89 protein-coding genes and 2 riboswitches are annotated in these 115343 nt (G+C 72.0%); of the genes, 32 read left to right on the top strand and 57 right to left on the bottom strand.

What is annotated here, in order from left to right:
- Window positions 1-29: 29 nt before the first annotated feature.
- Both pruA and ACWGH0_RS02900 read right to left on the bottom strand, forming a co-directional pair.
- On the bottom strand, window positions 30-1661 hold the full coding sequence (gene pruA / locus ACWGH0_RS02905) for an L-glutamate gamma-semialdehyde dehydrogenase (RefSeq protein WP_453402334.1): 1632 nt from the start codon (window positions 1659-1661) through the stop codon (window positions 30-32).
- Window positions 1662-1735: 74 nt separating this feature from the next.
- The gene (locus tag ACWGH0_RS02900) at window positions 1736-2662 is read right to left on the bottom strand and encodes a proline dehydrogenase family protein (protein ID WP_453402333.1); all 927 of its coding nucleotides are present in this window, start codon (window positions 2660-2662) and stop codon (window positions 1736-1738) included.
- Window positions 2663-2835: 173 nt separating this feature from the next.
- Between ACWGH0_RS02900 and ACWGH0_RS02895 the strand changes: the two genes are divergently transcribed.
- A complete protein-coding gene (locus ACWGH0_RS02895; protein ID WP_453402398.1) occupies window positions 2836-3981 on the top strand; it encodes a PucR family transcriptional regulator in 1146 nt (381 codons plus the stop codon).
- 279 nt (window positions 3982-4260) lie between these two features.
- Window positions 4261-4854: a peptidase inhibitor family I36 protein gene (locus ACWGH0_RS02890; protein WP_453402332.1), complete on the top strand. Its 594-nt coding sequence runs from the start codon at window positions 4261-4263 to the stop codon at window positions 4852-4854.
- A 183-nt stretch (window positions 4855-5037) separates the two neighbouring features.
- Here ACWGH0_RS02890 and serA read toward each other — a convergent pair whose 3' ends face one another.
- The 6 genes from serA to ACWGH0_RS02860 all read right to left on the bottom strand — a co-directional run bounded on the left by serA (window position 5038) and on the right by ACWGH0_RS02860 (window position 14842).
- Complete coding sequence (gene serA / locus ACWGH0_RS02885) at window positions 5038-6630, bottom strand: phosphoglycerate dehydrogenase (protein WP_453402331.1); 1593 nt, start codon at window positions 6628-6630, stop codon at window positions 5038-5040.
- 238 nt (window positions 6631-6868) lie between these two features.
- The gene (gene ilvC / locus ACWGH0_RS02880) at window positions 6869-7870 is read right to left on the bottom strand and encodes a ketol-acid reductoisomerase (protein ID WP_453402330.1); all 1002 of its coding nucleotides are present in this window, start codon (window positions 7868-7870) and stop codon (window positions 6869-6871) included.
- Between the two features lie 99 nt (window positions 7871-7969).
- On the bottom strand, window positions 7970-8497 hold the full coding sequence (ilvN, locus tag ACWGH0_RS02875) for an acetolactate synthase small subunit (RefSeq protein WP_138896396.1): 528 nt from the start codon (window positions 8495-8497) through the stop codon (window positions 7970-7972).
- A gap of 26 nt (window positions 8498-8523) precedes the next feature.
- Window positions 8524-10383: an acetolactate synthase large subunit gene (locus ACWGH0_RS02870; protein ID WP_453402329.1), complete on the bottom strand. Its 1860-nt coding sequence runs from the start codon at window positions 10381-10383 to the stop codon at window positions 8524-8526.
- 221 nt (window positions 10384-10604) lie between these two features.
- Window positions 10605-13538 carry a putative bifunctional diguanylate cyclase/phosphodiesterase gene (locus ACWGH0_RS02865; protein WP_453402328.1) on the bottom strand — a complete coding sequence of 978 codons (2934 nt, stop codon included), beginning with the start codon at window positions 13536-13538 and terminating at the stop codon, window positions 10605-10607.
- 365 nt (window positions 13539-13903) lie between these two features.
- Entirely contained in the window at window positions 13904-14842 is a 939-nt protein-coding gene (locus tag ACWGH0_RS02860; protein ID WP_453402327.1) for a 2-hydroxyacid dehydrogenase, read from the bottom strand.
- A 75-nt stretch (window positions 14843-14917) separates the two neighbouring features.
- Between ACWGH0_RS02860 and ACWGH0_RS02855 the strand changes: the two genes are divergently transcribed.
- Both ACWGH0_RS02855 and ACWGH0_RS02850 read left to right on the top strand, forming a co-directional pair.
- Window positions 14918-15910, top strand: a complete 993-nt coding sequence (locus tag ACWGH0_RS02855) for an aldo/keto reductase (protein WP_453402326.1) — start codon at window positions 14918-14920, stop codon at window positions 15908-15910.
- A gap of 341 nt (window positions 15911-16251) precedes the next feature.
- Window positions 16252-17430, top strand: a complete 1179-nt coding sequence (locus ACWGH0_RS02850; protein WP_453402325.1) for a PQQ-dependent sugar dehydrogenase — start codon at window positions 16252-16254, stop codon at window positions 17428-17430.
- Window positions 17431-17594: 164 nt separating this feature from the next.
- On the opposite strand, the gene ACWGH0_RS02845 is transcribed toward ACWGH0_RS02850, so the two are convergent.
- The 15 genes from ACWGH0_RS02845 to ACWGH0_RS02775 all read right to left on the bottom strand — a co-directional run bounded on the left by ACWGH0_RS02845 (window position 17595) and on the right by ACWGH0_RS02775 (window position 37774).
- Window positions 17595-20693: a helix-turn-helix transcriptional regulator gene (locus tag ACWGH0_RS02845; protein WP_453402397.1), complete on the bottom strand. Its 3099-nt coding sequence runs from the start codon at window positions 20691-20693 to the stop codon at window positions 17595-17597.
- Between the two features lie 91 nt (window positions 20694-20784).
- The gene (locus tag ACWGH0_RS02840; RefSeq protein ID WP_453402324.1) at window positions 20785-20970 is read right to left on the bottom strand and encodes a hypothetical protein; all 186 of its coding nucleotides are present in this window, start codon (window positions 20968-20970) and stop codon (window positions 20785-20787) included.
- A 172-nt stretch (window positions 20971-21142) separates the two neighbouring features.
- Window positions 21143-21829: a hypothetical protein gene (locus ACWGH0_RS02835; RefSeq protein ID WP_453402323.1), complete on the bottom strand. Its 687-nt coding sequence runs from the start codon at window positions 21827-21829 to the stop codon at window positions 21143-21145.
- Between the two features lie 35 nt (window positions 21830-21864).
- Window positions 21865-22422, bottom strand: a complete 558-nt coding sequence (locus ACWGH0_RS02830; protein ID WP_453402322.1) for a GNAT family N-acetyltransferase — start codon at window positions 22420-22422, stop codon at window positions 21865-21867.
- Window positions 22423-22437: 15 nt separating this feature from the next.
- A complete protein-coding gene (locus ACWGH0_RS02825) occupies window positions 22438-24657 on the bottom strand; it encodes an MMPL family transporter (protein ID WP_453402321.1) in 2220 nt (739 codons plus the stop codon).
- A 181-nt stretch (window positions 24658-24838) separates the two neighbouring features.
- Window positions 24839-26911, bottom strand: a complete 2073-nt coding sequence (locus ACWGH0_RS02820; RefSeq protein WP_453402396.1) for a phosphocholine-specific phospholipase C — start codon at window positions 26909-26911, stop codon at window positions 24839-24841.
- 295 nt (window positions 26912-27206) lie between these two features.
- A complete protein-coding gene (gene gatB, locus ACWGH0_RS02815) occupies window positions 27207-28718 on the bottom strand; it encodes an Asp-tRNA(Asn)/Glu-tRNA(Gln) amidotransferase subunit GatB (RefSeq protein WP_453402320.1) in 1512 nt (503 codons plus the stop codon).
- 16 nt (window positions 28719-28734) lie between these two features.
- The gene (locus ACWGH0_RS02810; RefSeq protein ID WP_453402395.1) at window positions 28735-28968 is read right to left on the bottom strand and encodes a hypothetical protein; all 234 of its coding nucleotides are present in this window, start codon (window positions 28966-28968) and stop codon (window positions 28735-28737) included.
- A gap of 5 nt (window positions 28969-28973) precedes the next feature.
- Window positions 28974-30473 (bottom strand): Asp-tRNA(Asn)/Glu-tRNA(Gln) amidotransferase subunit GatA, encoded by a 1500-nt coding sequence (gene gatA / locus ACWGH0_RS02805; protein ID WP_453402319.1) that lies wholly within the window; start codon window positions 30471-30473, stop codon window positions 28974-28976.
- 2 nt (window positions 30474-30475) lie between these two features.
- The gene (gatC, locus tag ACWGH0_RS02800; RefSeq protein ID WP_015036350.1) at window positions 30476-30772 is read right to left on the bottom strand and encodes an Asp-tRNA(Asn)/Glu-tRNA(Gln) amidotransferase subunit GatC; all 297 of its coding nucleotides are present in this window, start codon (window positions 30770-30772) and stop codon (window positions 30476-30478) included.
- A gap of 109 nt (window positions 30773-30881) precedes the next feature.
- The gene (locus ACWGH0_RS02795; protein WP_453402318.1) at window positions 30882-33071 is read right to left on the bottom strand and encodes a putative bifunctional diguanylate cyclase/phosphodiesterase; all 2190 of its coding nucleotides are present in this window, start codon (window positions 33069-33071) and stop codon (window positions 30882-30884) included.
- A 241-nt stretch (window positions 33072-33312) separates the two neighbouring features.
- Window positions 33313-35496, bottom strand: coding sequence for an NAD-dependent DNA ligase LigA (gene ligA / locus ACWGH0_RS02790; protein WP_453402317.1), 2184 nt, complete (start codon window positions 35494-35496; stop codon window positions 33313-33315).
- Window positions 35497-35524: 28 nt separating this feature from the next.
- The gene (locus ACWGH0_RS02785) at window positions 35525-36532 is read right to left on the bottom strand and encodes a methionine synthase (protein ID WP_453402316.1); all 1008 of its coding nucleotides are present in this window, start codon (window positions 36530-36532) and stop codon (window positions 35525-35527) included.
- On the bottom strand, window positions 36529-37227 hold the full coding sequence (locus tag ACWGH0_RS02780) for an SDR family oxidoreductase (protein WP_453402315.1): 699 nt from the start codon (window positions 37225-37227) through the stop codon (window positions 36529-36531). The genes ACWGH0_RS02785 and ACWGH0_RS02780 overlap by 4 nt, the downstream gene beginning before the upstream one ends.
- A gap of 7 nt (window positions 37228-37234) precedes the next feature.
- Window positions 37235-37774 carry an LOG family protein gene (locus ACWGH0_RS02775; RefSeq protein ID WP_453402394.1) on the bottom strand — a complete coding sequence of 180 codons (540 nt, stop codon included), beginning with the start codon at window positions 37772-37774 and terminating at the stop codon, window positions 37235-37237.
- Between the two features lie 80 nt (window positions 37775-37854).
- Between ACWGH0_RS02775 and ACWGH0_RS02770 the strand changes: the two genes are divergently transcribed.
- The 5 genes from ACWGH0_RS02770 to ACWGH0_RS02750 all read left to right on the top strand — a co-directional run bounded on the left by ACWGH0_RS02770 (window position 37855) and on the right by ACWGH0_RS02750 (window position 42754).
- The gene (locus ACWGH0_RS02770) at window positions 37855-38187 is read left to right on the top strand and encodes a DUF427 domain-containing protein (RefSeq protein WP_453402314.1); all 333 of its coding nucleotides are present in this window, start codon (window positions 37855-37857) and stop codon (window positions 38185-38187) included.
- Between the two features lie 52 nt (window positions 38188-38239).
- Window positions 38240-39019: an alpha/beta fold hydrolase gene (locus ACWGH0_RS02765; protein WP_453402313.1), complete on the top strand. Its 780-nt coding sequence runs from the start codon at window positions 38240-38242 to the stop codon at window positions 39017-39019.
- A gap of 225 nt (window positions 39020-39244) precedes the next feature.
- The gene (locus tag ACWGH0_RS02760) at window positions 39245-40399 is read left to right on the top strand and encodes a hypothetical protein (RefSeq protein ID WP_453402312.1); all 1155 of its coding nucleotides are present in this window, start codon (window positions 39245-39247) and stop codon (window positions 40397-40399) included.
- Window positions 40399-41991 carry a substrate-binding domain-containing protein gene (locus ACWGH0_RS02755; protein WP_453402311.1) on the top strand — a complete coding sequence of 531 codons (1593 nt, stop codon included), beginning with the start codon at window positions 40399-40401 and terminating at the stop codon, window positions 41989-41991. Before ACWGH0_RS02760 ends, ACWGH0_RS02755 begins: the two co-directional genes overlap by 1 nt.
- Window positions 41975-42754 carry a hypothetical protein gene (locus ACWGH0_RS02750; RefSeq protein WP_453402310.1) on the top strand — a complete coding sequence of 260 codons (780 nt, stop codon included), beginning with the start codon at window positions 41975-41977 and terminating at the stop codon, window positions 42752-42754. The genes ACWGH0_RS02755 and ACWGH0_RS02750 overlap by 17 nt, the downstream gene beginning before the upstream one ends.
- 103 nt (window positions 42755-42857) lie before the next feature.
- On the opposite strand, the gene mnmA is transcribed toward ACWGH0_RS02750, so the two are convergent.
- The gene (gene mnmA, locus ACWGH0_RS02745; RefSeq protein ID WP_453402309.1) at window positions 42858-43982 is read right to left on the bottom strand and encodes a tRNA 2-thiouridine(34) synthase MnmA; all 1125 of its coding nucleotides are present in this window, start codon (window positions 43980-43982) and stop codon (window positions 42858-42860) included.
- A 54-nt stretch (window positions 43983-44036) separates the two neighbouring features.
- Here mnmA and ACWGH0_RS02740 point away from each other — a divergent pair, with 54 nt between their 5' ends.
- Entirely contained in the window at window positions 44037-44705 is a 669-nt protein-coding gene (locus ACWGH0_RS02740; RefSeq protein WP_453402308.1) for an N-acetylmuramoyl-L-alanine amidase, read from the top strand.
- A gap of 38 nt (window positions 44706-44743) precedes the next feature.
- Here ACWGH0_RS02740 and ACWGH0_RS02735 read toward each other — a convergent pair whose 3' ends face one another.
- The 3 genes from ACWGH0_RS02735 to ACWGH0_RS02725 form a co-directional block, all read right to left on the bottom strand.
- The gene (locus ACWGH0_RS02735; RefSeq protein WP_453402307.1) at window positions 44744-45913 is read right to left on the bottom strand and encodes a cysteine desulfurase family protein; all 1170 of its coding nucleotides are present in this window, start codon (window positions 45911-45913) and stop codon (window positions 44744-44746) included.
- A gap of 78 nt (window positions 45914-45991) precedes the next feature.
- Window positions 45992-46264 (bottom strand): DUF4190 domain-containing protein, encoded by a 273-nt coding sequence (locus tag ACWGH0_RS02730; RefSeq protein WP_453402306.1) that lies wholly within the window; start codon window positions 46262-46264, stop codon window positions 45992-45994.
- A 7-nt stretch (window positions 46265-46271) separates the two neighbouring features.
- Complete coding sequence (locus ACWGH0_RS02725; protein ID WP_453402305.1) at window positions 46272-46436, bottom strand: hypothetical protein; 165 nt, start codon at window positions 46434-46436, stop codon at window positions 46272-46274.
- Between the two features lie 98 nt (window positions 46437-46534).
- Here ACWGH0_RS02725 and ACWGH0_RS02720 point away from each other — a divergent pair, with 98 nt between their 5' ends.
- Complete coding sequence (locus ACWGH0_RS02720) at window positions 46535-47161, top strand: TetR family transcriptional regulator (protein WP_453402304.1); 627 nt, start codon at window positions 46535-46537, stop codon at window positions 47159-47161.
- A gap of 67 nt (window positions 47162-47228) precedes the next feature.
- Here the strand turns inward: ACWGH0_RS02720 and ACWGH0_RS02715 are convergent, their stop codons facing one another.
- The 10 genes from ACWGH0_RS02715 to ACWGH0_RS02670 all read right to left on the bottom strand — a co-directional run bounded on the left by ACWGH0_RS02715 (window position 47229) and on the right by ACWGH0_RS02670 (window position 57983).
- Window positions 47229-48065 carry a thioesterase family protein gene (locus ACWGH0_RS02715; RefSeq protein ID WP_453402303.1) on the bottom strand — a complete coding sequence of 279 codons (837 nt, stop codon included), beginning with the start codon at window positions 48063-48065 and terminating at the stop codon, window positions 47229-47231.
- 37 nt (window positions 48066-48102) lie between these two features.
- Entirely contained in the window at window positions 48103-48777 is a 675-nt protein-coding gene (locus ACWGH0_RS02710) for a trimeric intracellular cation channel family protein (RefSeq protein ID WP_453402302.1), read from the bottom strand.
- A gap of 18 nt (window positions 48778-48795) precedes the next feature.
- On the bottom strand, window positions 48796-49863 hold the full coding sequence (locus tag ACWGH0_RS02705; RefSeq protein ID WP_453402301.1) for an ABC transporter ATP-binding protein: 1068 nt from the start codon (window positions 49861-49863) through the stop codon (window positions 48796-48798).
- Window positions 49864-49883: 20 nt separating this feature from the next.
- Window positions 49884-50984: an ABC transporter ATP-binding protein gene (locus ACWGH0_RS02700; RefSeq protein WP_453402300.1), complete on the bottom strand. Its 1101-nt coding sequence runs from the start codon at window positions 50982-50984 to the stop codon at window positions 49884-49886.
- A 38-nt stretch (window positions 50985-51022) separates the two neighbouring features.
- A complete protein-coding gene (locus tag ACWGH0_RS02695) occupies window positions 51023-52021 on the bottom strand; it encodes an ABC transporter permease (protein ID WP_453402299.1) in 999 nt (332 codons plus the stop codon).
- 116 nt (window positions 52022-52137) lie between these two features.
- Window positions 52138-53913: an ABC transporter substrate-binding protein gene (locus tag ACWGH0_RS02690; RefSeq protein WP_453402393.1), complete on the bottom strand. Its 1776-nt coding sequence runs from the start codon at window positions 53911-53913 to the stop codon at window positions 52138-52140.
- A 112-nt stretch (window positions 53914-54025) separates the two neighbouring features.
- Window positions 54026-55024 (bottom strand): ABC transporter permease, encoded by a 999-nt coding sequence (locus ACWGH0_RS02685; protein ID WP_093798900.1) that lies wholly within the window; start codon window positions 55022-55024, stop codon window positions 54026-54028.
- Window positions 55025-55444: 420 nt separating this feature from the next.
- Window positions 55445-56245, bottom strand: a complete 801-nt coding sequence (locus ACWGH0_RS02680) for an enhanced serine sensitivity protein SseB C-terminal domain-containing protein (protein WP_453402298.1) — start codon at window positions 56243-56245, stop codon at window positions 55445-55447.
- Window positions 56246-56430: 185 nt separating this feature from the next.
- Window positions 56431-57204 carry an enhanced serine sensitivity protein SseB gene (locus tag ACWGH0_RS02675; RefSeq protein ID WP_453402297.1) on the bottom strand — a complete coding sequence of 258 codons (774 nt, stop codon included), beginning with the start codon at window positions 57202-57204 and terminating at the stop codon, window positions 56431-56433.
- Between the two features lie 68 nt (window positions 57205-57272).
- Window positions 57273-57983, bottom strand: coding sequence for an AAA family ATPase (locus tag ACWGH0_RS02670; protein ID WP_453402296.1), 711 nt, complete (start codon window positions 57981-57983; stop codon window positions 57273-57275).
- Window positions 57984-58142: 159 nt separating this feature from the next.
- A riboswitch (glycine riboswitch) is annotated at window positions 58143-58240 on the top strand.
- A riboswitch (glycine riboswitch) is annotated at window positions 58241-58340 on the top strand.
- 35 nt (window positions 58341-58375) lie between these two features.
- Between ACWGH0_RS02670 and gcvT the strand changes: the two genes are divergently transcribed.
- The 4 genes from gcvT (at window position 58376) to ACWGH0_RS02650 (ending at window position 62719) form a co-directional block, all read left to right on the top strand.
- Window positions 58376-59491, top strand: coding sequence for a glycine cleavage system aminomethyltransferase GcvT (gene gcvT / locus ACWGH0_RS02665; RefSeq protein ID WP_453402295.1), 1116 nt, complete (start codon window positions 58376-58378; stop codon window positions 59489-59491).
- A gap of 58 nt (window positions 59492-59549) precedes the next feature.
- Window positions 59550-59930 (top strand): glycine cleavage system protein GcvH, encoded by a 381-nt coding sequence (gcvH, locus tag ACWGH0_RS02660; RefSeq protein ID WP_453402294.1) that lies wholly within the window; start codon window positions 59550-59552, stop codon window positions 59928-59930.
- 19 nt (window positions 59931-59949) lie between these two features.
- Window positions 59950-61212, top strand: a complete 1263-nt coding sequence (gene glyA, locus ACWGH0_RS02655) for a serine hydroxymethyltransferase (protein ID WP_453402293.1) — start codon at window positions 59950-59952, stop codon at window positions 61210-61212.
- 139 nt (window positions 61213-61351) lie between these two features.
- Window positions 61352-62719 (top strand): L-serine ammonia-lyase, encoded by a 1368-nt coding sequence (locus ACWGH0_RS02650; protein ID WP_453402292.1) that lies wholly within the window; start codon window positions 61352-61354, stop codon window positions 62717-62719.
- 111 nt (window positions 62720-62830) lie between these two features.
- Here the strand turns inward: ACWGH0_RS02650 and ACWGH0_RS02645 are convergent, their stop codons facing one another.
- Window positions 62831-63655 carry a lysophospholipid acyltransferase family protein gene (locus ACWGH0_RS02645; protein WP_453402291.1) on the bottom strand — a complete coding sequence of 275 codons (825 nt, stop codon included), beginning with the start codon at window positions 63653-63655 and terminating at the stop codon, window positions 62831-62833.
- Window positions 63652-64488 carry a GNAT family N-acetyltransferase gene (locus ACWGH0_RS02640; protein WP_453402290.1) on the bottom strand — a complete coding sequence of 279 codons (837 nt, stop codon included), beginning with the start codon at window positions 64486-64488 and terminating at the stop codon, window positions 63652-63654. The genes ACWGH0_RS02645 and ACWGH0_RS02640 overlap by 4 nt, the downstream gene beginning before the upstream one ends.
- Window positions 64489-64655: 167 nt before the next feature.
- Here ACWGH0_RS02640 and ACWGH0_RS02635 point away from each other — a divergent pair, with 167 nt between their 5' ends.
- From ACWGH0_RS02635 to ACWGH0_RS02625, 3 genes are all read left to right on the top strand, one after another.
- Window positions 64656-65126, top strand: a complete 471-nt coding sequence (locus ACWGH0_RS02635) for a GNAT family N-acetyltransferase (protein WP_453402289.1) — start codon at window positions 64656-64658, stop codon at window positions 65124-65126.
- Between the two features lie 100 nt (window positions 65127-65226).
- Entirely contained in the window at window positions 65227-65802 is a 576-nt protein-coding gene (locus tag ACWGH0_RS02630) for a TerD family protein (RefSeq protein WP_453402288.1), read from the top strand.
- 217 nt (window positions 65803-66019) lie between these two features.
- On the top strand, window positions 66020-67198 hold the full coding sequence (locus ACWGH0_RS02625; RefSeq protein ID WP_453402287.1) for a serine hydrolase domain-containing protein: 1179 nt from the start codon (window positions 66020-66022) through the stop codon (window positions 67196-67198).
- Window positions 67199-67418: 220 nt separating this feature from the next.
- Here the strand turns inward: ACWGH0_RS02625 and ACWGH0_RS02620 are convergent, their stop codons facing one another.
- Window positions 67419-68885: a SulP family inorganic anion transporter gene (locus ACWGH0_RS02620; protein WP_453402286.1), complete on the bottom strand. Its 1467-nt coding sequence runs from the start codon at window positions 68883-68885 to the stop codon at window positions 67419-67421.
- A 162-nt stretch (window positions 68886-69047) separates the two neighbouring features.
- Between ACWGH0_RS02620 and ACWGH0_RS02615 the strand changes: the two genes are divergently transcribed.
- Both ACWGH0_RS02615 and ACWGH0_RS02610 read left to right on the top strand, forming a co-directional pair.
- Window positions 69048-71090 (top strand): oxidoreductase, encoded by a 2043-nt coding sequence (locus ACWGH0_RS02615; RefSeq protein ID WP_453402285.1) that lies wholly within the window; start codon window positions 69048-69050, stop codon window positions 71088-71090.
- A gap of 25 nt (window positions 71091-71115) precedes the next feature.
- Window positions 71116-71688, top strand: coding sequence for a PadR family transcriptional regulator (locus tag ACWGH0_RS02610; protein WP_453402284.1), 573 nt, complete (start codon window positions 71116-71118; stop codon window positions 71686-71688).
- Between the two features lie 31 nt (window positions 71689-71719).
- On the opposite strand, the gene ACWGH0_RS02605 is transcribed toward ACWGH0_RS02610, so the two are convergent.
- The gene (locus ACWGH0_RS02605; RefSeq protein ID WP_453402283.1) at window positions 71720-71935 is read right to left on the bottom strand and encodes an EF-hand domain-containing protein; all 216 of its coding nucleotides are present in this window, start codon (window positions 71933-71935) and stop codon (window positions 71720-71722) included.
- A 512-nt stretch (window positions 71936-72447) separates the two neighbouring features.
- Between ACWGH0_RS02605 and ACWGH0_RS02600 the strand changes: the two genes are divergently transcribed.
- A complete protein-coding gene (locus ACWGH0_RS02600) occupies window positions 72448-73614 on the top strand; it encodes a cytochrome P450 (protein ID WP_453402282.1) in 1167 nt (388 codons plus the stop codon).
- Between the two features lie 63 nt (window positions 73615-73677).
- On the opposite strand, the gene ACWGH0_RS02595 is transcribed toward ACWGH0_RS02600, so the two are convergent.
- The 6 genes from ACWGH0_RS02595 to ACWGH0_RS02570 form a co-directional block, all read right to left on the bottom strand.
- Window positions 73678-74853, bottom strand: coding sequence for a YVTN family beta-propeller repeat protein (locus ACWGH0_RS02595; protein WP_453402281.1), 1176 nt, complete (start codon window positions 74851-74853; stop codon window positions 73678-73680).
- Window positions 74850-75638 carry a polysaccharide deacetylase family protein gene (locus ACWGH0_RS02590; protein WP_453402280.1) on the bottom strand — a complete coding sequence of 263 codons (789 nt, stop codon included), beginning with the start codon at window positions 75636-75638 and terminating at the stop codon, window positions 74850-74852. Before ACWGH0_RS02590 ends, ACWGH0_RS02595 begins: the two co-directional genes overlap by 4 nt.
- Before the next feature lie 432 nt (window positions 75639-76070).
- Entirely contained in the window at window positions 76071-76598 is a 528-nt protein-coding gene (locus tag ACWGH0_RS02585; RefSeq protein WP_453402279.1) for an ATP-binding protein, read from the bottom strand.
- A 244-nt stretch (window positions 76599-76842) separates the two neighbouring features.
- Window positions 76843-77610 (bottom strand): enoyl-CoA hydratase/isomerase family protein, encoded by a 768-nt coding sequence (locus ACWGH0_RS02580; protein WP_453402278.1) that lies wholly within the window; start codon window positions 77608-77610, stop codon window positions 76843-76845.
- 84 nt (window positions 77611-77694) lie between these two features.
- Window positions 77695-78954: a L,D-transpeptidase gene (locus tag ACWGH0_RS02575; protein ID WP_453402277.1), complete on the bottom strand. Its 1260-nt coding sequence runs from the start codon at window positions 78952-78954 to the stop codon at window positions 77695-77697.
- 175 nt (window positions 78955-79129) lie between these two features.
- Window positions 79130-80329, bottom strand: coding sequence for an Ig-like domain-containing protein (locus ACWGH0_RS02570; protein ID WP_453402276.1), 1200 nt, complete (start codon window positions 80327-80329; stop codon window positions 79130-79132).
- Between the two features lie 163 nt (window positions 80330-80492).
- On the opposite strand from ACWGH0_RS02570, the gene glgX reads away from it, so the two are divergent.
- The 4 genes from glgX to ACWGH0_RS02550 all read left to right on the top strand — a co-directional run bounded on the left by glgX (window position 80493) and on the right by ACWGH0_RS02550 (window position 88912).
- The gene (glgX, locus tag ACWGH0_RS02565; RefSeq protein WP_453402275.1) at window positions 80493-82805 is read left to right on the top strand and encodes a glycogen debranching protein GlgX; all 2313 of its coding nucleotides are present in this window, start codon (window positions 80493-80495) and stop codon (window positions 82803-82805) included.
- A 34-nt stretch (window positions 82806-82839) separates the two neighbouring features.
- Window positions 82840-84642 (top strand): ABC transporter ATP-binding protein, encoded by a 1803-nt coding sequence (locus ACWGH0_RS02560; RefSeq protein WP_453402274.1) that lies wholly within the window; start codon window positions 82840-82842, stop codon window positions 84640-84642.
- Window positions 84639-86537, top strand: coding sequence for an ABC transporter ATP-binding protein (locus tag ACWGH0_RS02555; protein ID WP_453402273.1), 1899 nt, complete (start codon window positions 84639-84641; stop codon window positions 86535-86537). Before ACWGH0_RS02560 ends, ACWGH0_RS02555 begins: the two co-directional genes overlap by 4 nt.
- Before the next feature lie 347 nt (window positions 86538-86884).
- Window positions 86885-88912 carry a M4 family metallopeptidase gene (locus ACWGH0_RS02550; protein ID WP_453402272.1) on the top strand — a complete coding sequence of 676 codons (2028 nt, stop codon included), beginning with the start codon at window positions 86885-86887 and terminating at the stop codon, window positions 88910-88912.
- A gap of 120 nt (window positions 88913-89032) precedes the next feature.
- Here the strand turns inward: ACWGH0_RS02550 and glgP are convergent, their stop codons facing one another.
- The 6 genes from glgP to ACWGH0_RS02520 all read right to left on the bottom strand — a co-directional run bounded on the left by glgP (window position 89033) and on the right by ACWGH0_RS02520 (window position 98535).
- The gene (gene glgP / locus ACWGH0_RS02545; RefSeq protein ID WP_453402271.1) at window positions 89033-91684 is read right to left on the bottom strand and encodes an alpha-glucan family phosphorylase; all 2652 of its coding nucleotides are present in this window, start codon (window positions 91682-91684) and stop codon (window positions 89033-89035) included.
- Window positions 91685-91809: 125 nt separating this feature from the next.
- The gene (locus tag ACWGH0_RS02540; RefSeq protein ID WP_453402270.1) at window positions 91810-93096 is read right to left on the bottom strand and encodes a flavin-dependent oxidoreductase; all 1287 of its coding nucleotides are present in this window, start codon (window positions 93094-93096) and stop codon (window positions 91810-91812) included.
- Between the two features lie 14 nt (window positions 93097-93110).
- Window positions 93111-94265: a monodechloroaminopyrrolnitrin synthase PrnB family protein gene (locus ACWGH0_RS02535; protein ID WP_453402269.1), complete on the bottom strand. Its 1155-nt coding sequence runs from the start codon at window positions 94263-94265 to the stop codon at window positions 93111-93113.
- 300 nt (window positions 94266-94565) lie between these two features.
- Complete coding sequence (locus ACWGH0_RS02530) at window positions 94566-95990, bottom strand: MFS transporter (RefSeq protein ID WP_453402268.1); 1425 nt, start codon at window positions 95988-95990, stop codon at window positions 94566-94568.
- Window positions 95987-97456 (bottom strand): 4-hydroxyphenylacetate 3-hydroxylase family protein, encoded by a 1470-nt coding sequence (locus ACWGH0_RS02525; RefSeq protein ID WP_453402267.1) that lies wholly within the window; start codon window positions 97454-97456, stop codon window positions 95987-95989. Before ACWGH0_RS02525 ends, ACWGH0_RS02530 begins: the two co-directional genes overlap by 4 nt.
- Window positions 97457-97575: 119 nt before the next feature.
- On the bottom strand, window positions 97576-98535 hold the full coding sequence (locus tag ACWGH0_RS02520) for an AraC family transcriptional regulator (RefSeq protein WP_453402266.1): 960 nt from the start codon (window positions 98533-98535) through the stop codon (window positions 97576-97578).
- 118 nt (window positions 98536-98653) lie between these two features.
- Here ACWGH0_RS02520 and ACWGH0_RS02515 point away from each other — a divergent pair, with 118 nt between their 5' ends.
- The 6 genes from ACWGH0_RS02515 (at window position 98654) to glgB (ending at window position 109682) form a co-directional block, all read left to right on the top strand.
- Window positions 98654-99592, top strand: a complete 939-nt coding sequence (locus tag ACWGH0_RS02515; protein ID WP_453402265.1) for an SDR family oxidoreductase — start codon at window positions 98654-98656, stop codon at window positions 99590-99592.
- Window positions 99593-99802: 210 nt separating this feature from the next.
- Window positions 99803-101011, top strand: a complete 1209-nt coding sequence (locus ACWGH0_RS02510; protein WP_453402264.1) for a S8 family peptidase — start codon at window positions 99803-99805, stop codon at window positions 101009-101011.
- A gap of 314 nt (window positions 101012-101325) precedes the next feature.
- Window positions 101326-103314: an alpha-1,4-glucan--maltose-1-phosphate maltosyltransferase gene (locus ACWGH0_RS02505; protein ID WP_453402263.1), complete on the top strand. Its 1989-nt coding sequence runs from the start codon at window positions 101326-101328 to the stop codon at window positions 103312-103314.
- Entirely contained in the window at window positions 103311-105032 is a 1722-nt protein-coding gene (treS, locus tag ACWGH0_RS02500) for a maltose alpha-D-glucosyltransferase (RefSeq protein WP_453402262.1), read from the top strand. Before ACWGH0_RS02505 ends, treS begins: the two co-directional genes overlap by 4 nt.
- A 203-nt stretch (window positions 105033-105235) precedes the next feature.
- A complete protein-coding gene (locus tag ACWGH0_RS02495) occupies window positions 105236-106882 on the top strand; it encodes a maltokinase N-terminal cap-like domain-containing protein (RefSeq protein ID WP_453402261.1) in 1647 nt (548 codons plus the stop codon).
- 160 nt (window positions 106883-107042) lie between these two features.
- Window positions 107043-109682, top strand: a complete 2640-nt coding sequence (gene glgB, locus ACWGH0_RS02490; RefSeq protein ID WP_453402260.1) for a 1,4-alpha-glucan branching enzyme — start codon at window positions 107043-107045, stop codon at window positions 109680-109682.
- On the opposite strand, the gene ACWGH0_RS02485 is transcribed toward glgB, so the two are convergent.
- The 4 genes from ACWGH0_RS02485 to ACWGH0_RS02470 all read right to left on the bottom strand — a co-directional run bounded on the left by ACWGH0_RS02485 (window position 109669) and on the right by ACWGH0_RS02470 (window position 114628).
- Entirely contained in the window at window positions 109669-111963 is a 2295-nt protein-coding gene (locus ACWGH0_RS02485) for a HelD family protein (protein ID WP_453402259.1), read from the bottom strand. The two genes, glgB and ACWGH0_RS02485, sit on opposite strands and share 14 nt — an antisense overlap.
- A gap of 172 nt (window positions 111964-112135) precedes the next feature.
- Entirely contained in the window at window positions 112136-112465 is a 330-nt protein-coding gene (trxA, locus tag ACWGH0_RS02480; protein WP_453402258.1) for a thioredoxin, read from the bottom strand.
- Entirely contained in the window at window positions 112465-112920 is a 456-nt protein-coding gene (locus ACWGH0_RS02475; RefSeq protein ID WP_453402257.1) for a MerR family transcriptional regulator, read from the bottom strand. Before ACWGH0_RS02475 ends, trxA begins: the two co-directional genes overlap by 1 nt.
- 52 nt (window positions 112921-112972) lie before the next feature.
- Window positions 112973-114628, bottom strand: coding sequence for an MFS transporter (locus ACWGH0_RS02470; RefSeq protein WP_453402256.1), 1656 nt, complete (start codon window positions 114626-114628; stop codon window positions 112973-112975).
- A 94-nt stretch (window positions 114629-114722) separates the two neighbouring features.
- Here ACWGH0_RS02470 and ACWGH0_RS02465 point away from each other — a divergent pair, with 94 nt between their 5' ends.
- Window positions 114723-115322 (top strand): TetR/AcrR family transcriptional regulator, encoded by a 600-nt coding sequence (locus ACWGH0_RS02465; RefSeq protein WP_453402255.1) that lies wholly within the window; start codon window positions 114723-114725, stop codon window positions 115320-115322.
- Window positions 115323-115343: the final 21 nt, after the last annotated feature.

Below are 115343 nucleotides of genomic sequence, written 5' to 3'. Positions count from 1 at the left end.
GGCGCGCGAGGGGGCGCGCGCCGGGCCGGTCAGCCCTGGTGCGGGTAGGTGTAGTCGGTCGGCGGGACCAGCGTCTCCTTGATGGCCCGGGTCAGGGTCCAGCGCTGGAGGTTCTGCGGGGCGCCGGCCTTGTCGTTGGTGCCGGACGCGCGGCCGCCGCCGAAGGGCTGCTGGCCGACGACGGCGCCGGTCGACTTGTCGTTGATGTAGAAGTTGCCCGCGGCGTAGCGCAGTTTGTCCATCGTGTACGCCGCCGCCGCGCGGTCGCGGGAGATGACGGCGCCGGTCAGCGCGTAGTCGGAGGCCGACTCCATCTGCTCCAGCATGGCGTCGTACTTCTCGTCCTCGTAGACGTGCACCGCGAGGATCGGACCGAAGTACTCGGTCGTGAAGACCTCGTTCGCCGGGTCCGTGCACGCGATGACCGTCGGGCGGACGAAGTAGCCGACCGAGTCGTCGTACGTGCCGCCCGCGACGATCGTGCAGGTCGGGTCGGCGGCGGCGCGGTCGATCGCGGCCTTGTTCTTGGCGAAGGAACGCTCGTCGATGACGGCGCCGATGAAGTTCGACAGGTCGGTGACGTCGCCCATGGTGATGGCGTCGACCTCGGCCGCGAACTCCTCCTTGAAGCCGTCGTTCCAGATGGAGGCCGGCACGTACGCCCGCGAGGACGCCGAGCACTTCTGGCCCTGGAACTCGAAGGAGCCCCGGGTCAGCGCGGTCTTGAGGACCGCGCGGTCGGCGCTCGGGTGCGCGACGACGAAGTCCTTGCCGCCCGTCTCGCCCACGAGACGCGGGTACGTGCGGTACTTCTCGATGTTGTTGCCGACCGTCTTCCACAGGTACTGGAAGGTCTTGGTGGAGCCGGTGAAGTGGATGCCGGCCAGGTCGCGGTGGTTGAGGGCGACCTCGGAGACCTCGATGCCGTCACCGGTGACCAGGTTGATGACGCCCTTGGGCAGCCCGGCCTCCTCCAGCAGCTGCATCAGCAGCACGGCTGCGTGCGTCTGCGTCGGGGAGGGCTTCCAGACCACGACGTTGCCCATGAGGGCGGGAGCGGTCGGCAGGTTGCCCGCGATGGCGGTGAAGTTGAAGGGCGTGATCGCGTAGACGAAACCTTCCAGCGGACGGTGGTCCAGCCGGTTCCACACGCCCGGGGAGTTCGCCGGCGGCTGCTCGGCGAGCAGGTCGCGGGCGTACTTGACGTTGAAGCGCCAGAAGTCGACGAGCTCGCACGGGGTGTCGATCTCGGCCTGCTGCACGGTCTTCGACTGGCCGAGCATGGTCGAGGCGGCCATCGTCTCGCGCCACGGGCCCGACAGCAGCTCGGCGGCGCGCAGGATGATCGCCGCGCGGTCGTCGAAGGACATCGCGCGCCACGCGGGAGCGGCGGCCAGGGCGGCGTCGATCGCGTCCCGCGCGTCCTGCTGCGTGGCGTGCGCGGCGGTGCCGAGGACGGCCTTGTGGTTGTGCGGCTGCACGACGTCGAACCGCTCGCCGCCGCCCATCCGCTTCTCGCCGTTGATCGTCATCGGGAGGTCGACGGGGTTCTCGGCAAGCTCCTTGAGCTTGGCTTCGAGACGCGCCCGCTCGGGCGAACCGGGGGCGTAGGTGTGCACCGGCTCGTTGACCGGGGCGGGGACCTGGGTCACAGCGTCCATGAGTTCCTTGACTCCTTGGTGAGGGGTGGAAGGGCTCGGCCCTTGGGTCAGCCTGGGTCAGTTCTTGGTGATCATCAGTTCTTGGTGATCATCGAGCGGACGAAGAAGAGCAGGTTGGCCGGCTTCTCCGCGAGGCGTCGCATGAAGTAGCCGTACCAGTCGGTGCCGTACGCGGTGTACACACGCATCCGGTGGCCCTCTGCCGCGAGCCGCACGTGCTCCTCGCTGCGGATCCCGTACAGCATCTGGAACTCGTACTCATCCAGTTTGCGCCCCGCGCGCCGGGCGAGCTCCTGGCTGACGGCGATCAGTCGCGGGTCGTGGGACCCGATCATCGGGTAGCCGTCGCCCGCCATGAGGATCTTCAGGATTCGCACGTACGCCTTGTCGATCTCGGCCTTGTCCTGGTACGCCACGGAGGCGGGCTCCTTGTAGGCGCCCTTGACGATGCGGACACGGCTGCCGGCCGCGGCCAGGCGGCGCGCGTCGTCCTCGGTGCGGAAGAGGTACGCCTGGATGACGCAGCCGGTCCGCGGGAAGTCCTTCCGCAGCTCCTCGTGGATGGCGAACATCGAGTCGAGGGTGGTGTGGTCCTCCGCGTCGAGCGTGACCGTGGTGCCGATCGCGGCGGCGGCCTCGACCACCGGGCGGACGTTGGCGAGCGCCAGCTCGTGCCCGCCCGCCAGCGCCTGGCCGAACATCGACAGCTTGACGGACATCTCGGCCCGCTCGCCGAGTCCCAGCCCCTTGAGGTGCTCGACGAGCTCCAGGTACGCGTCACGGGCGGCCATCGCCTGCTCGGGCGTGGTGATGTCCTCCCCCACGACGTCGAGCGTCACTTCCAGGCCCTTGTCGGCGGCGTCGCGGACGATCGGGACGACCTGCTCGACGGTCTCACCGGCGATGAACCGGCCGACGACCTGTTTGGTGCCCGGGGCCGCCGACACGAAACGGCGCATCTTGTCGCTGCGCGAGGCGGCGAGGATCACGGGACCCAGCACGGGGCACCTCCACGGATAAGGCTTGAAGGGGGCCGCGACCAGGGGAAAGTGTCACGGCACGGATGACCACCGTGAAATCTAAGGATCGCCCGGGCGTGCGGCCATCGACAGCTGTCACGCATCCGTGTCCCGTATCTCATACAGATGTCTGAAGGAATGCGAGAATGGGAAGCGTGAAAGGCGATTACCAGGACCTGGTCGACGAGATCTCGGCGCTGCTCGGCGCCCCGGCGACGCTGGAGGACCGCGATTTCCGGCTGATCGCGTTCGGCGCCCACGACAGCGGCAGCGGTTTCGACGAAACGACGCTGGACCCGGTCCGTACGCGCTCGATCCTGACCCGCCGCTCGACGGCCGAGGTCCGCGCCTGGTTCGAGAAGTTCGGCATCGCCACGGCCGAGGGCCCGGTGCACATCCCCGCCGACCCGGCGGCGGGCGTGCTGCGCGGCCGGCTCTGCCTTCCCGTACGCCACCGCGGCGTCGTCCACGGTTACGTCTGGCTCCTCGCCGGCGCCGAGGGCTCCCCGGGACCGGTGCCGGAGGCGGCGATGGCGGTCTGCGCCCGGATCGGCGACCTGCTGGCGGACGAGGCCCGCGCCCGCGCCGACCTCGGGCCCCACCTGCTGACCCTGCTCACCGCGGACTCGGCCGACGGCCGCTCCTCGGCGCTGGCCACGCTGGGTGCGGCGCTGGGCGACTCGGGGCCGTACGCCCTGCTGTGCGTCGCCCCGTGGACCGGGGACGTGCCGGGCGTGCGCAAGGTCCCGGGCGCGGCCGCGCTGTGCCTGCTTCCGGTGCCCGGCCCGGCGGGCCCGCGCCTCGCCGCCCTGGTCCGGATCCGTACGAAGGCCGACCTCTCCCCCGCCCACCGGGCGGCCGGGAGCCTGGTCGGCGGGCCCGGTCCGGTCGTCGGCATCGGCACCCCGGTCCCGGCGCTCGACGGCCTGCCGGGCGCGTGGCGCGAGGCGTCGGCCGCCGCCCGGGCCGCGCTGGCCCGGCCCCACCTCGGACCGGTCGCCGAGTGGTCGGGGATCGGCCCGTACCGTCTGCTGGCCGCGCTGCCCGACAGCGGTCCCGGGCACCCGGTGGACCCCGCCGTGCGCCCCCTGCTCGACCCCGCGCACGCCGAACTGGCCCGCACGGCGGAGGCGTTCCTGGACTGCGCCGGCCAGGCGGGCCGCACCGCGAGCGTCCTGAACATCCACCGCCAGACGCTCTACTACCGGCTGTCCCGCGTGGAGCAGCTCACCGGCCTCGACCTCCACGACGGCGAGGACCGGCTGCTGCTGCACATGTCCCTCAAGGCCGCCCGGCTGTAGCCGATCACGGGTTGACTCATTCCGGGCGGTGCGCGGCCCGGCCGGCGGGCCCGTCATAACGGGGCGCCCCCGCCCCCGTCCGGCCGCGCGATCCCGGGGACCGCGTCCCACCTGCGGCCCTCCGGGGGCCGCGGCGCCGCGGGCGCCCGGCCGCCGCACCCGCCGTCGCGCAAGGGGGCGTACGACCAGAAAGCCTCTGGAGGCGCACCGGTCGCGTCACTAGCGTGTGCGTCGCTCCGGAGAGACCGGAGCGACGTGAGCGAAGGGAACGCACCTCCCATGCGCAGAAGCACCAAGCTCGCCGTCACCGCCACCGCGACTGCCGTCGCGGTCGTGGGCCTGGCCGGCCCGACCTCCGCCTCCGCTCCGCTCGAAGCCCGGATCGCGTCCGAGGCGCGGCAGGCCGGCCTCAGCAAGAGCGAGGTCGCGGGACTCCAGAAGCAGATCGACGAACAGCTCGCCCGCACGCCCGGCGGCCGGCAGATCGGCGTCAACCAGGTCTCCTGGCGCGGCGGCAAGGCCGTCATGACGTTCCCGTTACCCGGCGAGAAGCGGGCCCGCGCCGTCAACGAGCCGGCCGGCGCGCTCGGCACACCGAACTGCAGCTACGCCTGGACGTGCCTGTACGAGCACTCCAACTTCGACGGCCGCCGGCTGACCTGGTCGGACTGCAACTTCGAGAACCTCGCCAACTGGGGCTTCAACGACAAGACGACGTCCTGGCACAACAACCAGACGCGTGGCACGCAGACGCACGTCTACAACTGGACGGGCAGCTCCTGGGCCCTGCTGTGGACGTCCACCGCCCCGTCGTCCAGCTCCAACGTCGGCAGCGCCAACAACGACAAGGCGGACGGCCTCTGGGTGTGCTGACCCCCGTCCGCCGATAGCCGGCCCGCGCCGCGCAGCCCCTTCCTTCGCCCCCCTGGCGGGGACGCGCGGACCGCCGGCCCCGCGCATCGGCGGTGACAGCACCGCGCCCGGGACGCGGACCGCTCGTACCTGTCGTACGAGCGGCCCTGCGTCCCGGGCACGGTGCCGAGCCGAGGGAGTGCGTCAGTCGGCCAGGTTCACGAAGCGGGCCGAGGAGGCGCCGATCTCCTCCGCGATCTCGGCCAGCACAGCGGCCGGGACCGTGTCGTCCACGGAGAGGACGGCCAGCGCCTCGCCACCCTGGTCGGCGCGCGACACCTGCATGCCCGCGATGTTCAGGCCGCCCTCGCCGAGGATGCGGCCGACCGTGCCGACGACACCGGGACGGTCCTGGTAGCGCAGGACGACCATGTGGTCGGCCAGCGTCAGGTCGATGTCGTGCTCGCCGATGCCGACGATCTTCTGGAGGTGCTTGGGACCCGACAGCGTGCCGGACACGGAGACCTCGTCGCCGCCGGAGAGCGTGCCGCGCACCGTGACGACGTTCTTGTGGTCCGGGGACTCCGAGCTCGTGGTCAGACGGACCTCGACGCCGCGCTCCTGCGCGAAGAGCGGCGCGTTGACGTAGCTCACCGTCTCGTCGACGACGTCCTCGAACACACCCTTGAGGGCGGACAGTTCGAGCACCTTGACGTCGTACTGCGTGATCTCGCCGCACACCTCGACGTCGAGCCGCACCGCGACCTCGCCAGCGAGCGCGGTGAACATCCGGCCGAGCTTCTCGGCGAGGGGCAGGCCGGGACGGACGTCCTCGGCGATGACGCCGCCCTGGACGTTGACCGCGTCCGGCACGAGCTCACCGGCGAGCGCCAGGCGCACGGACTTGGCGACCGCGATGCCCGCCTTCTCCTGGGCCTCGTCGGTGGAGGCGCCGAGGTGCGGGGTGCAGACGACCTGGTCGAGCTCGAACAGCGGGGAGTCCGTGCAGGGCTCCTTCGCGTACACGTCGAGGCCGGCACCGGCGACCCGGCCCTCCTTGAGGGCGGAGTACAGCGCCGCCTCGTCGACGATCCCGCCGCGCGCGGCGTTGACGATGCGCACGGTCGGCTTGACCTTGTGCAGCGCCTCGTCGCCGATCAGGCCGAGCGTCTCCGGCGTCTTGGGCAGGTGCACGGTGATGAAGTCGGCGACCTCCAGCAGCTCGTCGAGCGAGAGGAGCTTGACGCCCATCTGCGCGGCGCGCGCGGGCTGCACGTAGGGGTCGTACGCGACGATCTTCATGCCGAAGGCCGACATGCGCTGCGCGACCAGGACGCCGATGCGGCCGAGGCCGACGACGCCGAGGGTCTTCTCGCTCAGCTCGACGCCCGTGTACTTCGAGCGCTTCCACTCGCCGTTCTTGAGGGCGGTGTTGGCCTGCGGGATGTTGCGCGCGGTGGCGACGAGCAGGCCGCAGGCGAGCTCGGCGGCGGTGACGATGTTGGAGGTCGGCGCGTTGACGACCATGACGCCGGCCTTGGTGGCGGCGGAGACGTCGACGTTGTCCAGGCCGACGCCGGCACGGGCGACGACGCGCAGCTTCTTGGCGGCGGCGATGGCCTCGGCGTCGACCTTGGTGGCGGAGCGGACGAGGATCGCGTCCACGTCGGCGATGGCCGGCAGCAGCTCCGCCCGGTCGGCGCCGTTGCACTGCCGGATCTCGAAGTCCGGGCCCAGGGCGTCGACTGTGGCCGGCGACAGCTCTTCAGCGATGAGTACGACAGGTTTCGAGCTCACGTGAGTCCTCACTGGTCCTTTGCGGACGGCCGTCCCGACGGCCGCAGGCGGTGGAGGGGCTAGCCGCGTGGAAGACGCACGACGCTGTGGGCCTGACGCGTGTATGTAGGAAGCAGTCTAGTGGCGCGGGACTGTGGGTCTTCCGCCTCGGCGGAAGTATCACCCGTCCGTGGCTGGACGTTCTGTCCAGTTGTGCGCGAAGGGCCGCGGCGATACGCCGCGGCCCCCGCCCCGAGGCTTACGCCTCGTCGTTGTCGACCCAGCTCATGAGCTTGCGCAGCTCCTTGCCGGTGGTCTCCAGCAGGTGCTCGGAGTCCTGCGTCTTGTACTCGTTGTACTTCTTCAGACCGCCGTGGTACTCGTCCATCCAGTTCTTGGCGAACGTGCCGTCCTGGATCTCCGCGAGGACCTTCTTCATCTCGGCCTTGGTCTGGTCCGTGACGACGCGCGGGCCGGTGATGTAGTCGCCCCACTCGGCGGTCTCGGAGACCGACCAGCGCATCTTCTCCAGGCCGCCCTCGTACATGAGGTCCACGATCAGCTTCAGCTCGTGGAGGCACTCGAAGTACGCGATCTCCGGCTGGTAGCCGGCCTCGACCAGGGTCTCGAAGCCCGCCTTGACGAGCGCCGACGCACCGCCGCAGAGCACGGCCTGCTCACCGAACAGGTCGGTCTCGGTCTCCTCGGTGAAGGTCGTCTTGATGACGCCGGCGCGGGTGCCGCCGATGGCCTTGGCGTACGAGAGCGCCAGCGCGAAGGCGTTGCCCGTCGCGTCCTGCTCGACGGCGGCGATCGCCGGGACGCCGCGGCCTTCCTCGTACTGACGGCGGACCAGGTGGCCCGGGCCCTTGGGGGCGACGAGCGCGACGTCGACGCCGGCCGGGGCCTTGATGAAGCCGAAGCGGACGTTGAAGCCGTGCGCGAAGAACAGCGCGTCGCCGTCCTTGAGGTTGTCCTTGATGGACTCCTCGTAGACCTGCGCCTGGATCGGGTCCGGGATCAGGATCATGATGACGTCGGCCTCGGCGGCTGCCTCGGTCGGCGTGACCACGCGCAGGCCCTGCTCCTCGGCCTTCGCCTTGGACTTGGAGCCCTCGTGCAGACCGACACGGACGTCGACACCCGAGTCACGGAGCGACAGCGCGTGGGCGTGGCCCTGGCTGCCGTAACCGATCACCGCGACCTTGCGGCCCTGGATGATGGACAGGTCGGCATCGTCGTCGTAGAACAGCTCGGCCACTGGGATTCTCCTTGTGTGCTGGTTGTGCGTCCCACCGTACGGCGGGGAGCGAAATGTTGGATTGCGGGTCTCGCCATGCGAGCAGCGGGACCGGGGCGGTCAGGCCGAGCGGTCGAGGGCCCGCAGGCTGCGGTCGGTGATCGACCGGGAGCCGCGCCCTATGGCGATCGTGCCGGACTGGACGAGCTCCTTGATGCCGAACTGCTCCAGCATCTTGAGCATCGCTTCGAGCTTGTCGGCGCCGCCGGTCGCCTCGATGGTCACGGCCTCCGGGGAGACGTCGACCGTCTTCGCGCGGAACAGCTGGACGATCTCGACGATCTGCGAGCGGGTCTCGTTGTCGGCCCGCACCTTCACGAGGACGAGCTCGCGCTGGATCGCGGCGGCGGGTTCGAGTTCGACGATCTTCAGGACGTTGACGAGCTTGTTCAGCTGCTTCGTCACCTGTTCGAGCGGCAGGGCCTCGATCACGTTGACCACGATGGTGATGCGCGAGATCTCGGGGTGCTCGGTGGTGCCCACCGCGAGGGAGTCGATGTTGAACCCGCGGCGGGAGAACAGAGCCGTGATCCGCGCCAGGACGCCCGGCTTGTTCTCGACCAGGACGGAGAGGGTGTGCTTGGACATGGGCTTGAAGTCTCTCTCTCGTCTGCTCAGTCGTCTTCGTTGTCGCCGAAGTCGGGGCGCACCCCGCGGGCGGCCATGACCTCGTCGTTGGAGGTGCCGGCGGCCACCATCGGCCAGACCATGGCGTCCTCGTGCACGATGAAGTCGACCACGACCGGGCGGTCGTTGATGGCGTTGGCCTCGGCGATGACCTTGTCGAGTTCGGCCGGGTCCTCGCAGCGGATCGCGTGGCAGCCCATGGCCTCGGACAGCTTCACGAAGTCCGGGATCCGGGTGCCGGCGCTCGGCTGCCTGCCGTCGGCGTCGGGCCCGCTGTGCAGCACGGTGTTGGAGTAGCGCTGGTTGTAGAACAGGGTCTGCCACTGGCGGACCATCCCGAGCGCGCCGTTGTTGATGACGGCGACCTTGATCGGGATGTTGTTGAGCGCGCAGGTCGTCAGTTCCTGGTTGGTCATCTGGAAGCAGCCGTCGCCGTCGATGGCCCAGACCGTACGGTCCGGCATGCCGGCCTTGGCGCCCATGGCGGCCGGGACGGCGTAGCCCATCGTGCCCGCGCCGCCGGAGTTCAGCCAGGTGGCGGGCTGCTCGTACTGGATGAAGTGCGAGGCCCACATCTGGTGCTGGCCGACGCCCGCGGCGTAGATGGTGCCCTCGGGGGCGAGCTGGCCGATGCGCTGGATGACCTGCTGCGGGGACAGCTGGCCGTTCTCGGGCAGGTCGTAGCCGAGCGGGTAGGTGTCGCGCCAGCGGTTGAGGTCGTTCCACCACGCGGCGTAGTCGCCGGTGTTGCCCTCGGTGTGCTCGGCCTGGACGGCCTGGACGAGGTCGGCGATGACCTCGCGGGCGTCACCGACGATCGGCACGTCCGCGGCCCGGTTCTTGCCGATCTCGGCCGGGTCGATGTCGGCGTGGACGATCTTGGCGTACGGCGCGAAGCTGTCCAGCTTGCCGGTCACGCGGTCGTCGAAGCGGGCGCCGAGGGCGACGATCAGGTCGGCCCGCTGGAGCGCGGTGACGGCGGTGACCGCACCGTGCATGCCCGGCATTCCCACGTGCAGCGGGTGGCTGTCGGGGAAGGAGCCCAGCGCCATCAGGGTGGTGGTGACGGGGGCGCCGGTGAGCTCGGCGAGGACCTTGAGCTCGGCGGTCGCGCCGGCCTTCATGACGCCGCCGCCGACGTACAGGACCGGACGCTTGGCCTGGACGATCAGCTTGGCGGCCTCGCGGATCTGCTTGGCGTGCGGCTTGGTGACCGGGCGGTAGCCGGGCAGGTCCTGGCTGGGCGGCCAGCTGAACGTGGTTTTTGCCTGGAGGGCGTCCTTGGCGATGTCGACCAGGACGGGGCCCGGGCGCCCCGTCGAGGCGATGTGGAACGCCTCGGCGATGGTGCGCGGGATGTCCTCGGCCTTGGTGACGAGGAAGTTGTGCTTCGTGATCGGCATCGTGATGCCCACGATGTCCGCCTCCTGGAAGGCGTCCGTGCCGATCGCCTTGGAGGCGACCTGGCCGGTGATCGCGACCATGGGGACGGAGTCCATGTGAGCGTCGGCGATCGGCGTGACCAGGTTCGTGGCGCCGGGCCCCGAAGTGGCCATGCACACGCCGACCTTGCCGGTGGCCTGCGCGTAGCCGGTCGCCGCGTGGCCGGCGCCCTGCTCGTGGCGGACCAGGACGTGGCGGACCTTCTTGGAGTCCATCAGCGGGTCGTACGCCGGCAGGATGGCGCCGCCGGGAATGCCGAATACCGTGTCGGCCCCCACTTCCTCGAGGGAGCGGATGAGCGACTGGGCGCCCGTCACGTGCTCGACAGTGGTGGCGTGGGTTCCGCCGTTGCGGGGCCGCGGCTGCGGATGGTGGGCCCCGGAGGCCTGCTCGGTCATCGGCATTCTCTTCTCGAAGCTGAGGGTGTGAAGCTGAGATGTTTTTGCGGTGGTTTGCGTAGTGCCAGTGCAACAAAAAACCCCCCGTGCCGTGAGGCAAGCGAGGGGAGCGCGCCGGTGCGGGTTGCAGAGCTGCATGTGCGTGCTCTGCTTCAGCCGACGCGCTTTCCAAGTACGAGAATTCGGGTGCGCATGGCACTGACCCTCCCTCCGGCGGCCAGTGCCTGTCAAGTAGGTGGGACAGGCGTCTCACTATTTGAGCGCATTGGAGGGTGTGTGATCGTTTCGCTTCCGTTCGCGCCCACATGACGTACGGGAAGTGATCCACCCGAGCCGCCGGCGAGCACCGGCAGGGCCTCTTCGCCCGGCAGGGGGAACTCTCCGCGCACCAGCGCCCGCCGCAGCCGGTACTCGTCCAGCGGCCCGGAGAAGGCCATTCCCTGCCCGTGGGTGCACCCCATGGCGCGCAGGGCGGTCACCTGCTCCGGCAGGTCGACGCCGTCGGCCACGGACTGCATCCCGAGGTCGCAGGCGATCCGCAGCAGCCCGCTGGTGATCTTGTGCAGCCGGGCCGACTCCACGACGCCCTCGACCAGCTCCCGGTCCAGTTTCAGTACGTCGATGGGGAGCCGGCGCAGCGCGTTGATGGCGGCGTACCCGCTGCCGAACCCGTCCAGCGCGATCCGGACGCCGAGCCGCCGCAGCGCCACCAGGCGCCGTTCCAGCTCGTCGAACGAGATCCGCGGGTCGCTGTCGGCCAGCTCGATGATCAGCGAACCGGAGGGCAGGCCGTGCCGGGTGAGCAATGCCTCGACGGACCCCAGCGGCACGGGCTTGTCCACCAGCCGGCGGGCGTCGAGCCGGACCGTCACGGGCACCTCGTGGCCCGCCCGGTAGCGCTCGGCGGCCTGCTCGACCGCCTCTTCGAGCAGCCACCGGCCGAGCTCGGCCATGCGGGGGCCCTCCTGGGCCTCGCCCCTGTCGGCCACCCGCAGGAACTCGGCGGGCGTGAAGAGGATGCCCTGGGTCGACCGCCAGCGGGCCTGGGCGGCGACCGAGACCACCTGGCCGGTGGTCAGGCTCACCACCGGCTGGTGGAGCAGCGCGAACTCGCCCTCGTGGAGCGCGGTGCGCAGCCGGGTGGCCAGCTCCGTCCTGCGGACGACGTCGGCCTGCATCTGGGGCGCGTACAGCTCGACACGGTCCTTGCCGCCCGCCTTGGCCCGGTACATCGCGAGGTCGGCGTTGCGCATGAGGTCGGTGGGGCTGATGCCGGGCTCGGCGAAGGCGACGCCGATGGACGCGGCGACGCGTACGTCGTTGCCCCCGATCCGGTACGGCTGGGAGAGCGTGAGCCGCAGCCGGTCGGCGATCTCGTGGACCTGGCACTCGCGTGCGGCCTGGTCCTTGGAGCCCTCGCCGACGATCAGGGCGGCGAACTCGTCGCCGCCGAGCCGGGCCGCGGTGTCGCCCGCCCGTACGGAGTCCTGGAGGCGGCGGGCGGCCTGGATGAGCAGCTCGTCGCCGGCCTGGTGGCCGATGGTGTCGTTGACGGCCTTGAAGCCGTCGAGGTCGATGAAGAGCACGGCCGTGCCGGGGTCGCCGACGCGGCGGCCGCTCAGCGCCTGGCGGACGCGCGCGGTGAACAGGGCCCGGTTGGGCAGGTCGGTGAGCGGGTCGTGCTCGGCGTTGTGCTGGAGCTGGGCCTGGAGCCGGACCCGTTCGGTCACGTCCCGGCTGTTGAAGATCAGGCCGCCCTGGTGCCGGTTGACGGTGGACTCGACGTTGAGCCACTCCCCCGTCCCTGACTTGAAGCGGCATTCGATGCGGGTGGTCGGCTCCTCGGCCGGCGGGGCGGCCAGGAAGCGGCGTACTTCGTGGACGACCCGCCCCAGGTCCTCCGCGTGGATCAGCGAGGCGAGCTCCGATCCGATCAGCTCCTCGGCGTCGCGTCCGTAGACGCCGGACGCGGCGGGGCTGACGTACCGCAATATGCCGGTGGGTGCGGCGATCATGATGACGTCGCTCGATCCCTGCACCAGGGAGCGGAAGTGGTTCTCCTTCTGCGCCAGTTCCTGGGTGAGGGAGATGTTGTCGACGAGCATGATGCCCTGGCGTACGACCAGGGCCAGTACGACCGTGCAGCCGGTGAAGACGACGACCCGGTCCACGCGGCGACCGTCGACGACGTTGTAGAGGATGCCGAGCGTGCAGACGGCGGCGGCGAGGTACGGCGTCAGCGCGGCCAGTGAGCCGCCGATGGGGCGCCTGCTCGGAGCGCGGCCGGCCGGACCGCGGCTGACCGGACCGCGGGCGGCCGGATGACGGCCGCCCCGGTGGTACGGAGCGCCCTCCCTCCACTGCTCCGCCCGCCGCGCGCCCCACGGCGCGTAAGCGAGGAGCAGCGAGCCGGCGAACCAGCCCGCGTCGAGGAGCTGGCCCGAGCGGTAGCTCTCGCGCAGCAGGGGCGAGGTGAACAGCGCGTCGCACAGGACGGTGGTGGCGAGGGCCGCGATCGCCGTGTTGATCGCCGTGCGGTTGGCGTTGGAGCGCCGGAAGTGCAGCGCGAGCACCATGCTGACCAGCGCGATGTCGAGCAGCGGGTAGGCGAGGGAGAGCGCCGCGTGGGCCGTGCTCTCGGCCTCGAAGTGCGCGGTGTGGGCGAGGGCCAGGCTCCAGGAGAGCGTGAGCAGCGAACCGCCGATGAGCCAGGAGTCGAGCGCCAGGCAGACCCAGCCGGCACGCGTGACGGGGCGCTTGGCGAGGACCAGCAGGCCGACGATGGCGGGCGGTCCGAAGCAGAGGAAGAAGAGGTCGGCGAAGGAGGGGGAGGGCACCTCGCGGCCGAGCACCACCTCGTACCAGCCCCACACCGCGTTCCCGCAGGCCGCCATCGCGGAGGAGACGGAGAACAGCAGCCAGGCGGGCCGGAAGCGGCTCTCACGCGCGCGTGCGTACAGGAAGCAGGAGACCGCGGCGACCGCCGCGGCGACCGCGAGGCCGAAGTCGCCCATGATCAGCGCCACTTGCGCGGAGCCCCAGCCGAGAGCCGAACCGACGGCGTAGGCCCCGCAGACCAGCGCCAGGCCGAGCTGCGAGATCAGGCCGCCCCCGCCGCCGGGCACCTGCTGCCGGGCGAGAAGCGCTCCCGGCGCACTCACCGGGCCGCCCTGGGGCGGGGCGCTCCGGGCGCCGGGGGGACGGGGACGAGTCGCCGGTCCTGGCCGCACCCCGGGCCCCGGTGACGGCTCCGGTCGCGCCGATCGTGCGGAGGTCGCCGCCGGTGGCCCCGCCGCGTCGGAACCTTGGTCCATTCGCCGTGCATCGCCCGTCGCCCCCCTCACAGTCCGGTCGCTCCCCAGCGCCGTGATAATGCGCGGCGCAGCCCCTTGGTCCGGACGATACACCAATTCCGTCACTCAGGGACATACTCCCTCTACTCTCCGTGACCAGCCGGAACCGTGATCGGCACGCCGCGCATTCGAGTGGCTTCGGAGTGTGTCCGTTCTTGATCCGGGCAAACCTTTCAGGATGTGGTGAGGACGATGTTGCGCAGGGGTTCTCCCGCGGCGAAGCGGGTGAGCTGGTCCGCCATCAGGCGCTTCGCGCGCGGCATGAACGCCGACGTACTGCCGCCCACGTGAGGGCTGATGAGGCAGCCGGGCGCGTGCCACAGCGGGTGGCCTGCGGGCAGCGGCTCCGGGTCGGTGACGTCCAGGGCGGCGCGCAGGCGGCCCGTTTCGAGCTCGGCGAGCAGCGCCTTGGTGTCGACGACGGGCCCGCGCGAGACGTTGACCAGCAGCGCTCCGTCCTTCATGCGGGCCAGGAAGTCGGCGTTCACCAGACCCTGGGTCGCCTCGGTCAGAGGGGTGGAGAGGATCACCACATCGGCGGAGGGCAGCAGTCCGGGCAGGTCGGTCAGTGGATGCACCGGCCCGCGCTCCGTTGTACGGGCAGAGCGCGCGACGCGCGCCACCCGCGCACACTCGAAGGGCGTGAGCCGGTCCTCGATGGCCGCGCCGATCGAGCCGTACCCGACGACGAGGACGGACTTGTCGGCCAGCGCAGGGTAGAAACCGGCCCGCCACTCCTCCTTGTCCTGGCCGTGCACGAAGCCCGGGATGCCCCGCAGCGAGGCCAGGACGAGCGCGAGCGTCAGCTCCGCGGTGCTGGCCTCGTGGACGCCCCGGGCGTTGCACAGGCGCACCCCGGGGTGCAGGTCCGCCAAGCCGGGCTCGACGTGGTCGATGCCGGCGGAGAGCGTCTGGACCGCGCGTACGGACGTCATGGCGGCGAGCGGCCGGACCGCGATCTCGGGGCCCTTCATGTACGGCACGACATAGAAGGCGCAGTCGGCGGGATCGGCGGGAAAGTCCTGGCCACCGTCCCAGAAGCGGTAGGTGAAGGCCTCCGGCAGCCCTGGTATCTCGGCGGCGGGAACGGGGAGCCACACGTCTGAAGTCATGGTCAGGAGGCTATGCGAAGGGCGGCGGAAGGCAGAGGTTAGTTTGGGGAGCGGCAGAGGGAGGGGTACGGGGAGTTGGAGCGCAGGACAATCGGTGCGGCGGCGCTCGAAGTGGGCGCGATCGGACTCGGGTGCATGCCGATGAGCTGGGCCTACACCGGCTCTCAGCAGCGCGGGGACCGGTCGCTGCGTACCGTGCACGCGGCGCTCGACGCGGGGTCCAGTCTGCTCGACACGGCCGACATGTACGGGCCCTTCACCAATGAGCTGCTGCTGGGGCGGGTGCTCAAGGAGCGGCGCGCCGATGCCTTCGTCTCGACCAAGTGCGGGCTGCTCGTCGGCGATCAGCACATCGTCGCCAACGGGCGCCCGGGGTACGTGCGGCGGGCCTGTGACGCCTCGCTGCGGCGGTTGCAGACCGATGTGATCGACCTCTACCAGTTGCACCGGCCCGATCCGGAGGTGCCGGTCGAGGAGACCTGGGGCGCCATGGCCGATCTCGTGCGGGCCGGGAAGGTACGGGCGCTGGGGGTGTGCGCGGTGGGGGCCAGGGCGGCACGCAGGTCCGGGGGGCGCATGCATGACGAAACGATTCGCCAACTGGAACGGGTGCAGCAGGTCTTTCCGGTGAGCGCGGTGGAGGCCGAGCTCTCGGTGTGGTCGCCGGAGGCGCTGACGGGGCTGCTGCCGTGGTGCGAGGCGCGGGGTGTCGGCTTCCTCGCGGCCATGCCGCTGGGCAACGGCTTCCTGACCGGGACGCTCAAGCCGGGGCAGGGCTTCGAGCCGGACGACGTACGGGCCAGGCATCCGCGCTTCACCGCGGAGATGATGGCGGCGAACCAGCCGGTGGTCGCCGGGCTGCGGAGGGTCGCCGAGCGCCACGGCGCGACGCCGGCTCAGGTGGCGCTGGCGTGGGTGCTGGGGCGGGGTCGCCAGGTGGTGCCGGTGCCGGGGACCAAGCGCGAGCGGTGGGCGGTGCAGAACGCCGGGGCGGCGGCGCTGCGGCTGACCTCCGAGGACATGGCGGAGATCGCGGCGCTGCCGCCGGCGCGGGGCTCGTGGGACTGACGGGGGCTGGGGGCGGCGCGGAGGCTGGGGCGGCTTGCGGGCGGGGGGTCTTGGGGCTGATGGGGCTGTCGCGGTTCGTGCGGCTGGGGCGGCTGGTGGGGCTGTGCGTAGTTCCGGGGGAGGTGGGGCGGCTGATGAGGTCGCGCGTGCCTCCGGGGGCTGGGGCGGCTGACGGGGCTGTGCGTGAGTCCCGGAGAGTGGCGCGGCTTGCGTGACCGGCGGGGGGCTGGTGGGCTGCGGGCGACCCGCGACCCGGTTGATCCGGAACGGAACCCGCGGCGGGCGAGCGGTGTATGAAGAGTGGGAGCCGCTGCCGGTGACCACCGCCAGCCGTCGAAGGGATGCGTACCGTGCAACGTCCTGCTGTGACAGCTGTGTTGGCTGCCGCCGTTCTCCTGCTCACCGCGGGGTGCTCCGGCGGGGACGGGACCGCGCCGGCCCCGGCGGCCACCGGGCGCACGAGTGCGCCGCCGTCCGCGGACGCTTCCGCGCCGGGCTCCGGGCCGCGCGCCGAGCCTCCGCCGGCGAAGGGGTCGGCCGAGGTCGTGGGCACGCTCACCAAGGACCTCGAGTCGCCCTGGGGGCTCGCCCCGCTGCCCGGCGGTGACCTGCTGGTCTCCTCGCGCGACGAGGGGACCGTCACCCGGGTGGACGGCGAGAGCGGGAAGAAGACCGAGCTCGGTTCCGTGGCCGGGGTCGCGCCGGCCGGCGAGGGCGGGCTCATGGGCCTGGCCGTTTCGCCGCGCTTCGCCTCGGACCACATGGTCTACGCGTACTTCACCACCGAGTCCGACAACCGCATCGCCCGCATGCTGTACGACGAGAAGAAGCCCGCCGGGCAGCAACTGGGCGCCCCGGACACCATCTTGCGCGGCATCCCCAAGGGCACCGTCCACAACGGCGGGCGGATCGCCTTCGGCCCGGACAAGATGCTCTACGCCGGGACGGGTGAGACGGGTGACACCGGGCTCGCGCAGGACAAGAAGTCGCTGGGCGGCAAGATCCTGCGGATGACCCCCGACGGCGAGCCGGTGCACGGCAATCCGGAGGCGGACTCGGTCGTCTACTCGTACGGGCACCGCAATGTGCAGGGTCTCGCCTGGGACAGCCAGAAGCGGCTGTGGGCGGCCGAGTTCGGCCAGAACACCTGGGACGAGCTGAACCTGATCCGCCCCGGCCGGAACTACGGCTGGCCCGAGGTCGAGGGCAAGGGGGACCAGGAGGGGTACGTCGACCCGGTCGCCGAGTGGAAGACGTCGGAGGCGTCGCCCAGCGGCATCGCGTACGCCGCCGGTTCGATCTGGATGGCGGGCCTGCGCGGCGAGCGGCTGTGGAGGATTCCGCTGGACGGCACGGAGCCGGTGGCCGGGCCCGAGGCGTTCCTGGCGGAGAAGTACGGCCGGCTGCGCACGGTCGTGGCGGCGGGCGGCGACAAGCTGTGGCTGGTCACCAGCGAGACGGACACGCGCGGCACGCCGGAGGCGGGCGACGACCGCATCCTGAACGTGGAGGTGAAGTAACCGGCGCCTCGCGGGCCCGTGCGGCCACGGCCGGGCACGGGCTTGGGGCCCTGCCGGCTGGGGGCCCTGCCGGCTTTCGCCCGTACGGCCTCGGCCCGCAGGGCCGCTAGCGCCCGGTGCGCAACGCCGGGCACGCGTCCCGCGGGGCCGCTCGTCCGGTGGTGTCAGGCCGTGGGTACCGGCTCGTCCTGGAGGTCGGTGAACAGGTGCAGGCGGTGCGCCACGGCGGCGGCTTCGCCCCGGCCGGAGACGCCGAGCTTGCCCAGGATGTTCGAGACGTGGACGCTCGCCGTCTTGGGCGAGATGTAGAGCTCCTGGGCGATCTGCCGGTTGCTGCGGCCGGCCGCGACCAGGCGCAGGACGTCCTGTTCGCGCGGGGTCAGACCCAGGGACGCGGCCGGGCCGGCCGTGAGCACCGGGACCTGGGGCGCCGGGTTCAGCGTCAGGCGGGCGCGCTGGGCCAGCAGGGTGACGCTCTCGCCGAGGGGGCGGGCGCTCAGGTGGTCGGCCGCCGCGCGGGCCAGCCGGAGCAGTTCGGCAGCCCGCTCCCGCTCGTCGGCGTCCGGCTCGCGCGCGGTCGCCGCACCGGCAGGCGGCACGTCGGTGCCACCGGCGGCGGCGGCGAGCAGTGCCTCCGCCCAGCGCAGCCGGGCGCGGGCCAGGTCGTACGGGCGCTCCAGCGTCTCGAACCGTGCGACCACGCCCGCCCAGTCGTCCGGGCACACCAGACCCTCGGCCCGTCGCAGCTCGGCTCTCACCCAGCGTTCGTACGCCTGCCACAGCGGCACCGGGGCGGGCAGTCGCTTCGCGCCGGTCCGGATCAGCTCCAGGGCGGCGGCGCGGCCCTCCTCGGCTGCCGGGAGGCCCCGTGCGTCCGCCTCGGCGACGGCGGCTTCGACGAGCAGCGCCCAGGCGTAGCGGTGCGTGCCGAGGGGGAAGCCGGCTTCGGCGGCCCGGGCGAAGGCGGCCCGGACGTCCAGGATGCGGCCCCGGGCGGCGGCCAGGGCCAGTTCGATGCGGCGCAGCGGCAGGTCGTGCTGGGGCATCGGGTCGTGGCTGCCGAAGTACGCGCGGGCGGCGGCGAGCCGCTCGTCGGCCGCGGTCAGTTCGCCGCGGGCGCGCGCCACGTCGGCCTGTATCCACGCGGCGGCACCGCGCGGCTTGGGGCTGGGGGCCAGGGCCCGTTCGATGTCGGAGGCGTGGTCCACGGCCTCGCTCCAGCGCCCGAGGGAGACGAGTGATTCCGCGAGGTTCCCCCGCACCCATGCCTCGTTGTCGACGAGGCCGTACTTCCTGGAGAAGGCGACGCCCCCCTCGGCGATCTCCACGGCCTCGCGCGAGCGCCCCACGGACTCCAGGGCCGAGGGGAGGTTCACATGGATGCGGCCGGCGACGCTGGCCATCCTCTGCGCCACCGCCTGCTCCTTGACGGCGTACAGCATGGCGAGGCCGCCCTCGACGTCGCCCGAGTCGACGGTCAGGTTGCCGAGGGTGGTCAGCGCGGACAGCTCGGTGTCCCGGGCGTCCACCATGCGGGCGTACTGCACGGCCTGTTCGGCGGAGACCAGGCTCTCCGCGCCCGGCTCGTGCAGCATGCCCCAGCCCGCGACGTACGCGAGGACCTCGGCGTGGACGGCGGACGGCGGTAGGCCCCGCACGAGATCGCGCGCGCGGGCGAGTTCGGCCCAGCCGTCACCCCGGCCGAGGCTCGATATGAGCTTGCAGCGCTGCACCCAGAACCAGGCTTCGCGCAGGGCGTCGCCCTCGCCGTCCAGCAGCCGCAGTGCCTTCTTGGCGATCTTCAGGGCCCGTTCGCGCTCGCCGCCGAACCGGCCGGCGACGGTGGCCTCCGCCATCAGGTCGAGGTAGCGCAGCGGCGTCGTCGCCGGGTCGCAGCCGCAGGGCGGGTAGACCTCGGCGTAGTCCAGGGGACGCAGCACCGCCCGGACGTCCTCGGGGGCGTCGTCCCACAGCTCCATCGCGCGTTCCAGGAGGCTCAGCTGGTCGGCGTACGCGTGGCGGCCGCGCGCCTCGACGCTGGCCTTCAGCACGGCGGGCAGCGCCTTGGCGGCGTCGTGGGCGGCGTACCAGTAGCTGGCGAGGCGGGTGGTGTACTCGTCGGCGCGCACCAGGGCGGGATCGGCCTCCAGAGCTTCGGCGTAGCGCCGGTTGAGCCGGGAGCGCTCGCCGGGGAGCAGGTCGTCGCTGAGCGCCTCGCGGACCAGGGAGTGCCGGAAGCGGTAGCCGTCGCCGTCCGGTGTCGCGAGCAGCAGGTTGGCGCCGACGGCCGCGCGCAGGGCCTCGATGAGGTCGTCCTCGGGGAGCCGCGCGACGGCGAGCAGCAGCCGGTACTCGACGGTGGAGCCGCCCTCGGCGACGATCCGGGCGACCTTCTGGGCGTCGTCGGGCAGCGTTTCGACACGGACGAGCAGCAGGTCGCGCAGGGAGTCGCTCAGGCCGGTGGCGCAGCCGCTTTCGAGGCACGACGCCAGTTCCTCGACGAAGAAGGCGTTGCCGTCGGAGCGGGTGAAGACCTCTTCGGCGAGCGCCGCGTCCGGCTCGGCGGCGAGGATCCCGGCCAACTGGCGGTGCACTTCGGCGCGGTTGAAGCGGGGCAGCTCGATGCGCCGGACCGTGCGCAGCCGGTCGAGTTCGGCGAGGAGGGGGCGCAGCGGGTGGCGGCGGTGGATGTCGTCCGCGCGGTAGGTGCCGATCACCATGAGGCGCCCGCGCCGCAGGGTGCGGAAGAGGTACGCGAGCAGGTGACGGGTGGAGGTGTCGGCCCAGTGCAGGTCCTCCAGGGCGAGCACCACCGTACGGTCGGCGGTGATGCGCTCCAGGAGCCGGACGGTCAGCTCGAACAGCCGCGTCATGCCGTCTTCGTGGTGCTGGTCGCGGGTGGTCTCGCCCAGTTCGGGCAGCAGCCGGGCCAGTTCCCCCTCCTGGCCCTCGGCCGCGGCGGCGACCTCGTCGGGCATCCTGCGCCGCAGGGCGCGCAGCGCGGTGGAGAACGGCGCGAAGGGCAGTCCGTCGGCCCCGATCTCGACGCAGCCGCCCACCACGACGACGGCCCCCGCCTCGCACGCCGCCGCGAAGAACTCCTCGACGAGGCGGGTCTTGCCCACGCCCGCCTCACCGCCCACGAGCAACGCCTGCGGCTCGCCCGCGGTGGCGCGGGCGAGCGCATCGGTGAGCTGGGCGAGTTCGCCGGCGCGACCGACGAACACGGGGCTGACAGACCTGGTTTCCACATCGCCGAGCATCGCACAGGGGTCCGACATCGCGGGGGCGACCAGCCAACTCCTGTGCGCCGCGACCGTCATCGCGTGCCCTGGCTCCGCCGCCGGGCCGCTGTCACGCGGCCCGCGCGAAGCGGTTGCGCAGCGAACTCACCGGCCCCTCGGACGCGTTGCGACCGGAGGCGCGGGCGGCGCGGCGGCCGGCCCTGCGGGCCTTGGCGGCCTGCCGTGCGAGGCGCTCGGCGGCGGCGACGCGCCGGAGCTCGGCCGCGTACTGCTGCTGGATCTCGTGCTCGAACATGGTGTTCTCCCGGCTGGGTGAGTGGGTGTCGGTTCGCTTTTCGCGATGTCCCCACTCTCGTTTCCCAGGGGCCCCCGGCGCATCGGGAGAGTGCCGCATCCCGGCGGCGCGAAGGGCCTTAGAAACGTACGCGCACGGGTGCGTACGTCCCTAAGGCCCCTAGGTGGCTGCCTTACCGGCCCGTCCCCGCGCCGGGCGGTGCAGGCATGGCCGCGAAGAGGTCGAGGTACATGCCGGCGGAGACGAGCAGGCCGAGGACGCCGAGGGCGAGGCCCGCCCAGGCGAAGGAGCGGACCCAGGCCGGACGGGTGCTCGCGCCGGGCGTGCCGAAGGACGGGCGGACGAGCACCACGGCGGCGACGGCCAGGGCGAGCAGCGCGAAGCCGCCGTTGACGAGGGCGGTCATGTGCCAGCCGTTGCCGTAGAGCGCGGCGACCTGGTCGGCGGGGCTGTCGGTCTGCTTGGTCCCGAGCTGGCCGATGAGTGTCTGGCGTTCGGCGGCGATCCGGCCGGTCCAGGTCCCGGACAGGGCGACGAAGCCGAGCACGGTGGAGACGACGGCGGCGGCGCCCGCGCCGACGCCCGGGGACGGGGCGGGCGGGACCTCGTCCGTGAGGCCGGCGTCGCCGTCCTCACACTCGTCGGCGTCGGCGTCGGCGGCGTGGGCGGCCCTGCCGGTCCCGGCGCCCTCCTGGACCGTTCCGTCGTCGGCCCTGCCCACGCCGTCGTCCTTCGCCGCGCCGTCCGCGGCCCCGGGCCCGCCGGCGACGGCGTCCCGGTCGGCGGCGCTCGTGTTCTCCTCCTCGGCGATCTCGTCGCCCTTGTTCAGGTCGGCCTTCGTACGGGCTGTTGCAGTCATACGCCGCACGCTAGGCGCGGTTTCTGAGAGCTGCCTTAACGCCTCTCGCGCCACTCCCGTGCCAGCAGCGACCAGACCTCCCGGTCGTGCCGTACGCCGTGCCACAGGTGGGCCTCGCGCAGCACGCCCTCACGCGTCATCCCGAGCCGCTTCGCCACGTTGATGCTGGCGGTGTTCCCGGTGGCGACCAGCCACTCCACGCGATGCATCCCCCGCACGTCCACCGCCCAGTCGATCAGCACCCGCGCCGCGCGCGTGACCAGGCCGCGCCCCACCGCGGACGGCTCCAGCCAGCAGCCGACCTCGCAGGTGCCCGCCGCGGCGTCGAAGGTCCGGAACAGGACGCCGCCGACCAGTGTGCCGTCGAGCCAGATGCCGTAGATCCGGCCGGCGTCCGCCGCCTGCTTGTCGGCGTACGACTGGAGGAACGCCCGGGCCGCGTCGAGGTCCCCGGCCGCCGCCGCGAGTCCGATGAACCGGTCGATGTGCTCGCGCCCGCGCTCGATGTGGGCGAGGTACTCCTCGGCGTGCCAGGGCTCCAGGGGACGCAGCTCCGCGTTCTCGTCGGCGCCGCCCAGCCGTATCGCGAACATTCCGCTCCTTGCCGGTTAGGGCACGAGCTGCTGGGACTCCTGCGAACCGCCCGTGCGCTGGGCTTCGATCTTGTCATGCACGGGCAGGCATTCGGCGGGTTCGATGCTGATGCGCGGCAGCCACCGGTCGAGCCGGCGCGGCAGCCACCAGTTCGCGCCGCCGAGCATGTGCATGAGCGCGGGGACCAGGAGGGTGCGGAGTACGAACGCGTCCAGGGCGACGGCCGCGGCGAGTGCGATGCCGAACATCGCGATCACCCGGTCGCCGCTGAGCACGAACGCCAGGAAGACCGAAATCATGATCACCGCGGCGGAGTTGATCACGCGGCTGGTCTCGGCGAGGCCGACCCGTACCGCCCGCCGGTTGTCCCCGGTGTCCAGCCACTCCTCGTACATGCGGCTCACCAGGAAGACCTGGTAGTCCATCGAGAGTCCGAAGAGCACCGAAACCATGATCACCGGCAGGAACGGCTCGATCGGACCCGCGCTGCCGAGCCCCAGCAGTTCGCTGCCCCAGCCCCACTGGAAGACGGCCACGACGACGCCGAAGGAGGAGGCGACGGCGAGCACGTTCATCAGCGCGGCCTTGAGCGGGATGCCGACGCTGCGGAAAGCCAGCAGCAGCAGGACGCAGCCCAGGGCGATCACGATGCCGACGAAGAGCGGCAGCTTGTCGACGATGACCTCGGCGAAGTCGTCGTAGCCCGCGGTGATCCCGCCGACGTACACGTCCAGCGACGTTCCCTGCTCGGCCTGCGGCAGGATGCTCTCGCGCAGCCGGTCGACCAGGTCGCTGGTGTCCTGCGACTGCGGCGAAGACTCGGGTACGACGGTGAGCGCGGCCGTGCCGCCGTCCTCGCTGTACGCCACCGGGCCGGCGGAGGCCACCCCGTCGGCGGCGCGCACGCTGCCCGCGAGGGCGTCCATGGCGGCGCGGTCGCCGGCGCCGTGGACCTCGGTGACCAAGGTCAGCGGGCCGTTGCTGCCGGGGCCGAAGCCGTCCGCGATCAGGTCGTACGCCGCGCGGGTCGTCGTGGACGCCGGGTTGTTGCCCTGGTCGGACGTGCCCAGGTGCAGGCCGAGCATGGGCAGCGCGAGGACCACCATGACGACGGCGGCGACGGCGCCGAGCAGCTTGGGGTGGCGTTCGACGAAGGCGGACCAGCGGGCGGCGAACCCGGTGGGCAGTTCCGGCTTGGGGCCGTGCTCGGCGAGCTGCCTGCGTTCGCGGCGGCTGAGCGCCCGCATGCCGATGAGGGAGAGCAGGGCGGGCAGCAGGGTCACGGAGGCCGCGACGGTGAGGACGACGGTCAGGGACGCGGCGATCGCGACGCCGTTGAGGAAGGACAGGCGCAGTATCAGCATGCCCAGCAGGGCGATGCACACCGTGGCGCCCGCGAAGACGACCGCGCGGCCGGTGGTGGCGACGGCGTTGGCCGCCGAGTCGGCGACGGACAGGCCGCTGCGCAGGCCCTTGCGGTGCCGGGTGACGATGAACAGGGCGTAGTCGATGCCGACGCCGAGCCCGACCAGCATGCCGAGCATCGGCGCGAAGTCGGCGACCGTCATGACGTGGCCGAGCAGTACGGTGCCGGCGTACGCCGTGCCGACGCTGACCAGGGCCGTCGCGATCGGCAGCAGGCTGGCCGCGAGCGAGCCGAAGGCGACGAAGAGGACGACGGCCGCGACGACGACTCCGACGAGTTCGCTGAGGTGCGAGGTGGGGGCCTCGGTGAGGGCGACGGCGCTGCCGCCCAGCTCGACCTGGAGTTCGGCGGTCTCGGCGCTCTTGGCCGTCTTGACGAGTGCCTCGGCCTGCGGCTGGAGGACGTCGTCGGACTGGGCGTCGAAGGTGACGGTGGCGTAGGCGGTGTGCCCGTCCTTGCTGATCTGCCCGGCGCCCTCGCGCTCGTACGGGCTGACGACGGACTCGACGCCCGGGAGGTCCTCGACCGCGTCCAGGGTCCGCGTCATGGACTGCTCGACCCCGGCGGCGTGGACGGTGGTGCGGCCCGCGGTGTGCCAGACGACGGTGTCGCCGTCGCCTCCCCGCCCGTCGAACGCGGCGTCGAGGAGGGCGGTGGCGCGCCCCGACTCCGTGCCGGGCACCTCGTAGTCGTTGGAGTACGCGGAACCGGCGACTCCGGCGGCTCCGGCCACCACGCCGAGCGCGAGCAGCCAGAGCAGGACTGAGGCGAAACGGTGCTTGACGCACCACCGGGCGATTGCTGCCAACGGACTTGCTCCCTGGGTGGTTCGTGGATCTTTACCGGGAACAAACCCGTAAAGAACGCAGGACCTACGCCCAGCCACTTTGACAGCTAAACGTGATCCTTTGTCCCTTTCGTGCGCATCGTCACAGGAGTCGCGGGAGCCGGGGGCACAGCTCCCGGGCTCCCGCGTACCACCCGGTGTGTCAGCCTGAGACGCTCGCGCGCCCATTCTCTATGTGCCCCATCAGGCGCCGGTGGAAAGCGTCGTCACCCGTAACGGTGATCGCCAGGTCGTACCACCCGTGGGCGTCCGCGGCGGAGTGCACCACGGTGCGGCTGCGGCCCGGCTTCACCGTCACGCGGCGGTGGCGCCCGTCGTGGAGGTCGGCCTCGTCGGCGTACGCGAGCGTCCGCACGGTGAAGGTCAGCGGTTCCCCGCCCCGGTTGACGAGGGTCAGGTGCAGGTCGCGGTCGCGTACGTCGAGGTACGAGGACACCTCGGCGGCGCCCGTGCGCGTACCGGCGAACTCCCGGCGGAATCCGTTCGGCCCGGTGATCGTGAAGCGGTAGGCGTCACGCGTAAGGGGTACCGCCCATTGCGCCGAGCCCCTTACATCCCGGTGCTGCGGAATGGCGAACTCGCCGGCGTAGGGGTAGAGCGCGAAGTGCGCGCTCGCGCGCCCGGTGTTGCTGAGCCGCACCCGGAAGACGCCGCCGTCCACCGCGCCGTGGGCGTCCGGCTGGTACGGGAGCGGGCGCGCGGGACGCGTCCCCTCCTCCTGTACGGGCATGCGCTGCTCCACCGGCGGGACCGGCCGCCAGCGCCCCGTGAACGGCGGGATCGCGCCCGGCCGCTCCACCGGCGGCTGCCGGCGGCCGCGCCGGAAGTCGAACGCGGAGGTCAGGTCGCCGGTGACGGTGCGCCGCCAGTCGGTGATGTTGGGTTCCCGGACGCCCGTCCACCGCTCCAGGAACCGGATGACCGAGGTGTGGTCGAAGACCTCGGAGCAGACGTACCCGCCGACCGTCCACGGGGAGACCACCAGCATGGGGACCCGGATGCCGAGGCCGGTCGGCCGGCCCTGGTACCGCTCTTCGGTGTTGTCGGCGGGCGGCACCGGCGGCGGCACGTGGTCGAAGAAGCCGTCGTTCTCGTCGTAGTTGATCAGTACGACGGTGTGCCGCCAGACCTCCGGGTGCGAGCCGAGCGCGTCGAGCACCCGGTAGACGAGCGAGGCGCTGGCGACCGGCGACGAGGCCCCGGGGTGCTCCGAGTCGACCGCCGACGGCACGAGGTACGACACCTCGGGCAGCGTGCCGGCGGCCACGTCCGCCCGGAACCGGTCGGCGAGGCTGCCGGTCTCCTCCCGCCGCAGGCCCCGCTCGAAGAGGGAGCGCTCGGCCTTCGTCAGCGTGGCCACGCCGTCCTCCAGCGCGGCGAGCAGCCGCTCGCGGTCGGCGGCGTCCGCCGTCTCCCGGACCTTGGCGTAGAACGCCTCCAGATAGGTGAATCCGCCCGGAACCTTCGCCAGCGCCTTGCGGGCGATCTGCTTGAAGACGGTGAAGAACTCGATGTTGTTGTCGGTGAAGTTCTCCCACTCCTGGTACGTCTTCCAGGACCGCCCCGCCCTCTCCAGCCGCTCGGCGTACGTGGGCCACGGGTAGCCGGGATGCGTGCCCTCGGCGTACGCCGCGTTGGTGACCGCGCGGCTTCCGTCGGCCTCGTGACCGGTCCAGCCACTGATCAGGTGGTTGCGGTTCGGGCTGGTCGACGTGTGGATCGACGAGTGGTAGGCGTCGCAGACGGTGAAGGTGTCAGCGAGCTCGTAGTGCAGCGGCAGGTCGCGGCGGTCGTAGTACGCCATGGTTGCGGCGGTCTTGGCCGAGACCCAGCCGTCCATCCAGCCCTGGTTCCACGCCTTGGCGCCGCCGCCCCAGGAGTGGTCGAGGTCGCCGATGTACTGGAGGTCCTTCTTCTGCGCCTCGGCCGCGTCACGGACCGGGAAGGGGAGGACGGCGCGCAGGGGGCCGGGCTGCTCGAAGACAGGCCTGCCGGACGGCAGCTCGACGGCGTTGCGGTCACCGAAGCCGCGTACGCCGCGCAGGGTGCCGAAGTAGTGATCGAAGGAACGGTTCTCCTGCATGAGGACGACGACATGCCGCACCGCCCGGAGCCCGCCGGACGGCGGTTCGGCGGCTATCGCCGCCTGGAGCGACGGCGGCAGCAGCGACCCGGCCGCGGCCGCCCCGACGGCGCCCCCGCCCAGCGCGAGCATCCTTCTGCGCGAAATCTCCGGTGACACGCCCGACCTCCCAGTCGACAGCCAATGGTCCGCCTGTGATCCATTGAGTGGTACGCCTGGGACGGTAGTGAGCGCCGGTGGCGACGAGAAGACCCGGCGACGACTCCGGCGTGAACGTCCAAGACAAGGCAACGGGAGTCCAAGCGGTTTCCGGCCACACGCGGGGGCGCGTCGCGGCTGTCACCGGTCCGGCTCCGCGCACGCCGAAGGGCGGCGCTCCGGAGGATTCCGGTGCGCCGCCCCTCGTACGTACCCGGGCGTACGGGCGTCAGCCCTCGCTCACGCCCAGCTTCTCCAGGATCAGCTCGCGCACCCGCGCCGCGTCGGCCTGACCGCGCGTGGCCTTCATGACCGCGCCGACCAGCGCGCCGGCCGCCGCCACCTTGCCGCTGCGGATCTTGTCCGCGATCCCCGCGTTGGCGGCGATCGCCTCGTCCACGGCCGTGCCGAGCGCGCCCTCGTCGGAGACGACCTTCAGGCCGCGCTTCTCGACGACGTCGTCCGGGCCGCCCTCGCCCGCGAGGACGCCCTCGATGACCTGGCGGGCCAGCTTGTCGTTGAGCGAGCCCTCCTTCACCAGGGCGGTGACACGGGCGACCTGCTCGGGCGTGATCGGCAGCGACGCGAGGTCGCGGCCGGACTCGTTGGCGTTGCGCGCCAGCTCGCCCATCCACCACTTGCGGGCCGAGGCCGCGTCCGCGCCGGCCTCGATCGTGGCGACGATCGGGTCGATCGCCCCGGCGTTCAGGATCGACTGCATGTCGTGCTCGCCGACGCCCCACTCCTCGCGGAGGCGGTTGCGGCGCACCCGGGGCAGCTCGGGCAGCCCCTTGCGGAGCTCCTCGACCCATTCGCGGGAGGGGGCCACGGGGACCAGGTCCGGCTCCGGGAAGTACCGGTAGTCCTCGGCGTTGTCCTTGATGCGGCCGGCCGTGGTGGAGCCGTCCTCCTCGTGGAAGTGCCGGGTCTCCTGGACGATCGTGCCGCCGGACGAGAGCACCGCGGCGTGCCGCTGGATCTCGTAGCGGGCGGCGCGCTCCACCGAGCGCAGCGAGTTGACGTTCTTCGTCTCGGAGCGCGTGCCGAACTCCTCGCGGCCGTGCGGCCGCAGCGAGAGGTTCACGTCGCAGCGCATCTGGCCCTGCTCCATGCGCGCCTCCGAGACGCCGAGCGCCTTGATCAGCTCGCGCAGCTCGGCGACGTACGCCTTGGCGACCTCGGGGGCACGGCTGCCCGCGCCCTCGATCGGCTTGGTGACGATCTCGATGAGCGGGATGCCGGCGCGGTTGTAGTCCAGCAGGGAGTGGGACGCGCCGTGGATACGGCCGGTGGCGCCGCCGACGTGCAGCGACTTGCCGGTGTCCTCCTCCATGTGGGCGCGCTCGATCTGCACGCGGAAGATCTCGCCGTCCTCCAGCTGGACGTCCAGATAGCCGTCGAAGGCGATCGGCTCGTCGTACTGGGAGGTCTGGAAGTTCTTCGGCATGTCCGGATAGAAGTAGTTCTTCCGGGCGAAGCGGCACCACTCGGCGATCTCGCAGTTGAGCGCGAGGCCGATCTTGACGGCCGACTCGACGCCGATCGCGTTGACGACGGGGAGGGAGCCGGGCAGGCCGAGACAGGTGGGGCACGTCTGGCTGTTGGCGTCCTGCTTGAGCTCCGTGGAGCAGCCGCAGAACATCTTGGTCTTGGTGCCGAGCTCGACATGGACCTCCAGGCCCATGACGGGGTCGTAGGACGCCAGCGCGTCCTCGTACGACACCAGTTCAGTGACGGTCACGGTGAAACTTTCCCTCTCAGCCCAACAGGACGTCGTCGTCGCCGAGCTTCTTCAGCTCGCGGTACAGCAGAGCGAGGCCCGTGACGATGGCGGCGGCGGAGACAGCGGCGTCGACGAGACGGAGCGTGTCGTTTTCCTTGCGGGCCATACGGGCCTGCTTGACGACGCTGATCGCGCCGAAGGCGGTGGATCCGATCGACAGGTACGTACCGGCCTTGGAATTCTTGAATCCCTTGGCCTTGATGGGCATGGGGCTCACAGCGACGGTGCCTCCTCAAGCAGCGGGTGGCCCCACTTTTCCACGAAGGCGGCCTCTACAGCGGCGCCGACCCTGTAAAGACGGTCGTCCTTCATGGCGGGGGCGATGATCTGCAGACCGACCGGCATGCCGTCCTCGGGCGCCAGGCCGCAGGGCAGCGACATGGCGGCGTTGCCGGCCAGGTTGGTCGGGATGGTGCACAGGTCGGCGAGGTACATCGCCATCGGGTCGTCGGCGCGCTCGCCGATCGGGAAGGCGGTGGTGGGCGTGGTCGGCGAGACGATCACGTCGACCTTCTCGAACGCCTTCTCGAAGTCCTGCGTGATGAGCGTACGGACCTTCTGGGCCGATCCGTAGTACGCGTCGTAGTAGCCGGAGCTGAGCGCGTACGTGCCGAGGATGATGCGGCGCTTGACCTCGTCGCCGAAGCCTGCCTCACGGGTGAGGGCGGTGACCTCCTCGGCGGACTTCGTGCCGTCGTCGCCGACCCGCAGGCCGTAGCGCATGGCGTCGAAGCGGGCCAGGTTGGAGGACGCCTCGGACGGGGCGATGAGGTAGTACGCGGACAGGCCCAGGTCGAAGGACGGGCAGTCCAGCTCGACGATCTCGGCGCCCAGTCCGCGCATCAGCTCGACGGACTCGTCGAACCGCTGGAGGACGCCGGCCTGGTAGCCCTCGCCGCGGAACTGCTTGACGACGCCGACGCGCATGCCGGCGACGGAGCCGTTGCGGGCGGCCTCGACGACCGGCGGGACCGGGGCGTCGATGGAGGTCGAGTCGAGCGGGTCGTGCCCGGCGATGACCTCGTGCAGGAGCGCCGCGTCCAGGACCGTGCGGGCGCAGGGCCCGCCCTGGTCGAGGGAGGACGAGAAGGCGACCATGCCGTAGCGGGAGACGCCGCCGTAGGTCGGCTTGACGCCGACCGTGCCGGTCACGGCCGCGGGCTGGCGGATGGAGCCGCCGGTGTCCGTGCCGATGGCGAGCGGCGCCTCGAAGGAGGCCAGGGCGGCGGAGGAGCCGCCTCCGGAGCCGCCGGGGATCTTGGTCAGGTCCCACGGGTTGCCGGTCGGGCCGTACGCGCTGTTCTCGGTGGAGGACCCCATGGCGAACTCGTCCATGTTGGTCTTGCCGAGGATGACGACGTCGGCCGCCTTCAGCTTCTTCGTCAGCGTGGCGTCGTACGGCGGGATCCAGCCTTCGAGGATCTTCGAACCGACGGTGGTCGGCACGCCCTCGGTGGTGAAGATGTCCTTGAGCGCGAGCGGGACGCCGGCCAGCGGGCCGAGCTTCTCGCCGTTGGCCCTCTTCGCGTCGACGGCGCGGGCCTGGGCCAGCGCGCCCTCGCGGTCGACGTACAGGAAGGCGTGCACCTTCTCGTCGACGGCGTCGATGCGGGCCAGGTGGGCCTCGGTCACCTCGACGGCCGTGAGCTCGCCGGAAGCGATCTTCGCGGCGGTCTCGGCGGCGGTGAGCCTGATGATGTGGGTGTCCGTCATGACTAGTCCTCCCCCAGGATCTGCGGCACCTTGAAACGCTGCTGCTCCTGGGCGGGGGCGCCGGAGAGGGCCTGCTCCGGGGTGAGCGACGGACGGACCTCGTCCGCACGCATGACGTTCGTCAGCGGCAGCGGGTGGGAGGTCGGCGGTACGTCTTGGTCGGCGACCTCGGAGACGCGGGCGACCGCGCCGATGATGTCGTCGAGCTGACCGGCGAAGTGATCGAGCTCTTCGCCCTTCAGCTCCAGACGCGCCAGCCGTGCGAGGTGGGCGACCTCCTCGCGCGTGATGCCAGGCATGCAGCGATCCTCAGGGGTGAGTGTGTGGATTTTGGCCCAATCCTATGGGGCCGGGGCCCCTGCCCACGAAACGGATTCCCCGCGGACCGCCTCGTACGCTCCCCGTGCGCTACTTCACCGGCTGGCCGGACGGCGAGGGCGACTGGCGCTGCGCCTCCTCCAGGGCGGCCGCGGCGGCGACCCGGTCCAGGTCCACCTGGCGGTGCCAGCCCCGCTCGCCCCGCGCCAGCAGCCACGCCGTCGCCTCGTCGGGCGGCATGGCCGCCGCCACCAGCCACCCCTGCACGGCGTCGCAGCCCAGGTCCCGCAGGCGCTCCCACGTCTCGTCGTCCTCGACGCCCTCGGCGACCACCAGCAGGCCCAGCGAGTGGGCGAGGTCGACCGTGCAGCGGACGATCTCGGCGTCCTCGTTGTCGACCGCGAGCCGGGCCACGAAGGACCGGTCGATCTTGAGCTCGCTCACCGGGAGCCGGCGCAGGTGCACCAGGGAGGAGTAGCCCGTGCCGAAGTCGTCCAGGGACATCTTCACGCCGTGCCCGGTCAGGCCGGCCAGGGTGTCCGCCGCCCGCTGCGGGTCCTCCAGGAGGACGTGCTCCGTTATCTCCAGCTGGAGGGAGCCGGCGGGGACGCCGTGCCGGGCGAGCCGGGCCGCCACCGCGCCCGCGAAGCCCGGTGTGTGCACGTCGCGCGGGGAGACGTTGACCGCCACGGGGGTGTTCAGCCCCTGGCTCCGCCAGCGTGCGACCTGGGCGAGCGCGGTCTCCAGGACGTACTCCGTCAGGTGCGGCATCAGCCCGGAGGACTCGGCGATGGCGATGAACTCGTCGGGAGGGACCCGCCCGCGCTCCGGGTGGACCCACCGGACCAGCGCCTCCAGGCCGGCGACCTGTCCGTCGAAGCGGACCTTGGGCTGGTAGTGCAGCTCGACCTCGCCCGCGTCGAGCGCCCGCCGCAGGTCGCCGAGCAGCCCGAGGCGGTCGGGGGTGTTGCTGTCCCGCTTGGACTCGTACACCTCCACGCCGGTGCGGTCCCGCTTCGCCTGATACATCGCCACGTCCGCGCGGCGCAGGAGTCCTTCGGCGTCCAGGGCGTGGTCGGGGAAGACGGCGACGCCCGCGCTGGCCTCCAGGACGAGCGTCAGGCCGTCCAGGTCGAGCGGCGAGGACAGCGCGGCCACCAGGTGCCGGGCGACGCGCTGCGCGCTGGTCGTCGAGTCGGCGGTCGGCAGCAGCACCGCGAACTCGTCGCCGCCGAGCCGCGCGGCCTCCGCCCCGCGCGGCAGTGCCAGCCGCAGCCTGTCCGCTATCTGGAGCAGCAGCCGGTCGCCCGCCAGGTGGCCGAGCGTGTCGTTGACCGCCCGGAAGCGGTCGAGGTCTATGAGCACGAGCGCGGACCTGGTCCCGACGCTCTCCGCCTCCTCGAGCACCGGGCGGGCCCGCTGGAGCAGCCAGTGCCGGTTGGGCAGTCCGGTCAGCGGGTCCTTCAGCTGCTCCTCCGCCCTGGCCCTGGCGATCCAGAGCGTGGAGTCGAGCGCGATGAGCGGTACGGCGAACAGCGGCAGCAGGACGGGCAGCGCCACCGCTACGACGCAGATCAGGGGTGCGATACCGAGCAGGGCCACCGCGACGAGCCCCTGCCGGTACAGGGCGGTCCTGGCGACCGACGGCAGCCGGCCGCCGCGCGGGGCCAGCGCGTACCAGAGCAGCAGCCGGGTGAGGACGAGGTACCCGACGGCGGCGAGCGCGACCTCGGGGACCGTTTCTATCCCCCACTCCAGCGGGTTCCAGGGCCGCTCGACGGTCGGTACGTCACCGAACACCGCCAGCACCAGGGCGGCGGCGCCGATGCCCAGGATGTCGACCGCGCCGTGCAGCAGGCCCTGCTTCCAGCGGTGCCGGCGGGCCATGCCGACGAGCACCACCACGGCCAGGCTCACCAGGCCCGCGGGCACCCAGCCGTACAGGAGCAGGACGCCCAGGGTGAGGGCGGCGCCGGAACCGGTGCCGCCCCACCAGCGGTCGCGGCCCAGCGCGACCAGATGGGCGACGATGACCGCGGTGAGCAGGGTGAGGGACCAGCCGACCGTGCCGGCGGGGAACAGCGCGCGGTCCCCGGTCAGGGCGCGGAAGATTCCGGTGGCAAGGACGAGGGCGGCCACTGTCACGACGGCGGCGGGCAGCGCCCTGGGGGTGCCCGCCCACCGCCGCAGCCGTGAGGCCGGGTCGGCACTCTCGGTCGGTTTCATTCCGTCCCTCTCACAGCCGGCGGTGCCCGTGCCAAGCGCTGGCCCCGTAGTCATGCCGTCCACGACTGAATTCCCTTCCCCGGGCTCCGTATGAGCCGGGGGCACCTCGTTGCAGCCGTGTACGGCAGGCGCACATCTCAACAGTAGGCCGCAGAAGGCTCTTCGGGGCAGCGGTCCGCCGCTGTTGCCCGAATGCGACCCGGCAACCCGCGTCCGTCTGGTATGCGCCGAACGGGTGATACCGGGTGCGGTGTTGACCCCCTCTCACCGCCCCTTTCCCCGCCCCGCGGCGCCCCTACTCCTCGCTCGGCACAGCCGCTTCACGTGCCGCGTCGGGACCCTCGGCCAAAAGGACGGCAAATCCTTCTTCGTTCAGGACAGGGACCTTCAACTGCATGGCCTTGTCGTACTTCGAACCGGGGCTGTCGCCCACCACCACAAATCCGGTCTTCTTTGAAACAGATCCGGTCACTTTCGCGCCGAGGCTCTGGAGCGCCTCTTTCGCGCCATCCCGCGTGTAGTTCTGCAGGGTGCCGGTCACCACGACGGTGAGGCCCTCCAGCGGGCGCGGTCCCTGGTCCTCACCGGCGCCCTCCTCCTCCGTCCGGACCCCGGCCGCGCGCCACTTGCGCAGGATCTCGCGGTGCCAGTCCTCCTCGAACCACTGTTTGAGCGAGGCGGCGATGATGGGGCCGACCCCCTCCACGGCGGCCAGTTCCGCCTCCGTGGCCTGCTCGATCCGGTCGAGCGACCGGAACTCGCGGGCCAGCGCTTCCGCCGCGACCGGGCCCACGTGCCGGATGGACAGCCCGGTGATGACCCGGGCCAGCGGACGCCGCTTCGCAGCCGCGATGTTCTCCAGCATGGCCAGCGTGTTCTTCTTCGGCTCGCCCTCCTGGTTGGCGAAGAAGGTGACGATCTTCTCCTCGCCCGTCTTCGGGTCCCGTTTGGGCAGACCGGAATCCTGGTCCAGGACGTACGACTTGATGGGCAGCAGCTGCTCGACCCGGAGGTCGAAGAGGTCGCCCTCGTCGCGCAGCGGCGGCTCGGCCGGCTCCAGCGGCCTGGTGAGCGCCGCCGCGGCGACGTACCCGAAGTTCTCGATGTCCAGCGACTTGCGGCCCGCCAGGTAGAACAGCCGTTCGCGCAACTGTGCGGGGCAGGAGCGGGCGTTGGGGCAGCGGAGGTCGATGTCGGCCTCCTTCATGGGCCGCAGCGGCGTACCGCACTCGGGGCACTCGGACGGCATCACGAACTCGCGCTCGCTGCCGTCCCGCAGGTCGACGACCGGGCCCAGGATCTCGGGGATGACGTCACCGGCCTTGCGCAGCACCACCGTGTCCCCGATGCGCACGCCCTTGGCCTTCACCACCTCCTGGTTGTGCAGGGTGGCGAACTCGACCTCGGAGCCGGCCACCGTCACCGGCTCCACCTGGGCGTACGGGGTGACCCGCCCCGTACGCCCCACGCCGACCCGGATGTCGACCAGCTTGGTGTTGACCTCCTCCGGCGCGTACTTCCAGGCGATGGCCCAGCGCGGCGCCCGCGAGGTCGAGCCGAGCCGGCCCTGGAGCCGGATCTCGTCGACCTTGACGACGACGCCGTCGATCTCGTGCTCCACGGAGTGCCGGTTCTCACCGAAGTGGGCGATGAACTCCCGCACGCCCGCGAGGCCGTCGACGACCCGGTTGTGCCGGGCGACCGGCAGGCCCCATTCGCGCAGCAGCTCGTACGCCTGCGACAGGCGGTCGATGTCGAAGCCCTCGCGTGCCCCGATGCCGTGCACCACCATGTGCAGCGGGCGGCTCGCGGTGACCTTGGGGTCCTTCTGGCGCAGCGAACCGGCCGCCGCGTTGCGCGGGTTGGCGAAGGGCTTGTCCTCGGCCGCCACCAGCCGCGCGTTCAGCTCCTGGAATTTCTCCATCGGGAAGTAGACCTCGCCGCGGATCTCGACCAGGTCCGGGATCCGGTCGCCCTTCAGGCGGTCCGGAATGCCCGCGATGGTGCGGACGTTGGGCGTGATGTCCTCGCCCGTGCGTCCGTCGCCCCGCGTGGCGGCCCGCGTCAGCCGCCCCTTCTCGTACAGCAGGTTGACCGCGAGGCCGTCCACCTTCAGCTCGCACAGCAGGTGGTACGGCACGGAACCCAGCTCGGCGGCGACGCGCTCGCCCCAGGCCGCCAGCTCCTCGTCGGCGAAGGCGTTGTCCAGGGAGAGCATGCGCTCGCGGTGCTGGACCGCCGTGAAGTCCGTCTCGTACGCCCCCGCGACCTTCTGGGTCGGGGAGTCGGGCGTACGCAGCTCGGGGTACTCGTCCTCCAGCGCCTCCAGCGTCCGCAGCAGCCGGTCGAACTCCGCGTCGCTGATGACCGGCTGGTCCTTCACGTAGTACCGGAAGCGGTGCTCCTCGACCTGCTCAGCGAGCTGTGCGTGCCGATCCCGTGCCTCAGCGGGTACCGCCGCCTGCTGTTCGCCAGCCACCGTCTTGTCCTCCCGTTTCCGATTCCCGTTACTCAGGGTTGTCCGCTAGCGACCTCGCCGCCCTGGCGCAGTGCGCGAGCGCGGCGCGCGCGTACGCGGGGGAAGCCCCCGCGAGCCCGCACGACGGAGTGATCACCAAGGACTCCGCCAGAGTCCCCGGATTCAGCCCCAGCCTGCGCCACAGCGTCCTGACACCCATGACGCTACCGGCCGGGTCCGACAATGCCGTGTCGGTGCCCGGCACGATTCCGGCGAACAGCTGCGTACCGCCCTCCACCGCCTCGCCGATCGCCTCTTCGTCACGCTCGGTGAGCAGCGAGAAGTCGAACGACACCCCCGCTGCGCCGGCCCGGCGCAGCAGGGCGAACGGCACCTCGGGTGCGCAGGAGTGCACCACCACCGGCCCGTCGGCCACCCCCATCACGTCCCGCAGGGTGCCCTCGACGACCTGGCGGTCCACCGCCCGGTACGTCCGGTACCCGCTCGCGGTCCTGACGTGTCCGCGCAGTACGGCCGTCAGCGACGGCTCGTCGAGCTGGAGCACCACCCGCGCGCCGGGAACCCGCCGCCGCACCTCCGCGAGGTGCGCCCGCAGCCCTTCGGCCAGCGAACCCGCGAGGTCCCGGACCGCGCCCGGGTCGCCGAGCGCCGCCTCGCCGCCGCGCAGCTCCAGTGAGCCCGCCAGCGTCCACGGCCCCACGGCCTGCACCTTCAGCGGCCCCGTGTAGCCCTGGGTGAACTCCTCCAGCGCGTCGAGGTCCTCGCCCAGCCAGGACCGGGCCCGCCGGGTGTCGCGCCCCGGGCGGTCGCTGAAGCGCCAGCCGCTGGGCTCCAGGTGGACGTACATCTCCACGAGCATTCCGGCGGTCCGGCCGATCATGTCGGCGCCGGGGCCGCGCGCGGGCAGTTCCGCCAGGTACGGGAAGTCCTCGAAACTGCCGGTGACGGTCCTGGCGGCCTCCCGGGCGTCGCCGCCCGGCATGGAACCGACGCCGGTCGCCGGTCCCCAGGCGTACTCCGTCGCGCCCGCGCTCATCGGCCCGGCCGCACGGTCAGGTCGTTGACCTCGGCGTCGCGCGGCAGGTCAAGGGCCATCAGGATCGCCGTCGCGACCGATTCCGGGTCGATCCAGCGGGACGGGTCGTACTCCTTGCCCTCCTGCTGGTGCACCTTCTCCTGCATGGCGCTGGCGGTGCGCCCCGGATAGACGGAGGTGACGCGCACGCCGTTGCCGTGCTCCTCCTGGCGCAGCGCGTCGGCGAGTGCCTTCAGGCCGTGCTTGCTGGCGGCGTACGGGCCCCACTCGGCGTGCGCGGTCAGGCCGGCGCCCGAGTTGACGAAGACCACATGGCCCTTGTCGTGGCGCAGTTGGGGCAGGAACAGCCGGGTCAGCTCGGCCGGTGCGATCAGGTTGACGTTGAGCTGGCTGTGCCAGGTCTTGGTGCCCAGTTCGCCGATGCGGCCGAGGTCGACGACGCCCGCGACGTGCAGCAGCGAGTCCACCCGCTCCGGCATCGGCTGGTGCGAGAACGCCCAGGAGAGCCGGTCGGGGTTGGCGAGGTCGCCGACGAGCGTACGGGCGCCGGGGAAGGCTTCCGCGAGTTGCCTGGCGCGCCCCGCGTCGCGGGCCATCAGGACGATTTCGTCGCCGCGCTCGTGCAGGCGGCGGGCGACGGCCGCGCCGATGCCCGAGCCAGCTCCGGTGATCACATGTGTAGCCATGGGGCCCATGCTCGCATCACCGGACGCCCGCGCACTCCTCAAGGTAGGCCAGCGCCGCCACGCCGTCCTCCGCGAAGAAGACCAGGTCGGCGAGGGGTACCGGGAGGAAGCCCTCCGCCTCCATCCGCTGGAACTGGAGCTTGAGGCCGTCGTAGAAGCCCGCCGTGTTGAGCAGCACGACCGGCTTGGTGTGCAGGCCGTGCTTCTTGAGTTCCAGTATCTCGGTGGCCTCGTCCAGCGTCCCGGTGCCGCCGACCATGACGACGACCGCGTCGGACCTGGCGAGCATCAGCGCCTTGCGCTCGGCGAGGTCCTTGGCGATCACCATCTCGTCGGCGTTCTCCCGCGCCACGGTGTGCAGGAACTCCACCGACACTCCGACGAGCCGCCCGCCGGCCTCCTGCGCGCCGTCCGCGACGACCTTCATCAGGCCGGCCTCGGAGCCGCCCCAGACCAGCGTGTGGCCGCCCTTGCCGATGAGTTCGCCGAACTCGCGGGCGGGGCGGGTGTAGCGCTCGTCGAGGTCGGCGGCGGAGAGGAAGACGCAGATGTTCAGTGCCATGGGGAAGAAGTTACGCCGCCCGGACGCTGGAGAGGGAAACGCCCGTCGCACCAGGGACCGAGAGAGGGTCGCCCGTGACCGCAGGACACCGCATCACCGTCGAGCAGGGCACCGCGCACGTGCGCGTCACGTACGGCGGGCAGGTGCTGGCGGAGAGCCGCCGGCCGCTGCTGCTGCGCGAGACGGGCCTGCCGGTGCGCTACTACCTGCCGCCCGACGACGTCAGGACCGACCTCCTGACGCCTTCCGGCAAGCGCACCCACTGCCCCTTCAAGGGGTACGCGTCGTACTGGTCGGTGCCGGGCGCGCCGGACCTGGTGTGGGCCTACGAGGAGCCGAAGGACGAAGTGGCCGCCGTGAAGGGGCACTTCTGCTTCTACGAGACCGAGGTGCTCGCCGGGGAGTGAGATGGTCCCCCGGCGAGCGATGAGTTCCCGGGCGCCGCGCGGTCACCACCTCATGACCACAGTGATTTCGCGTGACGGCACGCCCCTCGCCCGCCGAAGGCGGGGCGGGGGGCCGCCGTTGATCCTGGTGGGCGGCACGCTCGCCACGGGCGGCGCCGACGAGCCGCTGGCGGCGCTGCTCGCGGCCTCCTTCCGCGTCGTCACGTACGACAGGCGCGGTCGCGGCGGCAGCGGGGACACCCTGCCGCACGCGGTCGCGCGCGAGGTGGAGGACCTCGCGGCCCTGGCCGAGGAGCAGGGCGGGCCGGTGTCGGTGTACGGCACGTCGTCGGGCGGCGCGCTGGTCCTGGAGGCGGCGGCGAGCGGTGTGCCGTTCGAGCGGATCGCCGTGTACGAGCCGCCCTACACTGCGGTCGGGCCGGCGGACCTGGCCGCCGGGGCGTCGTACACCGCGCGGCTCGGGAAGCTGCTCGCGGCGGGTGACCACGGGGCGGCGGCCGAACTCTTCCTCGCGGTGACGGGCACGGCGCCCGAGACGGTGGCGCGGATGCGCGAGGGTCCGATGTGGCGGGAGGTGGAGGCGATGGCGCCGACCCTGGCGTACGACGACGCGGTGATCGGCGACGGCACGGTGCCGGTGGAGCGGCTGAGGTCGGTGGGACAGCCGGTGCTCGTCGTCGACGGCGGGGCGAGTCCGCCCGCGATGCGGGAGGCGGCCCGGCGCGTCGCGGGCGCGGTACGGCGCGGCCGCCACCGCACCCTGACGGGCCAGGTCCACGACGTGGCGCCGCACGTGCTGGCACCGGTGCTGCGGGAGTTCTTCGCGGAGTGAAGCGGGCCTGCTTGAGAGCCTACTGACTGTCCGTCATCGATTTTGCCGCACGTTGACCGGAGGTTCGCCGGGACGTCATCCGTGACCGCGAGAGTGGTGGGTGACGTGAGCCGGGGACCGGCGGGGGAGGCGTCCGTGGCGGTGGGGGAAAGACAGACGGTCGAAGAACCTCGGCTGGGCATCAGGCGCGCGTCGCGCTCGGCCCGGTCGCGGCGCAGCTTTCTCGTGACGTTTCTGCCGCTGCTCGCGGTCGTCCTGACGGGAACGGCCGTCCTGGCCGTGTCGGGCAACCTCCTGCTGCCGGCCGAACGCGTCATCACGCTGGAGGGCAAGATGGCCTCCAAGCGGGACTTCTTCGAGGACGAGGAGGTCAAGCGCCTGCTGCTGAAGCACCACATCCGCGTGCACGTCACCAGCACCGGATCGCGCGAGGTCGCGGTGCGCGGGGTCGACGCGTACGACTTCGTGTTCCCGTCCGGGCAGCCGGCGGGCGACCTGATCACCTCGGAGCGCGCGGCGGCGGGCCGGTACGCCAAGGTGCACCGCCCGTTCGTCAGCCCCATCGTGCTGGCCACCTACCGCGAGTACGCCGACACCCTCGCCGACGCGGGCATCGCGAGGCCGCAGCGCGGGGCGGGGACGGACGAACCGTACTACTACGCCCTGGACATGCCGAAGTTCCTGCGGCACATCCACGACAAGCGCCGGTGGAACGACCTGGGGATACGGCGGCACGGTCTCGCCAACGCCAACAGGATCGTCGCCCAGACCCCCGACGTCTGCGGCTCCAACTCGGCCGGGACGTACCTGGCGCTGGTCGCGTTCACCTGGCGCGGGGACGGCGACGAGGTGCCCGACTCGGACCGGGAGGCCGACGAGCGCGCCCGCTCGATCCGCCACCTCATGGAGCAGGGGCTGCCGGCGGCCGACGTCTTCCGTACGTACATCTCGCCCGAGGGGAAGAACATCGCGCCCGTGGTGGTGGCGTACGAGCACCAGTACCTCGCCTACCAGGTCCGGTACCGGGCCGGTGCGAAGGAACTCGACCGCGAGCGCGTCCTGCTGTACCCGTCCGGGCAGTTCGTCACCCAGCCGCAGTTCATCGCGCTCAACAAGGACGGCGACCGGCTCGGGGAACTGATCACGCACGACCCTGAGTTGCGGCGCCGCGCGATGGAGCTGGGGTTTCGCATCCTCGACCCGTCGGGCCAGGTCTCGGGGGACCAGCTCGGGGCCTTCCTGCGGAACCGCCGGATCCCCGTCCCCTCGCTCTCCGGCGACGCCACCCGGTCCGCCATGCCCCGGCTGCGCTACCTGGAGCGGATGATCTCGTACGTCGGCGACTGCCCGGCGGCCGACGTGCTGCCCGGGGGCCAGTGATGGCCGGGCGCCGGCCGGCCGGTCCGCTCGCGCTCTGCCTGGTGCTCCTGCTGCTCGCGGTCGCCCCCGGCTGCTCCCCCGACCGGCCGGAGCCCGTCACCCTGCGGGTGCTGGCCAGTTCGGAGCTCGCGGACATGGGGCCCGTCCTCGACGAGCTGCGCCGCGAGACGGGGATCTCGCTGGAGATGGACTACCGGGGCACGGTGGAGGCCGCCGACGAGCTCGCCGGAGCCGGCGGCCGCCGGCACGACCTGGCCTGGCTCTCCTCCGACCGCTACTTCCTGCTCAAGGCCAAGGCCAACGGCGACCGGGGCGAGAAGCCGCTGGCGACCAGCATCATGCGCTCCCCCGTCGTGATCGGCATGCGGCGCGCCACGGCCCAGCGGCTGCGGGAGAGGGCGGCCGACGGCCAGATCTCCTGGGCTGACGCGGCCGACGCGGCGGCCGACGGGTCCCTGCGGTTCGCGATGGCCGACCCGCGCCGCACCAACAGCGGCCTCGCGGCGCTCGTGGGGGTCGCGACGGCCGCGGCGGGCACCGGGACGGCGCTGCGCCCGCAGGACGTGTCCTGCGACCGGCTGCGGGGCTTCTTCACCGGCCACGCGCTGACCAGTGACGACTCGGCCGAGCTGGCCGACCGTTACGCGGAGCGCCAGGGCGGGCTCGACGCCCTCATCACGTACGAGTCCGAGCTGCTGGCGCTCAACGACAGCGGCCGGCTGCGCGAGCCGCTGGAGATCGTCTACCCCAGGGACGGCATGGTGCTGTCCGACTACCCGCTGCTGCTCCTCGACCCGGCCGAGCGCGCGGCGTACGACACGCTGGTGGAGTGGCTGCGCCGGGAGCCCGTACAGAAGCGGATCATGGAGCGGACCCTGCGGCGGCCGGTCGATCCGGCCGTGCCGCGTATCGCCCCGCTGCGCGAGCCCGTCGGCAACGCCCTGTACTTCCCCGACGACCCGAAGGTGGTCGACCGGCTCCTCGCGGACTACGGCGACCCCGAGCGGGCCCGCTCCTCGCAGGTCGTCTTCCTGCTGGACTTCTCGACGTCGATGCGCGGCCGGCGGATCGCGCGCCTGCGGGACGCCTTCGACGCCCTGGCCGGCGGGGACGACTCGCGCTCGGGCAAGTTCGTCCGCTTCCACCGGGGCGAGACGCTCACCGTGATGCGGTTCGGCGGCAGCGTCCTGGACAGACGGAGCGTCACGTACGAGGGGCCCGGCGACCTGGACCGGCTGCGCAGCTTCGTGGCGTCCGAGGAGTTCGACGACGCGACCGCCGTCTGGTCCTCGCTCGACGTGGCCTACCGGGACGTGTCCGCGCTCGTACGGAAGCACCCCGGCCGGGCCTTCTCCGTCGTCCTGATGACCGACGGGGAGAACAACACCGGCATGGACCTGGACGCGTTCGTCCGCCGCCGGGCCCAACTCCCGCCGCAGGCGCGGAAGGTACGTACGTTCGCGATCCGCTACGGCGAGGCGGACGCGGAGGAACTGGACCGGGGGGCACGGGCTACGGGCGGCCGCATGGTCGACGCCACGGGCCAATCCCTCATCAGCGCGTTCAAGGAGATCCGTGGGTGTGTGGACTGAGGCGTGGTGGGGCGTGTGGTGGCCGTGGATGCTCCTGTGGCTGGTGACCGCCGGGGCGGCCGTGGCCCTGGCCGTCCTGGCCGCGCTGTGGCTGGTCCGCGCCCGGCGCGGGCGCGACCGGGCCCTGACGTACAGCATCTGCTTCTATCTGCACGACCGCTCCGTCATGGACCACTATCAGATGCGCGGGTACGCGGCGGCGCTGCGCAGGGAGGTCGAGCAGCGGACCAGTGACAGCGCGGACGGCTCCCTCCGCGCCAAGGTCTTCGGGCTGAGCGCGGGCGCGGGCCGCAAGGACCACAGCGAGGTCGTCAGCAAGTACCTGGAGGTCGCCGAACCCATCTCGGTGATCGGGGTCGTCATGGACGTGCTGGAGGAGAAGAACGTCATCGTCCACGTCGATCTGCCGGGCCGGACGATACGCCGCAACGCCGCGCTCGCCCGGGCGCTCGCCGACCGGCCGCCGGCCGACGCGTCCGCCTCGCAGACGACCGTGCGGCTGCGCGACATCGACGACTTCGTGCTCATACGCGGCCGGTTCCGCAAGATCAGCGAGTCACCGGAGTCGACGGTGTTCCTGGCGCCCTACGGCGATCCCGAGGACCCGTCCCGGGGCCCGCGCGTGCGGGTCACCTGCGCGACCGAGGGGCTGCGCAACGAGGTCCCCAGGGGGACGTTCTCGGCCCGCTGCCTGGGCAAGGTGCAGGACTGGAACCCGGAGGACGGAGTGCTGGAAGTACAGGCCATGGCCATCTTCCGGTAGGCCGGACCGCTCCAGGAGACCCGGCGGAAGGCGGCGGACGCCCCGGAACGGGCCGGGGCGGCGGACGCCCGCTGATCAGGTGAGCGCGGCGGACGCCCGCGGATCAGGTGAGGGCGGCGGTCGCCCGCGCCGTCGTGGCGATCGTCGCCGAGCCGACCACGCGGGTGCCGTCGTACAGCACGATCGCCTGGCCGGGCGCGACCCCGCGCACCGGCTCCGCGAAGGCGACCCGCAGCTCGCCGTCGACGAGCTCCGCGGTCACCGGCGTCTCGTCGCCGTGCGCGCGCAGCTGCGCCGTGTACGCGCCGCTGCCGGCCGGGGCCGTGCCGCACCAGCGGGGCTTGATGGCGGTCAGGGACGTGACGTCCAGGGCCTCCACCGGGCCCACCGTCACCGTGTTGTTCACCGGCGAGATGTCCAGGACGTAGCGCGGCTTGCCGTCGGGGGCGGGGTGGCCGATGCGCAGTCCCTTGCGCTGGCCGATGGTGAAGCCGAAGGCGCCCTCGTGGGTGCCGACCTTGGTGCCCGACTCGTCGAGGATGTCGCCCTCCGCCTTGCCGCCGAGACGGTCCGCGAGGAAGCCCTGGGTGTCGCCGTCGGCGATGAAGCAGATGTCGTGGCTGTCGGGCTTCTTCGCCACCGCGAGACCCCGGCGCTCGGCCTCGGCGCGGATCTCGTCCTTCGTGGTGACCGTGTCGCCGAGGGGGAACATCGCGTGCGCGAGCTGGCGCTCGTCGAGCACGCCGAGGACGTACGACTGGTCCTTGGCCATGTCGGAGGCGCGGTGCAGCTCCCGGCTGCCGTCCTCGTTCACGACGACGGTCGCGTAGTGGCCGGTGGCCACCGCGTCGAAGCCGAGGGCCAGCGCCTTGTCGAGCAGCGCCGCGAACTTGATCTTCTCGTTGCAGCGCAGGCAGGGGTTCGGGGTGCGCCCGGCCTCGTACTCCGCGACGAAGTCCTCGACGACGTCCTCGCGGAAGCGCTCGGCGAGGTCCCAGACGTAGAAGGGGATGCCGATGACGTCGGCGGCCCGGCGCGCGTCGCGCGAGTCCTCGATCGTGCAGCAGCCGCGCGCACCCGTGCGGAAGGACTGCGGGTTGGCGGACAGGGCGAGGTGCACGCCCGTCACGTCGTGCCCGGCCTCGGCGGCTCGGGCGGCGGCAACGGCGGAGTCGACCCCGCCGGACATGGCGGCGAGGACACGGAGGCGGCGCGGGGTCTCAGTCATAGCTCCACCAGGGTAGACGGAACCACCGACAGGGCCGAAAGCGTTAAAGGGCTCATGGAGCAGAAGAAGGCGGCAGGGGTGAGCAGACGTGCTCTGTTCATCGGGGGCGGCGCGGCCGTCGTGGGCGGTACGGCCGCCGTGTTCGGTGAGGAACTGGCCCGGTTGTGGTGGCTGCTGCCGGGCGTCGACAAGCAGCGCACGGAGGGAGAGGTGGATCACAAGGGGGCGCGGTGGGTCGCCGCCTCGGCCGGCAATCTGCGGACCGCGGACCGGCCGGCCGACTACGGCATCGACCGGATCGTGATCCATGTGACGCAGGGCGACTTCGCGACGGCCGTGCGCGTCTTCAAGGACCCGCTGCACGCGGCCGCCGCGCACTACATCGTGCGGGCCAAGGACGGCCACATCACGCAGATGGCGCGGGAACTGGACGTGGCGTACCACGCGGGAAACCGCTCGTACAACGAACGCAGCGTCGGCATCGAGCACGAGGGCTTCGTCGACCGGCCGGAGGACTTCACGGACGTCATGTACCGCTCGTCGGCGCGGCTGGCCGCCGGGATCTGCCGGCGGTACGGGATACCCGCCGACCGGAAGCACATCATCGGCCACGTCGAGGTGCCGGGCACCGACCACACGGACCCCGGCCCGCACTGGGACTGGGAGCGCTACATCCGCCTGGTCCGCGCGGAGCTGGCTAACGGGCCGGCGGCCGGCGCGTAGGCGCTCGGCGGCTCAGGTGAGCCCCGCCGTGCGCGGGCTCAGGTGAGCCCCGCCGTGCGCGCACGCTCCACCGCGGGGCCGATCGCCCGCGCCACCGCCGCCACGTCCTCGGCGGTCGAGGTGTGCCCGAGCGAGAACCGCAGGGTGCCGCGCGCCAGGTCGGGGTCGGTCCCGGTGGCGAGCAGGACGTGGCTCGGCTGGGCGACTCCGGCCGTGCAGGCGGAGCCGGTGGAGCACTCGATGCCCTGCGCGTCGAGCAGCAGGAGCAGGGAGTCGCCCTCACAGCCGGGGAAGGTGAAGTGGGCGTTGGCCGGCAGCCGGCCGGCCGGGGACGGGTCGCCGCCGAGGACCGCCGTGGGCACGGCCGCGCGGACGGCGTCCACCAGGGTGTCGCGCAGCCCGCCGATCTCGCGCGCGAACCACTCGCGCCGCTCGGCCGCGATGCGTCCCGCCACCGCGAAGGCGGCGACGGCGGGGACGTCGAGCGTCCCCGAGCGCACGTGCCGCTCCTGGCCGCCGCCGTGCAGGACGGGAACGGGGCTGTACTCGCGGCCGAGAAGCAGCGCGCCGATGCCGTACGGGCCGCCGATCTTGTGCCCGGAGACGGTCATCGCGGCGAGCCCGGAGGCGGCGAAGTCCACGTCGAGCTGTCCGTACGCCTGCACCGCGTCGGCGTGCAGCGGTACGCCGAACCCGGCCGCCGCTTCGGCGAGTTCACGGACCGGCATGACGGTGCCGATCTCGTTGTTGGCCCACATGACGGTGGCCAGGGCGACGTCCGACGGGTCCCGCTCGATCGCCTCGCGCAGCGACTCCGGGGACACCCTGCCGTACGCGTCGACCGGCAGGTACTCGACGGTCGCGCCCTCGTGCTCGCCCAGCCAGTGGACGGCGTCCAGCACCGCGTGGTGTTCGACGGGACTGGCCAGGACGCGGGTTCTGCGCGGGTCGGCGGCGCGCCGCGCCCAGTACAGGCCCTTCACGGCGAGGTTGTCCGCCTCGGTGCCGCCGGCGGTGAAGACCACCTCGCTCGGGCGGGCGCCGAGGGACTCGGCGAGCGTCTCGCGGGCCTCCTCGACGGTGCGCCGCGCCCGGCGGCCGGCGGCGTGCAGGGACGACGCGTTGCCGGTGACGGCGAGCTGGGCGGTCATCGCCCCGACCGCTTCCGGAAGCATCGGGGTGGTCGCGGCGTGGTCGAGGTAAGCCATGGTGCACTCGATTCTACGAGCCCGCGGCCCGCTCCCCCGCCGCGCCCCTCGCCCGCGCCGCCCCGCCGCGGCGCCGGGTCAGCCGCCGAAGGTCCAGGACACGGTGCCGTCGGCGGACGCCAGTACGGCGAGGACCACCAGGTCGGCCACCCCCAGACCCAGGCCGAGCAGCGCCCTGCCCCGGCGTTCGGTGCCCCGCCACAGGGCCAGGGACGCGAGGACGATCGAGACGGGGCCGAGGAAGATGTTGAGGACGAGCAGCCCGACGAGGCCGAGGACGAACGAGGCGACGGCCATGCCGTCGGGGTCCCGCGTCCCGGTCGCCCGGCGGGCGGATGCGGTCAACTCCATGGCGCGTTCAGCTCCTTCGGGTCGTGCGTCGCGAGTGGCGCTCACGGGCGGCGAAGACGAGGAGCCAGGCACCGATGAACGCGGCGGCGACGAGGGACACCTGGGCCGGCACATGCGCCACCGAGCCCATCAGCACCCCCAGCAACAGCAGAGCCGCTACGAGGACGAACATGTGAACCCCTCCTGGGAGTACGACTGTTCACTGACTACTCAGTCTAAGGTTCCCCCGGACGGTTCCCGCAACCGGAGAACAGTTGTTTACTGAATGTCATGAGTCACACCGTCGGCGTCCGCCGGGCGCAGAAGGAGAAGACCCGCCAGGCCCTCATGGGGGCGGCGCTCGGCCTGTTGGAGGAGCAGAGTCTGAGCAGTCTCGGCCTGCGCGAGGTCACGCGCGCGGCCGGCGTCGCGCCCACCGCGTTCTACCGCCACTTCCGGGACACGGCGGATCTGGGCGTGGCACTCGTCGAGGAGGCGCTCGGCGGACTGCACGCGGTGATCCGCGCGACGCTTGCGGCGACCGGCGACAGCGCGGTGCGCATCGACGCGGCGGTGGGCCTCGTCGCCGGCCACGTCCGGGCGTACCCCGCCCACGTCCGCTTCGTCACGCGTGAGCGGCACGGCGGCGTGGAGCGGGTGCGCGAGGCGATCGGCGGGCAACTCGCCCTGTTCGCGGACGAGGTGACGGCCTGGCTCGCCACGCAGCGGGACTGCACGGAATGGAGCGAGGACGACCGGCGGATGCTCGCGCACGTCTACGTGGACCACATGGTGATGACCGCGTCCGCGTTTCTGGAGGCGGAGCCGTACGGCGGGGAACGCGTCGCGGCCGCCGCCTCCCTCGCCCGCCGCCAACTGCGGCTGATCGGCCTGGGCCGCCGCCACTGGCTGGACTGAGCCGGACCGGGCGGGAACGGGCGGACCCGTCGGTCCGCGGCGCCCGGCCGGCGGCCGAAGCCCCGGGTCAGTCGCGCGGCGCCCGTGCCAGCTGCCGGGACTGGGCGACGAGCCGGTCCGCGCTGTCCCAGACCTCCGCGTCCTCCTCCAGGAAGCCGCCCGCCAGGTTGCGGGTGGTGATGGAGACGCGCAGCGGGCCCGGGGCCGGCCGGCAGCGGACGTGGGTGGTGAGCTCGACGGTCGGAGTCCACCCCTTCAGGCCCAGCTCGAACGAGGTCGGCGGCAGCGCGTCGACCGTGAGCAGCAGCGACAGCGGGTCGGGGTCACGGCCGTCGGCGAGGCCGAACCAGCCGCGCATCTCGCCCTTGCCGGAGGGTGCGCCCACGGCCCAGCCGACGGTCGCGGGGTCGAGCCGGATGGCGAGCCGCTCGGTGATGGCCGAGCTGCCCGGGATGGCGGCGGGCCCGGCCTCGGGCCCCAGGCACTGCTCGTAGGCGGGCATGACCGGCGGCTTCGCCGTCGTGCGGACGTCGTCGGGCAGGGCGTCGAGGTCGCCGTAGGAGGCGATGACACGGATCCGCTCGACCTCGGTGCCGTCGTCGGCGTACTGGAAGAGGGACGCCTGGCCGGTGGAGAGGGTACGTCCGGTGCGCACGGTCTGCGTGCGCACGACCGCCTTGCCGGGCACGGAGGGCGTCAGGTAGTGCGCCGAGACCGTGAACGGGTCGGGGTGCGGCAGGGCGTCGCCGAGCGCCCGGCCGAGCAGGGCGAGGAGGTAGCCGCCGTTGACGGCGTGGATGATCGTCCAGCCCGCGGAGAGCTCCGCGTCGTAGACGCCCGGTTCGCGCGGGGAGATCGCGGTGTCGCGGTCGAACTCGCTGTCCCCGATGGATGCCTGTGCCATGGCATGCACGGTACACCGGCACATTACTAAGCGGTAGCTAAGAGGTGGCCTCGGATTTCTCCTCCGCCTTGGCCGAGCTGCGGTGCCAGGCGCGCGGCGCGCGCCAGTGGTAGCGCATCGCCAGCAGCCGCAGCAGGAAGGCGGTCAGCACGGCGATGCCGCTGGTCAGCGCGTTCAGCGCGTCGAAGCGGATGCACAGCGCCACCATGGCGGCGCCGACCATCGCGGGGACGGCGTACAGGTCGCGGTCCCAGCGCAGCAGCGAGGGCACCTCGTTGGCGAGGACGTCCCGCAGTACGCCGCCGCCGACCGCCGTGGCGAGGCCCAGGGCGGCCGACGCGGTCAGGCCCAGCCCGTAGTCGTACGCCTTGGTCGTGCCCGTGACGCAGAAGAGCCCGAGCCCCGCCGCGTCGAAGGCGTTGACCGCGCCCTGGATCCGCTCGACCTCGGGGTGCAGGAAGAAGACCAGGGCGGCCGCCACCAGCGGCATGGTGAAGTAACCCAGGTCGGTGAACGCGGCCGGCGGCACCGCGCCGATGATCAGGTCGCGCAGCAGCCCCCCGCCCAGCGCGGTGACCTCGGCAAGCACCGCCATGCCGAAGACGTCGAAGTTCTTGCGGACGGCGAGCAGGGCGCCGGAGATCGCGAAGACGAAGATCCCGACGAGGTCGAGCGCATGCTGGACGGAGGGCGTGAAGAGTTCCTGGAACACCGGGCAATTGTGCCGGTACTAATCCCTGCCGGCGCTCCCCGCGCCCGCGGACCCCGGCTCCGGCGCCTGGTCGGGCGCGTTCTCCGGGTGGTGGCAGGCCACCTGGTGGCCCGTCTTGAGCGTGGTCAGCACCGGCTCGCGCGTCTTGCAGATCTCCGTCGCCTTCCAGCACCGCGTGTGGAAGCGGCAGCCCGGGGGCGGCGAGATCGGCGAGGGCACGTCACCCTTGAGCAGGATCCGCTCGCGCTTGTGCTTGCTGCGCGGGTCGGGCACCGGGACGGCCGACAGGAGCGCCTTGGAGTACGGGTGCATGGGCGACTCGTACAGCGCCTTGCGGTCCGCCAGCTCGACGATCTTGCCGAGGTACATCACGGCGATGCGGTCCGAGACGTGCCGGATGACCGAGAGGTCGTGCGCGATGATCACGTAGGTGAGCCCGAGCTCGTCCTGGAGGTCGTCGAGCAGGTTCACCACCTGCGCCTGGATCGACACGTCCAGCGCCGACACCGGCTCGTCGGCGACGACCAGCTTCGGCTTGAGCGCGAGCGCCCGGGCGATGCCGATGCGCTGGCGCTGGCCGCCGGAGAACTCGTGCGGATAGCGGTTGTAGTGCTCGGGGTTGAGGCCCACGAGCTCCAGCAGCCGCTGGACCTCCCGCTTCACACCGCCCTCGGGCGTGATGTTCTGGAGCTTGAAGGGCGCGCTGATGATCGTGCCGACCGTGTGGCGCGGGTTAAGCGAGGAGTACGGGTCCTGGAAGATCATCTGCACGTCACGGCGCAGCGGACGCATCCGGGCGGTGCCCAGGTGGGTGATGTCCTGGCCCTCGAACTCGATCTTCCCGCTGGTGGGCTCCAGCAGCCGGGTGATCAGCCGGCCCATGGTCGACTTTCCGCACCCCGACTCGCCCACCACGCCGAGGGTCTCCCCCGGGCGCACGTCGAAGTCGAGGCCGTCGACGGCCTGGACCGCGCCGACCTGGCGCTGGAGCACGCCCTTCTTGATGGGGAAGTGCTTCACCAGGCCGCTGACCCTGAGCAGGGGCTCGGTCGACGGCGAAGAGGACGCCTGCTCCGGGATCGTCACTTCGGGATCCTTCGTCTCGCTCACAGCTTCGGCGCAATCTCTTCGGTCCAGATCCGCGTCCGGTCCTCGGCCGCCATGTGGCAGGCCGAGTAGTGCCGGTCGGCTTCCTGTCCGGGCAGCACCTTGAGTTCCGGCCGCTCGGTACGGGTGATCCCGCCCTTGGGCACGTCCGCGTAGGGGCAGCGCGGGTGGAAGGCGCAGCCGCTCGGGATGTTGATCAGGCTGGGCGGGGAGCCCTTGACCGGGATGAGGCGGTCGGTCTGGTCGCGGTCGATGCGCGGCATCGAACCCAGCAGGCCCCAGGTGTACGGGTGCTGCGGCTCGTAGAAGACCTTCTCCGCCGGGCCGCGCTCGACGCACCGGCCGCCGTACATCACGAGGATGTCGTCGGCCAGTTCGGCGACGACGCCCAGGTCGTGGGTGATGACGATGACGGCCGAGCCGAACTCCTTCTGCAGATCGCGGATCAGGTCCAGGATCTGCGCCTGGACGGTGACGTCCAGGGCGGTGGTCGGCTCGTCCGCGATGAGCAGCTCGGGGTTGTTGACGAGCGCCATCGCGATCATCGCGCGCTGGCGCATGCCGCCCGAGAACTCGTGCGGGTAGCCGTCGAACCGCTTGTCGGGCTGCGGGATGCCGACCCGGTCGAGCAGTTCGATCGCGCGCTTCTTCGCGGTCTTCTTGTCGACCTTGTTGTGGATGCGGTACGCCTCCACGATCTGGTGGCCGATCGTGTAGTACGGGTGCAGCGCGGACAGCGGGTCCTGGAAGATCATCGAGATCTCCCGGCCGCGCAGCTTGCGTACGTCGTCGGGGTCGGCCGACAGCAGCTCCTTGCCGTCCAGCCAGATCTCGCCGGAGATCTGCGCCTTGCGCCGGCCGTACTGGCCCACGGTGTGCAGGCCCATGATGCCGAGCGAGGTCACCGACTTGCCGGAGCCGGACTCGCCCACGATGCCGAGGGTCTTGCCCTTCTCCAGCTGGAAGGACAGCCCGTCCACCGACTTCACGAGGCCGTCGTCGGTGGGGAAGTGCACCTTGAGGTCGCGCACGTCGAGGAAGGCGTCCGTCCGCGCGGACCCGGAGCGTACGGGCTCGCCGACCGCACCGGTCTTCGTCAAGGGGGCTCCGGGGACCTCTCCCGGGACGGGCACAGTGGTCACGAGAGCCTCACTCGGGGGTCGATCACGGAGTACAGGATGTCCACGACGAGGTTCGCGAGCACGACGGCCGCGGCGGCGACGAGTGTGACACCCAGGATGAGCGGAAGGTCGAAGTCGCCGATCGCCTTGACCGCCGCCTGGCCGAGGCCGGGGAGGCTGAAGGCGGTCTCGGTGAGGATCGCGCCGCCGACGAGGGCGCCGAGGTCCATGCCGAGGATGGTGAGGATCGGCGTCATCGTGGAACGCAGGGCGTGCTTGCCCACGACGACCGGTTCGCTCAGGCCCTTGGCGCGGGCGGTGCGGATGTAGTCCTCGCCCAGGACCTCCAGCATGGTGGCGCGGGTGAGGCGGGCGTACATCGCGGCGTACAGGAAGGCGAGGGTCACCCACGGGAGCACCAGGCCGCTGAACCAGCCGAGCGGGTCCTGCGCGATGTCCACGTACTCGGCGTCGAACCAGCCGAGCTGGGTGCGGAAGATCGCCAGGGAGAGCAGCGCGGTGAAGTAGATCGGCAGCGAGACGCCGGCGAGGGCGATGGTCATCGCCGTGCGGTCGATGGCCGTACCCCGCTTGAGCGCGGAGATGATGCCGGTCGTGACACCGACGACGACCCACAGCACGCACGCGCCGGCCGCCAGGGACAGCGTCACGGGGAGCCGCTCGGTGAGGACGGGCCAGATCTCCTGCTCCGTACGGAAGGAGTAGCCGAAGCAGGGGGCGTCGCAGTGGAACGACGAACCGCCGCCGGTGTAGTCGCGGCCGACGAACAGTCCGCTGACGAAGTTCCAGAACTGCACCAGGATCGGATCGCCGAGGCCGAGCTTCTCCCGGATGCCTTCGATCGCCCCTGGGTCCGCCTGCTTGCCGATGAACATCGCGGCGGGGTCGCTGCCGGTCAGTTTCGGGATCACGTAGAAGATGCCGAAGGTCACGAGAGTGACCACGAGCAGCATCACGACGACGGCGGTCAGCCGCCTGATGAGGTATGCGAGCACTACGGTCGGCCCGGCGGCGGCCCGGGAGTCCGGTGAGGGACTCCCAGGCCGCCGCACGCGGCCATCACCTGCCCTTCGGGCTTAGCGGCGGGTGTGCCGGCGGAGCGAACGGACGGTCACTTGACGCCGAGGGAGGCGTAGTCGTAGCGGCCGTTGTAGGAGTCGGCCGTGTAGACGTTGGTCAGCCGCGAGCTGCGCCAGATCACGTTCTTCTCGAAGGTGAAGGGCAGGTAGACCGCGTGCTCGGAGACCTTCTCGTTGATCTGCTTGTAGAACTCGGCGGCCTTGTCGGGGTCCGTCTCCAGCATCGCCTTGTCGAACAGGCCGTCGATCGACTTGTCCTTCAGCATCGAGAAGTTGTTGTTGCCGCTGTCGAGGATGAAGCGGCTGTCGACGAGCGGCTGCGAGAAGCCCTGGCCGCTCGGGAAGTCGGCGCCCCAGCCCATGATGATGATGCCGTAGTTCTTCTTCTCGACGTTCTTGGGAGCGCCGATGATGCCGGAGGTCTGCGCACCGTCGTACTGGTCGATCTGCACCTTGATGCCGACCTTCGCCAGCGACGCCTGCATCGACTCGGCGGTGGCGATCTCCTGCGGCTTGTTGTTGCGGACCGCGATGGTGGTCTCGAAGCCGTTCGGCTTGCCGCAGGCCTTGAGCTCCTCCTTGGCCTTGGCGACGTTGCCCGTGGTGTCCTTGAGGACGTTGTACGGGTCGTACTTCGCGTCCGAGCCCTTGATGCTCGGCGGCAGCATGTTGGTGGCGATGTCGCCGCCCGCCATGGGGCCGCCGCGCGCGGTCTGGAGCGACTTGTGGTCGGAGGCGTGGATGACCGCCTTGCGGCAGTGGATGTTGTCCATCGGCTTGACCGTCTGCGGGAAGACCGCGTACCGGATGAAGCCGGTCTGCGGGTTGTCGACGTTCGCCTTGTGGTCGCGCAGCGCCTTCGTACGGCCGGCCGGGCTGATGCCGGTCGCGTTGACGTCGAGGTCGTAGTCGCCCTCGATCAGGCGGTTGTCCATGTCGTCGGCGTTGGTGATGAGCTTGAGCGAGACCTTGTCCGGCAGCGCCTTGCGGACGGTGTCGGTCTCCCGCTTCCAGTTGGGGTTGCGGCTCAGCTCCATGCCCTTGTTGGGCGTGTAGGAGTCGATCTTGTACGGGCCGTTGGAGAAGGGCTTCAGGCCGTACTTCTCGGCCGTGTCCTTGTCCTGGCGGACCGGCGTGGCGGCCGGCATGGCCAGCATCTGGAGGAAGTCGCCGTTGGGCTTGGGCAGCTTGAAGACGATGGTCTTGTCGTCCGGCGTCTCGATGGCCTTCAGGCCCAGCTTGTCGGCCGACTTGTCCTTGTACGGACCCTTGTACTCCTTCTTCGGGTCGAGGACCTGCTGAAGGTAGATCGGGCCGCCGGAGATCTTGTCCTGGGCCCAGATGCGCTCGATGCCGTACTTGATGTCCTTGGAGGTGACGGGCTTGCCGTCCTCCCAGGCCAGTCCGTCCTTCAGCGTGAAGGTGTAGGTCTTCTTGTCCGCCGAGACCTGGCCGGTGTCGGTCGCCATGTCGGCGACGAGCTCGGTGGACTCGGTGCCCGCGACCGGCTTGAAGGTGATCAGCTGGCGCGTGTAGTAGCGGGCGAAGTCCCACATGAAGCCGTAGTAACCGCGCTGCGGGTCCCAGGAGTCGGAGTCCTGCGTACCGATGAACTTGATCGTGCCGCCCTTCTTGTCCGAAGGGTTCGCGATCTTGCCGACGGCCGCGTTGAAGCCGGGTGCCTTGCCCTTGCCGTCGGACTCGTCCTTGCCGCCGCCACCGCAGGCCGTGGTTCCGACGAGCGCGGCGACGACGAGCGCCGCGCCTGCGGCGAGCCGTCGCCTGGAAGAACTGTTGGCTGTCACGATCAGCAACCTCCGTAAGTGTGCCGGTCCCTCGCGGGACCGACGGTTTGGGTGGCCTCCTGACACATCGGCAGGGGCGGCGCGGGGGGAACGTGGGGTGGTGCGGGACGAACGGTCAGCGGGAGCCCTTCGGGTCCAGCGCGTCACGCACGCCGTCCCCGAAGAGGTTGAAGGCCAGGACCGTGACGAAGATGGCCACGCCGGGCGCGATCATGAACATCGGGTCCGCCTCGTAGTACTCCTTGGCCTTGGAGAGCATCTGGCCCCAGGAGGCGGTGGGCGGCTTGACTCCGGCGCCCAGGAAGCTGAGGGCGGCCTCGCTCAGGACGTTGGTCGGGATCATCAGCGTCGTGTAGACGGTGATCGGCGCGACCAGGTTGGGCAGCAGCTCCTTGAACAGGATGTACGTCCGGCCCGCGCCGAGGCTGCGAGCCGCCTCGACGTACTCGCGCTCCCGCAGGGAGAGCGTCTGGCCCCGGACGATCCGGCCGACGTACGGCCACCCGAAGAAGCCGATGACCACGATGAGCGCGCCGATGCGCACACCGGAACCGCTGAACCCCCAGAGGGAGTTGGGCAGTACCGAGACCAGCGCGATGATGAAGAGGAGCTGCGGGAAGGCCAGCAGTACGTCCATCACACGGCTGATCGCCGCGTCGACCCAGCCGCCGAAGTAGCCGGCGATGATCCCGAAGACCGTGCCGAGCGCGACGGCGAAGAGGGCCGCGAGGAAGGCGACCAGCAGCGAGATCCGGGCTCCGTAGACGAGGCGGCTGAACACGTCGCGGCCGTTGACCGGTTCGACTCCCAGCAGGAAGTCGGAGCTCATGCCGCCCCAGCTGCCGATCGGCGTGCCGAACAGCGGGTCGATCTTGTCCTCGTGGAAGTCGTTCGGCGGGTGGCCGAACGCGCTGACGATCAAGGGCGCGAAGACCGCGACCAGGATCAGGAACAACACGACGACGCCGCCGGCCAGCGCGACCTTGTCGCGCTTCAGACGCACCCATGCGATCTTCCAGGGCGAGCGGCCTTCGATGGCTTTCGCCGGAACATCGGCCGCGACGTCAACGGCCGCGGTCTCTGCCGCGCTCGTGTCGTGCAGTGGTGCCGTCATCGTGGTGGGGACCCCTCTCGGCTCGGCCGACGGGTGGTCGGCCCGCGCCTGCCGCTGTAGCGGCTTGTTCGCATCGCAGGTGCAAGTGGTGCGGAAACGTGCAGAAGGTGCTCGGACAAACGCAGTTGACATCACGGGGAAGCGGGTCGCACACAGGACCGACGTTCCTTGTTGCGGGAGTCTTCAATGAGCGCGCGATCACCCGCCAGACCTGGCGGGCAATGGATGCGCAACCGTGATGTGGCCTGTGGTCTTCCGTTATGCGGACGCCGCGATCGGCTCAGCGGATCAGAAGCGGTCGATTGCACCAGACCGGACATGCCGCCCAACGGCCTTCATGCGCCGCTAAATTGGGCCGTGGCGGCCGTGGCGGGCCATGGCCGGCCGCGGGGGCCGTGGCGACCGTGAGGGAGGAGCGTCTCAGTAGGCGCGCGGCGCCGGGTAGCCGTAGCCGCCCTGCGGGGCGGTGGCGGGGGCGGCGGGCGCGTGGGCCTCGCGGTCGTAGAACGGGCGGGCGTTGGCGCGCAGCCACATGGACACGGGGTCGTACTCGTCGGACATCGCGACGGTGGACACCGGCAGCCCTTCGGGAACCACGCCGATCGACTGCTGCATCATCGCGCGCACGGAGTCCACGGACTGCTGGCCCGTGTCGTAGAGATCGAGCCCGATGGCCAGGTACGGCGCCCCGAGCGCCGGCTGCACCCAGGCGCGGCGCAGCGCGCGGACTGCCGGCGTCCGGTGGGCGTTCTGGGTCAGCAGGGCGTAGAACTGCGGGATCTCGACGGCCGGTTCGGAAAGCCGCAGCGGTCCCGCCGGCATCCGGTCGAGTCCGGTCGCGATGCGCCGCAGGTCGAGCCAGGGGATGCCGACGCCGCCGCCGGGGGCGTGCGGGTTGAGCCAGATGCCCCAGCGGTCGGGGAACAGCGCCCGGGCGACGTCGCGGGCGGGCACCACCTCGTACGCCCGGCTCCAGCCGCTCGCGGCCAGCTCCTGGGCGGAAGTGACGCACGGCGCGTAACCGAGGCCGTCGACGTCCATGTTCCCGTACTGGGCGTCCGGCGACCCGGCCTGACCGTGCCACAGCAGCATCCACAACTCGCCGCCCGCCGGATCCGCGAGGGCGCGCAGGAGCGCCTCGTACGCGTCGTAACGCCCGGGTGTCACCTGGCGCAGCATGTGCTCGACCTGCCCGGCCGCCGCAGTGCCTGACGCGCTCACCCTGGGTCCCGCCCCTCTTCGATCCACCGTGTCGGTTGTCGACCAAGCTTAAGCGGCACCACCGGCGCGGAGCACGGGTCGGGCGGGGATCGGGCGGCGGTGTGCGCCCGCCGGCGGCCGGGCACGCCCGTGCGAGCCGGGTCCGGCGCCCGGAGCCGGGCCGGTGCGCGCCGGGCGTCCGGGCGTCAGGCGCGGGTGTAGAAGGGCCGGACCTTCTCCAGCATCCACGCGGCGACCGGGTCCTGTGCCACGTCCAGCAGGACCAGGTTGACCTCCCACGGCACCTGGACGCGGCCGAGCGCCCGGCCCAGCGCGTCCATCGGGGCGTTGCGGTCGGCGCCCTCCCAGGCGGACAGCTGTACGCCGACGAAGAGCGTCGCGGGGCCGCCCTCGACGCTGGCCAGGGCGCGGCGGGCGGTCAGCACCACACCGCTCTCCTGGAACTCCCCGGCGGCGGCGGACAGGAAGTCGACCGGCTCCTCCTGCCAGTCCGGCTCGAAGAGCCGGACCCGGCCGCCACTGGCCGGCCCGTCCAGCGGGGTACGGCCGGCCCGGCAGAGCTCGGCCACGGCGGCGGGCGGCAGCGGCACGCCGACCGCGCCGTCCGGGTTCACCGCGATGCCGAGCTGCGGGGGCAGCCCCCGGGCGAACTCCCGGGCGGGCGCCACGGTGAAGGACATGTGGGGTCCCGCGCAGTGGCGGAGCTGCTCCTCGGAGCTGTAGACGGGCACGTACGCCTCGCCGTGGATCAGCACGGTCGGCAGGTCGAGGTTCGGGGAGTCGGGCCCGCCGCCGGAGGGCAGCGGCACCCACACCTGGCTGCGCCCGAGCACCTCGACTATGCGGCCGCCCGCGGCGGGGTTGCCGAGCGAGGCGCCCAGCACCTCTTCGAGCTCGTTGCCGGGCCAGCCGCTGCCGCCGTGCGGGTGGGCCGCTACCGGGAAGTCTGGGTAATCCACGGCACGACTTTAACGCGACGCGCCCGTCGTCCCCCGGGCTCCCCCGGGCTCCCCCGGGCCCCCGGCCGTCAGCCGCCGCAGGGGCCGCCGGCCGCCGGGGCGAGGAAGTCGATGACCTTCAGCGCGCCCGCCGCGTCCCGGTCGAGCAGGACCGCCGACGCGCAGCCCGCGGGCAGCCGGCCCGCCTCCGCGTCGCGCACCAGCCGGCCCACCGCCCGCCGGTGCCGGGCGAAGGCGTAACCGGAGACCCCGCGGCCGCGCTCCTGCTGGCCGGCCCGCGCCACGTCCGCCGTCACGTCCAGGAGCACCAGGTGCAGCGCGACGCCCCGGCGGCGGGCGTCGCGCGCCAGCCACCGCCGCACCCAGGTCTGCGTACCGCAGTCGTGCACCACGACGCCCTCGCCCGAGTGCAGCGCGCGCCACAGCCCGGCGTAGTGCGCCGCGCGCACCAGCGGCCGGTAGAGCGCGTACGGCAGCAGGCGGGGCATCAGCGCCTCCCAGCGCTCCCGCGCGTCCTGCGAGTCGATCCGGTGCGCCGCCGTGCTCGCCGTACGCCGGATCAGAGTGCTCTTGCCGCTGCCCGGCAGGCCGGACACCACCACCGTGTCACCGGCCGCGAAGGACAGCGCCCGCGGGCCGCGCCCCCCGCGCTCGCGCAGGTCGCGGACGACGGGTGCCGGCCGGCGGGCGGCCCGCACCGGCACACCCTGCTGGGCGGGCACCGCGCGGTGCGCGGTCCCCGCGGTCGTCGCGTACACACCGGGCTGCTGCAACGTCATCGTCTTCCCCCTGTCGGGTGTCCCCCACCCTCCCCCACCCTTGCCCACAAAGTGTAAAGAAAAGGTAATGCGCCACAAGTCCATTTCAGGATCCGCCCAGGTGCTGTCGGGCCGCCGCCCGCGTGCAATGATGTGCGCGCCAACTCCATACCGGCCGCTTGAACCCGCGCGGGAGAGTCCGAAGCACTGTGTGCCGAGGACGCCGAAGGAGCAAGTTCCTCCCTTGAATCTCTCAGGCCCCGTACCGCGCGGGCGAGGCAGATCTGAAAAGCGAGCCGCTTCGCCGCGGCTCCACCCAAGGTGCAAGCCGGGACTCTCCCGGTGAACCTCTCAGGTTCCGATGACAGATGGGGAGGATCGTCCTCGCCTGTCATGCCCTGGGAGTCCCGCACATGAGCAATGTCCCCCGTCACACCGCCCTCGACGCCACTCATCGTGCGCTGGGCGCGACCATGACCGACTTCGCGGGCTGGGACATGCCGCTGCGGTACGCCAGCGAGCGCGACGAGCACAACGCCGTCCGCACCCGCGCCGGCCTCTTCGACCTCTCCCACATGGGCGAGATCACCGTCACCGGCCCGCAGGCCGTGAACGCCCTCGACTACGCCCTCGTGGGGAACATCGGCACCATCGGCCTCGGCCGCGCCCGGTACACGATGATCTGCCAGGAGGACGGCGGGATCGTCGACGACCTGATCGTCTACCGCCTGGGCGAGACCGAGTACATGGTGGTCGCCAATGCCGGTAACGCCCAGGTCGTCCTCGACGCGATCACCGAGCGCGCCGCCGGCTTCGACGCCGTGGTACGGGACGACCGCGACGCGTACGCCCTGATCGCCGTCCAGGGCCCCGAGTCCCCCGGCATCCTCAAGTCGGTCACCGACGCCGACCTGGACGGGCTGAAGTACTACGCCGGCCTGCCCGGCACCGTCGCCGGCGTCCCGGCGCTCATCGCCCGTACCGGCTACACCGGCGAGGACGGCTTCGAGCTGTTCGTGGAGCCGCGGCACGCCGAGACGCTGTGGCAGGCGCTGACCGAGGCGGGCAAGGACGCCGGCCTGGTCCCGGCCGGCCTCTCCTGCCGCGACACCCTGCGCCTGGAGGCGGGCATGCCGCTGTACGGGCACGAGCTGACCACGGCGCTGACGCCGTTCGACGCGGGTCTTGGCCGGGTCGTGAAGTTCGAGAAGGAGGGCGACTTCGTCGGCCGCGCCGCGCTTCTGGTCGCCGCCGAGCGCGCCGAGACCGCCCCGCCGCGCAAGCTGGTCGGCCTGGTCGCCGAGGGCCGCCGCGTCCCGCGCGCCGGTTTCCCCGTGGTCGCAGGCGGCGAGGTGATCGGCGAGGTCACCTCCGGGGCCCCCTCCCCCACGCTGGGCAGGCCGATCGCCATGGCGTACGTCGACGCCGCGCACGCTGCGCCGGGCACCTCCGGTGTCGGCGTCGACATCCGCGGTACGCATGAGCCGTACGAGGTCGTCGCGCTGCCGTTCTACAAGCGCCAGAAGTGACCCCCCGCACAACCGCCCCGTTCACCACCACTGCCCCGCGTACAGGAGAATTCAGGTCATGAGCAACCCCCAGCAGCTGCGTTACAGCAAGGAGCACGAGTGGCTGTCGACCGCCGAGGACGGCGTGGCGACGGTCGGCATCACGGAGTTCGCGGCCAACGCGCTCGGTGACGTCGTGTACGCACAGCTCCCGGACGTCGGCGACACGGTGAGCGCGGGCGAGTCCTGTGGCGAGCTGGAGTCGACCAAGTCGGTCAGCGACCTGTACTCCCCGGTGACCGGCGAGGTCGTCGAGGCGAACCAGGACGTCGTCGACGACCCGTCGCTGGTGAACTCCGCCCCCTTCGAGGGCGGCTGGCTCTTCAAGGTGCGCGTCACGGACGAGCCGGGCGACCTGCTCTCCGCCGACGAGTACGACGCCTTCTCCTCCGGCAACTAAGACCTCGATCGGGACCGTGATGACGCTTCTCAACACTCCCCTGCATGAGCTCGACCCGGACGTCGCCGCCGCCGTCGACGCCGAGCTGCTCCGCCAGCAGTCCACCCTCGAAATGATCGCCTCGGAGAACTTCGCCCCGGTCGCGGTCATGGAGGCCCAGGGCTCCGTACTCACCAACAAGTACGCCGAGGGCTACCCCGGCCGCCGTTACTACGGCGGCTGCGAGCACGTCGACGTGGTCGAGCAGATCGCGATCGACCGCATCAAGGCGCTCTTCGGCGCCGAGCACGCGAACGTGCAGCCCCACTCGGGCGCGCAGGCCAACGCCGCCGCGATGTTCGCGCTGCTGAAGCCGGGCGACACGATCATGGGCCTCAACCTGGCCCACGGCGGTCACCTGACCCACGGCATGAAGATCAACTTCTCCGGCAAGCTCTACAACGTGGTCGCGTACCACGTGGACGACGCCACCGGCGAGGTCGACATGGCCGAGGTCGAGCGCCTCGCCAAGGAGTCCAAGCCGAAGCTGATCGTGGCCGGCTGGTCCGCGTACCCGCGCCAGCTGGACTTCGCCGCCTTCCGCCGCATCGCGGACGAGGTCGGCGCGTACCTCATGGTCGACATGGCGCACTTCGCCGGTCTGGTCGCCGCGGGCCTGCACCCCAACCCGGTGCCGCACGCCCACGTCGTCACCACGACCACGCACAAGACGCTGGGCGGCCCGCGCGGCGGAGTGATCCTCTCCACCGCCGAGCTCGCCAAGAAGATCAACTCGGCGGTCTTCCCCGGTCAGCAGGGCGGCCCGCTGGAGCACGTCATCGCCGCGAAGGCCGTGTCCTTCAAGGTCGCCGCGAGCGAGGAGTTCAGGGAGCGCCAGCAGCGCACCCTGGACGGCGCCCGCATCCTGGCCGAGCGCCTGGTGCGCGCCGACGTCACCGAGCACGGCGTGTCCGTCCTCACCGGCGGCACGGACGTCCACCTGGTCCTCGTCGACCTGCGGAACTCCGAGCTGGACGGCCAGCAGGCCGAGGACCGCCTCCACGGCCTGGGCATCACGGTCAACCGCAACGCCATCCCGAACGACCCCCGCCCGCCGATGGTCACCTCGGGTCTGCGGATCGGTACGCCGGCCCTGGCCACGCGCGGTTTCCAGGCCGAGGACTTCGCCGAGGTGGCGGACATCATCGCCGAGGCCCTGAAGCCGTCGTACGACGCCGACGCCCTTTCGGCCCGCGTCACGGCGCTGGCCGGCAAGCACCCGCTTTACCCTGGTCTGAAGTAGTTACGTACGACACAGACTGAACAACGGGGCGCCGCGCACACTGAACAGTGAGTGCGGTGCCCCGGCTCTTGTACCCGCCCTTGATCATCTGCACCACCCCGGCAGACAGCGGCGTCTACCCACCCTGAGGAGTTCCCCCGTGGCCATCTCGGTCTTCGACCTGTTCTCGATCGGCATCGGCCCGTCCAGCTCCCACACGGTCGGCCCGATGCGGGCGGCCCGCCTGTTCGCGGGCCGTCTGAAGAACGACGGACTGCTGGCGCACACCACGTCCATACGCGCCGAGCTGTTCGGCTCGCTCGGGGCGACCGGGCACGGCCACGGCACTCCCAAGGCGGTCCTCCTCGGCCTGGCGGGCAACTCCCCGCGCACGGTCGACGTCGAGACCGCCGACGAGCAGTTCGAGCGGATCAAGGCGGACGGGCGCATCGAGCTGCTCGGCGCGCACGAGATCGGCTTCGACTTCGACGAGGACCTGATCCTGCACCGCCGCAAGGCCCTGCCGTACCACGCCAACGGCATGACGCTGTGGGCGTTCGACGCCGAGGGCACGGCGCTGCTGGAGAAGACGTACTACTCGGTGGGCGGCGGCTTCGTCGTCGACGAGGACGCCGTCGGCGAGGACCGGATCAAGCTCGACGACACGGTGCTGAAGTACCCCTTCCGCACCGGTGACGAGCTGCTGCGCCTGGCGAAGGACACCGGTCTGTCGATCTCCGCGCTGATGCTGGAGAACGAGAAGGCGTGGCGCACCGAGACGGAGATCCGCGAGGGGCTGCTGGAGATCTGGCGGGCCATGCAGGACTGCGTCGCGCGCGGCATGTCCCAGGAGGGCATCCTGCCCGGCGGCCTGAAGGTGCGCAGGCGGGCCGCGAACACCGCGCGCAAGCTCCGCTCCGAGGGCGACCCGCTGGCCCTGTCCATGGAGTGGATCACCCTCTACGCCATGGCGGTCAACGAGGAGAACGCGGCGGGCGGCCGCGTCGTCACCGCGCCGACCAACGGCGCCGCCGGCATCATCCCCGCCGTCCTGCACTACTACATGAACTTCGTGCCCGGCGCGGACGAGGAGGGCGTGGTCCGCTTCCTGCTCTCCGCGGGCGCGATCGGCATGCTCTTCAAGGAGAACGCGTCGATCTCCGGTGCCGAGGTCGGCTGCCAGGGCGAGGTCGGCTCGGCCTGCTCGATGGCGGCGGGCGCGCTGGCCGAGGTGCTGGGCGGATCGCCGGAGCAGGTCGAGAACGCCGCCGAGATCGGCATGGAGCACAACCTGGGCCTGACCTGCGACCCGGTCGGCGGCCTGGTCCAGATCCCGTGCATCGAGCGCAACGGCATGGCGGCGGTGAAGGCCGTCACGGCGGCGAAGATGGCGATGCGCGGCGACGGCAGCCACAAGGTCTCCCTGGACAAGGTCATCAAGACCATGAAGGAGACCGGCGCGGACATGTCGGTCAAGTACAAGGAAACCGCGCGCGGCGGCCTCGCGGTGAACATCATCGAGTGCTGACCGGGTAAGCGGGCCGGCCGGGGGCAGCGGTCGCGCGCACAGCGGGCGTCACCCCGCAGGCGGCCTGTCGCGCGCACAGCGGGCGTCACTCCGCAGGCGGCCCCCTGGCCGTCAGCGCGCGGGGCAGGGGTACGTGTCGCCGCTCGCTGTGGTCAGGGGGTGCTCGCCGCCGACGGCCGCCCGCGCCGCCGCGGCCAGGGACCGCCGGTCGGTGTGCGGCAGCGGTGGGCGGGGAGTGATCCGTACGGTCAGGCCGGACGCGCCGGCCACCCGGCGCAGCGAGGTCGCGAAGTCCTCGTCGCCGAGGAACGCGGCCACCGTGCTGGGGGCGCCCGCCTGCTCGTAGGCGATCGTCACCGGGCGCACCGGCGCCCCCGCGTCGAGCGCCGCCTGGAACACGGCCCGCCGGAACCGGCCGCCGGGCGCGGAGCACCACGTGGTGGCCTGGGGGAAGACCAGTACGGACCTGCCCGACCGGAGCAGGCGCGCCACGTCGTCGACGACGTGGGGCAGCTCGCGGGGCTTCTCCCGGTCGACGAAGCGCGTGCCGACGCGCCGGGCGAGGGTTCCGACGACCGGCCACTGCCCGATCTCGCGCTTGGCGAGCAGGGTGACGGGCTCCACGGCGAGTACGGCGACGACGTCGAGCCAGGAGACGTGGTTGGCCACGACGAGGGTGCCGGGCCCGCCGTCACCCCTGGGCACGCTCAGGGGTCCGGGATCGGCCGCGAGGGTTGTCCCGAGGGCGGCGAGCATGCTCCTCGCCCGCTCGCGCAGTACCGGGGGTTCGGCGAGCCGCTCGCCGCAGGACACCGCGCGGGCGACCGCGCCCGCGAGCCGCACGCAGCGCCGTACGGCCCGCGCGGCCGGCACCGCGGGGGCCGCGTGGGCAGCGCAGTGCGGGCGGCACCCCGCGTCGACGGCCCACGGGCTCACCGCTCCTCGCCGAGGAAGTAACGGCGGTAGCGGTCCCCCAGCCGGTCCATGTCGAGCAGGACGAAGAAGTCGGCGACGTCGAACTCGGGGTCGTGGGTGGGCGCCCCGCACATCCACGCGCCGAGCCGGAAGTAGCCCCGCAGCAGGGGCGGCAGGCCGGCGTACCCCGGCCGCTCGGACGGCAGTTCGGCGGGCGTCCAGGGACGGCGGGGGTGCACCCTCAGCTCGGGCGGCGAGGAGTGCCTGGCCGTGCCGAGCAGCCAGGCGCCGGCGGCCGTCGCACCGCCGTCCGACAGGGGTACGGAGGCGCAGCCGGCCAGGTAGCGGTGGCCGGAGAGCAGGACGTACCGGGCGAGCGCGGACCACATCAGGTTGATCACCGCGCCCGAGCGGTGGTCGGGGTGGACGCAGGAGCGGCCGGCCTCGATCATCGACGGCCGCAGCCCGTCGAGGGCCGTCAGGTCGAACTCGCCGTCGGAGTAGGAGTGCGCGGTGCGGCCGGGCGGCAGCAGCCGGTACGTGCCGACGACCTCGCCGGTCGCGGTCTCGGTGACGACGAGGTGGTCGGCGAGGTCGTCGTACGCGTCGATGTCGTGCCCGGGCAGGGGCGAGTCGAGGCGCGCGCCCATCTCCTCGGCGAAGACGCGGTGGCGCAGCCGCTGCGCGGCCCGGATCTGCTCCTGGGAGTGGGCGATGGAGGTGACGTACGCGGAGGCGGGGTTCGGGGCGGCGACTGGTGCGGCTGCGCTTATGGCTGCGGCTGTGACTGCTGATGTGCCGGTGCCTGCTGCTGTGACTGCGGCTGTCGCTGTGGCTGTGACTGTGGGGCGCATGGGAGCCGTTCTCCGTCCGGTTCGGGGCCGATCGCGCAAGGAGCATGGCGGCGGCGACGGTCGAACCGGTGACGCGGAGGGCCGGCCGCCGGAGCCGCCGCGTGAACAGCGGGGTTCGCGGCCGGCGGCCGTGGCCCCGGAGCCGGACGGTGGGTAATACTCTCGATATGGCTTCACGCGTTACAAGCATCCGGCGGGCCACCGCACGGGACGCGAAGCGTCTCACCAGGCTCGTGCGGAGCTCCGGCGCGTACGAGGGGCCGTACGCACCCATGGTCGCCGGGTACCGGGTGGGGCCGGACTACATCGAGGCGCACCGGGTCTTCGTGGCGGTCGACGCCGGGGACGACCGGGTGCTCGGCTTCTACTCGTTGATATTGGAACCGCCGGAGCTCGACCTGATGTTCGTGGCCGACTCGGCCCAGGGCCTCGGCATCGGCCGCCGGCTCGTCGGTCACCTGCGCGGCGAGGCGCGCGCCGCGGGGATCACCGGCGTGCGGGTGGTCTCGCACCCGCCCGCCGAGGGCTTCTACCTCGGCGTGGGCGGGCGGCGGACCGGAACCGAGCGCGCCAACCCGCCCGCGGTGATGTGGGACCGCCCCGAACTCGTCATCCCGGTCGGCCATTCGGAGGACTGACTGCGGCGGCCGGGAACTGAGCGGGCCGCGCAAGCGTTGGCGGGTTGGGCAAAGAGATCGTCAAAGGGCGCGGCCCGCGCCGGATTGAGCAGGGATCTTCATGGGTGTCAGTCTCTCCAAGGGCGGCAACGTCTCGCTCTCCAAGGAGGCCCCCGGCCTGACCGCCGTCACGGTGGGCCTGGGCTGGGACGTACGCAGCACGACCGGGACCGACTTCGACCTCGATGCCAGCGCCCTGCTGCTCGATGTCAACAGCAAGGTCGTGTCGGACCAGCACTTCGTCTTCTTCAACAACCTCAAGAGCCCGGACGGCTCGGTCGAGCACACCGGTGACAACCTCACCGGTGAGGGCGAGGGCGACGACGAGCAGATCAAGGTGAGCCTCTCGACCGTGCCCGCCGAGGTCGACAAGATCGTCTTCCCGGTCTCGATCCACGAGGGCGAGAGCCGCGGCCAGAGCTTCGGCCAGGTGCGCAACGCCTTCATCCGGGTCGTCAACCAGGCGGACAACAACGAGCTCGCGCGGTACGACCTCTCCGAGGACGCCTCGACCGAGACCGCCATGGTCTTCGGCGAGCTGTACCGCAACGGCGCCGAGTGGAAGTTCCGCGCCGTCGGCCAGGGCTACGCCTCGGGCCTGCGCGGCATCGCGACGGACTTCGGCGTCAACATCTGACCTGCCGCCGCGGCTGTCCGGGCCGGCGCGTCCGGCCGGGACAGTCCGGTTCGCCGTGCGCGGACGTGCGGCGGAGGTGTCCCGGCGGGCCGCACTCCGCACGGGGCGTGGTCCGCGGGGCCCGTCGCGGATGTCGGGCGGGCCTGCCGTCTTCCGGTCAGCCCGACCAGTCGGTATGTTGCTCTGCGACCCAGCCGACTGCCGTCCGGAGGCCTCGATGAGCCGGCCCACGCCTGCGCCCGTCCCTGAGATCCACGGTCACTGCGACGACCGTTTCGCCGCCGTGCGCGCCGTGTTCGAGGAGAACTTCCGGGAGCGCGGTGAGCTGGGCGCCGCCGTCACCGTGCTGGTCGGCGACGAGACGGTGGTCGACCTCTGGGGCGGCTGGGCCGACGCCGCGCGCAGCCGGCCGTGGGAGCGGGACACCGTGGTCAACGTGTGGTCGACCACCAAGGGGCCGACCGCCCTCTGCGCCCATCTGCTGGCCGACCGGGGGCTGCTCGATCTCGACGCCCCGGTCGCGTCGTACTGGCCGGAGTTCGCGGCCGCCGGCAAGGAAGCCGTTCCCGTACGCCACCTCCTGTCGCACCGGGCCGGACTCGCCGGGCTGCGCGAGCCGCACACCTTCGCCGAGCTGTACGACTGGGAGCTGACCTGCGCGCGCCTCGCCGCCACCGAGCCGTGGTGGGAACCGGGCACGCGGTCCGGCTACCACGCGATCACGTACGGGTTCCTGGTCGGCGAGGTCGTCCGGCGCGTCACGGGCCTGCTCCCCGGCGCGTATCTCCGCCGGGAGGTCACCGGGCCGCTCGGCATCGACTTCACGATCGGGCTGCCGGAGCGGGAGGCCGGGCGGGCCGCCGAACTCGTGCACGCCCGGACCGAGCCCACCGGTGAGCAGGCGGCGCTCTTCGCCGCCCTGGAGCCGGTCGCGCTCGCGGCCCTGCTCAACCCGGGCCCCGGCGCGGCGCAGGCCAACACCCCCGAGTGGCGGGCCGCCGAGGTGCCCGCCGCGAACGGCCACGGAACGGCCCGCGCGGTGGCCGCCCTCTACGGGATCTACGCCGGCGGCGGGCGTCTGGGCGAGCGCCGGGTACTCTCCCGCGACATGGTCGAGCGGGCCCGCGAGGGGCAGGGCGGCGACAGGGACCTGGTGCTCGGTGCGGGGCTCGGCCACGACACGGAGATCGGGCTCGGCCTGTGGCTGAGCGGCCCGCGCGGTTCGTACGGACCGAACCCGCGGGCCTTCGGGCACGACGGGTTCGGCGGCTCCTGCGGCCTCGCGGACCCCGAGGCCGGCCTCGGCATGGGGTACGTGATGAACCGAATGGGCCCGAACATCGCCGACGACCCGCGCAAGATGGCGCTGGTGGAGGCGGTCTACAGCGCCCTGTGAGCGCCCCGCGCGCCCGCCCGGGCCACCCCGCCCCACCGGGCACCCACGCCCCGGCCACTCCCCGGGCGCTCGGGACACCGCCGCCGCCCCGGCCCCCGTCACCGCCCCGGTCGCCCCGGTCACCCCTGCCAACTCCGGCACGGGCCGCGCCGACCCCAGTCGTGCCCCCACACCCGTCGCGGGCCGCGCCCCGGCCGGGGCGGCGGACACGCGCCGCGCGTCAGTGGCCGCCGCCGAGTTCCCCGCTGAGCGTGCCGTGCATCTTCGCGCTGTACTGGTTCAGCCCGACGATCTCCACGGTCCGGCCCCGCTGCTCGTACTTCGTCGTGATGGCGTCCAGCGCGGCGACCGACGACGCGTCCCAGATGTGCGCGGCGGTCAAGTCGATGACGACGTGCCCGGGGCCGCCGAGCGCGTAGTCGAACTGCTCGACCAGCTCGTTGGACGACGCGAAGAACAGCTCACCGGTGACCGTGTAGACGATCCGTCCGGCGTCCTCGTCGGTGACCGCCGTGACGTCGACCAGGTGGGCGACGCGCCGGGCGAAGACGACCATCGCGGTGACCGAGCCGACGACCACTCCGACGGCGAGGTTGTGCGACGCCACCACGCACAGCACGGTGACGACCATGACGACGGTCTCGCCGAGCGGCATCCGCCGCAGCGTCCCGGGCGCGACGGAGTGCCAGTCGAAGGTGGCCGCCGAGACCAGGATCATCACCGCGACCAGGGCCGCCATCGGGATCTCCGACACGACCGGCCCGAAGACGACGCACAGGATCATGAGGAAGACGCCCGCGAGGAACGTCGACAGGCGGGTGCGGGCGCCCGACGTCTTGACGTTGATCATCGTCTGCCCGATCACCGCGCAGCCGCCCATGCCGCCGAGGAAGCCGGTGACGATGTTGGCGACGCCCTGGCCGATCGACTCGCGCGTCTTGCTGGAGCGCGTGTCCGTGATGTCGTCGACCAGCTTGGCGGTCATCAGCGACTCCATCAGCCCCACCAGCGCCATCCCCAGCGCGTACGGGGCGACGATCTTCAGCGTCTCCACGGTGAGGGGCACGTCCGGCAGCCCCGGGACCGGCAGGGACGACGGCAGGTCGCCCTTGTCCCCCACGTCCGGTACGGCGATTCCGGCGGCCAGCGTCACGGTCGTCAGGATGACGATGGAGACCAGCGGGGCCGGCACCGCCCGGGTGATCCTCGGAAAGAGGACCATGAGCACCAGGCCGGCCACGACCAGCGGATACACCGCCCACGGCACGTCGGTGAGCTCGGGCGCCTGCGCCATGAAGACCAGGATCGCGAGCGAGTTGACGAAGCCGACCATCACCGAGCGCGGCACGAACCGCAGCAGTTTCGCGACCCCGAGCGCGCCGAGGACGATCTGGAAGACGCCCGCGAGGATGACGCAGGCGATCAGGTACCCGAGGCCGTACTCGCGGTTCAGCGGGGCGATGACCAGTGCCACCGCTCCCGTCGCCGCCGAGATCATGGCGGGCCGCCCGCCGACGAAGGCGATCGTGACGGCCATTGTGAAGGAGGCGAAGAGGCCGACGGCCGGATCGACGCCGGCGATGATCGAGAACGAGATCGCCTCGGGGATCAGTGCCAGTGCGACCACGAGGCCGGCCAGGAACTCGGTACGGAAGACCTTGGGCGAGAGCCACACGGGGCGGGACACTGCGAGGGAGGGCAAGAGAACCTGAGCCTGTCGTACGCGGAGGGGGGCCGGCTCGTACGGCCGGCCCGAACACTGTACGAGGCGCGGATGTCGTCCAACTAACACGGCATTCTTTATGCAACTTGTTGCACAAGCGGCTCCGCGTGGACTACACATTGCGGCATGAGTCCGACGACTGCGTACCCGCACCTGCTGAGCCCGCTCGACCTGGGCTTCACCACCCTGCCCAATCGCGTGCTCATGGGTTCCATGCACGTCGGGCTCGAAGAGGCCGAGCGCGGCTTCGAGCGGATGGCCGAGTTCTACGCGACCCGCGCCCGCGGCGGCGTCGGTCTCATGGTCACCGGCGGCATCTCCCCGAACGACGCCGGCCGCCCGTACCCGGGCGGCGCGAAGCTCACCACGCCCGAGGAGGCGGCCCAGCACCGCCAGGTGACCGAGGCGGTGCACCGCGCGGGCGGCAGGATCGCGATGCAGATCCTGCACTTCGGCCGGTACGCGTACCACCCCGACCTCGTCGCCCCGAGCGCGATCCAGGCGCCGATCAGCCCGTACACGCCGAACGCCCTGACCGACGCCCAGGTCGAGGAGACCGTCGAGGACTTCGTCTGCGCGGCGGGCCTCGCGAAGTCGGCGGGGTACGACGGTGTGGAGATCATGGGGTCCGAGGGCTACCTGATCAACGAGTTCACCGCCGCGCACACCAACCACCGCGACGACCGGTGGGGCGGCTCGTACGAGAACCGCATGCGCTTCCCTGTCGAGATCGTGCGCCGCGTGCGGGAGCACGTCGGCCCGGACTTCATCCTCGTCTACCGCCTGTCGATGCTCGACCTCGTCCCCGGCGGCTCGTCGCTGGAGGAGGTCGTCACCCTGGCCCGCGCGATCGAGGCGGCCGGCGCGACCATCATCAACACGGGCATCGGCTGGCACGAGGCCCGCATCCCCACCATCGCGACCTCCGTGCCGCGCGGCGCGTACGCCTGGGTGACCAAGCGGGTCATGGGCTCCGTGAGCATCCCGCTGGTGACGACCAACCGCATCAACACCCCGGAGAAGGCCGAGGAACTGCTCGCCGACGGCTGCGCCGACATGGTGTCGCTCGCCCGCCCGTTCCTCGCCGACCCCGACTTCGTCGCCAAGGCCGCGGCCGGACGCGCCGACGCCATCAACACCTGCATCGGCTGCAACCAGGCGTGCCTCGACCACACCTTCAGCGGGCTCATCACCTCCTGCCTGGTCAACCCCCGCGCCTGCCACGAGACGGAGCTCGTCCTCTCCCCCACCCGCCGCGCCAAGCGCGTCGCCGTCGTCGGCGCCGGGCCGGCCGGGCTCGCCTGCGCGGTGACGGCGGCCGAGCGCGGCCACGCCGTGACGCTGTACGACGCCTCCGACGTGATCGGCGGCCAGCTCAACATCGCCCGCAAGGTGCCGGGCAAGGAGGAGTTCAACGAGACGCTGCGGTACTTCCGCAACCAGCTCGACGAGCACGGCGTCGAGCTGCGCCTCGGCACCCACGCCACCGCCGAGGCCCTCACCGCGGCCGGCTACGACGAGATAGTCCTGGCCACCGGCGTCACCCCGCGCGTCCCGCGGATCGAGGGCATCGACCACCCCAGCGTCATCAGCTACCTCGACCTGCTGCGCGACGAGGCGAAGGCCGGCGACCGCGTGGCGGTCATCGGCGCGGGCGGCATCGGCTTCGACGTGGCCGAGTTCCTCACGGACACGTCCACGGGCGACGACGACGCGGCGAGCCTGAACCCCGAGGTGTTCTTCGCCCAGTGGGGCGTCGACATGGAGTACGGCGCACGCGGCGGCCTCCAGGCCCCGGCCCGGCCGCCGCAGACCCGCACCGTTCACCTGATCCAGCGCAAGCCCACCAAGGTCGGCGCCGGGCTCGGCAAGACGACCGGGTGGATCCACCGCACCGAGCTCAAGCACCGCGGCGTCACGATGGTCGCGGGAGCCTCGTACGACCGCATCGACGACGAGGGCCTGCACGTGACGGTCGGGGGCGAGCCGCAGGTCATCGCCGTGGACACGGTCGTCCTGTGCACCGGGCAGGAACCGCGCCGCGACCTGTACGACACCCTGCTGGCCGCCGGGCTGCCCGTGCACCTCATCGGCGGCGCGGACGTCGCGGCCGAGCTGGACGCGAAGCGCGCGATCCGGCAGGGGACCGAACTCGCGGCGACCCTGTGAGGCCCGGCCTCCTTAGGATGCGCTCATGTCCCTCCCGTACGCCATCCTCACCGCGCTGCTCGAAAAGCCGTCGTCCGGGCTGGAGCTGACCCGCAGGTTCGACAAGTCCATCGGCTACTTCTGGTCCGCGACGCACCAGCAGATCTACCGCGAGCTGGGGAAGCTGGAGGAGTCCGGCGCGATCCGGGCGCTGCCCGGCCCGCGGCAGCCGACGCGCGGCCAGAAGAAGGAGTACGAGGTCCTGGCCGCCGGGCGCGACGAACTGGCCGCCTGGGTGGCCCGGATCGAGGAACCCAAGCCCATCCGTGACGCACTCCTGCTGCGCCTGCGCGCGGCGGGGGTGGTGGGCACGCAGGGCCTGGAGGCGGAGGTGCTCCGCCATCTGGCCCTCCACCGGGCGCAGTTGGCGGAGTACCGGGCGATCGAGGAACGGGACTTCGGCGACGGCCGGGCCGGCGACGCCGACCGGCTGCGGCACCTCGTCCTGCGCGCCGGGATCGACCTGGAGAACTTCTGGATCGGCTGGCTGGAAGCGGCCGGGGCCGAGCTCGCGGACATGGGCGCCCGCACGCGTACGGGCCCGGACCCGACAGCCTGAGCTGCGGGGTCCGGGCCCGTACCGCGCGGCGTCAGCCCTTGTTCTGGGACGCCCAGAACTCGTCGAAGGTGAGCTTGCCGTCACCGTCGCCGTCGTGGGAGTTGATCACGGCCTGGGCCACCGTCTCGGTGACGTAGGGGTCACCGAGCTGCGCCATGACGCTCTTGTACTCGACCGCCGAGATCGTCCCGTCCCGGTTGAGGTCGTACCGCTCGAACGCCTTGCGCGCCGACTCGATGTCCGCCACTGGACCCACCCCTTCTGGTGCTGATCAGAACCCGCACAGATTATCGGTCCGGCCACAGGGCCCGGCAGGCACCCGGCGCACGCCGGCCGGGCGGCAGTCGAGCGCCGGCCGGGGGGCGGCCGAGTGGCGGCCGGGCGGCAATCGGCTGAAGTGCTTCGCCGCGAAACGTCTTCCGCGAAACGAGCACATTTTCCGCCCCTGAATGCCCAGTTCCGGCCATAAGCAGGGACCGCTTCGTCACTCTCCGCCGCCGGACGGTAACTTCTTGGCGTCGCCGCCACACCAGGAGCACAGGGCTCCTCGGGACTAGCGGCCCCAAGGGCGTTCTTCAGTGGACCTCACGACTGACGCATCCGGATTCCAGCCCCACACACCCCGCACCCGCACCGTCCGCCGCGACGGCGTCCGCGCCCTGAGCTGCGCGCGCCCCGGCGGCAGAAGCACGTACACGTGGCCCGGCCCGGCCCATGCCGCCGTAGACCCCGACGCCGCCCACGGAAGGACTGCGGACGATGACCGACAAGCTGCTTGAATTCCCCCGCTCGCGGCGGGGCGGCGCACGCCCCGACGACCGCTCCTGGCTCCGCGGGCAGCGCCCGGTGGCCCGCGTGCGCACCCTGACCGGTGACCACGCCTGGCTCGTCACCGGCTACGGGCCGGCCACACAGGTGCTGGAGGACGAACGTTTCCGCCCCACGGGTACGGCCGCCCAGGGCTCCCCGGGCCCGTACGCGCCGACCGTCCCGCCCGGAGCCGCCGGCGCCGCGCTGCGCGGGGCGGTGATGAAGGCACTCAACCTCCCTGTGGGGGAAGGGCTGCACGGCTGGCTGCGCATCACGGCCGATCGTCTCATCGACGACCTGATGGCCTGGGGACCGCCGGTGGACCTGCGGGCCGGGTTCGCCGACCCCTTCTCGGCGGCACTGCACTGCAAGGTGCTCGGGGTGCCGTTCGAGGACTGGCCGCGCCTCATGGCCAGTCTCGACGTCGCCTTCATGACGAGCGCCCAGCCCTTCGAGGGCTCCCCGCTCGACTGGTACAAGGACCTCGGCTACATGGCGGAGCGGCTGAACGCCCCGGTGCCCGAGCGGGCGGGGCTGCTGGGCGAGCTCGCGGCGCTGCGCGAGAACCCGGACTGCGCGCACCTGACGGACGAGACGCTCGCCACCGTCGCCGCCTCGCTGTTCGGCGCGGGCGCCGTGTCCACGTCGGCGTTCCTGTCGCTCGCGCTGCTCGCCCTGCTCCAGCGGCCCGAGCTGATCGCCCACCTGCGGGACCACCCGGACCGGATGGGCCGCGCCGTGGACGAACTGCTGCGCCGGAACCTGTCGGTCCGCGACGGGCTGCCGCACCTCGCGCTCGCCGACGTACTCCTCGGTGACGTGCTCGTACGCGCGGGGGATCTCGTCCTGGTCCTCGTCGAAGGGGCCCACTTCGACCCCGGGGTCTTCGAGGACCCCGAGACCCTGAACCTGAACCGCGCGCACAACCCGCACCTCTCCCCCGGCGGCCGGCACGTGTGTCCGGCGTCCGCGCTGGGCCGCGCCCACGCGGAGTCGGCGCTGGCGGCGCTGGTCGAGCGGATGCCGCGGCTGGGGCTCGCGGTGCCGGCGGAACGACTGGTGTGGCGTACGGGCTTCACCGGGCGGCTGCCCGAGCGGCTGCCCGTGCTGTGGTAGGAGGGCCGGGGCGTTCGTGCCGGGGCTCCGGGGGAAGACCCGGCACGTGCACGGGACCGCCCGTCAGCGGAAGATGCCGGTGTGGCCCAGGGAGTAGCGGCCCGGCTGCGGGTAGACCGCGAGACCGTGCGGACCGCCGCCGACCGGGATCCGGGCGAGCTGCTTGCCGGTGACGGTGTCGATGGCGTACACCTCCGAGTCGTAACGCCCGGACAGCCACAGCACCTTGCCGTCGGCCGAGACGCCGCCCATGTCCGGGCTGCCGCCGTCGGGCAGGTGCCACTTCTTCGTCAGCTTCTTCTTCGTGAAGTCGAAGACGGAGACCGAGCCCTCGCCCCGGTTGGACACGTACATCTCCTTGGAGTCGCGGGAGACGTACAGGCCGTGGCAGCCCTTGCCCGTCGGCAGCAGTTCGGGCGTGGTGAACTTCTCGCCGTCCAGGACCCACATGCCGTGCGCCATCATGTCGGCGATGTAGATCGTCCTGCCGTCGGGGGAGATCTTCACGTCCTGCGGCATCGCTCCCTCGAACGGCAGCTTCTGCTGGCCGACGACCTCCATCTTCTCGGTGTCGACCTTGAGGAGTTCGCCGGAGAACTCGCAGGAGACGACGAAGTACCTGCCGTCGGCGGAGAAGTCCGCGTGGTTGACGCCGGCGCAGCTCACCGGCACGGTCTTGACGCGGTCCATGGTGTGCGGGTCGCGGAAGACGAGTTCGCGGTCCATCGACGCCATGACGACGGCGTACCTGCCGTTGGGCGTGAAGTAGAGGTTGTACGGGTCGTGCACCTCCACCGGTTCGCCCACCTCGCCCGTGGCGGGGTCGATCGGCGTGAGCGTGTGACCGCGGTTGTTGTTGACCCACAGGGTCTTCAGGTCCCAGGACGGGACGACGTGCTGCGGCTGGACGCCGACCGGGATCGTCTTGACGACCTTGTACGTCCTGGGGTCGATCACCGACACCGTGTTGGAGTTGGTGTTGGGAACGTAGACCCGGGACGGGAAGTCCTTGACCACCGGCGAGAGCCTGCCGGGCCGGTCGGCGGCGTAGACGTCCTCGGGGTCGAGGACCGGGGGCATCCCCGGCAGCCCGGCCGGCTCGGTCTTCTTCACCTCGCCGGGCGCCGCGCTGCCGCGCGCCGCCGCCGGCCCCTTCTCGTCCTGGCCGGCGCAGCCCGCGAGGGCGGCCAGGAGGACGCCGGCGAGCAGCGCGGTCGTACGTCGGGTGATCGTCGTCATCGGGTCAGCAGCTCCGTGGTGGTCACCGCGCGCAGGCCGCGGCGGTCGAGTTCGTCGAGGAGGGCGGGCAGGGCGGCGACCGTGTCCGGGTAGCCCATATGCAGGCTCACGACGGATCCGTTGCGGATCCGGCCGCCGATCCGGCGGGTGACGGCCGCCGCGCCGGGCGAGGTGTGGTCCAGCGAGTCGACGTCGTACGCGAGGACGTGCGGGTATCCGGCCCGGCGCGCCAGCCGCTGGACGAGCGGCGTGGCGTACTGGGCGCGCGAAGGCCGGAACCAGGTGCCGATGGACCCGGTGAGCCGGCGCAACCGGTCCGCGCACTCGCTGATCTCGGCGTACGCCTCGCGCTCGCCCAGGGCGCAGACGGCGAGGTGGCGCTGGGTGTGGTTGCCGAGGTCGTGGCCGCCGTCGAGGATCCGGCGGGCGAGCGCGGGATGGGCGTCGAGCCAGCCGCCGACGGCGAGGACGGTCAGGCGGGCGCCGCCCCGCTCGGCCTCGTCGAGCACGGCCCGCGCGGTGGCCGGGTCGCCCGCGCCGTGGAAGGTGAGGGCGACCCGGGCGCGGTCGCGCGGGCCGTGGGCGATCTGGACGGGCAGTCCGGTGTAGCGGTGCGGGGCGGGGGCCGGGTGCGGCGGCACGGCAGTGGCGTGGGGCGCTGCGGGAGCGGGTGATCCGGGGCCCGGGGCGCAGCCGCCGGCGAGCGTCCCCGCGACGGCCGCCCCGGCCGCTCCGGCTCCGGCGCGCAGCACGTCGCGGCGGCATGTCACTGTCACGCGCCCCATTTAAGGGGTAATGCGAGCAAAAGGTAATGATTGAGCCAATTCGGGCCGCAGCGGGTCGTCCGCCGCGCCCGAACCCCTCTGCGCGGAAACTATCGATTCACGCGCACGAGCCGATATGTATGCACGGTTTACCAGGTGAGTGGCTCAGTTCACCTGCAATTCAACATCTGAATGTCCATTCTTGCCACACTTTTGCCCGGTGTGACCTTTTGGCGCCCTGCCCACCTGTCTGCCATAGTCGGTGCCACGACCCCCATTGACCCGGGCCAGGTCGTCACCACAAGCGGCCGTGGATCACACCCCCCCGTTCCACGGCGCTCCACAGAAGCCCCCGAAGCGCCACACCCGGCAGCAGGGGGCTTCTGTGCATGCGGCCACTCGGCGCCCGCCGGTACGGCCGACCCCGCGTGTCCCGCCGGTACGGAAGGCCGCTCAGCGCTCGACGGTGCGGTCACCCACGCGCATCTCGAACCAGGTGGTCTTTCCGCGCGGCAGCAGGTCCACGCCCCACCGGTCGGAGAGCTTGTCGACCAGGAAGAGCCCGCGGCCACTGGTGTCGAGTTCGTGCACGGGCATCAGGCAGGGCAGGCCGCGCGACGGATCGCGCACCTCGATCCTCATCCAGCCCCGGCGGCGCAGCATGCGCAGCCCGAAGATGCGGGCCCCGGTGTGCCGCACGGCGTTGCCCACGAGTTCCGAGACCAGCAGCACCGCGTACTCCGCGGTCTGCGGCGACAGTTGCCACTGACGGAACACCACACAGTGCGTGAGCCGCCGCGCAGTGGCCGCCGACTCCGGGCGGGAGGGCAGCCGCACTTCCTCCTCCGCCGGATTGCCGTACAACTCCACGGCTTTGAACGCCTGTTCGTCTTCCACCGCCGGCGTCCAGCGCGCGGCAGTCGCGCTGCCGCGCGGCCGCGGTTGCTCCGTACCCTCCAGCCCCGCCATGCCCCCCATCATGGCCGCCCGGAGGGCCGCCCGGGGCCGTTACGGTGGATTCGGTGCCCCGCCACGACACCCCCGGGGGTGCGGGTTGACATATGCCATTGGCACCGAATGCCCCTCCGCACCCCCTGCGAACTGCGATGACGTGCCGCTTACGCATGATCACGCACAGCTCGCGGCGAGGCGCGTTCACGCGTACTCACGGCCGGATTGTCCGCCCGGGAGGATTACCCCGTCGGTCACGGCAACTTGCCGCCGCTCAGAGGAACTTGGCCTTGCCGGGCCCCTCGTCGACGAAGCTGCGCATGCCGCGCTCGCGGTCCTCGGTGGCGAACAGCCCCGCGAACCAGTTGCGTTCGATGGTGAGCCCCGTGTCCACGTCCGTCTCCAGGCCGGCGTCGACGCACTCCTTCGCCGCCCGCAGCGCCATCGCGGGGCCCTGGGCGAGCTTCGCGGCCCAGGCGTGCGCCTGCTCGTACACCTCGGCGGCCGGCACGACCCGGTCGACCAGGCCGATCGCCAGCGCCTCGTCGGCCCGCACGTGCCGGCCGGTGAAGATCAGGTCCTTGGCCTTCGACGGGCCGACCAGCCGGGCGAGGCGCTGCGTGCCGCCGGCGCCGGGGATCAGGCCGAGCAGGATCTCGGGCTGACCGAGCTTGGCGTTGTCGCCGGCGATACGGAAGTCGGCGCACAGGGCGAGCTCGCAGCCGCCGCCCAGCGCGTAGCCGGTGACCGCGGCGACGACGGGCTTGGGGATGCGGGCGACGGCGGTGAAGGAGTCCTGGAGGGCCTTGGAGCGTACGACCATCGCCGCGTGGTCCATCGCCTGCATCTCCTTGATGTCCGCGCCGGCCGCGAACACCTTCTCGCCGCCGTAGAGGACCACGGCGCGTACGTCGTCGCGCCGGGTCGCCTCCTCGGCGAGCTCGCGCAGCCGGTCCTGGGTGGCGATGTCGAGCGCGTTCATCGGGGGACGGGCCAGCCGGATGGTGCCGACGCCCTCGGAGACTTCGAGATTCACAGTCATACGAGCGAGGTTAGCCCCCGTTAACGCCAACGGACCCGGTGCGCTCGATCACAGTGCACCGGGTCCGTACGCGCCTGCGGCGTGCTACTTCTTCCACTCCGCCCAGGACATGTTCCAGCCGTTGAGACCGTTGTCGGGCTGGATCTGCTTGTCCTCGGAGTTCTTCACGACGACCACGTCGCCGAGGATCGAGTTGTCGAAGAACCAGGCGGCCGGAGCCTTCTTGTCCCATCCGCCCCGCACGTCCTGGAGCCCGACGCATCCGTGGCTGACGTTCGCCGACCCGAAGGTGCCCGCGCCGGCCCAGTAGTTGCCGTGGATGAAGGTGCCCGAGGTGGACAGGCGCATCGCGTGCGGCACGTCCTTGATGTCGTACTCGCCGCCGAAGCCGACGGTGGCGCCGTTCATGCGCGTCACCTCGTACTTCTCGCTGATGACCATCTGGCCGTTGTACGTCGTGGTGGACGGCGCGCCCGCGGTGATCGGGATGGTCTTGAAGACCTTGCCGTCCCGCTCGACCTTCATCGTCTTGGCCTTGGCGTCGACGGTGCTGACCTGGCTGCGGCCGATCGTGAACTTCACCGTCTTCGACTGCTTGCCGTACACGCCCGGCCGGCCCTCGACGCCGTCGAGGTTCAGCTTCAGCGTCACCTTGGTGCCCGCCGCCCAGTACTTCTCGGGACGGAAGTCGAGGCGGTCGTTGCCGAACCAGTGGCCCTCGATCGGCACCGACGGCTCGGCCGTCACCTTGACGGCCTTCTCGACGGCCTCCGGCGCGGTGATGCCCCGGCTGAAGCGCAGCGAGACCGGCATGCCGACGCCGACCGTGGAGCCGTCCTCCGGCGTGAAGTAGCTGACGAAGGTGTTCTGCGGCACGAGGGTCGTGAAGGTGGTGTCCTTCGCGGACTCGCGGCCCTCGGAGTCCTTCGCGATCGCGTGGACCTTGTACTGGGTGGCGGCGGCGAGGTGGTGGTTCGGCTCCCAGGACGAGCCGTCCTTGCTGACCTTGCCCTCGACCTCGTTGCCCTTGGTGTCCTCGACCTTGACGGACGTGAGCCTGCCCTTGTCCGCGCCGATCTTCAGGGCGCCGCTGGTGGCGACGTTCTTCGCCTCGTCCTTCGGGGCGATGTTCACCACCGCCTGCGACGCCTGGGTGTCGCCCGCCTTCCCCGCCCCGCCCTTGCCGCCCTTGCCGTCGCCGTCACCGGAATCGCTTCCCGCGCACGCCGTGACGAACAGCAGCATCGCCCCGAGCAGCAGAGCCAGCAGTCCAGGTCCGCCGCGCCGGGATCCGCGCCCCCTGCGCGCCCCCGCCGACGTCCCCGATATCGGCTGCCTTTTCACGTGTTGTTCTCCCCTCGCACGGCCTGGCCCCAGCCACGGCCCGCACCCCCACGCGCAGCAACCGCGCGTCTGGTGAATGGTAATCACACCGGGCGTGTCGCCGACTCTGTGTGTATGTCACCGTTCGGTCCCAAGTGCGAGGGAACGGCTGGGGGCCGTGCAGGTCAGGGAGGGGTCATCGGAGTGCGGAACCGGCCTTCCAGCGGTCCCAGTCCATGTTCCATCCTCCGAGGCCGTTGTCGGGAGCCACCTTCCGGTCGCGTGAGTTCACCACTTCCACCACATCCCCCACGAGCGTGCGGTCGAAGAACCAGCCGGCCGGGGTGCCGGGGCTGCCGCCCTTCACGTCCCGCAGCCCGATGCAGCCGTGGCTGGTGTTGACCGAACCGAAGGTGTCCGCCGGGGCCCAGTAGTTGCCGTGCAGGAATGTCCCCGAGGCCGTCAGCCGCATCGCGTGCGGGACGTCCGGAATGTCGTACTCGCCGCCGAAGCCGACGGTCCTGCCGTCCATCCGCGTGACGTCGTACAACTCGGTGACCACCATCTTGCCGTTGTACGTCGTGGTCTTCGGGGCGCCCGCGCTGACCGGCAGGCGCACCGGCTTCGCGCCGTCGCGGCGTACGAGCATGGTGTGCGCCTCGGCGTCCACCGTGGAGACCTGGGACCGGCCGACCGTGAAGCCGACGGTCTTGTGCTGGATGCCGAACACACCGGGTGCGGCCTCGACGTCCCGCAGTCTCAGGCCGACGGTGACCCGGGTCCCCGGCTTCCAGTACGCGCGCGGCCGGAAGTCGAGGCGCTGGGAGCCGAACCAGTGGCCGGACACCTCCACGGGCGGCTGCGCGGTGACCTCGATGGCCCGTTCGACCGCCGCGCGGTCGACGACGGCGCGGTTGAAGGAGAAGGAGACGATCATGCCGGTGCCGACGGTGGAGCGGTTCTCCGGCTTGAAGTAGCCGATGAAGCGGTGTTCGGGGACGACCGTCGTGAATGAGGTGTGCCGGGCCGAGCGGCGGCCGTGGCCGTCGACGGCGACCGCGTGGATGCGATAGGTGGCGGCCAGCCGCAGCGGTCCCGCGTCCGGTCGCCAGCTCAGCCCGTCGTCCGCGATCCGGCCGGTGACCTCGTGCTGGTCGGCGTCCTCGACCCGTACGACCCGGACCCGTTCCAGCCGCCCGTCGGGGACCTCGATCTCGATGCGGGCGCCGGTGCCGATGCCCTTGGCCCCGTCGGCGGGGGCGATACGGATGGCGTCCACGGGCGAGCGGGGCTTGTCGCCGAACAGCGGCTCGCCGTCGGCCGTGCAGCCCGCGAGCCCCGTGATCAGGGCCGCCCCTGCCAGTACGGCGGCCAGGACCGCCCGTGCGCGTCTCACTGCGTCTCTCACGCCGGGCCCAACGACCGCGCCCCTCCGGGGGAAACGTGAGTACGACCGCTGTTCCGGGAAGAACAGGTGGGAGGAACGCGCGAGGGGGCCACGGCCGGGACGCCGTACGGCTCAGGATCCGCCGGTCCCACGAGCCGCGGGAGGCTTACAGGTGTCCAGCGCACCCGAGCAGGAGGCAGTACAGGAGGCGGTGCGGGCAGCGGTGCCCGGGGCGGTGGTCGACGGCCGCCCCTCCCCCTCGCCCGCACCCGTCCCGGCGGCGGTCAACGGGCACCGCCCCGGCCACGACCGGGCCGGGCCGCCCGTGTGGCCCGGTGCGCCGACCCCGCTCGGGGCGCGCTTTCGCGTCGGGCCCGACGGTGTGGCGGGCACCAACTTCGCGCTGTGGGCGGGCGGGGCCGAGGCCGTCGAGGTGTGCCTCTTCGACGAGGACGGCACCGAGCGGCGCTGCCCGCTGACCGAGCTGACGCACGAGATCTGGCACGGCTTCCTACCGGGGGTCCGCGCGGGACAGCGTTACGGCTATCGGGTGCACGGCCGCTGGGACCCGTGGACCGGCGCGCGCTGGAACCACGCGAAGCTCCTCCTCGACCCGTACGCACGGGCCGTCGACGGGGACTTCACGCTGCCCGGCGAGGTGTACGGGCATGTCAGGGACTGGCCCCAGCAGAACGTCGCGGACACCGTGCGCGACGACCGCGACTCTGCGCCGTTCGTCCCCAAGGGCGTGGTGGTGCACGACGACGCGCCCGGCGACGAGTGGGTGGACGACCGGCGGCCCAAGACGCCGTGGGCGGACACCGTCATCTACGAACTGCACGTACGCGGCTTCACCAAGCTGCACCCGGACATCCCCGAGGAGCTGCGGGGCACGTACGCCGGACTCGGGCATCCGGCGGCGATCGAGCACCTCCAGCGGCTCGGGGTGACGGCGGTGGAGCTGCTGCCGGTGCACCAGTTCGCCCACGAGGACCACCTGCTGCGCCGCGGGCTGCGCAACTACTGGGGCTACAACTCGATCGGCTACTTCGCGCCGCACGCGGGGTACGCGGCGACGGGGACGGCCGGCCAGCAGGTCGGCGAGTTCAAGGCGATGGTGCGGGCCCTGCACGCGGCCGGCATCGAGGTCATCCTCGACGTGGTCTACAACCACACGGCCGAGGCGGGGGAGCTGGGGCCCACGCTGTCGCTGCGCGGCATCGACAACCGCGGCTACTACCGCCTCCAGAACGACGCCAGACGGTACGCCGACTACACGGGCTGCGGGAACACCCTGCACGTCGTCCAGCCGAACGTACTGCGCCTGATCACGGACTCGCTCCGGTACTGGGTCACCGAGATGGGCGTGGACGGCTTCCGCTTCGACCTGGCGGCGGCGCTGGCGCGTTCGATGCACGACGTCGACATGCTGTCGCCGTTCCTCGCGGTCATCGCGCAGGACCCGGTGCTGCGGCGCGTGAAGCTGATCGCCGAACCGTGGGACGTCGGCAGCGGCGGCTACCAGGTGGGCGCCTTCCCGCCGCTGTGGACGGAGTGGAACGACCGCTACCGCGACGCCGTGCGGGACTTCTGGCGCGGCGCGCTGCCCGACGTGCGGGACCTGGGGTACCGGCTCTCGGGATCGAGCGACCTGTACGCCTGGGGCGGCCGCCGCCCGTACGCGTCGGTCAACTTCGTCACCGCGCACGACGGCTTCACGCTGCGGGACCTGGTGTCCTACCACCAGAAGCAGAACGCGGCGAACGGCGAGGGCAACCGGGACGGGACGAACGACAACCGCTCGTGGAACTGCGGCGCCGAGGGCGAGACCGAGGACGCCGGGGTGAACGCGCTGCGCCGGCGGCAGCTGCGCAACCTGGTGACGACGCTGCTGCTGTCGACGGGCGTGCCGATGCTGGTCGCGGGCGACGAGATGGGGCGTACGCAGGGCGGCAACAACAACGCGTACTGCCAGGACAACGAGATCGGCTGGATCGACTGGTCGCTCCTGGAGGAGCCGGGCTGGCGGGAGCTGTTCCGGCTGACGTCCCGGCTGCTGGCGCTGCGCCACGCGCATCCGGTGCTGCGCCGGCGCGCGTTCTTCTCGGGCCGGCCCCAGGCGGCGGACGGGCTGCGCGACCTGGCGTGGTTCACCCCGCTCGGGCAGGAGATGACGCAGCAGGACTGGTACGCGCCGGCCTCCACCGTGGGGCTGTACCTGTCCGGCCGCGACATCCCGGGGCGCGACGCGGTGGGCGCGAAGATCACCGACGACAGCTTCCTCGCCGTACTCCACGCGGGGGACTTTCCGGTCGATTTCACGCTGCCCGGGCCGCCGTGGGCGCGGACGTACGAGGTGGTCGTCGACACGTCGCTGGAGGGCCAGGAGGAGGCTCCCGGAACGGTGCACGCGGCGGGCGCGGCGATCACCGTGCCGGCCCGTTCGGTGCTGCTGCTGAGGGCGGGCACGGCCGAAAAGGAGTGAGCGCTGTCAGTGGTGAACCGTACGCTCGATCCTGATGAGCGGAGCGGATGCACCCACCAGGAACCGATCGGCCGTACGTTCGCTGCTGCGCCTGTGGCCCTACGTGCGTCCGGTGCGCGGCCGCCTGGCGTGGGCGGCGGTGGTGGCGGTGGTGGCGTCCTGTCTCGGTCTCGTCATCCCGCTCGTCCTGAAGTGGATCGTGGACGGCCCGGTGGCGGACCGGGACCCGGGCGGGGTGTGGCTGGGGGCGCTGTACCTGCTGCTGCTCGGGCTCTCGGAGGCCGTCCTCTTCGGACTCCGGCGGTGGCTGGTGGCCCGGCCGCTCGCCGGGGTGGAGGCGGCGATGCGGGAGGACCTGTACCGGCACCTCCAGCGGCTCCCGGTGGCCTTCCACGACCGGTGGCCGTCGGGGCAGCTGCTCTCGCGCGGGACCACGGACCTGATGCTGCTGCGGATGTTCCTGGCGTTCCCGCTGACGTTCCTGCTGGTCAACGCGGTGACGATCCTGGTGGGGTTCGTCATCCTGCTGCAACAGCACTGGCCGCTGGGGCTGGTGCTGCTGGCGCCCGCGGCGCCGATGGTGGTGCTGTGCTTCGTGTTCGAGTCGAAGTACGCGCGGGTCACCCGGCGGTCGCAGGACCAGGTCGGTGACCTGACGACGGTCGTCGAGGAGAGCGTGCTCGGCATCCGCGTCATCAAGGGGTTCGGCCGCCACCGCAGTCAGGCCCTGGCCTTCCGGGAGCTGTCGCTGCGGCTGCGGGGCACCGAGCTGGTCAAGGCCCGGCTGCTCGCGGGCATCTGGGCGACGATCACCGTGCTGCCGGAACTCGCGATCGGGGCGGCGCTGGTGATCGGCACGGTCCAGGTCGCCGACGGAGGCCTGTCGGCGGGCACGCTGGTGGCGTTCCTCTCGACGGCGCTGGCCCTGCGGTGGCCGGTGGAGTCGATCGGCTTCCTGCTCGCCATCAGCCAGGACGCGGCGACGGCGACCGAGCGGTACTTCGAGGTGATGGACGAGCCCGAGGAGTCGCAGACCGCGGGGGCGGCTGCGGCGGCGGTTCCCGGCCGGGACGGGATCGTGTTCGACGCGGTCGAGTTCCGCTACCCCGACGCCCCCGAGGGGACGCCGCCCGTGCTCGCCCGCGTCGATCTGCGCGTACGGCCCGGCGAGACGATGGCCCTGGTCGGTGCCACCGGCAGCGGCAAGACGACGCTCACCACGCTCGTACCCCGGCTGCACGAGGTGACGGGCGGGCGGATCACGCTCGACGGGCAGGACATCACGGCAATGCCGCGCGAGCGGCTGCGGGAGTTGGTCTCCGTCGCCTTCGAGGAACCCACGCTGTTCTCGGCGAGCGTCGCCGAGAACGTATTGATGGGCGCGGGCGCGGCTGCGGGCGAGGCGGAGCTGGAGCGGGCGCTCGACACCGCGCAGGCCGGATTCGCGCACCGGCTGCCGCAGGGCACGGCCACCCAGGTCGGCGAGCAGGGGCTGAGCCTGTCCGGCGGGCAGCGGCAGCGGCTCGCGCTGGCCAGGGCCGTGGTGGGCAAGCCGCGCTTCCTCGTGCTCGACGACCCGCTGTCGGCGCTCGACGTGCACACGGAGGCACTGGTGGAGGCTGCGCTGCGGCGCGTCCTGGCGGACACTACCGCGCTGGTGGTCGCACACCGCCCCTCCACCGTGCTGCTCGCGGACCGGGTGGCGCTGCTGTCCGGCGGCCGGATCACGGCCGTCGGCACGCACCAGGAACTCCTGCGCACCAGCGACGAGTACGCCTGGCTGATGTCCGGGACGGGTGACGGCGGGGCCGCCGGCGGGAAGGGGCACACTCCATGACGACCACCGCGGACGACCGCCCGGACGAACGCGAGCCCGCGGACACGGGGCCGCTCACGAAGACGCGGCCGCGGCCGGAGCGGGTGGACGAACCGGTGGCGGAGGGGGATCCCTTCGACCGGGACGCGCTGCCCGCGCCCGCCGGGGCGACGGGGGCGCTGCTGCGCTCGCTGCTGGGGCCACGGCGGGCCAGGGTGGGCGTCGCGGCGCTGCTCCTGCTGCTCCAGCAGGCCGCGGTGCAGGCCGGCCCGCTGCTCGTCGCGTACGCCATCGACCGGGGTGTGCCGGCCCTGCGGCGGGACGACTACGGGCCGCTGGCCGTCGTCGCGGCCGGCTACCTGTTGTGTTCGCTCGGCGCGGGGCTGTTCCACTACGTCTTCATCCGGCTCTCCGCCCGCGTCAACCAGGACGTGCTCCTCGATCTGCGCGGCAGGATCTTCCGGCACGCGCAGGCGCTGAGCGTCGACTTCCACGAGCGGTACACGTCCGGGCGGCTGATCTCGCGGTCGACGACCGACGTGGAGTCGCTGCGGCAACTGCTCGGGGAGGGCCTCCAGGAGCTGATCGGCGTCATCCTGTCCTGCGTCTGCATCTGCGCCCTGCTGCTCTACCTCGACGTGGGCATCGGCGGGCTCGCGGTGCTGTCGTTCGCACCGCTGTACCTGCTCGTGCGGCGCTACCGGACCCGGGTCTCCGTCGTCTTCGCCAAGCGGTCGACGGCGATCGCGGCCGTCATCGTGAAGTTCGCGGAGACGATGAACGGGATCAGGCCAGTGCGGGCGTTCCGGCGCGAGCGGGCGAACGACGCACAGTTCCGGGCGCTCAACCACCGCCACGAGCGGACGAACGGCGACGGTCTGCTGGAGATGGCCCAGTACGTCGTCGGGTCCCGTCTGGTCGCCAACACCACGGTCGCGGGGATCGTGCTGTGGGGCGCCTACCGGGTCGCAGGGGGCGGCATGGCGCTCGGCGTCCTCGCCGCGTCCGTGCTCTACCTGCGGCGGCTGTACGACCCGATCGACCGGCTCGGGATGTTCCTGAACTCCTACCAGTCGGCGGCCGCGTCCCTGGAGAAGATCGCGGGCCTGCTCGCCCAGGCCCCCACGGTCCCCGAGCCGGCCGTGCCGCGCGCGCTGCCCGCCCCGGCGGGCGGCGGCCCCGGCCGCGAGGTGGTCTTCGACGGCGTCGGCTTCGCCTACCGCACGGGCGGCGAGGTCCTGCCGCGCTTCAGTCTGACGCTGCCGGCCGGGCAGACCGTGGCCGTGGTCGGCGCGACGGGCGCGGGCAAGTCGACGCTCGCCAAGCTCCTCGCGCGCTTCTACGACCCGACCGAGGGCCGCGTCCTGCTCGACGGCACCGACCTGCGCGACCTGTCCGTGGCCGAACTGCGCCGCGGGGTCGTCATGGTGACCCAGGAGGCGTTCCTGTTCTCCGGAACGGTCGCCGAGAACATCGCCCTCGGCCGCCCCGACGCCACCCGGGAGGAGATCGAGCGGGCGGCGAAGGCGATCGGCGCCCACGACTTCGTCACCGGCCTGCCGGAGGGGTACGACACGGACGTCCGCAAGCGGGGCGGCCGGATCTCCGCGGGGCAGCGGCAACTGGTCGCCTTCGCCCGCGCGCTGCTCGCCGACCCTGCGGTGCTGATCCTGGACGAGGCCACGTCCTCCCTGGACGTCCCGGGCGAGCGGGCGGTGCAGCGCGCGATGGACACGGTGCTGCGGGGGCGTACGGCGGTGGTGATCGCGCACCGGCTGTCGACCGTGGAGATCGCCGACCGGGTGCTCGTCATGGAGCACGGCCGCATCGTCGAGGACGGCTCCCCCGCCGCGCTCGCCGTCGGTACGGGGCACTTCGCCGGCCTGCACCGGGCCTGGCGCGACAGCCTGGCCTGACCGGCCGGCCCGCCGACCGGACGGCGGCAGTCCGGCCGCCGGCCGCGCCCCGGAGGACCGGTCGGCGAACGCGCCCAACCGGTCGGGACAGGACATGATCCGCCCTCGCACGGGCGGGAGTGGGCGGGCCTTTTACAGGGGTGCGGTAACGGCCGACGAAACGTCCGCTTAACGAACACGGCTCTTCGGGCAACGGACGAATTCCGGCCAACTTGTTGACGCGCTCCTGACAGGGAGCGCTCACTCCTGCCACTCTTCCCCCGTTCCGCGCTCCACCTTGCTCCGCACGGCTCTGCCCGGGCAGCCCACCCAAGCCGCCCGCCACCCCCCTTGCAGAAGGAGTTCGCGTGAGATCCACGCCCAGACGACGTGCCACCGCGACCGGCGCGCTGCTGACCGCCGCAGCGCTGCTGACGGTCGGCGTACAGGCCGGCGCCGCGTCGGCCGACGACCCCCGGACCGCCGCACCCAAGACCGCCGCGGCGGGGAAGGCCGACCCGGGCGCCCTGCCCGCGAAGCTCACCCCGGCCCAGCGCGCCGAGCTCATACGCGAGGCCAACGCCACCAAGGCGGCCACCGCCAGGGAGCTCGGCCTCGGCGCCAAGGAGAAGCTCGCCGTAAGGGACGTCGTCCAGGACCGCGACGGAACCACCCACACGCGGTACGAGCGCACGTACGACGGGCTCCCGGTCCTCGGCGGCGACCTGATCGTCGCGGAGACCGGGGCGGGGAAGACCGAGGGCGTGACCAAGGCGTCGAAGGCGGAGCTCAAGTCCGTCGACACGAGCGCCGAGGTCGCCCCCGCCACCGCGGAGAAGCAGGCGCTGGCCGCCGCGAAGGCGGAGGGATCGAAGAGGACCGAGGCCGACCGCGCCCCGCGCAAGGTGGTGTGGATGGGGCAGGGCAAGCCCACGCTGGCGTACGAGACGGTCGTCGGCGGCCTCCAGCACGACGGCACCCCGAACGAGCTGCACGTCGTCACCGACGCCTCCACCGGCAAGAAGATCTACGAGTGGCAGGCCATCCACAACGGCACCGGCAACACCCAGTACAGCGGCCAGGTCACGGTGGGCTCCGCCCCGTCGTACACCCTGACCGACACCGGGCGCGGCAACCACAAGACGTACAACCTCAACCGGGGCACCTCCGGCACCGGCACCCTCTTCTCCGGACCGGACGACGTCTGGGGCGACGGCACTCCGCAGAACCTGGAGACGGCGGGCGCGGACGCCGCCTACGGCGCGGGGCTGACCTGGGACTACTTCAAGAACGTGCACGGCCGCAGCGGCATCCGCGGTGACGGCGTCGGCGCGTACTCCCGCGTCCACTACGGCAACGCGTACGTCAACGCCTTCTGGTCGGACTCCTGCTTCTGCATGACGTACGGCGACGGGGCGGCCAACGCCAAGCCGCTCACCTCGATCGACGTGGCCGCGCATGAGATGACGCACGGCGTCACCTCCAACACCGCCGGCCTCGTCTACAGCGGCGAGTCGGGCGGCCTCAACGAGGCCACCTCCGACATCTTCGCCGCCGCCGTCGAGTTCGCCGCCAACAACCCCAAGGACGTCGGCGACTACCTGGTCGGCGAGAAGATCGACATCCGGGGCAACGGCACGCCGCTGCGCTACATGGACAAGCCGAGCAGGGACGGCTCGTCGAAGGACGCCTGGTACTCGGGCATCGGCGGCATCGACGTCCACTACTCGTCCGGCCCGGCGAACCACTGGTTCTACCTGCTCTCCGAGGGCAGCGGCGCCAAGACCGTCAACGGCGTCAGCTACGACTCGCCGACCTCCGACGGCCTGCCGGTGACCGGCATCGGCCGGGAGAAGGCCGCGCAGATCTGGTTCAAGGCGCTGACCACCAAGTTCGGCTCCTCGACCAACTACGCGGGTGCGCGCACCGGGACGCTCGCGGTCGCCGGTGAGCTGTACGGCACGACCAGCGCCGAGTACAAGGCCGTCGCCGACGCGTGGGCCGGCGTCAACGTCGGGACGCGTCCCGGCGGCGGCGACCCGGGCACCGGCACGTCCTTCGAGAACACCACCGACGTCCCGATCCCGGACAACGGCGCGGCGGTCACCTCGTCGGTCACCTCGACCAAGACGGGCGCGGCGCCCAGCAACCTCAAGGTGGACGTGAACATCGTCCACACCTGGCGCGGTGACCTGGTCGTAGACCTGCTGGCTCCGGACGGCACGGCGTACCGCCTGAAGAACTCCAGCGGTTCCGACTCGGCGGACAACGTCGTGGCGACCTACACGGTCAACGCGTCCTCCGAGACCGCCAACGGCGTCTGGAAGCTCAAGGTCCAGGACGTGGCGGCGCAGGACACCGGCTACATCAACAGCTTCAAGGTGACCTTCCCGTAAGGAGCCCGGAGCACAGACCAGCCCTGCGGGAGCGGAGAGCCGTTCCCGCAGGGCTGATCCATGGGCCCGGGACTCCGGGCGTCAGCGCATCAGCCACGCTGTGCCCGGGGCTCAGGGTCGTCAGCGCATCAGCACGCCGGCGCCCTCACCCGTCGCCTCCGTCGGCAGGGCCACCAGGCCCAGGTCCGCGCCGTGCGGCAGCAGGCGGTGGGAGGGCAGTATCCGGACCGTGTAGCCGAAGGGGCCGGTGCGGTCGAGCGCCAGGGGGCCCTCGTACATCCAGCGGCCCTCCAGGTCCGGGCCGCCCGCCGGCTTCAGCGGGAAGGTCTGCGCCTCGCCGATCGCGTCCGCCGCGTCGACCCGCCCCGCGACGGCCTGCACCTCCACGTCCTCGGGACGCAGCGGGCCGAGGGCCACGCGGACCCGCAGGCTGAGCGTCGAGCCCAGCTCCGCCGTGCCGTTGACCGGGGTGGCCGCCAGGGCCTCCACGTGGTCCACGGCGACCTTGGGCCAGGCGGCGCGCACCCGCTTCTTCCACTCGGCCAGTTCCCGGGCGGCGTCCGGGACCATCGCGCGGTGCGCCTCGGCGGCCGGGGTGTACAGCCTCTCGACGTACTCCCGCACCATGCGCCCCGCCAGCACCTTCGGGCCCAGCCGGACCAGGGTCTGGCGGACCATCTCGATCCAGCGGTCGGGCAGCCCGCCCGGACCCCGGTCGTAGAAGCGCGGTGCGACGCGCTGCTCGATGAGCTCGTACAGCGCGTTGGCCTCCAGCTCGTCGCGGCGGTCCTCGGTGGTCGCCGCGCCGTCGGCGGTCGGGATGGCCCAGCCGAAGTCCGGCTCGAACCACTCGTCCCACCAGCCGTCGAGCACCGACAGGTTGAGGCAGCCGTTGAGCGCGGCCTTCATCCCGCTCGTTCCGCACGCCTCCAGCGGGCGCAGCGGGTTGTTGAGCCAGACGTCGCAGCCCGGGTAGAGCTTCTTCGCCATGCCCATGCCGTAGTCCGGAAGGAAGACGATCCGGTGGCGCACCCGCGGGTCGTCCGCGAAGCGCACCAGCTCCTGCACCAGGCGCTTCCCGCCGTCGTCCGCCGGGTGGGCCTTGCCCGCGACCACGATCTGCACCGGCCTGGTCGGGTGGAGCAGCATCTCCATCAGCCGGTCGCGGTCGCGCAGCATCAGCGTGAGGCGCTTGTACGACGGGACGCGCCGCGCGAAGCCGATGGTCAGCACGTCGGGGTCGAGCGCCTCGTCGATCCAGCCGAGCTCCGCCTCGGCGGCCCCGCGCTGGCGCCACGACGCGCGCAGGCGCTCCCGTACCTCCTGGACCAGTTGCTCGCGCAGAGTGCGCCGCAGGTCCCAGATGTCGGCGTCCGGGATGTCGGTGACGGCGTCCCAGCGCTCCGCTCCCCCCGTGGAGGTGCCGGAGCCGGCCGACAGGGCGTCCTCGGCGCGGCCCGCGCCGATCTGCCGCGCCCCCAGGCGCATGACCTCCGGGGCGACCCAGGTGGGCGCGTGCACGCCGTTGGTGACGGAGGTGATCGGCACCTCCTCGGGGTCGAAACCGGGCCACAGGCCGGAGAACATCTGCCGGCTGACCGCGCCGTGGAGCGTGGACACGCCGTTGGCCCGCTGGGCCAGGCGCAGGCCCATCACGGCCATGTTGAAGAGGTTGGGCTCGCCGCCCGGGTAGGTCTCCATGCCGAGCTGGAGGATCCGCCCGACGTCGACGCCCGGCAGCTCGCCGGAGTCACCGAAGTGGCGGGCGACGAGCTCGCGGTCGAAGCGGTCGATGCCGGCCGGTACGGGGGTGTGCGTCGTGAAGACGGTGCCGGCGCGCACCGCTTCGAGCGCCGGGTCGAATTCCACGCCTTGGCCGGCCAGTTCGCGGATGCGCTCCAGGCCGAGGAAGCCGGCGTGGCCCTCGTTGGTGTGGAACACCTCCGGCTCGGGGTGGCCGGTGAGCCGGCAGTACGCGCGCACCGCCCGCACCCCGCCGATGCCGAGCAGCATCTCCTGGAGCAGCCGGTGCTCGCTGCCGCCGCCGTACAGCCGGTCGGTGACGTCGCGCTCCCCCGCCGCGTTGTCCTCGACGTCCGAGTCGAGCATCAGCAGCGGTACGCGGCCGACCCGCGCCTGCCAGATGTGGGCGCGCAGCGACCGCCCGCCGGGCAGGGTCAGCGCGACCTGGCTGGGAGTGCCGTCGGCCTCCCGCAGCAGCGAGACGGGCATTTCGTTCGGGTCGAGCAGGGGGTAGTGCTCCTGTTGCCAGCCTTCCCTGGACAGGCTTTGCCGGAAGTATCCGTGACGGTAGAGGAGTCCGACCCCGATGAGGGGTACGCCGAGGTCGCTGGCGGCCTTCAGGTGGTCCCCGGCGAGGATGCCGAGGCCGCCCGAGTACTGCGGGAGGGCCGCTGTGACTCCGAATTCGGGTGAGAAGTAGGCGACGGCGGCGGGCAGTTCCGGGGTCGGTGACTGGGACTGGTACCACCGCCGGCCGCGCAGGTACTCGTCCAGGTCGTCCGCCGCGGCGGTGAGCCGGTCCAGGAACCGCCGGTCCTGGGCCAGCTCCGCGAGCCGCGCGGCGGGGACGGACCCGAGCAGCCGTACGGGATCACCCCCGGAGGCTGCCCAGCCGTCGGGGTCCACGGCCTGGAACAGCTCGCGGGTCTCGGTGTGCCAGGACCACCGCAGGTTGCGGGCGAGGTCGCTGAGCGGTCGTAGGGGATCGGGAAGAACGGGGCGCACGGTGAATCGACGAATGGCCTTCACGTGTTCCACCTTCGCAGGGGACATACGAACCGGGTCGGACGCACGGCGGTGTGTGTCCGTCCTTTCCTCCACGAAGGTAGTGGCACCCCGCCTCCCGCTGCCACGGCGCACGGGAGCGCCGGGGATCATCGCAGGGCGTGCGTCCCGACGTCGTACGGCGATCCCAGGTTGACGGTGGCCGGGTCGAACGCCCCGGTGGCCGCGTACCGGGCGGAGACGGCCGCCAGTTCCCCGGCCGGGATCACGTCGTCGATGTCGGTGAATCCGCCGGGCGCCCGCTCGTGCGCCATGTTGATGACGACCTCGGGCCCCAGCCGCCGGTTGGCCCGCTGGAGTTCGGTCGTCGCGGGCCGGCGCTCGGCCTCGTACGCCGCGAGCGCGTCGGCCGGGTCGGCGTGCCGCGCCATGGCGTGGGCGAGGGCGCGGGCGTCGACGACCGACTGGGTGGCGCCGTTCGACCCGATCGGGTACATGGCGTGGGCCGCGTCGCCGATCAGCGTCGTACGGCCGTGGCTCCAGCGCTCCAGGGGGTCGATGTCCACCATGGGGTACTCGAACGCGCGGTCGGAGGCTCGCAGTACGTCGGGGACGCTGACGCCGTCGAACTCCCAGCCCTCGTAGTGCCGCAGGAACTTGCCGACCGGGACCGGCCGGTTCCAGTCGCCGCGCGCGTCGTCGTCGGCGGACGCGGCCGGCATCGCGAGGGCCCAGTTCACCAGGACCTCGCCGGTCCTGGGGTCGGGCTCGGTCATCGGGTAGACGACGGCCTTCTGCACGTCGGAGCCGGCGATGAACATGAAGGCGCCGGCCCGCTCCGCGGGCATCCGCGAAATGCCGCGCCACACGAGCATCCCGTTCCACGGCGGCTCGCCGCCACGCGGGTCCAGCGCGGCGCGGACGGTGGAGCGTATGCCGTCCGCGCCGATCAGCACGTCGGGCTCCAGGGCGGCGTACCCGCGCGTCGTGTCGTCGCGGTGTTCCAGCTTCACGCGCGGCCTGCCGTCCGGCCGCGTGGTGACCGCGCTGACCCGGACGCCGCCGACGAGCGCTTCGGGACCCAGGCGTTCGCGCACGGCGGCGGCCAGCGTCAGTTGCAGGTGGCTCCGGTGGACGGACAGCTGCGGCCAGCGGTAACCGGCGCCGAGGCCGCGCGGCTCGCGCCAGATCAGGCCGCCGGAGCAGTGGTAGTACCGCAGCTCGCGGGTGCGCACGGCCTGCCGTTCGAGTGCGCCGAGGAGCCCGAGGGCGTCGAGTTCGCGCACGGCGTTGGGCATGATGTTCAGCCCCGCGCCGACCGGCTGGATCTCGCGCGCCGCCTCGGCGACGGTGATCCGGCGGAAACCGGCCGCGTGCAGGCTGAGGGCGGCGGTGAGTCCGGCGATGCCGCCGCCGGCGATCAGGATGTGGGTCATGGGTGGGGTGCCCTTCAGGCGTGGGAGGCGACCGGGGTGCGCGGGCGGGCGGTGGCGCGCCGCACGAGGGTCTCGTTGTCCCGGGTCAGGTCGAGCACGGAGCGCAGCAGCTCGATCGGCGCGCCGCCGGAGCCCACCTCGTACAGCCGCACCTCCTCGCTGTACGCCTTGCGGGCGATGCCGATGTGGCGGGCCCTGAAGGTCTTGAGGATGCGCAGGACGCGGGCGAGGGACACGGCGGAGGCCGCGAGCTGCGGGGACAGCCGGCCGGTCTGCTCCCAGTCGGTGGCGGCGGCGAGCCGGGAGACGGCGGAGACGCCGCCGTGGTGCGCGGCGTAGAAGTCCCGCCAGCCCGGCAGCGAGTACCGCACCGACTCGGCGAGGAACCCGTCGTACTCCGGGCTGCTGTGGTCGCACTGCCACAGCGTCAGGTCGACGAGCCACAGGGGCACCTGGGCGGCGGCCGGGCCGAGGTAGTCGCGGCCCGCCACGTCCACCTCCTCGAAATACGGGCGCAGGACCTGCGCGAAGAAGACCGGGGAGACGTTGGCGACGGTGAAGTCGATGGAGTCGACCATCGACTGGACGTGCTGCGCCGTGCGGTCGAGGGCTAGGGCGAAGCCCGGATCGTGCGGTTCGAGGCGGGCCAGCGCGGCGCAGGTGTCGAGCGAGGCGGCGAGGCTGGGGAAGACCATGCGGACGGCGTCCTGGAGGTTGCCCTCCATCTCCTCGCCCGTGTACGTGCGCTGGCGTGCGCCGATGGGGTTCCAGGTCGTGTAGTGGTGCACGGTGTCGCGCGGCACCATGTCGGTGCGCCGCCCCAGCGCCTCCAGGACCGGCAGGGCCTCCGGGACGGCGGCCAGCGGTTCGGTGCCGTGCCGTTTGAGCGAGCCGAGGAGCATGCCGAGGTCGCGCATCGCGGCGAGCGCTTCGACGACGCTCCACCGGGCCGCGGTCTCGGGGAGCGGCAGCAGGGTGCGCAGGGCGACGGTGAGGGCCGGCACGTCGGCGTCGCGGTTCATCGCGGGGAGTACGGCGAGCAGCGGGTCGGCGGCCAGCGGGTCGGCGGCGCGTATCTCGGATATCCGGTAGCGCGGTTCGCCGTGTGCGTCGAGACCGGGCGCGACGAGGTCGACTGCGTCCCTCAGGTGCGTGAGGTGCGTGATCATGGAATGCCCCCTTGGGCGGTGAGATGCGTGGATGCCATGCGGTGCGGCCGACGGCGTGGTCCGGCGCGGTGTGGGCGCGACGGAGGTGTGCGCGGTGCGGTGGTGCGGTCCGTGGTGGCGGCCCCGTATCGATCGCGGCGGCGGCTCGTGGCCGGCCGTCCGCGGGGTGCCCGGCCGTCGCCGGGGCGGTGCGTGCGCGGGCGGTACGGCGCGTGCGTACGGCGGCCCTGACGTGCACCGGAGCGCGGCGAGTGCCGCGCACGGGCGGGCGGCGCCCCTCAACGCCGCCCGCCGCGTCCTCTACTTCACGGCGTCCTCCACCCGCTCGCCGTCCGCCGGGAGGCCGGACGGTGCGGTCGGGCGCAGCCGGGTGGAGAGCAGGGCGGCCACGCCGGCGAGGGCGGCGCCGACGAGCAGCGCGGCCTTGAAGCCCGCCGTCTCGGCCGTCGCGCCGGCGGAGGCGGAGGCGTTCGTGACGCCGGTGGCGACGGCGACGAGGACGGCGAGGCCGAGCACCGAGCCGAACTGCTGGCTGGTGTTGACGAGCCCGGAGGCGAGCCCCGTCTCCTCGGGAGACGCCTCGGCCGTCGCGGCCACGTTGGTGGTGACCATGACCAGCGGCAGCGCGACGCCGAGCACCAGGCTCGGTGCGAGGACGGTGGAGAAGAAGGTGCCCTCGGCGGCGAGCGCGAGGGCCAGCCAGGCCGTACCAGTGAAGAGCAGCCCGAAGCCGAGCGTCATGGTGGAGCGCAGTCCGAGCCGGGCGATGAGGCGCCCGCTCTGCGGCGCGGTGATCACGACGACGACCGACAGCGGGAGGAGCCCGAGGCCGCCGATGAGCGGCGAGTGGCCGAGCACCCTCTGGAGGTAGAGGCTGACGAGGAAGAACATCGGGAAGAGCGCCGTCTGCGCGAGCGCGCTCAGCGCGTTGGCGAGCCGCAGGGCGGGCCGCCGCAGCACGGCCGGCGGCACCAGCGGCCGCGTGATCCTCTTCTCCAGTACGGCGAACACGGCGAGCAGCAGCAGTCCGCCGCCGCCCGCGGCGAGCGTCCGTCCGCCGGTCCAGCCCGCCTCGCCCGCGCCGACGAGGGCGTACGCGAGCAGGCCGAGCCCGCCGGTGGCGGTGAGCGCGCCGCCGAGGTCGAAGCCGCGCTCGGCGGAGCGCGTACCGCCGTCGAGGAGGCGCGGGGCCAATACGGCGAGCAGCAGTCCGACGACGACGTTGAGCCAGAAGGTGGAGCGCCAGCCGAGCAGGTCGGTGAGGACTCCGCCGAGGACGGTCCCGAGGACGCCGCCGAGTCCGCCCATCGCGGCGAACGCGCCGAGCGCCCGGTGCCGGTCCGGCCCGTCGGGGAACAGGATCAGCAGCAGGGCGAACGCCGCCGCCGCGGCGAACGCGGCCCCCACGCCCTGCACGGCGCGGGCGGCCACCAGCGCGCCGGCCGTCCCGGCGAGCCCGCCGACGGCGGAGGCGGCCGCCAGCAGCCCGAGCCCGGCGGTGAACAGCCGCCGGTGGCCCAGCAGGTCGGCGGCGCGCCCGCCGAGCAGCAGCAGTCCGCCGAAGGTGATGAGGTAGGCGTTGGCCACCCACGACAGCCCCGCCGAGCCCGAGCCGAGATCCTCACCGATCGAGGGCAGCGCGACGTTGATGATCGCGGTGTCCATGATGAGGAGCAGCTGGGTGGAGGCGAGCAGCGCGAGGGCCGCCTTCGGGGAGCGCTTCACGACGCCGGGCGCTCCCCGCCGCCCGCTCCCAGCGCGTATCCGTCGAGGCAGGCCCGCGCGAGCGACTCGCACGCACCGGTGTCGCCCTCCCACGCCTGCTGCATGAGGTAGATGTGCGGGGCGCCGTGGTAGAAGCGCTCGTACTGCTCGTGGCGGCCGGCGAACTCCGAACCGAGCGCGTCCCAGGCCAGCTTGAGGAGCTTGATCCGGTCCTCGGCGGGGTGTCCGGGCGAGCGGATGTACTTCCGCACGAGCGGCCCGAGTTCGGGGTGCAGCAGGTCCTCGGCGGACGCGGGCAGCTGGATGACGCCGCCGCCCGCGAGCGTCTTGATCTCCTGCACGGCCTGCGGGTAGAGCTCGCCGGCCATGATGCGCTGCGCGAAGGAGATCTCCTTGCCGGGTTTGACGCCCTGCCCGCCCTCGACGTCCTCGTACGACGCCTCGGCGGCCAGCACGAATGCCTTGGCCTGGGCCACCTTGCCCATCAGACGGCCGATGGCCTGGGTGACGGGGGGCAGCTGGTAGGTGTTGTTGGCCTTGGTAACGAGGATGGCGAGGCCGGTGAGGAACTCCAGCTTGGTCCAGAAGCGCGTGGCCGCCTGGTGCACGAAGTTCACGTACGCCGGCGTCTGCCACCACATCGCGAAGCTCGCGTCGACGTTGCGGTAGGCCAGGACGTTCTCCCACGGTACGAAGACGTCCTCGCAGACCAGGAGGGCGTCGTTCTCGTCGAAGCGGGAGGAGAGCGGGTTGTCGAAGACGCTGCGCGCCTGCGCCTCGTACGACGTGCGGGACAGGAACTTCAGGCCCGGGGTGTCGATCGGCACGGAGAAGCACACCGCGTGCTCCACGTCCTGCGGGGCGAGCGGCTCAATCGTCCCGACGATCACCTCGTTGCCGAAGACGGCCCCGGTGCCGATCATCTTGGCGCCGCGCACGACGATCCCGCCGTCCCGCTCGGCGACGACGCGGACGACCAGGTCGTCCTCCTCCTGCTCGGACGCGGACCTGGTCCGGTCGATCTGCGGGTTGGTGATGGTGAACGTGGGGTACAGGTCGCCCTCGGCGAGCCGCCGGTGGTAGGCCAGCGCGTTCGGGGCGCCGTCGAACGACGGTGTGGTGAAGACCTGCGGGAGCGCCGCGAATCCGGTCGCGCCGGCCGCCATGTAGTCGGGCGTACGGCCGAGGAAGCCGAAACTGGCCTCGGCCCACACCTTGTGGGCACGGCGGCGGGCGACCAGGTCCTCGTAGGACCGCGGGACCGTGAACGCGCGGTGCACGCCGTCCGAGGTGAGGACGGGCGTGTGCGCCGAGTCGTGCGCGAGATCGTAGAGGCGGGCGATGGAGCCCGCGGTGTTGCGGAAGGCGGGGTGCCGGGTGACGTCCTTGACGCGCTCGCCGTCCAGCCACACCTCTCGGCCGTCTCGCAGCGATTCCAGATAATCCTGACCGGACCTCGTCACCATTTCTCCTCATACGGAACGGCACTGCCGCTGCCGAGCCTGTCTGGCCGCGCCCGCCCCGGCAATGAACACCCGTCCACCGGTCCTTATGAACCGGCCAGTCGGGCGTGAAAGCGCCGTCTTTACGCCAGGCCGTCCGCCGTCCGGTACTCCCCCGGCGTCGTGCCGAACCACTTGCGGAACGCGAGGTGGAAGCCGACCGAACTCTGGTAGCCGACGCGCTGGGGCACCGCCGACTGCGCCACCGTGGTCTCCCGCAGCAGCCGGGCCGCCTCCTGCATCCGCCGCCCCGTCAGATGGCGCGCCGGCGCGTCCCCGACGAGGCTGCGGAAGGCGGCGGTGAAGGCCGACCGGGACATGCCGACCTCACGGGCCAGCGACTCGATGGTCCACGGCTCGGCGAACCGGGTCGCGATGATCACCATGGCGCGGCTGATGCCGGGGTGGCGCAGCACCGGCAGGGCCGCCGGGTTGTCGGCCAGCTGCCGCAGCAGCGGCCGCAGCGCGAGCACCAGCGCCATCTCGAACGCGCGGAGCGTGATGAGCCGGTCGCCGGGCCCGACGGGCCGGTCCGGCGCGGCGAGGAGCCGCAGGGTGTCCCGCAGTAGCGGTTCGGCGGCGACCTGCGGCCCGTCGAGCACCAGGGCCCACGGCAGCGCCTTGTAGAGCCCGGTGGCCGCACTGGCGTCGTAGTGGAGCCCGGCGCACAGCAGCCGGCTCGCCGGGCCCTTCCCCGCGATCCTGATCTCGCCGGACGTACCCGGCTGCCGCTCGGGCAGCACGGCCCGCAGCGGCACCCCCTGCCGGTCCGGCCGGTCCGAGAGCCGGTGCGCGATCCCGGTCGGGAAGACGGCGAGGTCGCCCGCGTTCAGTTCGAGCGGGGTCTGGCCCTCCCCGCTGATCCAGCACCCGCCCTCGACGATGTAGTGCAGCACGGCGCAGCTCTGCTCGGCGTCGCCCTCGATGGCCCAGGGGGCGTTCACGTGCCAGCGGCTGTCGAAAACACCGGTGAGACGCAAGGGCTTCAGCAGTTCGCTGAGCAGGTCGTCGCCCTCGTCGGCTTCTCGTTCCCTCGCGTCCATTGGACGATCCCTCAACCCTCGCCCCGGTTTGTTAATTGATCGGCCGAAGCCCCCGCCGCCAGCCTGGAAAGGCCGTTCCCGGCGACAGCCTCACCCTATCGAAGGGCTCTACACACTCATGTCCGATCAGATTCCGATGCGCGTGGCGGTCGTGGGGGCGACCGGTTTCCAGGGGGGCGCGGTCGCCCGCCTGCTGGCCGAGCGGAACCACCGCATCCGCACCCTGACCCGCAAGCCCGACAGCGAGCGCCCCCAGGTGGCGGGCACCGCGTTCGTCACCGGCGACCTGGCGAACGCCGACGACGTGCGCCACCTCTTCGAGCGGGCCACGCACGCCTCGGTCGTGATGCCGCTGGTGTACGACGCCGAGACGATCGGCACGTACGCGCGCAACATCGCGCACGCGGCCCGTGAGACCGGCGTGCGCAGAGTCGTCTACAACTCCAACACCCGCGTCCCCGAGGCCCACACCGATGTGGCGGCCTTCGAGACCCGGCGGCTGGCCGAGACCGTGCTGCGGGAGAGCCTGCGCGGGAGCGGTGTGGAGCTGGTGGTGCTGCGCCCGCCCGTCTACCTCGACAACCTCTTCAGCCCGTGGAACGGCCCGGCGCTGGCCAAGGACGGCGTACTGGCCTACCCGCTGCCCGCCGGCACGCGGACCGCCTGGCTCTCCCACCGGGACCTCGCGGAGGCCGTGTACGCGGCGCTGACGGTGGACGGCGTCGCCGGCCGGACCCTGGACATCGGCGGTGGGCGGAGCCTGACCGGCGACGAGCTGGCGGTGTCGTTCGCCCAGGGCCTCGGCCGGGACGTACGGTACGTGCCGCTGCCGCCGCACGTCTTCGAGGAGGGCCTGGCCCGGGCCGTCGGCCCGCAGGCGGCGGCCGGCGTCGCGGGCATCTACCACTACATGGCGAGCGGTGCGAACCCCGGTCTGCTGGCCGCCGACGACGGCAGCTCGGCCGAGGCGCTGTCCGTGCGTCCGGCGCCGGTGGACGAGTGGGTGGCCCGGCAGCCCTGGCAGATCTGGTCGGACGACACGGCCGCCGCCTCCTAGATCGGGAGGACCTGCGAACAACCTGGGTGACCACCTCCTCGATGCCCTCACCGGGCGGGCGGCCCAAACCGGTCCCACGTGCGGTCTTGTAGTGCGTCACGGCGCACGAGAGGCTGCCCGGAGGCGTCCGCGGCAGCAGACGGGGGACCGGTCGCGAGGGCCGGACCCGCTCCGCATAAGGTGCGCCAAGTTGAGGAGGGGACCCAGCACATGACCAGAACACGCATTTCCGGCCTGCGTCTCGCAGGTGCCGTTACCGCTGTCACCACGGCAGCGGTGCTTTCGGCCGTCACGCTTCCGGCGCAGGCCGCTCCCGCCGAGGGGCGAATACTGGGAGCCGGTTCACCCGGTTCGATCGGCGGCAGCTACATCGTCACGCTCAAGACGGGATCGGGGGGGATCAAGGCTCCGTCGGCGGCCGGCAGCAAGCTGGCACGGCAGTACGGGGCGAAGATCAAGCACACGTACAGCACCGCGCTCAACGGTTACGCGGTGAAGGCGGACGAGGCGGAGGCCAAGCGCCTCGCGGGCGACCCGAACGTCGCCTCCGTGGTCCAGGACACCAAGGTGTGGCTCAGCGCCACGCAGACCAACCCGGTCTGGGGCCTGGACCGGATCGACCAGCCCTCCCTGCCCCTGAGCAAGTCGTACACGACTCCCGACAGCGCCGGCACCGGCGTGCGGGTGTACGTCATCGACACCGGCATCCGTACGTCCCACCAGGACTTCGGCGGCCGGGCGATCAGCGGCTGGGACTTCGTCCAGAACGACGCCAGCGCCCAGGACGGCAACGGCCACGGCACCCACGTCGCCGGCACCGTCGCGGGCGCGAAGTACGGCGTCGCGAAGAAGGCCACGGTCGTCGGCGTCCGGGTGCTGGACAGCGAGGGCGGCGGTACGACGTCCCAGGTGATCGCGGGCATCGACTGGGTGACCAAGAACGCCAAGAAGCCCGCCGTGGCCAACATGAGCCTCGGCGGCTGGGGCAACGCCCAGCTCGACGCGGCCGTGCGCAACTCCATCGCGTCCGGCGTCACGTACACGGTGGCGGCCGGCAATGAGGGGCTGCCGGCGCACCTGTTCTCGCCGGCCCGTGTCGCGGAGGCGGTGACGGTCGGCGCGACCGAGTCCACGGACGCGCGCGCGAGCTTCTCCAACTGGGGTCCGAGGCTCGACCTCTTCGCCCCCGGCGCGGCGATCACGTCCACCTGGAACACGGGTGACACGGCGACGCAGACCATCTCCGGCACCTCGATGGCGGCCCCGCACGCGGCCGGCGCGGCGGCGCTCTACCTGGCCGCGAACCCGACGGCCACCCCGGCGCAGGTCGGCGGCGTCCTGACCGCCAAGTCGGTCAAGGGCAAGGTGACGGGTGGCGGCATCGGCTCGGCCAACCGCCTGCTCCAGGTCAACAACTGACCGCACCTCACCACCGGACACCGCAGGACGAACGGCCCCGCCGAAAGGCGGGGCCGTTTTTTCGGACCGTTTACGCGGCGGTAGTTAACACAGCGCCGGATTGCGCACCCGGAGTACGAGGGAAGGCTCCACCGGTACGCATGCCAGTGGGCCCCAAGTCGGTCCAAGTCGGTCCACCCGAGTGAACGTGGACAGGAGCGGTGATGCCCGCACCCCGCCAGTCGCCAACGGAGCAGATAAAAAGGACAGACCCCAAGAAAGCCCCCGAACGCGAGCCGCGCTCGTCCGCGGCCGCACAGCCCCCAGGTGAGCCAATGATCGGTCGCATCCCTGTCCTGGACGTACGTCCTGCCGTCGACTGCGGCAGAAGGCCGGCGAAGGCGGTGGCCGGTGAGACGTTCGAAGTCACCGCCACCGTCTTCCGCGAGGGCCACGACGCCGTCGCCGCCAATGTCGTCCTGCGTGACCCGGCGGGCCGGGAGGGCCCCTGGACGCCGATGCGCGAACTCGCGCCGGGCACCGACCGGTGGGGCGCGCGCGTGACGCCCACCGCCGAGGGGCAGTGGACGTACGCCGTCGAGGCATGGTCCGACCCCGTGGCGACCTGGCGCCACGCCGCCCGCATCAAGATCGCGGCGGACCAGGACACCGAGCTCGTGCTCGCCGAGGGCGCGGAGCTGTACGAGCGGGCCGCGTCCGGCGTGCCGAAGAAGGACGGGCGCGAGGCCGTCCTCGCCGCCGTCGACGCGCTGCGCGACACGACGAAGCCCCCCGCCGTCCGGCTCGCCGCCGCGCTCGACGCGGAGGCGGACGCAGCACTCGGCCGCCACCCGCTGCGCGAGCTGGTGACCTCCTCGCCCGAGATGCCGCTGCTGGTGGAGCGCGAGCGCGCGCTCTTCGGCTCCTGGTACGAGTTCTTCCCGCGCTCGGAGGGCGCCCGTACCGACAAGCGGGGACGGGTGAAGAGCGGCACGTTCAAGACGGCGGCCGAGCGGCTGCCCGCCGTCGCCGCGATGGGCTTCGACGTGGTGTACCTGCCGCCGGTGCACCCCATCGGCACCACGCACCGCAAGGGCCCCAACAACACACTGGCGGCGTCGTCCAAGGACGTCGGCGTGCCGTGGGCGATCGGTTCGGCGGCCGGCGGCCACGACGCGATCCACCCCGACCTCGGCACCTTCGCGGACTTCGACGACTTCGTGGCGCGCGCCCGGGACCTGCGGATGGAGATCGCACTGGACTTCGCGCTCCAGTGCTCGCCGGACCACCCCTGGGTCAAGGAGCACCCCGAGTGGTTCCACCACCGCGCCGACGGCTCGATCGCGTACGCCGAGAACCCGCCGAAGAAGTACCAGGACATCTACCCGATCGCCTTCGACGCCGACATGCCCGGCCTGGTCGAGGAGACGCTGAGGGTGCTGCGGCTGTGGATGAGCCACGGCGTGCGGATCTTCCGTGTCGACAATCCGCACACCAAGCCGGTGGTCTTCTGGGAGACGGTCATCGCGGACATCAACCGCACCGACCCGGACGTGATCTTCCTCGCCGAGGCGTTCACCCGTCCCGCGATGATGCACACGCTGGGCGCGATCGGCTTCCAGCAGTCGTACACGTACTTCACCTGGCGCAACACCAAGCAGGAGCTGACCGAGTACCTCACGGAGCTCACCGGGGACGCCGCCTCGTACATGCGTCCCAATTTCTTCGTGAACACCCCGGACATCCTGCACGCCTACCTCCAGCACGGCGGCCGTCCCGCCTTCGAGGTGCGGGCGGTGCTGGCCGCCACCCTGGCGCCGTCCTGGGGCGTGTACGCGGGCTACGAGCTGTGCGAGAACACGCCGGCCAAGCCGGGCAGCGAGGAGTACCTCGACTCGGAGAAGTACCAACTGCGGCCGCGCGACTGGGAGTCGGCGGAACGCGAGGGCCGCACGATCGCCCCGCTGATCACCACCCTCAACCGGGTGCGCCGCCGTCACCCGGCGCTTCAGCAGCTGCGCGATCTGCACTTCCACCACGCCGACAACGACGCGGTCATCGCGTACTCGAAGCGCTCCGGTTCGAACATCGTTGTGGTGGTCGTCAACCTCGACCCTCACCACACCCAGGAGGCCACGGTCTCGTTGGACATGCCGGAACTCGGCCTCGACTGGTCCGACTCCGTCCCGGTGCGCGACGAGCTCACCGGTGAGACCTACCACTGGGGCAGGGCCAACTATGTGCGCCTCGAGCCGGGCCGTACGCCCGCGCACATCGTCGTCCTGCGACCGTCCCCGCCGATCGGAGGGTCACCCACATCATGATCGTCAATGAGCCCGTCCACGACACGTTCGAGGACACCCCCGCCAAGGACCGCGACCCCGAGTGGTTCAAGCGGGCGGTGTTCTACGAGGTGCTCGTCCGCTCCTTCCAGGACAGCAACGGAGACGGCGTAGGCGACCTCAAGGGCATCACCGCCAAGCTGGACTACCTCCAGTGGCTCGGTGTCGACTGCCTCTGGCTGCCGCCGTTCTTCAAGTCACCGCTGCGAGACGGCGGTTACGACGTCTCCGACTACACCTCCGTCCTCCCCGAGTTCGGCGACCTGGCCGACTTCGTGGAGTTCGTGGATGCCGCCCACCAGCGCGGCATGCGCGTGATCATCGACTTCGTCATGAACCACACGAGCGACCAGCACCCGTGGTTCCAGGAGTCGCGCTCCGATCCCGAGGGGCCGTACGGCGACTACTACGTCTGGGCCGACGACGACAAGCAGTACCAGGACGCCCGGATCATCTTCGTGGACACCGAGACGTCCAACTGGACCTTCGACCCGGTCCGCAAGCAGTACTTCTGGCACCGCTTCTTCTCCCACCAGCCGGATCTCAACTACGAGAACCCGGCCGTGCAGGAGGAGATGATCTCCGCCCTGCGCTTCTGGCTGGACCTGGGCATCGACGGCTTCCGCCTCGACGCCGTTCCGTACCTCTACCAGGAGGAGGGAACGAACTGCGAGAACCTCCCCCGCACCCACGAGTTCCTCAAGCGGGTGCGCAAGGAGATCGACGCGTCCTACCCGGACACCGTGATCCTCGCCGAGGCCAACCAGTGGCCCGAAGACGTCGTCGACTACTTCGGCGACTTCAAGAAGGGCGGCGACGAGTGTCACATGGCCTTCCACTTCCCGGTCATGCCGCGCATCTTCATGGCCGTACGCCGTGAGTCGCGCTACCCGGTGTCGGAAGTCCTGGCCAAGACCCCGGCCATCCCGTCCAACTGCCAGTGGGGCATCTTCCTGCGCAACCACGACGAGCTGACCCTCGAAATGGTGACGGACGAAGAGCGCGACTACATGTACGCGGAGTACGCCAAGGACCCGAGGATGCGCGCCAACATCGGCATCCGGCGGCGGCTCGCCCCGCTCCTCGACAACGACCGCAACCAGATCGAGCTGTTCACGGCTCTGCTGCTGTCCCTGCCGGGGTCGCCGATCCTGTACTACGGCGACGAGATCGGGATGGGCGACAACATCTGGCTCGGCGACCGGGACGCCGTGCGCACCCCCATGCAGTGGACGCCCGACCGCAACGCGGGCTTCTCGTCCTGCGACCCGGGACGCCTCTACCTCCCCACCATCATGGACCCGGTCTACGGGTACCAGGTGACCAACGTGGAGGCGGCGATGACCTCGCCCTCCTCGTTGCTGCACTGGACCCGGCGGATGATCGAGATCCGCAAGCAGAACCCGGCCTTCGGCCTGGGCTCGTACACCGAGCTGCCGTCGACCAACCCCGCGGTGATCGCGTTCCTGCGCGAGTACAAGGACGACCTGGTGCTGTGCGTCCACAACTTCTCGCGCTTCCCCCAGCCGACGGAACTCGATCTCCAGACCTTCAACGGCCGGCACCCGGTCGAACTGATCGGCGGGGTGCGCTTCCCGGCCATCGGCGAATGGCCGTATCTGCTGACCCTCGCAGGTCACGGCTTCTACTGGTTCCGGCTGCGCAAGGACGCCACGCCGCTTCCGGTCAAGCGCGCCTGAAGTGCCTTCTGCGGCAGGGCGGTTTCCCCCGCCCCGCCGTGGGCACTCATCCCGTCATATCGGGTCCGTACGGACGATCCCCGACCCGACACTTCCCGCGTTTCGACTGCGGGGAGAACCCCACGCACCGCCCGGACAGCTACGGTCGCAATCCGGGACACTCTGCGCATCCTGTGGTGTGCCCGGGGAAAGGACGCGATGCCATGTCGGAGGCTGCATCCACCCGGAGTACGGCCGCCCGCCGCGCCACTGGGCCGGCGCCACCCCCGGCCCTGCTCCCCTCACTGGCGCCGCTGCTGCACGAATGGCTGCCCAGGCAGCGGTGGTTCGCCGGCAAGGGACGCCCGGTCGCCGGGTTCTCGCTCGTCGCCGCCACGGAGTTGCTGCCCACCGGCAGCGGCTCCGGCGGCGGCACGGGAGCTCCCGGCCTGCTGCACCTGCTGGTCGGCGTCCAGCAGCCCGCCGGGCCCTCTCACGGCCCGTCGGCGCCGCCGGTCGCCGACTGCTACCAACTGCTGCTCGGCGTACGGCAGGCGCTGCCGCCAAGGCTGGCCCCGGCCCTCGTCGGGCACGTCCAGGAGGGACCGCTGGCCGGTCTCACCGTGTACGACGCGCTGCTCGACCCGCGGCTGGCGGGTCTGCTGCTGGAACGGCTGCGCAACACCGGCGCGCCGGGGGCGCTGCGCTTCGAGCGCGACCCGTCGGCCGTCATCCCGCCGGGGCTCACGCCCAGGCCGCTCGGCGCCGAACAGTCCAACTCGTCCCTCGTCTATGGAGATTCGTTCATCCTCAAGGTCTTCCGCCGGGTCAGCCCCGGTTCCAACCCGGACCTGGAGCTGCCGCTCGCCCTGGCCCGCGAGGGGTGCCGGCGGGTGCCCGCTCCGGTCGCCTGGTTCGAGGCCGACAACTCCGGTGATCCGTACGAGCCGTACACCCTGGGGGTGCTCCAGCCCTTCCTGCACGGCTCCGAGGACGGCTGGCAGCGCGCGCTGCGGGCGCTGGCGGCCGGTGACGACTTCACCGCCGACGCCGCGGCGCTGGGGCGGGCCACCGCCGAGGTGCACACCGCGCTCGCCCTCGCCCTGCCGACGGCGACACTGCGCCGGCAGCAGACCGAGGCACTCGCCGCGGCCATGACCGAGCGCCTCGACGCGGCGGCGCAGGCCGTGCCCGCGCTGGTTCCGTACGTCCCCGCGCTGCGCACGGCGTTCGACGCCTTCGCGGCGCGGGGGCGGGCGGGACGGGCGTGGCCGGCCCAGCGGGTCCACGGCGACCTGCACCTGGGCCAGACGCTCCGGGCGCCCGACGGCGAGTGGTCCGTCATCGACTTCGAGGGCGAGCCGTCGCGCCCGCTCACGGAGCGGCGGCGTCCGCAGCCGGTCGTACGCGATGTGGCGGGCATGCTGCGGTCCTTCGACTACGCGGCCCGCAGCCACCAGCCGTGGGACGCGGAGTGGGCGACACGGTGCCGGGAGGCGTTCTGCGACGGCTACGCGAAGGCGTCCGGGACGGACCCGAGGGACGAACCGGAGCTCCTGCGGGCGTACGAGACGGACAAGGCGGTGTACGAGGTCCTCTACGAGGCCCGCCACCGGCCGGACTGGCTGCCCGTGCCGCTGGCGGCCATCCACCGCCTCGCGTCGGCGTCCGAGGCCGGCGCGCCGGGCCACCGTCCGGACACCACCCCGCTGCGCACCGGCGGTCCGCACTCCGGGACCGCGCGGCACGGCAGCACCCGGCCGCCCGGCACCCCGCCGCACAGCCACCCCGCGCCGTCGTCGGACACCACCGGCCACCGCGCGCCCGACCCGCCGCCGGACACCGGCCGAATCACGGGGCCGACGCCGTGAGCCGGCGCCCTCCCGCCCGCGCACACGGGGCGGCGGACACCGCGTCCGCCCGCCCCGCCCCTCCACGAGGGCCGTGCGCCGCCGCCTGCGGGCGGCGTGAACCAGCCACCCTTCCCCCGTCCACCGCACCTGACCGGATCCTCCCGAGGAGGCCGCACCCGTGACCCCCCGTCCACCCTCCCGCAAGTCCGCCGAACCCCCGAACGCGCCCACGCCGCCGGAGACCGCGCCGGCCGCACCGCCGCGCAAGCGAGCCAAGGCCGCGAGGGCGCCGAAGCAGGCCGAGGCCGTCGAGCCGGCGCAGGACGCTCCGCTGCCCGTGCGGGCCGCCGAGACCCCGCCGCCCCGCAAGCCCGCGCGGGCGGTGAAGCAGGCGAAGCCGGCCAAGGCCGCGCAGCCCGCCGCCGCTGCCGCCGGTCTCCCCGACTCCGCGGTCAAGGCCGCACAGGACGCGGAGCCCGGCACCCCGCGGGCCGCCGCGTCCAAGGCGGCCAGGCCCGCCAGGGCGACGAAGTCGGCCAAACCCCGGCGGGCCGCCGCTCCCGCACAGCAGGCCCCGCTTCCCGCGCCGGAGACCGGATCCGCCGTCGCCCCCGCGGCCGGCGACGGGATCCCGGAGCAGCCGGACGGTCCGGCGCTCCGGGGCGCCGACCGCGACCGGCTGCTGGCCGGCGGCCACCACGACCCGCACGGGCTGCTCGGCGCCCATCCCGTCGAGGGCGGCGGTGTCGTCTTCCGCGCCCTGCGGCCCTTCGCCCGGGGCGTCGCCGTGCTGGCCGGCGGAGCGCGCACCGCGCTGCACGACGACGGCGACGGGCTCTTCTCCGGCGTACTGCCGCTGGACGCCGTGCCGCCGGAGTACAGCCTGGTCGTCACGTACGAGGACAACGAGCTGGAGGTGCAGGACCCGTACCGCTTCCTGCCCGCCCTCGGCGAACTGGACCTGTACCTGATCGGCGAGGGCCGCCACGAGGAGCTGTGGCGGGCGCTCGGCGCGCAGCCCATGGTGCACCAGGGCGTGAGCGGCACCCGCTTCACCGTGTGGGCGCCGAACGCGCGCGGCGTGCGCGTCGTGGGCGACTTCAACCTGTGGAACGGCACCGGGTTCCCGATGCGCTCCCTCGGCTCGTCCGGCGTCTGGGAGCTGTTCGTGCCCGGCGTCGAGGAGGGGACGCTCTACAAGTTCGAGATCATGCGTCCGGACGGCAGCCACACCATGCGCGCGGACCCGATGGCCCGGCGCACCGAGTGCCCGCCCGCCAACGCGTCGATCGTGACGGCATCGCACCACGTGTGGCGCGACCAGGAGTGGATGGAGCACCGGGCCGACCGGCCCGTGCACCGGGCGCCGTTCTCGGTCTACGAGGTGCACCTGGCGTCCTGGCGGCCCGGACTTTCGTACCGCGAGCTGGCGGAGCAGCTTCCCGCGTACGTCGCCGACCTGGGCTTCACGCACGTCGAGCTGATGCCGGTCGCCGAGCACCCCTTCGGCGGCTCGTGGGGCTACCAGGTCACCGGCCTGTACGCCCCGACGGCCCGCATGGGCACGCCCGACGACTTCCGGTACCTGGTGGAGTCGCTGCACCGGGCGGGCATCGGCGTCATCATGGACTGGGTGCCGGCGCACTTCCCGAAGGACGACTGGGCGCTGGCCCGGTTCGACGGCCCGAACCTGTACGAGCACGAGGACTGGCGGCGCTCCGAGCACCCCGACTGGGGCACCCTCGAATTCGACTACGGCCGCCCCGAGGTGCGCAACTTCCTGGTCGCCAACGCCACCTACTGGTGCGAGGAGTTCCACATCGACGGCCTGCGCGTCGATGCGGTCGCCTCGATGCTCTACCTCGACTACTCGCGCGAGGAGGGCCAGTGGGCGCCGAACGAGTTCGGCGGGCGTGACAACCCGGACGCCGTCGCCTTCCTCCAGGAGATGAACGCGACCGTCTACCGCCGCAACCCCGGTGTCGTGACGATCGCCGAGGAGTCCACGGCCTGGGACGGCGTCACGCGTCCCACCGACAGCGGCGGCCTGGGCTTCGGTCTCAAGTGGAACATGGGGTGGATGCACGACTCGCTGGTGTACGTCAGCAAGGAGCCGGTGCACCGCAAGTACCACCACAACGAGATGACCTTCTCGATGGTGTACGCGTACAGCGAGAACTACGTCCTGCCGATCTCGCACGACGAGGTGGTGCACGGCAAGCAGGCGCTGGTGAGCAAGATGCCGGGCGACTGGTGGCAGCAGCGCGCCAACCACCGCGCGTACCTCGGCTACATGTGGGCGCACCCCGGCAAGCAGCTCCTGTTCATGGGGCAGGAGTTCGCCCAGGGGGCCGAGTGGTCGGAGGGGCACGGGCCCGACTGGTGGCTGCTCGACCCGTCGTACTCGGCGGAGCCGGACCACCGGGGCGTGCGCGACCTGGTCCGCGACCTCAACCAGGTGTACGCCGGCACACCCGCGCTGTGGGAACTGGACACCGTCCCCGACGGCTTCGCCTGGGTGCTGGGCGACGCCGCCGAGGACAACGTCTTCGCGTTCCTGCGCTTCGACGCGAAGAGCGGCCCGCTGCTGTCCGTGTCCAACTTCTCGCCGGTGGTGCGCCAGGGCTACCGGCTGTGCGTGCCGGACCTGATCCCGGCCTGGACGGAGGTGCTGAACACGGACGCGGCCCGGTACGGCGGCAGCGACGTGCGCAACACCGAGCCGCTCAAGCCGGAGCCGGCCGGGGCGGGCGGCGGCAGGCCGTATCTGGAGCTGACGCTGCCGCCGCTGGCGACGGTGTGGCTCAAGCCGGCCTGACCTCGGCCTCCGTCCCGCTCGCGAGCCCTTCCCGCAGGCATGCGGGGAGGGCTTTCGTGTGGACGACGGCGAGCCGCTGGGTGGCCCGGGTGAGGGCGACGTAGAGGTCGTTGGCTCCGCGCGGCGAGCCGGCCAGGATCCGTCCGGGCTCGACGACGACCACGGCGTCGAACTCCAGGCCCTTGGCCTGCCGCGGGTCGAGGAGCACCACGGGCCGCGTGAGATCGGGCGCGGCCCCGTACGACGCCCCGGGCAGCGCGGCGACGAGGTCCGGGTGCAGCGCGCCGGGCGCGACGACGGCCAGCCGGCCCTCCTCGCCGGCCAGGTCCGCGACCGTCGTGGCGACGACGGCCGGGAGGTCGTCCGGTCCGGCGGCGTACGCCCGGGGGCGGGCGCCCGTGGAGCGCACCGAGCCGGGCGGTTCGAAGGCGGGGTCCTCGGCCCGGCGCACACCGGCAGCGACCCGCATGATCTCGGCCGGCGTCCGGTAGTTCACGCCGAGGCGGGTGTGCTCCCAGCGGGTCCCGACGTACGGGTCGAGGATCTGCTGCCAGGAGTCGCAGCCCGCCGGGTCGCCGGTCTGCGCCGGGTCGCCGACCAGCGTCATGGAACGGGTGGGGCAGCGGCGCATCAGGAGCCGCCAGGTCATGGCGGACAGCTCCTGCGCCTCGTCGACGATGATGTGGCCGAAGGCCCAGGTGCGGTCGGCGGCGGCCCGCTCGGCGGTGCTGCGGTGGTCGGTCTCCTCGTGGCGCTCGGCCATCCGCTCGGCGTCCACGATGTCGTGCGCGCCCAGGACCTCGGACGCGTCCGCGTCGAGCTCCTCCTTGTCCTCGAACTCGTAGGTCCGGGAGGCGTACGCGACGTCCAGCACGCCCTGCGCGTAGGCGATGCGCTGCTGGCGCTCGGCCTCCTCGGCGGCCCGCGCTGCCGAGTCGTCCCGGCCGAGCAGTTCGGCGGCCTCGTCGAGCAGCGGCACGTCGGCGGGGGTCCACTCGCCGCCGGTGCGCCGGATCGTCCCGGCGTCGGCGGCGGGCAGATGGGCCGGTTCGGCGAGGAAGCGCTCGACGAGCTGCTGGGGGGTGAGCACCGGCCAGAGCCCGTCGATCGCGGCGTGCACCTCGCCGCTGAGCGCGATGGCCTTGCCGAGCTGGGCGACGTCGTCGGGGCCGAGGAAGTTGGGGCCGCCGTACGGGTCGGCGCCGAGCCGGTCGGCGAGCTGCTCGGTGAGGGCGTCGATGACGTGGAAGGCGAAGTGGGGGCGGGCGAGGTTGTGCGGAAGTCCGGTCTGCCGGGCGGCTGCCCGGGCGTCCTCCGCCATCGCCCGGTCCAGTACGAGCGTGCCGTCGTCGTGCTCGATCTCGATGCCCGGGTCGGGCACGGTCTGGTGGTCCCGTACGAAGCGGGCGAGCGCGTCCGCCATGGCGGCGCGGCCCTTGACCTCGGCGGCGGCCGCGGTGTCGGCGCCGGTGGCGGCGACGCCGGGGAAGAGTTCGCCCACGGTCGCCAGCAGCACCCCCGTCTCGCCGAGCGAGGGCAGCACCTCGCCGATGTAGGAGAGGAAGGCCGGGTTGGGTCCGACGACCAGCACACCGCGGCGCGCGAGCAGCTCCCGGTAGGCGTAGAGGAGGTACGCCGCCCGGTGCAGCGCGACGACGGTCTTGCCGGTGCCGGGGCCGCCCTCGACGACGAGGACGCCCTGGTGCGGGGCCCGGATGATGCGGTCCTGTTCGGCCTGGATGGTCTGCACGATGTCGTGCATGCGTCCGGAGCGCGCCGCGTCGAGCGCGGCCAGCAGCACGGTGTCGGCGGCGGAGCCCTCGTGGCCGGTGCGGGTGGTGTCGGTGAGGTCCAGGATCTCGTCGTGCAGCGCGGTGACCGTGCGGCCCTCGGTGGTGATGTGCCGGCGGCGGCGCAGGCCCATCGGCGAGTATCCGGTCGCGAGATAGAAGGGGCGGGCGATGTCGGCCCGCCAGTCCACGACGAGCGGGGTGCGGTCGGCGTCGTTCTGCCGGATTCCGATGCGCCCCATGTGGTACTGGCGTCCGTCCTGGAAGTCGAGCCGGCCGAAGCACAGACCGCTCTCCCCCGCGTTGAATGCGGCGAGCAGTCCGGACTGCTCGGCCACCAGTACATCGCGTTCCAGCTTCGCCTGTTGACCCGATCCCACCTGCGTCAATGCGGAACGCACGGTGGATTCGGCCTCCTCACGCAGGTCGTCGAGGCGCGCGTAGAGACCGGTGATGAATTCCTGCTCCTTCTGAAATTCCTCGGTTGACAATTCAGCTCCCAACAAGCTACGCTGTGTTTATACGGCACCTCTGCAACCCAATGTAAATCAGGTCGCAGAAACGCTCAATATACGCAGAGAAATACCCCGGGTGTCAATTCCCCGGGGTATTTCTTTTGTCCGCGTCAGCCGTGCGGAGAGGCCGGCGCGCCGGCCTCTCCGGTCACACGTCGGCGAGCTCCGCCAGGAGCTTGCGCTTCGGGCGGGCGCCGACCATCTGCCGTACGGGTTCGCCGTCCCGGAAGACGATCAGCGTCGGCATCGACAGCACGCCGTACCGGATCGTCGTCTCCGGATTGGCGTCCACGTCCAGCTGCACGACCTTGAGCCGGTCCGCCTCCTCGCGGGCCACCTCGCTCAGCACGGGCGCGAGCTGGCGGCACGGGCCGCACCAGTCGGCGGTGAACTCCACCAGAACGGTCCGGTCGGACCGCAGCACATCCGTCTCGAAGGTCGCGTCCGTCACCGCGTCGACACCCGCTGCTCGTATCATCACCGTCTCCTCGATTCCGTCGGTCCGCCGGTCCGTGCATCCGTGAATCCGTCGTGCGTCAGCTCGCAGCGCGGCTCGGGGCCGCCCGGCAGTTCCGCGCCGGCCGCGAGCTCGGCTCGGGCGAGCTGGGCGCCCACCTGGGTGCGGACGGCGTCCAACTGGTCCATCAGCGCGTCGAGTTCGGCCAGCTTGCGGCGGTAGACCTCCAGCGAGGCCGGGCAGGAGTCCCCCGCCGGGTGGCCGGCTCGCAGGCAGTCCACGAAGGGCCGGGTCTCCTCCAGCTCGAACCCGAAGTCCCGCAGGGTCCGGATCTGCCGCAGGAGCCGCAGGTCCTCCTCGTCGTACGTGCGGTAGCCGTTGACCGCACGCCGGGCGGGGAGGAGCCCGCGGGACTCGTAGTAACGCAGCGCCCGGGTGGTCGTCCCCGCCCGCCGCGCCAGCTCGCCGATTCGCATGCCCCGACGGTATTCCTTGACGTCGGCGTCAAGGCAAGGGGCGGCGCCGGGTTCACACGCCGGTGCGTGCCGGTTCGGCGTCCCCGGTCGCCTTGGCCCGGCGCGGCAGGAGTACGGCGACGAGCACCGTTCCCGCGCCGAGGATCGCGGCGCCGATCAGGCTGGTGTGCGCGACCGCGTCGGAGAACGCGCCGCCGACCGCGTCGGCCATCTGCCGTGCTCCGTCGGCGAGTTGCTCCGCCTGGCCCTTGAGCTGGGCGGCCTGCTCCGGTGTGCCCGCATTCCCCGCCCGGCCCGCGAGCTGCTTCGCCTGGTCGCCGATGCCCTGGGCGACGGCGTAACCGGCGCCGACGGAGTCCTGGGCGGTGCTCAGCGCGTCCCCGGGCAGCTTCGTGCCGGCGGTGGCGTCGGCGAGGTGGGAGGAGTAGGAACCGGCCAGCACCGAGCCCAGGACGGCTATGCCGAGCGAGCCGCCGAGCTCCAGCGAGGTGTCGTTGACCGCGCCGCCGACGCCCAGCTCCGCCTCGGGGAAGGCGCCCATGATCGCGTCGGTGCACGGTGAGAGGGACAGCCCGATGGCCAGACCCAGGATCACCAGCGGCAGGACGAAGTCGCCGTACGTCGAGTCGGCGTCGATCCGGGTGAGGAGGGCGAGGGCGGCCGTGCCGCCGGCCATGCCCGCCGTGACCGTGATCCGCATGCCGAGGCGGGGGGTGAGGAAGCCGGTCAGGGCGGAGCCGGCGAAGACGGCGCCGGCCAGCGGCAGCATCCGCACGCCCGTCTCGAAGGCGTCGTGACCGAGGACGAACTGGAGGTGCTGGGTGAGGAAGTAGAACGCGCCGAACACCGCGAGGAAGAAGAGGGCGACGGCCAGGTTGGAGCCCGCGAAGCCACGGTCGAGGAAGCGGCGCACGTCGAGGACCGGCCGGGGGTGGCGCAGCTCCCACCCGACGAACAGCGCGAGAGCGGCCCCGGCGACGACGGCGGCGGTGACCGCCTTCGCGTCCCAGCCGAAGTGCGGGCCCTGGATGATCATGTAGACGAGGGCGGCGATCCACACGACGGACAGCAGACCCCCGACGTAGTCGATGCGCCCGTGGTGGGCGGCCTTCGACGGCGGGACCAGGACGAACGCGCCGACGATCGCCAGGACCGCCACCGGCACGTTGATCAGGAACGTCGACGCCCAGCCGTGGTTCTCCAGCAGCGCGCCGGCGACCAGCGGGCCCGCGGCGATGGCGAGACCGGCGGTGGCCGTCCACAGCACGATCGCCTTGGCGCGCTCGGCGCGCGGGAAGGTCGCGGCGAGGAGCGAGAGCGTGGCGGGCATGATCATCGCCGCGCCGACGCCCATCACCGCGCGAGCGGCGATCACGCCCTCGGAGCTGTCCACCAGCGAGCCGGCGACCGCTCCCCCGCCGAAGACGACCAGGCCGAGCACGAGGGCCCCGCGCCGGCTGTACTTGTCGCCGATCGCGCCGAGCAGGAGCATCAGCGCGGCGTACGGGACGGTGTAGCCGTCGATGACCCACTGGAGGTCCGCGCTGCTGAGCCCGAGGTCCTGCGTCATGTCGGGAGCGGCGACCGTCAGAGCGGTGTTGGCCATCACGATGATCAGCAGACTGAGGCACAGGACGAGCAGCGCCCACCAGCGCCGCCGGTACGGCTGCTCCATGTCCTCCACCGGCTGGTTCACGACCAGGCGCACGGCTCCACACCCTTCCATGGTTTTGCACATGACTGTGCAACTGCACAACGTTGTGCAATTTAGTCGCCTGCACAGCGATGTGCAAAATGGGGGCATGACCTCCGGTATCAGGGCCGACGCCAATCGCCGCCGCATCCTGGACGTCGCGCTCGCCGAACTGCTGCGCGACCCCGACGCCTCCATGGACCAGATCGCGCGGGCGGCCGGCGTGGTCCGCAGAACGGTCTACGGGCACTTCCCCAGCCGCGAGGCGCTCGTCGCGGCCCTCGTGGACAGCGCGGTGGCGGCCGTCTCCGAGGCACACGCGGCGGGCCGCGACGGCGTCGCCGACCCGGCGGAGGCTCTGGCCCGCGCGACCCTCGCGGTGTGGCGGATCGCCGACCGCTACCGGCTGCTGGTGGCTCTCGCCCAGCGCAGCGTCACGATGGAGGGCATCAAGCAGCGCCTGGCCCCGGTGCGCAGGGACTGCGTCGACCTGCTGCGGCGCGGCGTGGACGCCGGGGTGTTCCGGTCCACACTGCCGCCGGCGGCGCTCGCCTACGTACACGAGCAGACGCTCTTCGGGCTGATGGAGGCCGTCAACGACGGCGCACTCGACGCCGCGGACGGCGGCCGGGCAGCGGCGTCGACCGCGCTGCTCACGGCAGGTGTGCCGCCGGAGCGGGTGTCGCGGCTGCTGGCGTCGATCGCGTAGCGACATGGGAAGGGCGCGGCC

The sequence above is a fragment of the Streptomyces sp. NPDC054887 genome (assembly GCF_053610585.1).
The sequence above is the reverse complement of the archived record's forward strand: the minus strand, read 5'-3'. Positions and strand labels throughout refer to the sequence as shown.

Excerpts from the sequence above, each read along its gene's own strand:
- pruA (WP_453402334.1), bottom strand. The coding sequence starts at position 1,661 with ATGGACGCTGTGACCCAGGTCCCCGCCCCGGTCAACGAGCCGGTGCAC.
- ACWGH0_RS02890 (WP_453402332.1), top strand. The coding sequence starts at position 4,261 with ATGCGCAGAAGCACCAAGCTCGCCGTCACCGCCACCGCGACTGCCGTC.
- ilvN (WP_138896396.1), bottom strand. The coding sequence starts at position 8,497 with ATGTCCAAGCACACCCTCTCCGTCCTGGTCGAGAACAAGCCGGGCGTC.
- ACWGH0_RS02870 (WP_453402329.1), bottom strand. The coding sequence starts at position 10,383 with ATGCCGATGACCGAGCAGGCCTCCGGGGCCCACCATCCGCAGCCGCGG.
- ACWGH0_RS02860 (WP_453402327.1), bottom strand. The coding sequence starts at position 14,842 with ATGACTTCAGACGTGTGGCTCCCCGTTCCCGCCGCCGAGATACCAGGG.
- ACWGH0_RS02850 (WP_453402325.1), top strand. The coding sequence starts at position 16,252 with ATGCGTACCGTGCAACGTCCTGCTGTGACAGCTGTGTTGGCTGCCGCC.
- ACWGH0_RS02845 (WP_453402397.1), bottom strand. The coding sequence starts at position 20,693 with ATGCTCGGCGATGTGGAAACCAGGTCTGTCAGCCCCGTGTTCGTCGGT.
- ACWGH0_RS02840 (WP_453402324.1), bottom strand. The coding sequence starts at position 20,970 with ATGTTCGAGCACGAGATCCAGCAGCAGTACGCGGCCGAGCTCCGGCGC.
- ACWGH0_RS02835 (WP_453402323.1), bottom strand. The coding sequence starts at position 21,829 with ATGACTGCAACAGCCCGTACGAAGGCCGACCTGAACAAGGGCGACGAG.
- ACWGH0_RS02830 (WP_453402322.1), bottom strand. The coding sequence starts at position 22,422 with ATGTTCGCGATACGGCTGGGCGGCGCCGACGAGAACGCGGAGCTGCGT.
- ACWGH0_RS02820 (WP_453402396.1), bottom strand. The coding sequence starts at position 26,911 with ATGCTCGCGCTGGGCGGGGGCGCCGTCGGGGCGGCCGCGGCCGGGTCG.
- ACWGH0_RS02810 (WP_453402395.1), bottom strand. The coding sequence starts at position 28,968 with ATGCCCATCAAGGCCAAGGGATTCAAGAATTCCAAGGCCGGTACGTAC.
- gatA (WP_453402319.1), bottom strand. The coding sequence starts at position 30,473 with ATGACGGACACCCACATCATCAGGCTCACCGCCGCCGAGACCGCCGCG.
- gatC (WP_015036350.1), bottom strand. The coding sequence starts at position 30,772 with ATGCCTGGCATCACGCGCGAGGAGGTCGCCCACCTCGCACGGCTGGCG.
- ACWGH0_RS02795 (WP_453402318.1), bottom strand. The coding sequence starts at position 33,071 with ATGACTACGGGGCCAGCGCTTGGCACGGGCACCGCCGGCTGTGAGAGG.
- ACWGH0_RS02785 (WP_453402316.1), bottom strand. The coding sequence starts at position 36,532 with ATGAGCGCGGGCGCGACGGAGTACGCCTGGGGACCGGCGACCGGCGTC.
- ACWGH0_RS02780 (WP_453402315.1), bottom strand. The coding sequence starts at position 37,227 with ATGGGCCCCATGGCTACACATGTGATCACCGGAGCTGGCTCGGGCATC.
- ACWGH0_RS02765 (WP_453402313.1), top strand. The coding sequence starts at position 38,240 with ATGACCACAGTGATTTCGCGTGACGGCACGCCCCTCGCCCGCCGAAGG.
- ACWGH0_RS02755 (WP_453402311.1), top strand. The coding sequence starts at position 40,399 with ATGGCCGGGCGCCGGCCGGCCGGTCCGCTCGCGCTCTGCCTGGTGCTC.
- mnmA (WP_453402309.1), bottom strand. The coding sequence starts at position 43,982 with ATGACTGAGACCCCGCGCCGCCTCCGTGTCCTCGCCGCCATGTCCGGC.
- ACWGH0_RS02740 (WP_453402308.1), top strand. The coding sequence starts at position 44,037 with ATGGAGCAGAAGAAGGCGGCAGGGGTGAGCAGACGTGCTCTGTTCATC.
- ACWGH0_RS02735 (WP_453402307.1), bottom strand. The coding sequence starts at position 45,913 with ATGGCTTACCTCGACCACGCCGCGACCACCCCGATGCTTCCGGAAGCG.
- ACWGH0_RS02730 (WP_453402306.1), bottom strand. The coding sequence starts at position 46,264 with ATGGAGTTGACCGCATCCGCCCGCCGGGCGACCGGGACGCGGGACCCC.
- ACWGH0_RS02725 (WP_453402305.1), bottom strand. The coding sequence starts at position 46,436 with ATGTTCGTCCTCGTAGCGGCTCTGCTGTTGCTGGGGGTGCTGATGGGC.
- ACWGH0_RS02720 (WP_453402304.1), top strand. The coding sequence starts at position 46,535 with ATGAGTCACACCGTCGGCGTCCGCCGGGCGCAGAAGGAGAAGACCCGC.
- ACWGH0_RS02715 (WP_453402303.1), bottom strand. The coding sequence starts at position 48,065 with ATGGCACAGGCATCCATCGGGGACAGCGAGTTCGACCGCGACACCGCG.
- ACWGH0_RS02685 (WP_093798900.1), bottom strand. The coding sequence starts at position 55,024 with ATGACGGCACCACTGCACGACACGAGCGCGGCAGAGACCGCGGCCGTT.
- ACWGH0_RS02670 (WP_453402296.1), bottom strand. The coding sequence starts at position 57,983 with ATGACGTTGCAGCAGCCCGGTGTGTACGCGACGACCGCGGGGACCGCG.
- gcvT (WP_453402295.1), top strand. The coding sequence starts at position 58,376 with ATGAGCAATGTCCCCCGTCACACCGCCCTCGACGCCACTCATCGTGCG.
- gcvH (WP_453402294.1), top strand. The coding sequence starts at position 59,550 with ATGAGCAACCCCCAGCAGCTGCGTTACAGCAAGGAGCACGAGTGGCTG.
- glyA (WP_453402293.1), top strand. The coding sequence starts at position 59,950 with ATGACGCTTCTCAACACTCCCCTGCATGAGCTCGACCCGGACGTCGCC.
- ACWGH0_RS02640 (WP_453402290.1), bottom strand. The coding sequence starts at position 64,488 with ATGCGCCCCACAGTCACAGCCACAGCGACAGCCGCAGTCACAGCAGCA.
- ACWGH0_RS02635 (WP_453402289.1), top strand. The coding sequence starts at position 64,656 with ATGGCTTCACGCGTTACAAGCATCCGGCGGGCCACCGCACGGGACGCG.
- ACWGH0_RS02630 (WP_453402288.1), top strand. The coding sequence starts at position 65,227 with ATGGGTGTCAGTCTCTCCAAGGGCGGCAACGTCTCGCTCTCCAAGGAG.
- ACWGH0_RS02625 (WP_453402287.1), top strand. The coding sequence starts at position 66,020 with ATGAGCCGGCCCACGCCTGCGCCCGTCCCTGAGATCCACGGTCACTGC.
- ACWGH0_RS02615 (WP_453402285.1), top strand. The coding sequence starts at position 69,048 with ATGAGTCCGACGACTGCGTACCCGCACCTGCTGAGCCCGCTCGACCTG.
- ACWGH0_RS02610 (WP_453402284.1), top strand. The coding sequence starts at position 71,116 with ATGTCCCTCCCGTACGCCATCCTCACCGCGCTGCTCGAAAAGCCGTCG.
- ACWGH0_RS02600 (WP_453402282.1), top strand. The coding sequence starts at position 72,448 with ATGACCGACAAGCTGCTTGAATTCCCCCGCTCGCGGCGGGGCGGCGCA.
- ACWGH0_RS02595 (WP_453402281.1), bottom strand. The coding sequence starts at position 74,853 with ATGACGACGATCACCCGACGTACGACCGCGCTGCTCGCCGGCGTCCTC.
- ACWGH0_RS02590 (WP_453402280.1), bottom strand. The coding sequence starts at position 75,638 with ATGGGGCGCGTGACAGTGACATGCCGCCGCGACGTGCTGCGCGCCGGA.
- ACWGH0_RS02585 (WP_453402279.1), bottom strand. The coding sequence starts at position 76,598 with ATGATGGGGGGCATGGCGGGGCTGGAGGGTACGGAGCAACCGCGGCCG.
- ACWGH0_RS02580 (WP_453402278.1), bottom strand. The coding sequence starts at position 77,610 with ATGACTGTGAATCTCGAAGTCTCCGAGGGCGTCGGCACCATCCGGCTG.
- ACWGH0_RS02560 (WP_453402274.1), top strand. The coding sequence starts at position 82,840 with ATGAGCGGAGCGGATGCACCCACCAGGAACCGATCGGCCGTACGTTCG.
- ACWGH0_RS02555 (WP_453402273.1), top strand. The coding sequence starts at position 84,639 with ATGACGACCACCGCGGACGACCGCCCGGACGAACGCGAGCCCGCGGAC.
- ACWGH0_RS02540 (WP_453402270.1), bottom strand. The coding sequence starts at position 93,096 with ATGACCCACATCCTGATCGCCGGCGGCGGCATCGCCGGACTCACCGCC.
- ACWGH0_RS02535 (WP_453402269.1), bottom strand. The coding sequence starts at position 94,265 with ATGATCACGCACCTCACGCACCTGAGGGACGCAGTCGACCTCGTCGCG.
- ACWGH0_RS02525 (WP_453402267.1), bottom strand. The coding sequence starts at position 97,456 with ATGGTGACGAGGTCCGGTCAGGATTATCTGGAATCGCTGCGAGACGGC.
- ACWGH0_RS02520 (WP_453402266.1), bottom strand. The coding sequence starts at position 98,535 with ATGGACGCGAGGGAACGAGAAGCCGACGAGGGCGACGACCTGCTCAGC.
- ACWGH0_RS02515 (WP_453402265.1), top strand. The coding sequence starts at position 98,654 with ATGTCCGATCAGATTCCGATGCGCGTGGCGGTCGTGGGGGCGACCGGT.
- ACWGH0_RS02510 (WP_453402264.1), top strand. The coding sequence starts at position 99,803 with ATGACCAGAACACGCATTTCCGGCCTGCGTCTCGCAGGTGCCGTTACC.
- ACWGH0_RS02505 (WP_453402263.1), top strand. The coding sequence starts at position 101,326 with ATGATCGGTCGCATCCCTGTCCTGGACGTACGTCCTGCCGTCGACTGC.
- treS (WP_453402262.1), top strand. The coding sequence starts at position 103,311 with ATGATCGTCAATGAGCCCGTCCACGACACGTTCGAGGACACCCCCGCC.
- ACWGH0_RS02495 (WP_453402261.1), top strand. The coding sequence starts at position 105,236 with ATGTCGGAGGCTGCATCCACCCGGAGTACGGCCGCCCGCCGCGCCACT.
- trxA (WP_453402258.1), bottom strand. The coding sequence starts at position 112,465 with ATGATACGAGCAGCGGGTGTCGACGCGGTGACGGACGCGACCTTCGAG.
- ACWGH0_RS02475 (WP_453402257.1), bottom strand. The coding sequence starts at position 112,920 with ATGCGAATCGGCGAGCTGGCGCGGCGGGCGGGGACGACCACCCGGGCG.
- ACWGH0_RS02465 (WP_453402255.1), top strand. The coding sequence starts at position 114,723 with ATGACCTCCGGTATCAGGGCCGACGCCAATCGCCGCCGCATCCTGGAC.